At 67.7% G+C, this 85,936-nt stretch carries 80 protein-coding genes and 2 rRNA genes (1 of these 82 cut by a window edge); 28 read left to right on the forward strand and 54 right to left on the reverse strand.

Features of this window, described 5'->3' with window-relative positions:
- Nucleotides 1-1,238 carry the 5' portion of a long-chain-fatty-acid--AMP ligase FadD32 gene (gene fadD32, locus VMT40_RS38780; protein WP_442790134.1) on the reverse strand. It extends 643 nt beyond the left edge of the window, so only the first 1,238 of its 1,881 coding nucleotides appear in the window; its start codon is at nt 1,236-1,238; the stop codon falls past the left edge of the window.
- A 148-nt stretch (nt 1,239-1,386) separates the two neighbouring features.
- The gene (locus VMT40_RS38785; protein ID WP_326364668.1) at nt 1,387-2,631 is read right to left on the reverse strand and encodes a KasA/KasB family beta-ketoacyl-ACP synthase; all 1,245 of its coding nucleotides are present in this window, start codon (nt 2,629-2,631) and stop codon (nt 1,387-1,389) included.
- A gap of 303 nt (nt 2,632-2,934) precedes the next feature.
- On the opposite strand from VMT40_RS38785, the gene VMT40_RS38790 reads away from it, so the two are divergent.
- Nucleotides 2,935-3,933, forward strand: coding sequence for an acyl-ACP desaturase (locus VMT40_RS38790; RefSeq protein ID WP_326364669.1), 999 nt, complete (start codon nt 2,935-2,937; stop codon nt 3,931-3,933).
- Nucleotides 3,934-3,987: 54 nt separating this feature from the next.
- Here the strand turns inward: VMT40_RS38790 and VMT40_RS38795 are convergent, their stop codons facing one another.
- Genes VMT40_RS38795 through VMT40_RS38815 form a run of 5 tightly spaced genes read right to left on the reverse strand, consistent with a single transcriptional unit; the run spans nt 3,988 to nt 9,329 of the window.
- Entirely contained in the window at nt 3,988-5,337 is a 1,350-nt protein-coding gene (locus VMT40_RS38795; RefSeq protein WP_326364670.1) for an MFS transporter, read from the reverse strand.
- A gap of 58 nt (nt 5,338-5,395) precedes the next feature.
- Nucleotides 5,396-6,115 carry an ArsR/SmtB family transcription factor gene (locus tag VMT40_RS38800; protein ID WP_326364671.1) on the reverse strand — a complete coding sequence of 240 codons (720 nt, stop codon included), beginning with the start codon at nt 6,113-6,115 and terminating at the stop codon, nt 5,396-5,398.
- A 53-nt stretch (nt 6,116-6,168) separates the two neighbouring features.
- On the reverse strand, nt 6,169-7,002 hold the full coding sequence (locus tag VMT40_RS38805; protein ID WP_326364672.1) for a DUF72 domain-containing protein: 834 nt from the start codon (nt 7,000-7,002) through the stop codon (nt 6,169-6,171).
- A gap of 10 nt (nt 7,003-7,012) precedes the next feature.
- The gene (glpK, locus tag VMT40_RS38810) at nt 7,013-8,527 is read right to left on the reverse strand and encodes a glycerol kinase GlpK (RefSeq protein WP_326364673.1); all 1,515 of its coding nucleotides are present in this window, start codon (nt 8,525-8,527) and stop codon (nt 7,013-7,015) included.
- A gap of 37 nt (nt 8,528-8,564) precedes the next feature.
- Nucleotides 8,565-9,329: an IclR family transcriptional regulator gene (locus VMT40_RS38815; protein WP_326364674.1), complete on the reverse strand. Its 765-nt coding sequence runs from the start codon at nt 9,327-9,329 to the stop codon at nt 8,565-8,567.
- A 150-nt stretch (nt 9,330-9,479) separates the two neighbouring features.
- On the opposite strand from VMT40_RS38815, the gene glpK (VMT40_RS38820) reads away from it, so the two are divergent.
- From glpK (VMT40_RS38820) to VMT40_RS38830, 3 genes are all read left to right on the forward strand, one after another.
- On the forward strand, nt 9,480-11,018 hold the full coding sequence (glpK, locus tag VMT40_RS38820) for a glycerol kinase GlpK (protein ID WP_326364675.1): 1,539 nt from the start codon (nt 9,480-9,482) through the stop codon (nt 11,016-11,018).
- 41 nt (nt 11,019-11,059) lie between these two features.
- Nucleotides 11,060-12,736 (forward strand): glycerol-3-phosphate dehydrogenase, encoded by a 1,677-nt coding sequence (gene glpD, locus VMT40_RS38825; protein WP_326364676.1) that lies wholly within the window; start codon nt 11,060-11,062, stop codon nt 12,734-12,736.
- A 207-nt stretch (nt 12,737-12,943) separates the two neighbouring features.
- On the forward strand, nt 12,944-13,774 hold the full coding sequence (locus VMT40_RS38830; protein WP_326364677.1) for an MIP/aquaporin family protein: 831 nt from the start codon (nt 12,944-12,946) through the stop codon (nt 13,772-13,774).
- Nucleotides 13,775-13,780: 6 nt separating this feature from the next.
- On the opposite strand, the gene VMT40_RS38835 is transcribed toward VMT40_RS38830, so the two are convergent.
- Nucleotides 13,781-14,284 (reverse strand): PaaI family thioesterase, encoded by a 504-nt coding sequence (locus tag VMT40_RS38835; protein ID WP_326364678.1) that lies wholly within the window; start codon nt 14,282-14,284, stop codon nt 13,781-13,783.
- A 75-nt stretch (nt 14,285-14,359) separates the two neighbouring features.
- Nucleotides 14,360-16,954 carry an ATP-dependent Clp protease ATP-binding subunit gene (locus VMT40_RS38840; protein ID WP_326364741.1) on the reverse strand — a complete coding sequence of 865 codons (2,595 nt, stop codon included), beginning with the start codon at nt 16,952-16,954 and terminating at the stop codon, nt 14,360-14,362.
- Nucleotides 16,955-17,114: 160 nt separating this feature from the next.
- Between VMT40_RS38840 and VMT40_RS38845 the strand changes: the two genes are divergently transcribed.
- Complete coding sequence (locus tag VMT40_RS38845; RefSeq protein WP_326364679.1) at nt 17,115-18,395, forward strand: M20 metallopeptidase family protein; 1,281 nt, start codon at nt 17,115-17,117, stop codon at nt 18,393-18,395.
- A gap of 34 nt (nt 18,396-18,429) precedes the next feature.
- On the opposite strand, the gene VMT40_RS38850 is transcribed toward VMT40_RS38845, so the two are convergent.
- Nucleotides 18,430-18,657, reverse strand: a complete 228-nt coding sequence (locus tag VMT40_RS38850; RefSeq protein ID WP_326364680.1) for a hypothetical protein — start codon at nt 18,655-18,657, stop codon at nt 18,430-18,432.
- A 264-nt stretch (nt 18,658-18,921) separates the two neighbouring features.
- On the opposite strand from VMT40_RS38850, the gene VMT40_RS38855 reads away from it, so the two are divergent.
- Nucleotides 18,922-22,479, forward strand: coding sequence for a BTAD domain-containing putative transcriptional regulator (locus tag VMT40_RS38855; protein WP_326364681.1), 3,558 nt, complete (start codon nt 18,922-18,924; stop codon nt 22,477-22,479).
- A gap of 6 nt (nt 22,480-22,485) precedes the next feature.
- On the opposite strand, the gene VMT40_RS38860 is transcribed toward VMT40_RS38855, so the two are convergent.
- From VMT40_RS38860 to VMT40_RS38870, 3 genes are all read right to left on the reverse strand, one after another.
- Nucleotides 22,486-22,827, reverse strand: coding sequence for a histone-like nucleoid-structuring protein Lsr2 (locus VMT40_RS38860; protein ID WP_326311262.1), 342 nt, complete (start codon nt 22,825-22,827; stop codon nt 22,486-22,488).
- Nucleotides 22,828-22,962: 135 nt separating this feature from the next.
- Complete coding sequence (locus tag VMT40_RS38865; RefSeq protein ID WP_326364683.1) at nt 22,963-23,553, reverse strand: Rv3235 family protein; 591 nt, start codon at nt 23,551-23,553, stop codon at nt 22,963-22,965.
- A gap of 70 nt (nt 23,554-23,623) precedes the next feature.
- Nucleotides 23,624-25,111: a flavin-containing monooxygenase gene (locus tag VMT40_RS38870; protein WP_326364684.1), complete on the reverse strand. Its 1,488-nt coding sequence runs from the start codon at nt 25,109-25,111 to the stop codon at nt 23,624-23,626.
- Between the two features lie 70 nt (nt 25,112-25,181).
- Between VMT40_RS38870 and VMT40_RS38875 the strand changes: the two genes are divergently transcribed.
- Nucleotides 25,182-26,192 (forward strand): AraC family transcriptional regulator, encoded by a 1,011-nt coding sequence (locus VMT40_RS38875; protein WP_326364686.1) that lies wholly within the window; start codon nt 25,182-25,184, stop codon nt 26,190-26,192.
- Nucleotides 26,193-26,327: 135 nt separating this feature from the next.
- Nucleotides 26,328-26,555, forward strand: a complete 228-nt coding sequence (locus VMT40_RS38880; protein WP_326311895.1) for a hypothetical protein — start codon at nt 26,328-26,330, stop codon at nt 26,553-26,555.
- Here VMT40_RS38880 and VMT40_RS38885 read toward each other — a convergent pair.
- Entirely contained in the window at nt 26,552-27,355 is an 804-nt protein-coding gene (locus VMT40_RS38885) for a nuclear transport factor 2 family protein (RefSeq protein WP_326364687.1), read from the reverse strand. The two genes, VMT40_RS38880 and VMT40_RS38885, sit on opposite strands and share 4 nt — an antisense overlap.
- 95 nt (nt 27,356-27,450) lie before the next feature.
- A complete protein-coding gene (locus VMT40_RS38890; protein WP_326364688.1) occupies nt 27,451-28,320 on the reverse strand; it encodes an LLM class F420-dependent oxidoreductase in 870 nt (289 codons plus the stop codon).
- Between the two features lie 104 nt (nt 28,321-28,424).
- Between VMT40_RS38890 and VMT40_RS38895 the strand changes: the two genes are divergently transcribed.
- Together VMT40_RS38895 and VMT40_RS38900 are read left to right on the forward strand one after the other, a co-directional pair.
- Nucleotides 28,425-28,970, forward strand: a complete 546-nt coding sequence (locus VMT40_RS38895; protein ID WP_326364689.1) for a YdcF family protein — start codon at nt 28,425-28,427, stop codon at nt 28,968-28,970.
- Between the two features lie 104 nt (nt 28,971-29,074).
- Nucleotides 29,075-30,661 carry a GMC family oxidoreductase gene (locus VMT40_RS38900; protein ID WP_326364690.1) on the forward strand — a complete coding sequence of 529 codons (1,587 nt, stop codon included), beginning with the start codon at nt 29,075-29,077 and terminating at the stop codon, nt 30,659-30,661.
- Between the two features lie 21 nt (nt 30,662-30,682).
- Here VMT40_RS38900 and VMT40_RS38905 read toward each other — a convergent pair whose 3' ends face one another.
- Genes VMT40_RS38905 through VMT40_RS38945 form a run of 9 tightly spaced genes read right to left on the reverse strand, consistent with a single transcriptional unit; the run spans nt 30,683 to nt 39,160 of the window.
- The gene (locus VMT40_RS38905) at nt 30,683-31,261 is read right to left on the reverse strand and encodes a hypothetical protein (RefSeq protein WP_326364692.1); all 579 of its coding nucleotides are present in this window, start codon (nt 31,259-31,261) and stop codon (nt 30,683-30,685) included.
- A gap of 24 nt (nt 31,262-31,285) precedes the next feature.
- A complete protein-coding gene (locus tag VMT40_RS38910) occupies nt 31,286-32,242 on the reverse strand; it encodes an MlaD family protein (protein WP_326364693.1) in 957 nt (318 codons plus the stop codon).
- Between the two features lie 19 nt (nt 32,243-32,261).
- Nucleotides 32,262-33,368, reverse strand: a complete 1,107-nt coding sequence (locus VMT40_RS38915) for an MlaD family protein (protein WP_326364694.1) — start codon at nt 33,366-33,368, stop codon at nt 32,262-32,264.
- Nucleotides 33,365-34,447: an MlaD family protein gene (locus tag VMT40_RS38920; protein WP_326364695.1), complete on the reverse strand. Its 1,083-nt coding sequence runs from the start codon at nt 34,445-34,447 to the stop codon at nt 33,365-33,367. The genes VMT40_RS38915 and VMT40_RS38920 overlap by 4 nt, the downstream gene beginning before the upstream one ends.
- A complete protein-coding gene (locus VMT40_RS38925) occupies nt 34,447-35,466 on the reverse strand; it encodes an MlaD family protein (protein WP_326364696.1) in 1,020 nt (339 codons plus the stop codon). The genes VMT40_RS38920 and VMT40_RS38925 overlap by 1 nt, the downstream gene beginning before the upstream one ends.
- Nucleotides 35,454-36,443: an MlaD family protein gene (locus tag VMT40_RS38930; RefSeq protein WP_326364698.1), complete on the reverse strand. Its 990-nt coding sequence runs from the start codon at nt 36,441-36,443 to the stop codon at nt 35,454-35,456. Before VMT40_RS38930 ends, VMT40_RS38925 begins: the two co-directional genes overlap by 13 nt.
- The gene (locus VMT40_RS38935; RefSeq protein ID WP_326364699.1) at nt 36,440-37,468 is read right to left on the reverse strand and encodes an MlaD family protein; all 1,029 of its coding nucleotides are present in this window, start codon (nt 37,466-37,468) and stop codon (nt 36,440-36,442) included. Before VMT40_RS38935 ends, VMT40_RS38930 begins: the two co-directional genes overlap by 4 nt.
- A gap of 4 nt (nt 37,469-37,472) precedes the next feature.
- Nucleotides 37,473-38,336, reverse strand: coding sequence for an ABC transporter permease (locus VMT40_RS38940; protein ID WP_442790135.1), 864 nt, complete (start codon nt 38,334-38,336; stop codon nt 37,473-37,475).
- A complete protein-coding gene (locus VMT40_RS38945) occupies nt 38,336-39,160 on the reverse strand; it encodes an ABC transporter permease (RefSeq protein ID WP_326364700.1) in 825 nt (274 codons plus the stop codon). Before VMT40_RS38945 ends, VMT40_RS38940 begins: the two co-directional genes overlap by 1 nt.
- Nucleotides 39,161-39,583: 423 nt before the next feature.
- Between VMT40_RS38945 and VMT40_RS38950 the strand changes: the two genes are divergently transcribed.
- On the forward strand, nt 39,584-39,814 hold the full coding sequence (locus tag VMT40_RS38950) for a nuclear transport factor 2 family protein (protein WP_326311248.1): 231 nt from the start codon (nt 39,584-39,586) through the stop codon (nt 39,812-39,814).
- A gap of 3 nt (nt 39,815-39,817) precedes the next feature.
- Here VMT40_RS38950 and VMT40_RS38955 read toward each other — a convergent pair whose 3' ends face one another.
- On the reverse strand, nt 39,818-40,915 hold the full coding sequence (locus tag VMT40_RS38955) for a calcium:proton antiporter (RefSeq protein WP_326364701.1): 1,098 nt from the start codon (nt 40,913-40,915) through the stop codon (nt 39,818-39,820).
- Between the two features lie 97 nt (nt 40,916-41,012).
- On the opposite strand from VMT40_RS38955, the gene VMT40_RS38960 reads away from it, so the two are divergent.
- Nucleotides 41,013-41,756, forward strand: coding sequence for a VIT1/CCC1 transporter family protein (locus VMT40_RS38960; RefSeq protein WP_326364702.1), 744 nt, complete (start codon nt 41,013-41,015; stop codon nt 41,754-41,756).
- Here the strand turns inward: VMT40_RS38960 and VMT40_RS38965 are convergent.
- The 3 genes from VMT40_RS38965 to VMT40_RS38975 all read right to left on the reverse strand — a co-directional run bounded on the left by VMT40_RS38965 (nt 41,753) and on the right by VMT40_RS38975 (nt 43,942).
- On the reverse strand, nt 41,753-42,160 hold the full coding sequence (locus tag VMT40_RS38965) for a hypothetical protein (protein WP_326364703.1): 408 nt from the start codon (nt 42,158-42,160) through the stop codon (nt 41,753-41,755). The two genes, VMT40_RS38960 and VMT40_RS38965, sit on opposite strands and share 4 nt — an antisense overlap.
- 30 nt (nt 42,161-42,190) lie before the next feature.
- On the reverse strand, nt 42,191-42,703 hold the full coding sequence (locus tag VMT40_RS38970) for a hypothetical protein (protein WP_326364704.1): 513 nt from the start codon (nt 42,701-42,703) through the stop codon (nt 42,191-42,193).
- A gap of 174 nt (nt 42,704-42,877) precedes the next feature.
- Complete coding sequence (locus tag VMT40_RS38975) at nt 42,878-43,942, reverse strand: zinc-dependent alcohol dehydrogenase family protein (RefSeq protein ID WP_326364705.1); 1,065 nt, start codon at nt 43,940-43,942, stop codon at nt 42,878-42,880.
- A gap of 132 nt (nt 43,943-44,074) precedes the next feature.
- Here VMT40_RS38975 and VMT40_RS38980 point away from each other — a divergent pair, with 132 nt between their 5' ends.
- Nucleotides 44,075-44,902: a helix-turn-helix domain-containing protein gene (locus tag VMT40_RS38980; RefSeq protein WP_442790136.1), complete on the forward strand. Its 828-nt coding sequence runs from the start codon at nt 44,075-44,077 to the stop codon at nt 44,900-44,902.
- Here the strand turns inward: VMT40_RS38980 and VMT40_RS38985 are convergent.
- Entirely contained in the window at nt 44,899-46,431 is a 1,533-nt protein-coding gene (locus tag VMT40_RS38985; RefSeq protein ID WP_326364706.1) for an FAD-dependent monooxygenase, read from the reverse strand. The two genes, VMT40_RS38980 and VMT40_RS38985, sit on opposite strands and share 4 nt — an antisense overlap.
- 123 nt (nt 46,432-46,554) lie before the next feature.
- On the opposite strand from VMT40_RS38985, the gene VMT40_RS38990 reads away from it, so the two are divergent.
- Nucleotides 46,555-47,217 carry a PadR family transcriptional regulator gene (locus tag VMT40_RS38990; RefSeq protein WP_326364707.1) on the forward strand — a complete coding sequence of 221 codons (663 nt, stop codon included), beginning with the start codon at nt 46,555-46,557 and terminating at the stop codon, nt 47,215-47,217.
- Nucleotides 47,218-47,415: 198 nt separating this feature from the next.
- A complete protein-coding gene (locus VMT40_RS38995) occupies nt 47,416-48,615 on the forward strand; it encodes an FAD-dependent oxidoreductase (RefSeq protein ID WP_326364708.1) in 1,200 nt (399 codons plus the stop codon).
- Between the two features lie 63 nt (nt 48,616-48,678).
- On the opposite strand, the gene VMT40_RS39000 is transcribed toward VMT40_RS38995, so the two are convergent.
- Both VMT40_RS39000 and VMT40_RS39005 read right to left on the reverse strand, forming a co-directional pair.
- Nucleotides 48,679-50,718 (reverse strand): MDR family MFS transporter, encoded by a 2,040-nt coding sequence (locus VMT40_RS39000; protein WP_326364709.1) that lies wholly within the window; start codon nt 50,716-50,718, stop codon nt 48,679-48,681.
- 98 nt (nt 50,719-50,816) lie between these two features.
- Complete coding sequence (locus VMT40_RS39005; protein ID WP_326364710.1) at nt 50,817-51,473, reverse strand: TetR/AcrR family transcriptional regulator; 657 nt, start codon at nt 51,471-51,473, stop codon at nt 50,817-50,819.
- A 121-nt stretch (nt 51,474-51,594) separates the two neighbouring features.
- Here VMT40_RS39005 and VMT40_RS39010 point away from each other — a divergent pair, with 121 nt between their 5' ends.
- The 3 genes from VMT40_RS39010 to VMT40_RS39020 are packed head-to-tail and all read left to right on the forward strand — an operon-like array spanning nt 51,595 to nt 53,391.
- Nucleotides 51,595-52,470: an oxidoreductase gene (locus VMT40_RS39010; protein ID WP_326364711.1), complete on the forward strand. Its 876-nt coding sequence runs from the start codon at nt 51,595-51,597 to the stop codon at nt 52,468-52,470.
- A gap of 52 nt (nt 52,471-52,522) precedes the next feature.
- Nucleotides 52,523-52,987, forward strand: a complete 465-nt coding sequence (locus VMT40_RS39015; RefSeq protein ID WP_326364712.1) for a transcriptional regulator — start codon at nt 52,523-52,525, stop codon at nt 52,985-52,987.
- Between the two features lie 47 nt (nt 52,988-53,034).
- Nucleotides 53,035-53,391, forward strand: a complete 357-nt coding sequence (locus tag VMT40_RS39020) for a DUF3817 domain-containing protein (protein ID WP_326364745.1) — start codon at nt 53,035-53,037, stop codon at nt 53,389-53,391.
- A gap of 66 nt (nt 53,392-53,457) precedes the next feature.
- Here the strand turns inward: VMT40_RS39020 and VMT40_RS39025 are convergent, their stop codons facing one another.
- From VMT40_RS39025 to clpS, 10 genes are all read right to left on the reverse strand, one after another.
- Entirely contained in the window at nt 53,458-54,063 is a 606-nt protein-coding gene (locus tag VMT40_RS39025) for a non-canonical purine NTP pyrophosphatase (protein ID WP_326364713.1), read from the reverse strand.
- Nucleotides 54,060-54,830: a ribonuclease PH gene (rph, locus tag VMT40_RS39030; RefSeq protein ID WP_326311233.1), complete on the reverse strand. Its 771-nt coding sequence runs from the start codon at nt 54,828-54,830 to the stop codon at nt 54,060-54,062. The genes VMT40_RS39025 and rph overlap by 4 nt, the downstream gene beginning before the upstream one ends.
- Nucleotides 54,831-54,882: 52 nt before the next feature.
- Nucleotides 54,883-55,611, reverse strand: a complete 729-nt coding sequence (locus VMT40_RS39035) for an MBL fold metallo-hydrolase (RefSeq protein WP_326364714.1) — start codon at nt 55,609-55,611, stop codon at nt 54,883-54,885.
- 69 nt (nt 55,612-55,680) lie between these two features.
- Entirely contained in the window at nt 55,681-56,391 is a 711-nt protein-coding gene (locus tag VMT40_RS39040) for a rhomboid family intramembrane serine protease (protein ID WP_326364715.1), read from the reverse strand.
- A gap of 260 nt (nt 56,392-56,651) precedes the next feature.
- Nucleotides 56,652-57,614, reverse strand: a complete 963-nt coding sequence (locus VMT40_RS39045) for a PLP-dependent cysteine synthase family protein (protein ID WP_326364716.1) — start codon at nt 57,612-57,614, stop codon at nt 56,652-56,654.
- 2 nt (nt 57,615-57,616) lie between these two features.
- Nucleotides 57,617-57,895, reverse strand: a complete 279-nt coding sequence (locus VMT40_RS39050; RefSeq protein WP_326364717.1) for a MoaD/ThiS family protein — start codon at nt 57,893-57,895, stop codon at nt 57,617-57,619.
- Between the two features lie 30 nt (nt 57,896-57,925).
- Complete coding sequence (locus VMT40_RS39055) at nt 57,926-58,351, reverse strand: M67 family metallopeptidase (protein WP_326364718.1); 426 nt, start codon at nt 58,349-58,351, stop codon at nt 57,926-57,928.
- An 89-nt stretch (nt 58,352-58,440) separates the two neighbouring features.
- Nucleotides 58,441-59,514: a P1 family peptidase gene (locus VMT40_RS39060; RefSeq protein WP_326364719.1), complete on the reverse strand. Its 1,074-nt coding sequence runs from the start codon at nt 59,512-59,514 to the stop codon at nt 58,441-58,443.
- A gap of 50 nt (nt 59,515-59,564) precedes the next feature.
- Nucleotides 59,565-60,134, reverse strand: a complete 570-nt coding sequence (aosR, locus tag VMT40_RS39065) for an oxidative stress transcriptional regulator AosR (protein ID WP_326311892.1) — start codon at nt 60,132-60,134, stop codon at nt 59,565-59,567.
- A gap of 22 nt (nt 60,135-60,156) precedes the next feature.
- Entirely contained in the window at nt 60,157-60,513 is a 357-nt protein-coding gene (gene clpS / locus VMT40_RS39070; RefSeq protein WP_326311226.1) for an ATP-dependent Clp protease adapter ClpS, read from the reverse strand.
- 139 nt (nt 60,514-60,652) lie between these two features.
- Between clpS and VMT40_RS39075 the strand changes: the two genes are divergently transcribed.
- A complete protein-coding gene (locus VMT40_RS39075; protein WP_326364746.1) occupies nt 60,653-61,963 on the forward strand; it encodes a nicotinate phosphoribosyltransferase in 1,311 nt (436 codons plus the stop codon).
- On the opposite strand, the gene VMT40_RS39080 is transcribed toward VMT40_RS39075, so the two are convergent.
- Nucleotides 61,938-62,144, reverse strand: a complete 207-nt coding sequence (locus VMT40_RS39080) for a hypothetical protein (protein ID WP_326364720.1) — start codon at nt 62,142-62,144, stop codon at nt 61,938-61,940. The two genes, VMT40_RS39075 and VMT40_RS39080, sit on opposite strands and share 26 nt — an antisense overlap.
- Before the next feature lie 117 nt (nt 62,145-62,261).
- Between VMT40_RS39080 and VMT40_RS39085 the strand changes: the two genes are divergently transcribed.
- Nucleotides 62,262-62,831 (forward strand): nicotinamidase, encoded by a 570-nt coding sequence (locus VMT40_RS39085; protein WP_326364721.1) that lies wholly within the window; start codon nt 62,262-62,264, stop codon nt 62,829-62,831.
- Nucleotides 62,832-62,934: 103 nt separating this feature from the next.
- The gene (locus tag VMT40_RS39090; RefSeq protein ID WP_326364722.1) at nt 62,935-64,986 is read left to right on the forward strand and encodes an ATP-dependent DNA helicase; all 2,052 of its coding nucleotides are present in this window, start codon (nt 62,935-62,937) and stop codon (nt 64,984-64,986) included.
- A 161-nt stretch (nt 64,987-65,147) separates the two neighbouring features.
- Here VMT40_RS39090 and VMT40_RS39095 read toward each other — a convergent pair whose 3' ends face one another.
- Nucleotides 65,148-65,669 (reverse strand): DoxX family protein, encoded by a 522-nt coding sequence (locus VMT40_RS39095; RefSeq protein WP_326364723.1) that lies wholly within the window; start codon nt 65,667-65,669, stop codon nt 65,148-65,150.
- Between the two features lie 138 nt (nt 65,670-65,807).
- Nucleotides 65,808-67,175, reverse strand: a complete 1,368-nt coding sequence (locus VMT40_RS39100) for an NCS2 family permease (RefSeq protein ID WP_326364724.1) — start codon at nt 67,173-67,175, stop codon at nt 65,808-65,810.
- Nucleotides 67,176-67,445: 270 nt separating this feature from the next.
- Between VMT40_RS39100 and VMT40_RS39105 the strand changes: the two genes are divergently transcribed.
- Nucleotides 67,446-69,500, forward strand: coding sequence for an AMP-binding protein (locus tag VMT40_RS39105; RefSeq protein WP_326364725.1), 2,055 nt, complete (start codon nt 67,446-67,448; stop codon nt 69,498-69,500).
- Nucleotides 69,501-69,523: 23 nt separating this feature from the next.
- On the opposite strand, the gene glgP is transcribed toward VMT40_RS39105, so the two are convergent.
- Nucleotides 69,524-72,091, reverse strand: a complete 2,568-nt coding sequence (gene glgP / locus VMT40_RS39110; RefSeq protein ID WP_326364726.1) for an alpha-glucan family phosphorylase — start codon at nt 72,089-72,091, stop codon at nt 69,524-69,526.
- A 92-nt stretch (nt 72,092-72,183) separates the two neighbouring features.
- Here glgP and VMT40_RS39115 point away from each other — a divergent pair, with 92 nt between their 5' ends.
- The 3 genes from VMT40_RS39115 to glgB are packed head-to-tail and all read left to right on the forward strand — an operon-like array spanning nt 72,184 to nt 77,055.
- Nucleotides 72,184-72,840 carry a PaaI family thioesterase gene (locus VMT40_RS39115; RefSeq protein ID WP_326364727.1) on the forward strand — a complete coding sequence of 219 codons (657 nt, stop codon included), beginning with the start codon at nt 72,184-72,186 and terminating at the stop codon, nt 72,838-72,840.
- 43 nt (nt 72,841-72,883) lie between these two features.
- On the forward strand, nt 72,884-74,887 hold the full coding sequence (locus VMT40_RS39120) for an alpha-1,4-glucan--maltose-1-phosphate maltosyltransferase (RefSeq protein ID WP_326364728.1): 2,004 nt from the start codon (nt 72,884-72,886) through the stop codon (nt 74,885-74,887).
- On the forward strand, nt 74,884-77,055 hold the full coding sequence (glgB, locus tag VMT40_RS39125; protein ID WP_326364729.1) for a 1,4-alpha-glucan branching protein GlgB: 2,172 nt from the start codon (nt 74,884-74,886) through the stop codon (nt 77,053-77,055). The genes VMT40_RS39120 and glgB overlap by 4 nt, the downstream gene beginning before the upstream one ends.
- An 18-nt stretch (nt 77,056-77,073) precedes the next feature.
- Here the strand turns inward: glgB and VMT40_RS39130 are convergent, their stop codons facing one another.
- On the reverse strand, nt 77,074-77,694 hold the full coding sequence (locus VMT40_RS39130; protein ID WP_326364730.1) for a TIGR03086 family metal-binding protein: 621 nt from the start codon (nt 77,692-77,694) through the stop codon (nt 77,074-77,076).
- A 119-nt stretch (nt 77,695-77,813) separates the two neighbouring features.
- Between VMT40_RS39130 and VMT40_RS39135 the strand changes: the two genes are divergently transcribed.
- Complete coding sequence (locus tag VMT40_RS39135) at nt 77,814-79,175, forward strand: TrpB-like pyridoxal phosphate-dependent enzyme (protein WP_326364732.1); 1,362 nt, start codon at nt 77,814-77,816, stop codon at nt 79,173-79,175.
- Between the two features lie 71 nt (nt 79,176-79,246).
- On the opposite strand, the gene VMT40_RS39140 is transcribed toward VMT40_RS39135, so the two are convergent.
- From VMT40_RS39140 to VMT40_RS39150, 3 genes are all read right to left on the reverse strand, one after another.
- Nucleotides 79,247-80,107 (reverse strand): tetratricopeptide repeat protein, encoded by an 861-nt coding sequence (locus VMT40_RS39140; RefSeq protein WP_326364747.1) that lies wholly within the window; start codon nt 80,105-80,107, stop codon nt 79,247-79,249.
- A 58-nt stretch (nt 80,108-80,165) separates the two neighbouring features.
- On the reverse strand, nt 80,166-80,537 hold the full coding sequence (locus tag VMT40_RS39145) for a DUF3817 domain-containing protein (protein ID WP_326364733.1): 372 nt from the start codon (nt 80,535-80,537) through the stop codon (nt 80,166-80,168).
- Nucleotides 80,538-80,687: 150 nt separating this feature from the next.
- Nucleotides 80,688-81,872 carry an acetyl-CoA C-acetyltransferase gene (locus tag VMT40_RS39150; protein WP_326364734.1) on the reverse strand — a complete coding sequence of 395 codons (1,185 nt, stop codon included), beginning with the start codon at nt 81,870-81,872 and terminating at the stop codon, nt 80,688-80,690.
- A gap of 143 nt (nt 81,873-82,015) precedes the next feature.
- Here VMT40_RS39150 and mce point away from each other — a divergent pair, with 143 nt between their 5' ends.
- Both mce and VMT40_RS39160 read left to right on the forward strand, forming a co-directional pair.
- Complete coding sequence (gene mce / locus VMT40_RS39155; protein WP_326364748.1) at nt 82,016-82,483, forward strand: methylmalonyl-CoA epimerase; 468 nt, start codon at nt 82,016-82,018, stop codon at nt 82,481-82,483.
- An 86-nt stretch (nt 82,484-82,569) separates the two neighbouring features.
- Complete coding sequence (locus VMT40_RS39160; RefSeq protein WP_326364735.1) at nt 82,570-83,541, forward strand: hypothetical protein; 972 nt, start codon at nt 82,570-82,572, stop codon at nt 83,539-83,541.
- A gap of 118 nt (nt 83,542-83,659) precedes the next feature.
- On the opposite strand, the gene VMT40_RS39165 is transcribed toward VMT40_RS39160, so the two are convergent.
- The 5 genes from VMT40_RS39165 to VMT40_RS39185 all read right to left on the reverse strand — a co-directional run.
- Nucleotides 83,660-83,965 (reverse strand): ATP/GTP-binding protein, encoded by a 306-nt coding sequence (locus VMT40_RS39165; RefSeq protein WP_326364736.1) that lies wholly within the window; start codon nt 83,963-83,965, stop codon nt 83,660-83,662.
- Between the two features lie 9 nt (nt 83,966-83,974).
- The gene (gene nucS / locus VMT40_RS39170; RefSeq protein ID WP_326364737.1) at nt 83,975-84,652 is read right to left on the reverse strand and encodes an endonuclease NucS; all 678 of its coding nucleotides are present in this window, start codon (nt 84,650-84,652) and stop codon (nt 83,975-83,977) included.
- 23 nt (nt 84,653-84,675) lie between these two features.
- Nucleotides 84,676-85,410 (reverse strand): rhomboid-like protein, encoded by a 735-nt coding sequence (locus VMT40_RS39175; RefSeq protein WP_326364738.1) that lies wholly within the window; start codon nt 85,408-85,410, stop codon nt 84,676-84,678.
- Between the two features lie 165 nt (nt 85,411-85,575).
- Nucleotides 85,576-85,692, reverse strand: a 5S ribosomal RNA gene (rrf, locus tag VMT40_RS39180).
- Between the two features lie 66 nt (nt 85,693-85,758).
- Nucleotides 85,759-85,936, reverse strand: a 23S ribosomal RNA gene (locus tag VMT40_RS39185); the annotation flags it as partial.

Raw genomic sequence — 85,936 nt, forward strand, 5'->3', positions numbered from 1 at the left:
GGCTTCTCCGCGCCGGTCTCCGGATCCACGATCACCGCCCACTGCGACAGCGCCACATAGCCGCAGGACACCTGGGCCACAGCGTTGTCCGCGTGCTCGTCGACTTCGACCATGCTCCCGGAATTGAGGCGGTCGCGGTCCACCCAGACGGTGCGGGCCTCGTCCTCGCGCTTGGTGGCGGAGACGAACAGCGTCGCCTCGGCCATGCCGTAGCAGGGCTTGATGGCGGTCTTGGGCAGACCGTAGGGTGCGAAGGCCTCGTTGAACTTTCGCATCGAGGTCACCGACACCGGCTCGCTGCCATTGATCAGGCCGATGACATTGGACAGGTCCAATTCCTCACCGGGCTTGGGCAATCCGCGCGCGGCCGCGTGCTCGTAGGCGAAATTCGGTGCGGCGGCGAAGATCTCGGCACCGTCCTCCTGGGCGGCCAGCTCCTTGATCCAGCGGCTGGGCCGCCGCACGAAGGCGCTGGGGCTCATGATGGTGATGTACTTGCCGCCGATGGTCGGCAGGATGACCGTGAGCAGGCCCATGTCGTGGAACAGCGGCAGCCAGGTGACGCCGCGGGCCTTCTCGGTGATGCCGATGGCGTCGATCATCTGCAGCAGGTTGGTAGCGACCGCTCGGTGTGTAATCTCCACGCCCGCCGGGGTCCTGGTGGATCCGGAGGTGTACTGCAGGTAGGCCACATCGTCCATCTGGAGCACCGGCCGAACCCAGCTCTCGCCCACCCCATCCGGAATCGCCTCGACCGCGATGATGCGCGGACGCTGCGGCGCGGGCAGGTGTTTGAACAACTCGCGCACCCCGGCCGCGGCCGAGCCGACCGTCAGGATCGCCGAGGGTTTGCAGTCGTCCAGCACGGCGTGCAGCCGGTCGGTGTGACCCTGCTCGTCCGGATCGAACAGCGGCACCGCGATATTGCCCGCGTACACCGCGGAGTACATGGCCACGATGTAGTCGAGCCCCTGCGGTGCCAGGATTGCCACCCGATCGCCCGGCTGCGTCACCTGCTGCAGTCGGGCGGCCACGGCGCGCAGCCGGACACCGAAGCGGTTCCACGAGATGTCGTGGTACTCGCCGTCGCGTTCGCGCGAATAGTCGATATAGCGATAGGCGAGCTCGTCCCCGTTGACCGCCGCGTGCCTGTCGACCAGGTCGACCATGGTCTGGTTGTCCGGGATCCTGATGTTTCCGTGCTCGTCCAGAACGTCTTCGAAGGTTCCGCCGATCATTCCCTATCCTTCTTCAACTCACAGTCGAGAGACTGTGCAGTGACACCGAACAAAGATCGACACCGAAAGCCCGAATGTAGCTGGGGGCTGGGGAACTCTAGCAGGTGCCGGAATCCCGCGTCACTCGTTACGGGCGCCGAAGCGGTTGTCAGTAGCGGCCAAAAGCAATGGCCACGTTGTGCCCGCCGAAGCCGAAGGAGTCGTTCAAGGCGTAGTCGAACTGACCGGTTCGTGCCTGGCCCTTGACCACGTCGAGGTCGATCTCCGGGTCCTGATTCTCCAAATTCAGTGTGGGCGGGATGATTCCGTCCCGCACGCTGAGCACGGTCAGGACCGACTCCAGCGCACCGACCGCGCCGATGGAATGTCCGAGTGCGGACTTCGGCGCGTACACCGCGGCATGGTTGCCGACGGCTTGCTTGATGGCGTTCGCCTCCGCCGTGTCGCCGATCGGCGTGGCGGTGGCGTGCGCATTGATATGCGTGACATCGGATTTCGTCAGACCCGCGTACTCCATTGCGCGAGTCATGGCCCGGGCCGCGCCGGTGCCCTCGGGATCGGGGGCCACCAGGTGGAAGCCGTCGGAGGTGATGCCCGCGCCCATGATGCGCGCGTGGATGGTCGCGCCGCGGGCCTTGGCGTGCTCCTCGGTCTCGATGGTCATGAGCGCTCCGGCCTCACCGAACACGAAACCGTCGCGGTCCATGTCGAAGGGACGCGACGCGCCCTTGGGGTCGTCGTTGCGGGTGCTCATGGCGCGCATCATGGAGAAGCCCGCGATCGGCAGCGCCTGGATGGAACCCTCGACGCCACCGGTGACCACCATGTCCGCATCGCCCATGACGACCATGCGCCACGCGTTGGCAATGGCCTCCGCACCGGACGAACAGGCCGAAACAGGCGTCGACACACCGGCCCTCGCGCCCAGCTCGACGCTCACGCAGGCCGCCGCGCCATTGGGCATGATGGCCTGCACGGCCATGGGCGGCACCTTGCGATAGCCGCCGTTGACCAGCTTGTCGCGCGCGGACATCAGGACCTCCGCGCCGCCCAGACCGGTGCCGATGGAGACGCCGAGGCGATCCTTGTCCACCTCCGGATTTCCGGCATTGGCCCACACTTCACGACCGAGCACCACGGCCATCTGCTCGACATAGGACCAGCGGCGGGCCTCGGCCCGGGTGAGCAGGTCGGTGGGGCACACCTTGAGGTGGCCGCCAATGCGCACCGGGAGGCCGAAATCATCGAGGAAGCTGTCCTCGAGAACGTCGATTCCGCTCTCCCCGTTGAGTAGTCCCTTCCACGTGGAGTCGACGTCTCCCGCGATCGAGGTGGTCGCCGCGAGCGAGGTGACAACGACACTGGGGAATTTCCTGCGGTTGGGCGTCTGCATGTTCACTCTCCGTAGCAATACTTCGGCGAACCAGGATTCGATCCGCGTGGGCTGTCAAGGACTGGGTATGCAACTAGCGAGCGGGCCCGGCCAGGAACGCATCGGCGGGGTATGAAGCCAATCATCGGCGAACTGGGCTAGATTATCCGAGGCGGAGCCGACCAGTCTCATTAAGCGACACGCGGGCATCCCTTTTCAATCCCGGGGGACCCCTCGCCGCGACTGGGCCCGCCGACCGTCAACATTCTGTTCTCCACCATCATTCTCGCAGCGCCGAGCCATTTCGAGGGAGGGCACACGATCGTGGCCAGGAGTCTCACGCAGTTGGAGCTGCTCATGGAGCTGGAACCGATTGCCGAGCAGAATGTGCATCGCCATCTATCGATGGCCAAGGACTGGCACCCGCACGACTACGTGCCGTGGGACCTGGGTCGCAACTTCGCAGCTATGGATGGCGTGGATTGGGAACCGGAACAGTCCCAGCTCAGCGAGGTCGCCAAGGCCGCCATGATCACCAATCTGCTGACCGAGGACAACCTGCCCAGCTACCACCGGGAAATCGCCGAGAACTTCTCTCAGGACGGCGCCTGGGGCACCTGGGTGGGCCGCTGGACGGCCGAGGAGAACCGCCACGGCATCGTGATTCGCGACTACCTGGTGGTGACCCGCGGCGTCGATCCGGTGGCCCTGGAGCAGGCGCGGATGGTCCACATGACCAACGGGTACAGCCCGGCGAACCTGATCCGCAAGCACGGCGATGGCGCCTACATTCGCGCCGATGCCGGATTTCTGCATTCTGTGGCGTATGTGACTTTCCAAGAATTGGCGACTCGCGTTTCACATCGCAATACCGGCAAAGTGTGCAATGACGCCATAGCGGACCGTATGTTGCAGCGCATCGCCGCCGACGAGAACCTGCACATGATCTTCTATCGGAATATGTGCGGCGCGGCCCTGGATCTCGCACCCGATCAGACCATCGACGCCATCACCAATATCGTCAAGAATTTCCAGATGCCCGGTATGGGAATGCCCAACTTCCGGCGCAATGGCGTGCTCATGGCCAAGCACGGCGTCTACGACCTCCGCCAGCACCTGGAGGAGGTGCTGCTGCCCAACCTCAAGAAGTGGAACATCTTCGAGCGCACCGACTTCGGCCCCGAGGGCGACCGTCGGCGCAATGAGCTGGGCGAGTTCCTCGACAAGCTGCGCAAGGACGTGGTCCGGTTCGAGGAGCAGCGCGACCGGTCACTGGCTCGCGAAGCCCAACGGGCGGAACGGGATTCGGTTCTGATCGGCTGAATGTCCCGGTGGCGCAGGGTGGCGGGGGCGACAATGCCCCTTCCCCTGCGCCACTCAGCGTTCCAGGGCCTGGCGGGCCAGCAGCGCGGCGGCCACGAAGACCAGGGCGGAAACGCTCAGCGGCAGGGCGATCGCGCCGGGGGTGAGGATCATGAGAGAGCCCACGACGGCCACGCCGAGGGCCGAGCCCAATTGGCGGGCGGCGTTGAAGGCGGCACCGGCCAGGCCGCCGTTCTCCGGACCGGCCGCCGAGACGGTCGCGTGGGTGGCGGCGGGCATGGTGTAGGCCATGCCGAAACCGGTGAGCAGCAACGGGATCGCCAGCACGACGAAGGGGGTGTGCGGGCCGATGCAGGCCAGGCCGAGCAGGCCCGCCGCACCCACCGACAGTCCCGTCACGATGACGCGCCGCGAGCCGTATCGGGCGGCGTGGCGTCCGCCCAGGGCGGAGGCCACGATACCGATCGCCGCCTCGGGCAGGAGCGCGAAACCGGTGGCGGTGGGCGAATAGTGCAGATTCCGCTGGAGGAACAGGCTGATCACGAAGAGCTGTCCGTAGAAGCCGAAATTCTGTGCCAGGCCAATGAGCGTGCCGGTGGTGAAGGTGCGGGAGCCCCGGAGTCCACTGGGCAGCAACCCCTTTCCGGTACGCGCCGCATACGAACCCAGCAGCACACCCGCGATCGCAGCCACAACAGCTACGGCGAGCACTCCCGAGCGCACGGGCCGGGCACCGGCGAGAATCGCGGCGGCCGTGACTCCGGCCATCGCGATGACCGCCGAGAGGTGGCCGAGCAGCGGAATCGGCTGTGACACACCGGGCGCCGACGGCGCGGTCCGATGCAGAACAACCGCCGTGACCGCGCAAATGGGTGCGTTGATGGCGAAAATGGCTGGCCACCCGAAGTTTTCGGACAGCACACCGCCGAGCACCGGACCACAACTGGCGGCGGTCGATCCGATCGCACCCCACACCCCGGTGGCCCGCGCCCGATCCGCCTCGTCCGGATACGTGTACCGAATCAAGGCCAACGAGGCCGGAATCAACAGCGCCGCACCGATTCCCTGCGCGATCCGCGCGGCCACCAACACCCCCACCGCGGGGGCGGCCGCACACGCCACCGAAGCCAACCCGAAGAACGCCAGCCCCACCTGAAACGACCGCCGCGCCCCGAACCGGTCGGCCAGCCCGCCACCCAACATGAGCAGCGCCGCGACGGTGACGGTGTACCCGTCCACCACCCACTCCAGCCCCGTCACGGTGGTGTGCAGCCCCACCGCCATCCGGTCCAAGGCCACCGCGACAATGGTCGTATCCAAAATGACCAGCGCGAATCCCGCGGAAATCGCGACCAGCGCCAGTCTCCCGCTGTCCGTCCGAGCCGATTCCAATGTCCGGGTCATAACTCCACCCTGCATCGAAATCACTTCGGCCCGAACCGAACCATGCTGTCCGGTCGATTCAGGCGACTCGCAGCGTTGCCGTGTCGAGGCCGATCGTGCGTTGCAGCGCATCTCGACCGGCCGGGGTGATCGTCACCGCGCGGGGCGTGTTTCCGGGTGCGCACCAGCGTTCTTCGCGCATGCGCCGGAGCAGCAGCGCGCCCAGACCACCGGCCAGGTGGTAGCGGCGCTCCGACCAGTCCAGACAGACCCGGACCGGCGGTCGGCGTCCGAACTGCCGTAAATCCGCGGCGGCGACGCCCAATTCGTCGAGCAGCGGGTGGGAGCGGTCCGCCGCGGACCACTGACCGTCGATGATGTTCAGCATCGACGCGTCGCACAGTGCGTCGAACACCGCCACGCCGACGGCCCCGGCCAGGTGGTCATAACAGGATCGGGCGATCTTCAGATCCCGGTTGGCGCGCGCCCCGCGCAGTGATTTGACCGGCCGCACGGGCGAGATCAGGGCCATCGCCTCGATCGCCTGGACCACCTCCGGCAGTGCGATGCGGTAGTACCGGTGCCTGCCCACCCGTTCCACCGCCAGCCAGCCCTGGTCGACCATCTTCCCCAGATGCTCGCTGGCGGTCGCCGCGGTGACGCCCGCCGCCCGCGCCAACTCCCCCGCGGGCTGTGCCCGTCCGTCGGCCAGCACGGTCAGCATTCGTGCCCGGGCCGGATCCGCCAGCAGCCGCGCGGCACCGGAGATGTCCACATCGCCGTCTCTGATCGGTTCCATGCCTCCAGTCTCCCGCCACCACGCTTCGGCCCCGACCGAAGTATCCGACGGCGTCAGAACAGGGTCATGGGGTCGGTGGGGATGGGGTCGGGCAGGGGTTCGAGGTCGGGGAGGTGGGCACGGACCTCGGCGTGGAAGCGGCGGGCCAGTGCGCGCGAGGCCGCGTTGTCGGGCGTGTGGATGAACACCGTCGGCGAGCGGCCCTCGCGCAGCCAGCGCACGGTGGTGTCGATCCAGGGTTGCCAGCCCGCGACGGTGGCGGCCTGATCGTCGCGGCCGTGGTAGCGAACGATGGGGTATTGGGTGAGCGCACGGGTGCGGCGGGGATTGTTCGGCTTCTTGGAGCGGGCCTCGAATTCGGCCGGACTCGCGGCCGGTTTCGCGAACAGCACCGTGGTGTCGAAGGGAATCCATTCCGCGCCAGCGGCTTCCAGCACGGATTCGAGTTGGGCGGTGGCACGGGGATTTTCGAAGAACACCGGGTGCCGGACCTCGACGGCGCAGCGGTAGTGGGTCGGCAGCCCGTCGAGCAGATCCGCCAGCGCGGGCAGGTTGGTGAACGAGGCGGGCAGCTGCACCCACAGCGCGTGCAGGCGGCGACCGAGCGGTTCGATGGCGTCGAGGAAGGCGGTCATCTCGGCGTCGACGCCGGTGAGGCGTCGGTCGTGGGTGATGGTGCGGGGCAGTTTGATCACGAAGCGGAAGTCGGGATCGGTTTGGCGGGCCCAGGATTCGACGGTGCGCCGCTGCGGTGTCGCGTAGAAGGTGGTGTTGCCCTCCACCGCATTGCACCAGGACGAATAGGTGCGCAGGCGTTCGGCCGGGGGTAGCGGCCGATCCTGCCAGTCCGGGTGTGTCCACATAGCGCAACCGACGTAGAGCCGCATACCTGCCACGTTAGGTCAAGGACTTCTTGGGCCGCAGCCAACCGAAGGTAAGCTCGACCGCCCTGGTCCAGTTGTCGTACTCGGCGGCCCGCAGCGCCGGATCCATGCGCGGCAGCCACTGCGCGGCGACGCGCCAATTGTGGCGCAGGCCCTCGAGATCGGGCCAATACCCGACCGCCAACCCCGCCGCGTACGCCGCCCCCAGCGACACCGTCTCGGCCACGATCGGCCGCATGACCGGTATGTCGAGCACGTCGGCGATGATCTGCATGAGCAGGTTGTCCGAGGTCATGCCGCCCGCGACCCGCAGCGCCCCGGCCCGCAGGCCGGAATCGGCGTTCATGGCCTCGACGACATCGCGGGTCTGCCACGCGGTCGCCTCGAGCACCGCGCGGGCGATGTGCCCCTTGGTGACATACGAGGTGAGCCCGATCAACAACCCGCGCGCGTCACTGCGCCAGTGCGGCGCGTACAGCCCCGAGAAGGCGGGCACCAAATAGCAGCCGCCATTGTCTTCCACTGTGCCCGCGAGGGTTTCGATCTCCGGCGCGCTCGCGATCAGCCCGATATTGTCCCGCAGCCACTGCACCAGCGAGCCCGTCACCGCGATCGGCCCCTCCAGCGCGTACACCGGCTCCGGCCCGATCTGATAGCCGATGGTGGTCAGCAGCCCGTGCTTGGACCGCACCAGCTCCCGCCCGGTGTTCATGAGCAGGAATCCGCCGGTGCCATAGGTGCATTCGGTCTCGCCGGGCGCGAAACACGTCTGCCCGAACAGGGCCGCGTGCTGGTCCCCCAGCGCGGCCGCGATCCGCACCCCCGGCAGCACCCGCCGCGCGACCCCGAACTCACCGGTCGAGGGCTGAATCCGCGGCAGCATCGCCTTGGGAATCCCGAAGAACCGCAACAGTTCATCGTCCCACTCCAGCGTCGACAGATTCATCAGCAGCGTGCGCCCGGCATTGGTCACATCGGTGACGTGCACCCCGTGGTCGGCGCCCCCGGTGAGATTCCAGATCAGCCAGGTCTCCATGGTCCCGAACAGCACCTCGCCACGTTCGGCCCGCTCCCGCAGCCCCGGCGTGCGATCCAGCAGCCAGCGCAGCCGCGGCGCGGCGAAGTAGGTGGCCAGCGGCAGGCCGCACAGCTCCCGAATCCGTTCCGCCCCGGCCGATTCCCGCATCTGCTCGACGAGTTCCTCGGTGCGCACGTCCTGCCACACGATGGCCCGCCCGATCGGCGTCCCGGTGCTCGCGTCCCACACCACCGTGGTCTCGCGCTGATTGGCGATACCCACCGCCGCGACCTGTTCGATGGTGATCCCCGAATCCCGCAGTGCCGCCGGGACGATGCGCTCGACATTGCGCCAGATCTCGAGCGCGTCCTGCTCCATCCACCCCGGGCGCGGATAGTGCTGCTTGTGCTCACGCTGCGCCACGCCGCTCAGCCGGGCCCGCTGGTCGAAGAGGATGGCCCGGGTCGAGGTGGTGCCCTGATCGATGGCGAGCACGAACTTCTGCGTCACTGTGAACCCCTCTGCGTCACTGAGAATCTCCGGGATCTCACTGCGCACCACCGAGATCCCGCGATACCGCGGCCGCCGCGTCGCGCACCTGGGCGATCGGCGCGGGCCGGAAACGCAACTGCCCGTCGCAGAGCCGGTCGACCGGCCCGGTGATGCCGATGGCACCCACCACCAAACCACCGCGCGAGCGAATCGGCGCGGCGACACTCGCCTCGCCGGAACGGTATTCACCGATATCCCCGGCCCAGCCGGTGCGCCGCACCTCGGAAACGGTCCGCCGCAACGCGATCGGATCGGTGATGGTGCGATGGGTGAGCGCGGGCAGCCCGCCGTCCCGAACGCTGTCGGCCAGCTCACCGTCGTAGGCCAGCAGCACCTTGCCCAGAGCCGTTGCGTGCGGCGGCAATTCCTCACCCACCGCGAGTTCCTGCTCGGTGTTGTCGGGCCGGAAGACGTGATGGATCACCACCACTCCCCCGTCCACGGGCGCGGCGATCCGCACCGATTCCCCGCTGCGCGCGGCCAGCGCGTCGGCCCGATTGATGGCCCGCGAACGCAATTCATTGGCATCCAGGTGCCCGGCCCCGAGATCCTGCAGCGCCGGACTCAACTGGTACTTGCCGCTCACCGCGTCCTGATCCACGAACCCCACGCCCTGCAGCGTCCGCAGGATTCCGTGCGCGGTCGGCTTGGCCAGCCCCAGCGCCGCGGCGATCTCCCCCACCCCCATACGCCCGGATCCGCGCGCGAGCAGCCGCAGGATGGCCGCGGCGCGCTCGATCGACTGAATCGGACCCGGCATGCTCGTAACCTATCAGCAAACCGTTCGGCATTGTCGAACGCGTCGCCTGTCCCATTGACGTTCCACTTCGTAGCGTGGACGTCGGGCCCGGCCGAACCCGCGCCCACCTGGGAAAACGAACTCAACGACGAGTTTCCGGAAGGGACCGCGATGACGCAGTACGTCGGAGCCATCGATCAAGGCACGACCTCCACGCGATTCATGGTGTTCGACCATGGCGGCAATGTGGTTGCCCGCCATCAACTCGAGCACGAGCAGATTCTTCCCCAGGCAGGGTGGGTCGAGCACAACCCGGCGGAGATCTGGGAACGCACCCGCACCGTCATCAAGAGCGCCCTGGCGGGCGCCCGCCTCACCGCCGCCGATCTGGCCGCGGTCGGCGTCACCAACCAGCGTGAGACCACCATCGTGTGGGACCGCCGCACCGGCGTCCCGTACTACAACGCCATCGTCTGGCAGGACACCCGCACCGATCGCATCGTCGCCGAGATCGAGAAGGCGGGCAAGGGCGATCTCATTCGCCAGCGGGCCGGTCTGCCGCCCGCGCCGTACTTCTCCGGCGGCAAGCTCAAGTGGATCCTCGACAATGTCCCCGGCGTCCGGGAAGACGCCGAGAACGGCCACGCGCTCTTCGGCACCCCCGACACCTGGCTGATCTGGAATCTCACCGGCGGCGTTCATGGCGGCGTGCACATCACCGATCCGACCAATGCCTCGCGCACCATGCTCATGGATCTCGAAACCTTGGACTGGGACGACGAATTGCTCGCCCTGTTCGGGGTGCCGCGGGCCATGCTGCCGCGCATCGCGCCGTCCTCTAATCCGGAGGGCTTCGGCACCACCAACCCGGACGGCCCCTTCCGCGGCGCGGTCAAGGTCGCCGGTGTGCTGGGAGACCAGCAGGCCGCCACCGTCGGCCAGGTCTGCTTCCAGCCCGGCGAGGCCAAGAACACCTACGGCACCGGCAACTTCCTGATGCTGAACACCGGCCCGGAGATCGTGCACTCCAAGCACGGCCTGCTGACCACGGTCGCCTACCAGTTCGGCGACGACAAGCCGGTCTACGCGCTCGAGGGCTCGATCGCGGTCACCGGTTCGGCCGTGCAGTGGCTGCGCGATCAGCTCGGCATCATCTCCGGCGCGGAACGCGTCGAGGCCCTTGCCCGTCAGGTCGACGACAATGGCGGGGTCTACTTCGTGCCCGCCTTCTCCGGCCTGTTCGCCCCGTACTGGCGCGCGGACGCCCGCGGCGTGATCGTGGGCCTGTCCCGCTACAGCAACAACGCCCACATCGCCCGGGCCACACTGGAATCCATCTGCTACCAGACCCGCGACGTGGTCGAGGCCATGCAGCAGGATTCCGGGGTCAAGCTCGACACCCTGCGCGTGGACGGCGGCGTCACCGCCAATGAACTGGCCATGCAGATCCAGGCCGACTTCCTCGGCGTCCCGGTCTCGCGCCCGGTGGTCGCGGAGACCACCGCGCTCGGCGCGGCCTACGCCGCCGGTCTGGCGGTCGGATTCTGGTCCAGCACCGACGAACTCGTCGCCAACTGGCACGAGGACAAGAACTGGCAGCCCACCATGTCCGAGGAAGCGCGCCAGAAGGGTTACGCGCGTTGGCTCAAGGCCGTCTCGCGCACCCTCGACTGGGTCGACCTCGACGATGACGACGACCAGCACCGCTGAGCCGCAACAGACTTCACATCACCGATAACAAGGAGTACTTCGTGTCCGCACAACTGGATCCCGCCTACCGCGCCCGGGCGATTGATTCGCTCGGCGACACCGAAATCGATGTGCTCGTGATCGGTGGTGGTGTGACCGGAGCGGGTGCCGCCCTGGACGCCGCCTCGCGCGGCCTGTCCGTCACGCTGGTCGAGGCGCGCGACTTCGCCGCCGGTACCTCGAGCCGCTCCTCCAAGCTCATCCACGGTGGCCTGCGCTACCTCGAGCAGTACGACTTCGCCCTGGTCCGTGAGGCTTTGAAGGAGCGCGGGCTGCTGCTGAACAAGCTGGCCCCGCACCTGGTGCACCCGGTCTCGTTCCTGTTCCCGCTGCAGAAGCACTACGAGCGCTTCTACATCGGCGCGGGCATCGCCCTCTACGACACCATGGGCGGCGCGCGCTCGGTGCCCATGCACCGGCACCTGAGCCGTTCCAAGGCACTGGAGTTGGCCCCGGCGCTGGCCGAGGACTCCATGACCGGCGCGATCCGCTACTACGACGCCCAGGTCGACGACGCCCGCCACACCATGATGGTGGCCCGCACCGCCGCCCAGCACGGCGCGACCGTGCTGACCCGCACCAAGGTCACCGGCCTGCTGCGCGACGGCGAGAAGGTCGTGGGCGCGAAGGTCGTGGATCTGGAAACCGGTCTGGAGCACAGCGTTCGGGCCAAGACCGTGATCTCGGCGACCGGCGTGTGGACCGACGACATGATCAAGATGACCGGCGTGGACTTCCCGTTCCACGTGCGCATGTCCAAGGGCGTGCACATCATGGTGCCGCGCGAGAAGCTGGACATGGGCACCGGCATCGCCATGAAGACCGAGAAGTCCGTGCTGTTCGTCATTCCGTGGGCCGAGCACTGGATCATCGGCACCACCGACACCGACTGGTCGCTGGACAAGAACCACCCGACCGCCACCGCCGGGGACGTGCAGTACATCCTCGACCACGTCAATTCGCTGCTGCGCGAACCGCTCACCCGCGCCGATATCGTCGGCACCTACGCGGGTCTGCGGCCGCTCATGACCGGCGCGTCCAAGGAGACCTCGAAGCTGTCGCGCGAGCACGCGGTGGCCGAGCCCGCCCCGGGCCTGTTCGTCATCGCGGGCGGCAAGTACACCACCTATCGCGTGATGGCCGCCGATGTGGTGGACGCCGCCGCCGAGCGCCTGGGCAGCGATGTCGCGCCGTCGGTGACCGCCAACCTGCCCATCCTGGGCGCGGTCGGCTACCAGGACATGCTGGACTCCCTCGCCGATGTGGCCGCCCGGGCCGAACTGCCGGTCGAGACCGTGGAGCACCTGCTGGGCCGCTACGGCTCGCTCTCGGAGGAGATCTTCGATCTCATCGCCGCGGTTCCCGAACTGCGCGAACCGATTCCGGGTGCCGAGGACTACCTCGCGGCCGAGGCCGTGTACGCCGCCACCCACGAGGGCGCGCTGCACCTGGACGACCTGCTCACCCGCCGCACCCGCATCTCCATCGAGGTGGCGGACCGCGGCCTGCAGGCGGCCCCGGAGATCGCCCGTCTCATCGCCCCGCACCTGGGCTGGACCGATGAGCGCACCAACGAGGAGATCAACCGCTACTTCGACCGCGTGCACGCCGAGCTGGCCGCGAACGAGGAGAAGGACGACGAGGCGGCCAATGCGGCGCGCCTGATCGCCGTCGGCTGATTTCGATAACGCACTGTAGCGCCGTACGAGCATTTTCGTACGGCGCTACAGCTGTATCTCGAGAGCTGAATTCCGCTGCGCCGGAGTTATTTCCGGAACTTGTGTTCCGCGCCCCTTTACCTCTAGCGTGTTTCTAAAGGTTTGCTGAGCGAAAGACCGTAGAGTCTGGTTCAGAGTGGCATCGGACGCCGAACGGAAGGCGAATCAATGGGCTTCAGCTCTATTTTTGTCAGTGAGGCACTAGGTACCGGAGTACTGATACTTCTCGGTGCCGGTGTGGTTGCCAATGTGGTGCTCACCAAGTCGAAAGGCTTCGATGGCGGCTGGCTGCTGATTACCTTCGGCTGGGGTCTCGGCGTTTTCGGCGGCGTCTATGTCGCCTACAAGTCGGGCGGCCATCTCAATCCCGCGGTCACCATCGGCAATCTCTTCTCGGGCGCGAAGGAATACGCTCCCGGCGTCGAGGTGAATTTCACCAATACCCTTGCCTACCTGTCGGGTCAGCTGGTCGGCGCGTTCCTGGGCGCGTGCGCCGCGTACGTGGTCTACAAGAAGCACTTCGACGAGGAGCCCGACGAGGGCAAGAAGCTGGGCGTGTTCTCCACCGGTCCGGCCATCCGCTCGTACTCGTGGAACTTCCTCACCGAGGTCATCGCCACCTTCGTGCTGGTCTTCGTGATTCTCGCCTTCGGCAAGACCCCCAGCGGCCTGGGCCCGCTGGCGGCGGCCCTGCTGGTGGTCGGCATCGGCGCGTCCCTGGGCGGCCCGACCGGCTACGCCATCAATCCCGCGCGCGACCTCGGCCCCCGCATCGCCTACGCCCTGCTCCCCACCCGCCGCGCGGCCAATGTTCTCCCCGAACGCATTCCGGCCGACGTGACCGCGGGCGGCGCGGCCCAGCGTGTCGTCGAGGAGAATCCGGGCGACCCGGTCTCCTCCACCGAGAAGAACGCCGACTGGTCCTACGCCTGGGTCCCGGTGCTGGGACCGCTCGTCGGCGGCGCGCTCGCGGGCCTGGTGGCCCAGTGGTACATGTAGCGGAGCTCAGACTCCGAGGCTGTGCAGATCGCCGGGGGCCGCGCCGAGACTGAAGAAGTGCTCCGGCGCGACCTCCACGAAAATCGCTCGGCCGGTGGCGATCACCGTATCGCCATCGGTCAGCGTGGTGTCTATGAAGAGCTTTCGGCCCTCGCGGGCGGCGAGGATCGCGGTCACCACATAGTCGCGGTGCAGGCGGGCGGGGGCGCGGAAGGTGACGTCGAGCTTGACCGTGACGGCGGGCTGGCGCAGGGGGACCAGGATCGCGCCGCTGGCGTCGTCCAGGGCCGCGGCCACAATCCCGCCGTGCGCCACCCCGGGTGCGCCCTGATGCCGCTCGTCCATGGTGAACGTGCCGCGCACGGTGTCGCCGCGGCGTTCGAAGGCGATGCGCGGCGAGGCCGGATTGGCGGGTCCGCAGCCGAAACAGCCGGGGTGATGCGGCGGAAACGGCCCGTCGGCGACGAGGTCGCCCAGCGGCAGCGGCACGGCGTCGCGATCATGATCCATACCCAAGAATTTAACCCATATTCAAAAATTCCGCCTGACTCGGCCACATGACGGTGACGGCACGCCAGTCGGGCATCACCTCTTCCCAGAGGCAGCCTTTCCGCTGGCCGCCTTGGCGCTGCCGTTCTTGTGATGGCCATTGCTGTTGGCGGACTTGGACTTTCCGCCCTTGCCGCCGACGGTCGCGATGGACTCCTCGGTGATCTTGGCGTCGGTCTTCTTCCCGCCGGTGTGGTGCACCGCCTCGATCGTCAGCCCGTTGTCGTCGGCGTCGATGCGGACCGTGTCGCCGGGCGCAAGCGCGCCCTCGAGGAGCTTCTTCGACAGCGCGTTGTCCAACTGCTTCTGCACCGTGCGGCGCAGCGGGCGGGCACCGAACTCGGGCTGATAGCCGTTGTCCGCCAACCAATCCATGGCCCGCTCCGACACGTCCAGGCCGATGTCCTGGGCGTGCAGGCGGCGGCGCGTGCCGTCGAGCACCAGATCGACGATGTTCCGCAGCTGTGACTTGTCGAGGCGGTGGAAGATGATCTGCTCGTCGAGGCGGTTGAGGAATTCGGGCCGGAACTGGCGGCGCAGCCGCTCCTGCAACTGCGGCTCGATCGAGGCCAGGTCGCCGTCCTTCGCCGACAGGATGAGATCGGAACCGATATTGCTGGTGAGGATCACGATGGTGTTCTTGAAATCGACCGTGCGGCCCTTGGAGTCGGTGACGCGGCCGTCGTCGAGGAGTTGCAGCAGCACATTGAACACGTCCGGATGCGCCTTCTCGACCTCGTCGAACAGGATCACCGAATACGGTTGGCGGCGCACCTTGTCGGTGAGCTGGGCGGCATCGTCGTAGCCGACGTATCCGGGCGGCGCGCCGACCAGCCGCGACACCGTGTGCTTCTCCTGGAACTCGCTCATATCGAAGCGAATGAGCCGGTCCTCGTCGCCGAAGACGGTCTCCGCCAACGCCTTCGCGAGCTCGGTCTTACCCACACCGGTGGGGCCGAGGAACAGGAACGATCCGACGGGTCGATTCGGATCCTTGAGCCCCGCGCGGGCCCGGCGCACCGCCTCGGCCACCGCCACAATGGCCTCCTCCTGACCGACCACGCGCTGATGCAGATCCTGTTCCAGCTTCAGCAGTTTCGCGCGCTCCTCGGTGGTGAGGTCGGCGACCGGAATGCCGGTCTGGCGCGAGACCACCTCGGCGATATCGGTGATCTCGACCGTCGGAATCGAGGTGCGGTCCACCTCGTCGGCGGTCTTCTTCTCGGTCTTGGCGATCTCGGCCTTGATCTTGTTGGCCTTCTCGTAGTCCTCGGCGGCGACTGCGGCGTCCTTCTCCCGATTCAGGTGCGCGAGCTTGTCTTCCAGCTCGCGGACCTTCGGATCGGGTGTGCGTTCGCGCAGGCGCACGCGCGCGCCCGCCTGGTCGACCAGGTCGATGGCCTTGTCCGGCATGAACCGGTCGGTGATGTAGCGGTCGGACAGCTCCGCCGCGGCGATCAGCGCCTCGTCCAGATAGCGCACCTGATGGTGTTCCTCGTACACGTCCGAGAGTCCGCGCAGGATCTCGATGGTGTCGGCCACCGACGGCTCGGACACCATGACCGGCTGGAAGCGCCGCTCGAGCGCCGCGTCCTTCTCGATGTACTTGCGGTACTCGTCGATGGTGGTCGCGCCGATGGCGTGCAGCTCACCGCGGGCCAGGGCGGGCTTGAGCATATTGCCCGCGTCCATGGAGCCCTCGCCACCGCCGCCCGCGCCCACGATGGTGTGCAGTTCGTCGATGAAGACCACCAATTCGTCGGAGTGCGCGCGCACTTCGTCGAGCACCTTGGTGAGCCGCTCCTCGAATTCGCCGCGGTACTTGCTGCCCGCGACCATGGAACTCACGTCCAGGGCGATGACGCGGCGATCGGTCAGGGTCTCGGGGACGTCGCCATTGACAATGCGCTGGGCCAGGCCCTCCACGATGGCGGTCTTGCCCACGCCCGGGTCGCCGATGAGGACGGGATTGTTCTTGCGGCGGCGCGAGAGGATCTCGACGGTCTGCTCGATCTCCTCGGCCCGCCCGACCACCGGATCCACCTTGCCCGCACGGGCTTCGGCGGTGAGGTCGCGGCCGTACTCGTCGAGGGTCGGGGTGTCGGAGGGCTCCTTGGCCGTGGTGGCGGCGGGCATCTTGGCACCGGAGAGCGCCTGGGCGGCCGGACTGTCCGGCAGGCTCGCGATGCCGAGCAGCAGGTGTTCCGGGCCGATGTAGCTGCTGCCCGCCTCGGCGGCGCTGCGCTGCGCGTTGCGCAGGGCCAGCTTGGCGGCCGGACTCAGGGCCAGCGCGTGGTCACCGCCGTGCGCGCCCACACCGCTGCCGGTGGCGGCCCGCATCTGCTTGCGCAGTTGCCCAGGGTCACGGCCGATTTCGGCGATGATGCTCTGCGACGGTTCGATGTCGGCGGCCGCCCAGAGCAGGTGTTCGGGGGTGATCTCGGTGCTGCCCCAGTCGTGCGCGGCCCGCCGCGCGTCGGCGACGACCTGTTTGGCGCTCTCGCTCAGCAAACGACTCAGGTCGATGCGTTGCACCGGGGGTTGGCGGGACATTCCGGATCCGAAGAAGCGGCTGAAGATGTCGTCGAAGGAGTCGAAGGAACCCATCGAACTGGGCCAACCCTGGGTCATGGTCACCTCGCGGTTCGGGTGGCGCATCGCTTCGACTCGGATTGACAACAAGTCTGCCGACGCGTCAGCTAACGGATGGCGAACTCGGGTTCCACAGTAGTAGCCTCGGCGCGGACGGCAAGTGCCCGTAATGACTTTGTTCCGATCGAACGGAGTCCGAATGAGCGCCCTGCACGACGAGCTCGACACCCGCGCGACCGCGGTGGGTCCGCAGGTGGTGCGGTGGCGACAGCATCTGCACCAGCATCCGGAGCTGTCCAACCGCGAGGTCCACACCGCGGCGCTGATCACCGATCACCTGAAGTCCTCGAGCCTGGACGAGGTTCGCACCGGCATCGCCGGGCACGGCGTGGTCGGGGTGCTGCGCGGCGGGCAGCCGGGCGACCGGGTGATCGCGCTGCGCGCCGATACCGACGCGCTGCCGGTGCCGGACCTGTGCGGGGTGCCCTTCGCCTCGCACGTGGTCGACAAGACCTATCCCGGTGGGCCGTTCCCGGTGTCGCATGCCTGCGGGCACGACTGTCACACCTCGATGCTCATGGGTGCGGCCACCGTCCTGGCGGGCGTCCGCGAAAAGCTGCCCGGCACGGTGCTTTTCGTCTTCCAGCCCGCCGAGGAAGGGCCGCCGGTGGACGAGAAGGGCGGCGCGAGCGAGATGCTCGCACAGGGGGCGCTCGACGATCCCGTGCCCACCATGGCGTTCGGGTTCCACGTGACGCCATATCCCAAGGGCTACATCGGATATCGAGTCGGCAATCAATTCGGGGCCTCCTGCCTGGTCCAGATCACCCTCACCGGACAGCAGGTGCACGGGTCCACCCCGTGGATGGGCATCGACCCCATGCCCGCGGCCGGTGCCATCCTCACCGGGGTCGGCCAGATCTATCGACAGGTCAGCGCCTTCGACCCCGTCACGGTGAGCATCGGGCACGTGGAGGATGTCGGGCGGTTCAATATCATCGGCCAGACCGTGACACTGTGGGGCACCATCCGCTGCTCGATCGAGAGCGATATGGGCGAGGTGCAGACGCGGCTGCGGACCCTGGCGACGAATACCGCGGCGGCCTACAACTGTTCCGCGACAGTCGAATTCCTCCAAGACGTGCCCGCGGTGCACAATCAGCAGGCCTGGATGGACGCCGGGCTGCCCACCTTCCGGCGGGTGGTCGGGGACGATCGGGTGGTGCCCACCCCGCCCACGCTCGGATACGACGACGTCTCCGAGTTCGTCAACAAGTACGGCGGGTTGTACGTGACGCTGGGGGTACAGGACGCGCAGCTCGGCGCGGACGGTCTACCCGTCCCGGTGCCGGGCGGACGCGGGATGTTCATGAACCACAATCCGCACTTCTACGCCGACGACGACACCCTGGTGACCGGGGTGCGGCTGCACGCGCAGGTGGCCTACGACCATCTCACCGGTGTGCTGGTACCGAAATAGGTTGTCCAGCAGCGATATTGTGCACGAGCGCCGGTCAGCGTCCGGCGAGGACGGGCAGGAACGGCGCGTAGTCGCGCACGTGGCCCTCGGTCCAGTCCCAGAGGGAGACGGGGTCGACGGGGACACCGCGCTGCAGCACCAGTCGCCAGCCGTCGGACTGTTTCTCCCAGATATCGCCGTCGCGGTCGACGTACATGCCGGTGCGCTGGGGCTCGACACCCGGCTCACCCATTCCCCGGGGGAATTCCACACGCTTCACCACACCAACCATCCCCTCGTCTCGCTTGCTTCCAGTCAGAAGTATTCTCCCCGCCTCTTGCGGTTCACTTCCGGTCGGGTTGTGTGACCCATTCCTACTGTTAGCATTAGAAATAATTTTCCGTACCACACGGTCTACTTCACGGGCCGGGCCGCCCGTAACTATCCGACAACTATTCCGCAACCTTTTGGCATCTCCAGGTTTTTGAGGGATAGTGCTCTTCTTGCGGCGAACGTCCAGTTCGCTTCCGGGCGCAGGAGGACACCGATGGCAGGCGCGGAGCTGAGAGTGCTCGGCCCGCTGCAACTGTTCGTCGACGGTCGCGAAATCCCGCTCGGGACACCCATGCGGCGCGCGGTGCTGGGGCGACTCATTGTGGCCCATGGCCAGGTCGTGAGCACCGAGCGGTTGATCTACGACCTCTGGGCCGGGCATCCGCCACCCAAGGCGGCGGCGGTGCTGCAGGTACACGTGCACAATCTGCGGCGACTGTTCGAGCCCGACCGCCCGCGGCGCGCGCCCTCCCGATTCATCGTGTCCGAATCGTCCGGATATGCCTTGAAGATTCCCGAAGACGCCGTCGACGCATGGCATTTCGAACAGCAGTTACGGACCTATCAGGAACTGGTCAGCAATCCGGACATTCACACCGACGCGGTCGAACGCAATGCTCTTCTGGAAGCCGCCCTGGCCCTCTGGCACGGCCCCGCGCTCGAGGCTTTCGCCGAGGCGGACTGGGCCATCGCGGAGGCCGATCGCCTCACCGACCTCTATCTGACCGCCGTGGAACTCAATGCCCGCACCGAACTCGAACTGGGTCGTTCCGGTGCGGTCGTGCGGGAACTGCGCCAGCTCTTCGACGATCATCCCGGGCGCGAGGAAATAGTCCGGCTGCTCGCCCTCGCGCAATATCAACTGGGCCAACAATTGGAGGCCCTCACCACCATTCGCCGCTCCCGGGACTTCCTCGCCGTCCAATTCGGCGTGGACCCCTCCCCCGCCCTACGCGACCTCGAGATCGCCATCCTCAACCACTCGGCGACCCTCAACTCCACGGCGACCCTCGACTCGACGACCGCGGCACAGGCCACGACCTCGGCCGAGATCTCGGTAACGACCGCGGTTCGGCCGGAATCGGTCGCGGCGCAGGCACCCGAACCGGCCGCCGACACCGGCGAGTCTCATTGCACCACAGGCTATGTCACCGAGCTGTCCGAGTTGCTGCACACCGCCGAGGCCGCGCGCGGCGGGCGGCTGCGGCTCGCCTGGGTGTCCGGCGAGGCCGGAATCGGCAAGACCGTGCTGGCGGAAGCGGTCCTGTCCGCGCTGGCGAGCGCGGATTGGCTGGTCGCGACCGGCACCTGTCCCGAAATCGACGGTGCGCCAACGGCATGGGCCTGGAGGGAAATCCTCACCGCGCTGGGGCCGATCGGATCGGAGTCGCCCTCCCCCCGCGGAGATGAGGAAACGTTCGCGCTGGCCCGGCTGATCGCCGAGAAGTGCCGTGCGGCAACGGCTTCGGGCCCGGTGGCGCTCCTGCTGGAAGACGTGCAGCGCGCCGATCCGGCGACCCTGCAGATCCTTCGGCAGGTCGCCGGGTGGTTACGCGACGAACCGGTCTTCGTGCTGGTGAGTCTGCGCCGGTCGGAAGCGGGCCGGGGCGCGCACAATTCGATCGCGGCGCTGGCACAGTACACGGGCGCGTGGATCGACCTCACCGGACTGGATCCGGAGGGGACCGGACAGGTCGCCCGGGCCGCGGGGGCCGGTGAGCTCGACGACGAGCAGGTGGCGGTGCTGCATCGGCGGACCGGCGGGAATCCGCTGTTCGTGCGGGAGGTGGCGAAATCGCTGGCCGGACAGGGCGATTTGGCCGAGGTGCCGGATTCGATCCGGGAGTTGATCGAGGTCCGGGTCGAGAAACTGCCACCCGGCGTCGCCGAGGTGCTGCGGCACCTGGCGGTCTGGGGCGAGGGTGCCGACCTGGCCATCCTGAGCGCCTCGACCGGCCTTTCCGAGGATGTCGTCATCGATCTGGTGGCGGCCGCCGAACGGGCCGGATTGGTGGAGTCGGGCAGTGGCGGGAGTATCCGGTTCGAGCACGGCTTGATTCGGGACGCGGTCTATCTGGGGATCCCGGCCCTGCGGCGGGGCCGAATGCACTGGGCGGCACTGGAACTGCTGGCCGAGCGGGCGGACGCGTTCGCGGCGGTGGCTCAGGATCCGGAGGTGCTGGCGCGGCACGCCACCGCGGGCGCGACGGCCGAAACCGCCTCGCGGGCCATCGAATACGTGGAGCGGGCGGCCGAGCAGCGCTACCGCCGGGGCATGCGCAGTGCGAGTGTGCGACTGCTGCGCTCGGCCGTGGAACTGCACCGGCTGGCCCGCCACGATGCCGAGCACGCGTCCGAGTCCGATCGAATCGCCCTGCTGCGCACGCGCTGTGCTCTGGTGACCGCGCTGGCCTATGACAATCGGCATCGGGAGGCGCGGGCGGAGCGGGATCGGGCCCTGACCCTGGCCGAGCAGCTCGGCGACCCGAATCTGGTGGTGCGGGCGCTCACCTGCTGGCGCGCACCGGTCATCTGGGCCATTCGGGATTGGCGCACGCCGGATCAGCGCCTGCGCCGGGCCCTGGCCCGCGCCCTGGCGCGACACGGCGTGCCGCGGGCCACCCTGGCTCTCCTGGAGACCGGCGCGGCACCGCCCGGATCGTCGGCGGATGATACGGAAGCCTTTGTCGGGCACCGTGATTCGTCCGATGCGGCGAGCGGCGAGCTGGTGCTGCTGCTGGTGGCCTCGACCTTCGAGACCGGGCTGGTGGAATACGCGACCGGGCATCGGCTGGCGACCTGGGCGCTGGCGATCGCGCGGCGGACCGGGGATCCGGAATTGCTGTGCGCGGCGATCAATGCCGTGACGTATCTGGCCTCCGACTACGGCGCGGAGTTCGCGCAACTGGTCACCGAGTTGGAGGAGGTGGCCACCGCGGCGGGGCTGGCCGAGTATCGGGCGCTCGCACATTATCTGGGCTACCGGGCCGCGATGGCGCGGACCGACCTGCGGGAGGCGGGACGGCGGGTGAGCGCCGCGGTGGAGTTCGCCGACGAGGGGCAGTTGCGGCCATTGCTGGATATGGTCGACTGTTTCGCCGCGACCATGGAGCTGCTGCGCGGGGACGTGGACGCGGCCGAGCGGCTGTATCGGCAGTTCGCCGCCCACTCCCGGCAATCCGGGATGATCAACCACGCCGAAGCGGAGTTGTTCTGCGCGCTGTCGATCGGCTGGGCGCGTGGCGATCTGAGTGGACTGCTGGACCGGCTCGCGAATACCTATGCGGCACTGCCCGCGTCGGCGGCCCCGGCGTACACGCTCGCCCTGCTCCGGGTGGGGCAGCGCGAGCGGGCTCGCGTCGTCTACGAGAACTCGGATCCGATTGCGGCGGGTTTCTATCCGGTTCTCATGTCGGCATTGCGGGCGGTTGCTGCCATCGAGTTCAGCGACATTCCAGCAATTCGACGGCTGTACGAATACCTGGCACCGCACGGCGGGACCCTCATCGGACTCGAAACCGGAATGGCCGAGTTCGGTCCGATGGACGGGATCCTGGCCCGACTGGCCGCGGCCCTGGGCGATACCGAGCGCGCGGCGGTCCATCGCGACCATGCCGAACGCCAGCTGGAAAGGATTCGCTCGGAACTGCCCGACCGCGGTGCCGCACTACCGCGCGAATCCGGATCGGGCCATTGGCCGGATATGTCGCTTCGCGTGGAACCGATGACCGCGGGTCATCGGTTCCCAGCTAATTTCCGCGGCCGTGATTAGCGCTAGTTAATTCTTGGCGCGCTGGTAAGCGTCGACGATCTCGGCCGGGATACGGCCACGCGAGGAAACCTGGTGCCCCTGGGCGCGCGCCCATTCCCGGATCGCGGTGCTCTCTTCCCGGTCCACGGCCGGACGGGTGCGACCACCGGCCGCGGTCTTGCGCTTGGAACGACCCACCTTGCGGGCCTTGTCGGTCCAGGGCTCGAGGGACTCCCGCAGCTTACCGGCGTTCTTGTTCGACAGGTCGATCTCGTAGTCGTTCCCGTCGATCGAGAAAAAGACGGTTTCGTCGGCCTTCGATTCGCCGTCGTAGTCGTCAACCAGAGTTACGGTGACTTTCTTCGCCATGGACTGCCCTTCCACGTGTGAGGTGCCGCTATTCGCCGAAATGCTAATGCCGCGGGTTGCAGGATTCAAACCAGGCGCGAATCGAATTAGGCGGCACCAGACTTTCTTGCTATTACCGCAGAGACCGGACGGTCTTCAGCACACCCGGAATGCGGCCAAGCGCCACCCGGAACGACCGCGGACAATGCGGGCGGCCAGCGCGAAATGCCGCGGGCCGCGATCGTATGCCGCGCACACTTCGGCCGTGCCGGGGTCGGCCATGATCACATCCACCCTGGTGAGCGTCGCGCTCCCGAGTCCGCGCCCGGGCAGCCGCCGCGCACCGGCCAGGGTGCGCACCGCGGCCACCACCGCCGGGTCGGCGACCGCGACCAACTGCACCGGCGGGCGGCGGCCGTCGAGCACCTCCAGCGTCAAACGCAAGACCTTCCCGGCGAATTGCGTTGCCGCGGTGTTGCACTCGTCACTCTCCCGATTTTTCACAGCGTGCGAAGACCGCAAAACCCGCTGCAGGCCCGCCGAACCCGTGCGGGAGACCGCTTTCGCGGCGGCCCGAGCGCCATCCATCCGATTGCGACACCGCGATGGACTCGTCGCCGACGCCCGCTCGATCGGAGGCCGCGGCGGGCACGGCCGCACCGGCGGCTCGAATCGCGGTGCGGGCAGCAGGAACCCACCCTCCAGCGTCACCAGTCCCCCTCTCGTGCGGATCCCGGCCACAAGCATGCCGGGATGACGAGGGACTCGGGGGATGGAATCGAACTTCGCACCCCGGGCCCAAATCAGCGGGGGCGGTTCACACCTGCTGCAGAGCCTTGGCCGCGTGCACCGGTCGCAAGGTCTTGCTCAGGTCGGTGCGCAGGGTGGTGGCGGTGTCGAGGAGGTAGTTCTGGCGGACCGACCACGGGTGTTTGTCGCCCTGGCGCGGGAAGTCGCCGATCGAGCGCTGAATGTAGCCGGAGGCGAGATCCAGCAGCGGACGTTCCCGCAGGGCCCGCTCGGGCCGCGGGACGACGGCCGTGTACCCGTTGCGGTCCATGTAGGCGAGGACCTTGCAGACCAGGCGTGAGGTGAGATCGGCGCGCAGGGTCCAGGAGGCGTTGGTGTAGCCGATGCAGACCGCGAAGTTCGGCACACCGGTCAGCATGGTGCCCTGCCAGACGAACTGCTCGGACAGTTTCACCGGCTCGCCGTCCACCACCAGATCGATGCCGCCGAAGGCGAGCAGCTGCAGGCCGGTGGCGGTGACCACGACATCGGCCTTGAGCACTCGGCCCGACTTCAGCCGAATGCCCTCGGGCACAAAGGTTTCGATGTGATCGGTGACCACCTCGGCCGTGCCCTTGCGCATGGCCTTGAAGAAGTCGGCATTGGGCACCGCGCACAGCCGCTGATCCCACGGGTTGTAGTCCGGGGTGAAGTGCTCGGCGACCAGGCTCTCGTCCTTCAGGATTCGCGTGGCGAGCCCGGTGAGCAGTTTGCGCGCGGCCTCGGGGCGGCGTCGGCAGTATTGGTAGAAGCCGATATTGAACAGGATGTTCTTGGTGCGGATGATCCGGTGCGCCAGATCCGGCGGCAGGAGTTCGCGAATCCGGTCGGCCACCTTGTCGCGGCCGGGGACCGCGGAGATCCAGGTGGGGCTGCGCTGCAGCATGGTGACCAGTTCGGCCTGTTCGGCCATGGCCGGGACCAGGGTGACCGCGGTCGCGCCGCTGCCGATGACCACCACCCGCTTGCCCGCGTAATCGAGGTCCTCGGGCCAGAATTGGGGGTGCACGACGGTTCCGGTGAAGTCGGCCAGGCCCGGGAATTCGGGTTCGTGCCCGTGGTCGTAGTTGTAGTAGCCGGAGCAGGAGTAGAGGAAGCCGCAGGTGAGGGTGCCGCGCTCGACCCCGTCGGCGGTCGTGCGCTCCACCGTCAGGGTCCAGCGCGATGCGGCGCTGTCCCACTGGGCGGCAAGGACTTTGGTGCCGAATCGGATGTGCCGGTCGATCCCGTTCTCGCTGGCCGTGTCGGTGATGTAGCGCAGGATGGACGGCCCGTCGGCAATGGATTTGGCGTCGCGCCACGGCTTGAACGGGTAGCCGAGGGTGAACATGTCGCTGTCGGAGCGAATGCCCGGGTAGCGGAACAGGTCCCAGGTGCCGCCGAGCGCCGCCCGGGCCTCGAGGATGGCGTAGCTGCGGCCGGGTTGTTCGGTCTGCAGGCGGTACGCCGCGCCGATGCCGGAGAGCCCGGCTCCGACGATGACGACGTCGAGGTGTTCGGCGGGGAAAGCGTTCATGACCTCCAGTCTGTTGTGCCCACCAGCCGGTTTCTTGACTCTGCGCGACAAGTATTTGATTCTGGACGACATGTCGGTGATCAGATCCGCGGGCCTGCGGGGATTCCGCGCGACCGTGGCCGAACTCGGCGGAGATGCCGAGGAGCTCACGGCCGCCTGCGGGCTGCCCGTCGCCGCCCTCGACACCGACGATCTGCTGGTCCCCGACCAGGCCGTGGCCGCGGTGCTCGAGCTCGCCGCGCATCGGCTCGCCTGCCCGGATCTGGGCCTGCGCATGGCCCGACGGCAGGAGCTGGACATGCTCGGCCCGCTGGCCCTCGCGATTCGCAATTCACCCACCCTGGCCGAGGTACTGGAGTGCACCTCGCGCTATCTGTTCGTGCACGCCCGCTCGCTCAGCCTGACCATGGCGCCGGACCCGTACGGGGATCGGGGCGTGATCGCGCTGCACTACGGCGTCGCCGCGCCCGGCCAGCCGACGCCCGTGCAGGGCACCGATCTGGGTTTGGCCTTCGTGCACAGGACGATTCAGCGTCTCGCCGAGGATCGCTACGGCCTGCGGTCGGTGGAGCTGCCCTACCGTCCGGCGGCCCCGATTCAGGCGTACGAGGAATTCTTCGGCGCGCCAGTGCGAATCGAACGCCCGGCCGCGCTGCTGCGGGTGCCGAGCAGCCTGGCCAATCGTCCGCTTTCCGGCGGCGACGAGAATCTGCATCGCCTCGCCATGGCCTTCCTCGCCGAACAGTCCGGCGACGCGGCCACGGCCATGGCCCCGCGCGTGCGCGCCACGCTGCAGAAGCTGCTCGGCACCGCCACCCCCGAAATCGACGCCGTCGCACGGCTGCTCACCCTGCACCCGCGCACCCTGCAGCGCCGCCTGGCCACCGAGGGCACCACCTTCGCCGCCATTCTCGACGAGGTGCGCCGCAGCGAGGCCCGCCGCTATCTGACCACCACCGATATGCCGATGAGCCAGGTGGCCTCGCTCATCGGCCTGGCCGAGCAGTCGGTCTTCACCCGCTGCTGCCAACGGTGGTGGGGCACTACGCCAACCGCGGTGCGGCGGGGTCGAGGCAGCTGACATCGGTCGGGCACGAACCGAAATGACGAGCACACGGTTCAGAAGCACACGAGTTTCGCTGGGCCCTTTGGCAAATCAAGCACGGCGAGTCACCCACGACGCGCAATTGTTTTGCGGGTTTTCCGCGTGTCGATCATGGTGAAGTCGCGGCCGGACCCTCAGGATGTGCTGATGATCGCCGAATGCCCGTCCTGCGCTTGGCCCTCGCCCACGGCCGTGTCCTCCCATCGCAGCGTGCAGTATCTGCGCTGCGTGTGCGGGCAGTGGCTGATCAGCGTGCACGGGAAGGTGGTCGGTGCGGCCGGGGGCACCACGTTCAGCGGGAACAATCCCCTGGCCGAGATCGCCGGAATCCGGGATTAGCTCGCCCCCACGAAGATTCGGACCGACGCGATGCGCAGTCCCTCGGCGAAGTCGAGTTCGGCGATGCCGCGGCCCTGCCGGGTCTCCACCGTCGCGGTGACCGTGCGGCCCGCGGCGATCGCCTTGGACCAGCGCAGACCCTTGACGCGAGTGGCGAAGTCCGCCAGCGACATCGCGCCGTCGGTGGCCCACTCCAGGCGTGGCACCGAGACCAGTGCCGCCCGAGCATCGGCGGCGTCGGCGCGCCCCAGCGCGTCCAGCAGTCGACCCGCCGCCTGCTTGCCCGGCTTGCCGACACCGCGCAGGCCGGACAGGAAACCGAGTGCGCCGCCGACGCCTTGATTGCCGAGCAGCTGCGGCCCCAGCTTCGCCCCGGCCAGCAGGCCCCGGGTGCCGGAGCCGAGCAGCTGGCCGATCATGCCCGCCAGTTCCCAATGTGCGCGCAGGGCACGGATTTTCAGGGTGCCGTCGACCTCTTCCAGGTCGTAGCGCAGATGCATGGGCACGTGCAGGGTGACGCCGGTGGACATGGTGGTGGCGATGGTCAGATCACGGAAGACCGTGGCACCGCACACCACGTCGTGGGCGACGTCGAAGGCAATGTCGTTGGGCGCGATGAACGTGTCGTAGAAGCGCTCGATGGCCGCGCGCCCGAGGTGCGGGCGCGAGCCGACCGGATCCTCCACGCTGCCGTTGTCGGCGAACAGGCCCACCCAGGCGGCCTTGTCGTGCGCGCCGACCGCCGCCGGTGAGGCTTCGACGGTCGCCAGTAGTTCGGCGGCGGTGGGATTCGCGGGCACGGTGTCCTCCAGGTGGTGAGCAAGCGCGCGCGATGATACCGAACCCTCACGATTCCCGAGGTCGGTCGGCGTGATTCGCGCGATCGCTCACCGTCTCATCGAATGGCCGTCAGGCGCGGCAGCAGCCGTTCGGCGAAATCGGTTGTGTAGGCGACGGGATCGCCGTCGGGCATGAAGTCCAGCTGCGTAATGCCCAGGGCGGCGAGCTGTTCGGCATCGCGCAGCACCTGATCGGGATTGTCGAGCGCGGGGGCGACATACACCGCGGTCTTGCGGATGGCGTCGTAGTCGCGCTTCTCGTTCTCGCAGTGCGCGCGCAGCACCTCGAGCTTGCCGGTCACGTCCTCGACCGAGCTGGCGAACAGATTGCACGCGTCGGCGTAGCGGGCCACCAGCAGCAGCGTCTTCTTCTCCCCGCCGCCACCGATGCGGATCGGCGGATGCGGGCGGGTCAAAGGCGCGGGGACACAGAGGGTTTCGGCCAGCTGGTAGTACTCGCCCTTGTACGGGCCGTTGTCGGGCCCCCACATCTGCAGGCAGATCTGCAGCGACTCCTCCAGCCGCTCGAAACGCTCGGCCATCGGCACCACCGGCACCCCGAGACCGCGCTGCTCACGCTCGTACCAGGACGCGCCGATGCCGAGTTCGGCCCGGCCGCCGGACAGCACGTCCAGGGTGGTGACGATCTTGGCCAGCAGGCCCGGGTACCGGTACATCACACCGGTCACCAACAGCCCCAACCGCATGCGCTCGGTCAGCGCGGCGATATAGCCGAGGGTGGTGTAGCCCTCCAGCATGGGCTCGTCGTGCGTGCCGCGATGCTCCATCTGGAAGTAGTGGTCCATGACCGTAAACTGCGCGAATCCGGCCTGTTCGGCAATGCGGGCGGTGTGCGCCAGGGTGGACGCGATGCGCTCGGGTTCGGCGGGCGTCGAGTAGTTCCAGTAGTGCAGGCCCAGTTCCATGAACTCAGTCTGCCCGATGAGAGGTGTCCGGGCTGGGCGGTTCGCGATCGATGTCGCGTGTTCGCGGTCCGCGCTCTCGGTGTGCGATCGGTACCGTCGGAGGCGTGCCTGCGCTCCGGAAGGTTATCGCAGCGGTCGTGGTCGTCACCGCCTTGATCGTCGGTCTCGCATTCGCCGGTTTACCCGTCTACGTGCATCCGCAGGTCGATCCGCTGCGCCCCGCGGACGCCATCGTGGTTCTGGGCGGCACCGCGTACGCGCGCTACGACCTGGGATTGCAACTGGCGCAGGAGGGTTACGCACCGGAGTTGCTGATCTCGCGGTCCACCGGCCAGCAGGATGCGGAGATGAACCGCTACTGCGACGGCGGCTATTCGTTCACGGTCTACTGCTTCGTCCCGGACCCGTGGACCACCCAGGGCGAGGCCGAGGAGATCGCGCGCCGGGCGCAGGCGGGACACTGGCGGCACATCATCGTGGTGACTTATACACCGCACGTCTCGCGCGCGCGGTACATCGTGGAAAAGTGTTTTCACGGCCAGATCACCATGGTGGCCAGCCCCAGTGATTCGGGTCTGGCGTTCTGGACATGGATGTATATCCGGCAGTCGGCGGGCTACGTGCGCGCGTTTCTGCAGCGCGGATGTTGAGCCGAAAGATACGCCACGGCCCCACAATTGAGCGTTACGATGAGGTTCGGGCAAAGGGAAGCGCGTCCGTCTCGGGGGTGGATGCGGGTGCGGAGGGATTTCCGGTGCGTATCGACGACCTTCATGCCGTGCGGGACACCGATCTCGTGGCCGACGTGTGCATTATCGGGTCCGGACCGGCGGGGCTGACCCTCGCCACCGAACTCGCGCACAGTTCGCTCCGGGTGCTGGTGCTGGAGAGCGGCGGCCTGGAACCAACACCCGAAAACGATGACCTCGATGACATCGAGAATGTCGGTGCGGCGCGGGCACAGCCGTATTCGAATGCGCGGAATCGAATTCTGGGTGGCAGTTCACATACCTGGAGCGGGCGCTGCGCACCCCTGGACGACCTGGATTTCGCGGCCCGACCGTGGGTGCCGTTCTCCGGTTGGCCCATTGGATTCGCCGAGGTGAAGCCGTATCTGGACCGGGCGGCCGCACATCTGGGGCTGGGTTACGGGAGCGAATTCACCGGGGATCGTTTCTGGGAACTGGCCGACCGCAATCCGCCCCGGCCGGAGGTGGACCGGCGCTGGCTGCGGCCCTACTTCTGGCAGATCAGCAAGGATCCCGCGGACCCGTTCGACGCCAAGCGATTCGGTGCCCATGCGGCGGAGATTTCCGCGGACAATGTGCGGATCGTAGTGAATGCCACTGTTTTTCATATTGATACCGACGTGGACGGAACCCACGTCGAGGCATTACGGGTCCTCGATTCCAGCGGAACCGAACGCCTGGTGCGCGCGACACGAATTGTGCTGGCCACCGGCGGAATCGAGAACGCGCGGCTACTGCTGGCCTCGAATCGCATCGTGCCCGGCGGTGTCGGCAATCGGCACGACACCGTGGGCCGATATCTGCTGGATCACCGCTGCGGCGTCGTGGGCGCACTCGATCCGCGCACCTCGGCGGCCGCGCGCGACCGTTTCGGCAAATACGTCGTGAAAACGCGCGGCGGTAAGCACACCTTCCTGCACGGATTGGCGCTGTCGCCGGAAATCCAGGCCGAGGAGGGATTGCTCAACTGCGCCTTGTGGATTCAAGAGGTGCCGTCCGAGGACGACCCCTGGGAATCGGTGAAGAACCTGCTGCGCGGCCACCTGACCATGCACGACGCCCGCACCGTCGCCAGCCATCCGGGCCTGCTGCTCTCCGGCGCGAAGCGCCGCCTCATCGACAACGCGGGCCTCCCACGCAAGCTCGAACACGTGGAGTTGCGCTGCATGGTCGAGCAGACGCCCGATCCGAACAGCCGGATCACCCTGAGCGACAAGACCGATCACCTCGGCATGCCCCGCCCGCGCATCGACTGGAAGGTGAGCGCCCAGGAGGACCGCACCGTCCGCCGCGCTGCCGCCCTGGTCGCCGACGAGTTCGCCCGCCTCGGCCACACCTCGCCCGCGCTGCGCGAATGGGTCCGCGGGACAAGCGATCTCACCGCCGCCCTCACCGACTGGGCCCACCCCACCGGTTCCACCCGCATGTCCGCCGACCCCCACACCGGTGTCGTGGACGGCGACTGCCGCGTCCACGGCATGGACAACCTCTACATAGCCGGAAGTTCGGTCTTCCCCACCAACGGCCACGCCAATCCGACGCTCACCATCGTCGCCCTGGCGGTCCGGCTGGCGGACCGGCTCCGCCGCTGACGCATCGCGCCGATGCGGGGATTACTGCTTGGGCAGCGGCAGGTCGACGCCGCCGACGTCGGTGACCTTCCAGTCGCTCTTGGGGTCGACATTGACCGTGTAGTACACGGTGGTGAGGACGCCGTCGGGGTTCTGGGCGTTGGTGGAGTTGACGTTCAGATAGACATTGACCTTGTAGACGCCATTGTCGCGGTTGATGACCTGCGAGCTCAGCAGGGTGGGGCTCGAGGTCCACTTCAGCGGGACCAGGATCTCCTGCAGCTTGGCCGAGGTGGCGTCGAACTTGTTGGCCAGGGCCGGGGTGGTGTTGGCCTTGAGGCGCGCGGTCCACGCGTTGAAGTCGGCGTAGTTGAGATTGGCCGCGCCCAGGGCATAGTCGGAGGCGACCTGCTCGGCGTGCTTGTCGTCGGCGGCCCGGGCCGCGGCGTCGTTGACCTCGCCGCGCGCGGACTGCCACAGCACGGTGACCCACACCAGGGCGCCGACCAGCAGCACCGCCGCGGCCGCGGTCACGAGGGTCGACAGCTTGACCGACACGGTCTTGGAGACAACAGGGGTCTCCGGCTCGACCGGCTGCTTCGGTTCGGTGTCCTGAGACATGGGTTGTTCTCCTTGCTGGTACTGCTATTTCACGTCGACCCGCACACGCACGGCACCGTCACCGGTGGACGCGAGCGCCTGCGAGATCAAACTGCTGATATTGATCTGCGGCCCGGCCGTGCGGGCCGCGTCGGCGAGCGGCTGCAACTGGGGCGCGAGGGTCTTCAATTCGGGTCCGGCCTGCGCCAACCAGTCGGTCAGCTTCGCCAAGAAGGGTGCCAGTCCGTTGCCTTCCACATAGGCCTGGGGGCCGGGGGCACGGTCCACCAGTCTACCGACGGCATTGATGAGCTCCTCGAGCGACTGTTCGAACTGCACGAATGCCGGTGCGGCCGCCGCGGTGGCCTCGCCCATGCCCGCGATATTCGAGGCCGCCGCCTGGAAGCTATTGAGTAGCTGGGCGATCTTCGGCTCGCGGCTCATGATGGCCTGGGCCAGCAGATCCCCGGCCCGGGTCAGGTTCGGCATGGACGAATCGGTGTCGTGGAAGGCCGTGCCCAGGGTGCTGGCCAGCGAGGCGGCCACCTTCGGATCGAGCTGGTTCATGACCTTGTTGACCAGCCGCGACACCTCGGGCACCGACAGCGGCGAGGTGACCGCCGCGGTGTCGAGGCGCTGGCCGTCGGTCAGGTACGGCCCGCCCGCCGCCTTGGGCCGGAATTCCACGAACGGCTCGCCCAGCGCGGACAGCTGCTCGATGGTGATATCGCTGTTGGTGGGCAGTCGGCGATCGCCGTCGATGCGGAAGCCCACCTCGACGCCGCGCGCGGTGGAGTCCACCGAGGTGACCTTGCCGACCTTCATGCCGGTCAGCAGAATCGGCGAACCCACGCTCAGGCCACCGGAATTCGGCATCACCATGGAGGCATCGGTGTAGTGCGCGAACGGATCCGCCCGCACCACACCGAAGGTCAGGTAGCTCGCGCCCACCACGGTCACCACCGCGATGCCGCCCAGCGATGCCAGCGATCCCCACTTCATCGCACCGCCCCACTCTCTCTCATCGAACAGCGCCGATCATGCGCAGTCCGGCCAGAATGTTGGTCACCTGATCGTCACGGGACACCGAATCCGCCTTGATCCCGGTGATGTTCACCTTCGGACCGTTCTCCACGAACGGAATCAGCTTGTCCCGCAACAGCGAAACCAGCGCCGACAGATTCGACGGCTGCGACAGGTCCAGCGGCTTGCCCGAAAGCGCCAGCGGCGCAAAGGCTTGCGTCACCGGGTCCAGCGCGCCCGCCAGCGGAGCCAGCCACACCAGCGACTGCCCGAGCTGGCCGAGCACCGCGAAGAGCTGGGTCACGCCCTCGAGGGAATGGGCGACACCGGTCAGGGTGTCCACCGACTGTTGGCTGAGCTCGGAGTCCAGGAAGTCCGCGCGATCGTGCAGCACCTGGGCGTTCACGCCGAGGCCATTGAGCAGCTTGTCGACCTGGTCCAGGTTCGCGGCCAGATCGACCGCATTGCCCGCGGCGTTCTGCGCTATCCGCTTGGTCTCGTTGGGATCCCGCGGCAGCACGGCATTGAACCGATTGATGATGTCCTGCAGCTGGTTGATCGCGCCGCCCTGGGTGAAGGCGGCCAGCGCGGCCATGGTGTCCTCGAGCTGCACCGGCGGGCGCGTGTGCTCCTGGCCGATGGTGCCGCCGTCGGTCAGCAGCGCGTTGAATCCGTCCGGCGGCGTGGTGAGGGCCAGGTGGATGTCACCGAGCACCGTGTTCTGCCGCAGTTCGGCGACCGTGGTGGTCGGCAACTGCACGGTGGACGAAATATCCGCGTCCACCACGACATAGCCGCCGCGTCCGTTCGAGTGCGCCGAATCCACCACGCGCACACCGCTCACCGAGCCGACCTGCGCGCCATTGGCGATGACCTTCGCCTTGGCGGGCAGATTCAGCACATTGGCGAACTCGATGTGGATGCGGTAGGTCGGCCCGGAGATCGTGGTCCCGGGCACCGGCACCGACGACGGATCGAAGGCGCACCCGCCGACTCCGGCCAGCAGACCGGCGGCGAGTACCACGGCACCGGCTCGCTTCGCGACACCCGTGGGCATGCGGACCGCACCGGTGTCGACCGAGATGTTCCAGCGTCCGATTCTCATCGCGCACCTGCCATTCCGAGCACCAGCGGCACCAGCGGGACGTTGACCAGGCCGTTGGCGGCGTCGGTGCAGGTGCCCGGGGAGGCGGCGTTGAGGGCGGCGCAGACCTGGTCGGCCTGCGGGGCCGGGAGGGCCGCGCGGGGGGAGCCGTAGCTGATGCCGTTGGACATGAGGTTCTGGGCGGCGGTGGTCAGGACCGGGAGCTTGCGCATGATGTCCGAGAGCGAGCCGATATTGGCGCGCAGCAGGCGGACCAGCGGGAGCGTGTCGTCCAAGGCCTTCATGATCGGGTCGCCCGCGATGGTGACCAGATCGTTGAGCATGGGCAGCAGTTCACCGAGCCGGTCGACGAGTTGCGCACCGGGACCGATCAATTCGGTAGTGGCATTGTTCAGCGCGGGGCCCAGGCGCAGCAGCATGGACCGCAGATCGCCCCAGTGGTCCTCGACCTTCTGGCCGACCGAGGCGAAGGCGTCGAAAATGCCCGCCAGATGCCCGATATCCGCATCCGGTTGCGCCAGTGCCGAACCCAGCTTCTTGACGATCTCGTTGATCTGCGGGCCCGCACCCTGGGTGCCCGCGTCGAGTGCGGACAGGCCGTGCGCCAACGCATCCGGGGCCTGCGCCTGCTGCAGCTGCGACGAGAGGTCGGCCAGCGCGGTCAGGGTCTCGGTAATGCTCTTGGGCGTCAGGGTTTTGGTGATGCACTGCGCGGAATCCCAGTGCTGGAGATTCTTGCCGCTGTTGAGCACCGCCAGATTGCGGTCGGCCACAATGGAATCCGAGACGGTGGTGGCCTGGGCGTCCGCGTACACCGGGTACCGGGCATCGACGGAGAACTTCACCTTGACCTTGGTGCCGTCGGCGTCGATGGAATCGACCGTGCCGACCGGGATTCCGCGCATGGTCACCTTGTTCCCGGCGTACAGGCCGACCGCGTCGGGCATGATCGCGCAGTAGGACACGGTCTTCTTCATCGGGTCGAACCACACCAGATAGCCGACGACGGCCAGTACCGCGATCAGCACCGCACCGGCGACCGACATGAACGCCTGCGATCCGAGCATCCGCTTGAACATCAGCAGTCCTTCCCCGGCACCGGAATGCACACCTGCGGCAGGGTCACGGTCTGCTGCGACTGGTCCAGCTTGACGCCGCCGTCCGGAATCACCAGGTCCGACAGCTTCTTCTGCAAATCCTGCGCGGCCGTGAGGGTCGGGGCGAACTTCTGTCCGAGCTGTTCGAGCTGGCCGATGGCATCGGTGATCCCGGGCTTCAGATCCGCCCAGGTCGGCTCCGCGCCGCCCAGTCGCCCGAGCACATCGCTGAGCAGCCGGATGGCCTCGGCCATTTCGGCGTGCTTGTCGTCGAGCACGGTCACCAGCAGGTTGGCATTGTCCATGAGGCGACCGAGATCGCTCTTCGCGCCGTCGTACATGCGCACGTACTCGTCGGCCACGGCCACGGCGTTGGACACCTGGGTGCGCTGCTTGTCCAGCGCGTCCACATAGGTACCGACGGTCTGCAGGGTGGTGCGCAGGCTGTCGGGCGCGCCGTCGATCGACGTGCCCAGCGCCGCGAGGTTCTTGTTGAGCGTGGAGCCGTCGATCTTGGCCAGCGGCGTGGCCGCATCCTGGAAGGTCTGCACCAGGCTGTAGGGCAGGCGCACCCGGTCCGCCGGAATCGGCGTGGAACCAAGGGGTTTCGACCCGGCCGGGAACACCGCCACGTAGTGGCCGCCGACAATGGTCAGCATGCGAATGTCGAGGGAGGTCTGATCGCCCAGGAACACATCGGATTTCACCGTGAAGCGCATGACGACCTTGTCCGGCTTCAGTTCCAGGGATTTGACCTCGCCGACCGAGATTCCGGCGATGCGCACATCGTCGCCCGCCTTCACCGACTGCGCCTCGGACAGCTCCGCGGTGTAGGTGTGCTTGCCGAACGGGACCACGTACAGCGCACCGGCGGCGGCCAGACCGAGCACCACCACGATCGCGCCGACAATACCCTTGCGCAGGTGGCGCTTCTGCTTGGTGGCGTCATCGACGACCCGGTCATCGCGGGTGAACACGGCGGGCATTCTCATCCGTTGCATATCGCCACCTGCTGTCCCGAGATCAGCACCCGGACCACGGCGGGTACGTCCGCGGTGCCCTTGCTGCACACCGGCTTCCAGCCGTTCGGGCTCGACACGTCGGCCGCGCCCAGCACCGCGGGCAGGCGGGAGAACGTATCCACCGCCTCCTTGGCGTCGGGGAAGATCTTGCGAATCAGGGCGTCCACGTCGGAGCCGGAATTGATCCCCAGGGCGTTCATCAGATTGTCGATGGGCCGCAGCACCGACGGCGCGGTCATGGCGAATTGCGCCAGGCCACCGATGTTCTGCCGCAGCGCCTCGAAAATGTCGGTGAGCTGCTTCAACAGCGGCACCAGGTAGTGCACGCGGCCGCCGAGCCGATCCGACAGATCCGACATGTTCCGGATCAGCGTCCCGATCACCTGCTGCCGATTGTCCACGTACGACGCCAGTTTCCCGATCGCGTCCATGGCCGGTCCGACACCGCCGCCGTCACCCTCGATCAGGGCCACCATGCTCGCGCTGAACTGATTGATGGCCTCGGGAGAAATGGTCTGCAGCACCGGCTTCAGGCCATTGAACAGCTGCGTCACATCGAAGGACGGCACGGTGTGGTCCTCGCCGACGCGCGCGCCCGCCGCGAGCCGGGTGCCCGGCTGCGGCTGCTGCTGCAGATCGATGTACCGCTGCCCGGTCAGGTTCTGGTAGCGGATGGCCAGCTTGGAGTTGTCGTAGAGGGGCGCATCGGTCTTGACCGACAACCGAACTCGCGCCTTCGCGCCCTCCAGGTCGATGCCCTTGACCTTGCCGACCTGCACGCCGTACATGCGCACGTCGTCGCCGACCTTGAGGCCATTGGCGTCGGTGAAGATCGCGTCGTGGGTCTCGGTCTTGCCGGACACCGGGCGCTGAATCGCGGTGAGCACCAACGCCAGCACCACGCCGATCACACCGGCGAACAGTGCGAGCCGCCACGCCGCGGCCTTGACACTCATCGCGCACCCCCCAACAACGGCACCGCGATGGCCGGAACGCCCTTCAGATCGACCTCCACATTCAGCACCGGACCCTGCCCGTTGTCCGGCATGGCCGCGCGCAGCCGCTCCAGCAGCTGCTTCAACTCGGCCCCGGATTGCTGCGGCTGCGGCACCATCTGCGCGAGCGCGGTCAGCACCGGCACCAGCATGTCGGTGGTGCCGGAGAGCTGATTCCCGGCCTGCGAGAAGGTGTTCGCCAGAATCGGCAGCAGCTGGCCGGTGACCGTCGCGACGCCCTTGTCGTAGGCGGCGCGATCGTTCTGCAGCCGCTGCATGCCGCGCAACAGATCCACCACCTGCACGGTCGCGCCCGCGAACTGCCCGCCGCCGTCGAAGGCCGGGCCGAGATTGCCGAACAGCTCCGACATCGGCATCTTCTGGTTGTCGGCAATGGTGCGCTGCGCGGTGATCAGGGCCTGCGCGAGCGGGGTGAACGCCTGGGTGTCGGCCGCGGCCTGCGCGATCACCGACGCCATCTGCGGGGTCAGCACCGAACCGCCCACCTGCGAGGCGCTGCGCAGAATCGAGCCCATGGTGGCGTCGTAGACCTGCGCGGCCCGGCGGCCGGTGAAGTCCAGCACCGAGCCGTCGCGCAAGGGCGAACCACCCGCGCCCCGGCGCAATTCGATCTCGCTGATGCCGAACAGGTTGGCGGGCGCGTAATCGACCTGCAGGCTGTCGTCGATGCCGAACAGCTTCTTGTCGTTCAAGCGCAGCGAAATCTGCTGTGTCCCATGCTGATCCGGCGCGATCCCGGTGACCTTGCCGACCACCACGCCGTCGACGCGCACCTCGGTGCCGACCAGCACACCGTCACCGATCTGCTCGGTGCGCAGCGAAATCGCCAGTCCGGCTTCGCTTTGCTGCGACCGGTACAACCCCCAGGCCGCCACCACGGCGACCACCAGCCCGAGCGCGATCGCGCCCACCGTCATCGCGCGCTTGCGATCGACGGCCACACCCGGCATTCCGTAATTCGGCATTCCCCTACCCCGTGAACGTAATCGCCGAGTTGAAGCCCCACAGGGACAGCGACAGCACCATGTCCATGGCAATGATCGCCACCGACGACGCCCGCACCGCCTTGCCCGAGGCGATACCCACGCCCTCCGGACCACCGGCGGCGAAAAAGCCGTAGTAGCAGTGGATCAGGATGACGACCACCGCGAAGATGGCCACCTTCACCACGGCCGCGATCACGTCGAACCCGGACACGAACTGGAAGAAGTAGTGGTCGTACACACCGGCCGAGGCCCCGTGCACCATGGTGATCAGCCCGCGGCAGGCCGCGTAGGACAGGATCAGCGCGATCAGGAAGGTCGGGACGATGGCCACCGCACCGGCCAGCACCCGGGTGGTCACCACGAAGGGAACCGAACGCAGGCCGAGGGATTCGATGGCGTCGATCTCCTCGGAGATGCGCATGGACCCGATCTCGGCGGTCATCCGGCAGCCCGCCTGCGCGGCGAAGCCGATGGCCGCGGCGATCGGGGCCAGCTCACGGGTGGTGGCGTAGGCCGACACCAGACCCGACACCGGGCCCATGCCCAGCATGTCGAGCGTGGTGAACGACTCCACCGCCACCGACGCGCCCATGACCAGACCCAGCACGATCATCATCGGCACGGTCCCGCCGCCCACGATGACCGAGCCGCGACCCCAGGTCATATCCGAGATGGCCCGCATGGTCTCGCTGCGATACCGCTTCAGCGTCAACGGAATCGACGACAACACCTGCCAGACGAAGGCCAGGATGAAACCCAGCCCCTCGATCCGCCGCAGCAGCAGACCGCGCCGACGGTAGAACCGCGCCGCCCAGCCCAATCCCTTGGGCACATAGGTGGCCGACATCAGGCCAGCCTCGTGGGCAGGAACATGTCGGTGATCTGGGTGGCGACCAGGTTCACGGTCACGATGGACACCACCGACAGCACCACCGCGGCGTTCACGGCGTCGGCGACGCCGCGCGGGCCGCCCTTGGCCTCGAGCCCGCGCTGGCAGGCGATGATCACCACGAGGAAGCCGAAGATCACGGCCTTCAACAGCGACACCCACACATCGGCGGTGGTGGTGAAGGATCCGAAGGTCGACCAGTAGGAGCCCGGCGTCACACCCTGCCCGCCGATGGCGACGCCGTAGCCCGCGAGCACGCCCACGAAGATGATGAGCACGTTCAGCAGCGGCGCGACGAAGACCATGGCGACCAGGCGCGGAATCACCAGGCGGTGAATCGGGCTGATGCCCATGGTGTTCAGCGCGTCGATCTCCTCGCGAATGGTGCGCGCGCCCAGATCCGCCGCCAGCGCCGCGGCGCCCGCACCGCCGAGCAGGAAGCCGGTGGCCAGCGGCGCGCCCTGCTTGATGACGCCCAGGCCGCCGGTCGCGCCCAGCAGCGAATCCGCGCCGAGGGTGTGAATCAGGTTGCCCACCTGCACCGAAACAATGACGCCGAACGGAATGGCAATGAGCACGGCCGGAATCGCGGTCACGGTAATGAGCCGCCAGGCCTGCAGAATGGCCTCTTTCCATTGGAATTGGCGGCGGGCGATATCGGTGAAGGTGCCGATCACCGCTTCCTCGGCGATCCCGACCGCGCGCCCGAAGGTGCGCAGCGACGACACGGTGGTGTTGGAGAAGTTGTCGCGGACGATGCGCACGGCGGATCGACTCTGCATGGCGGACCGACTCTGGACGGCCCGGGTCAACGCGGGACCACTTCATCAGGACGCCGGAATCGACGCGGGGTGACGAGCATCAAAATTCTTCTCCGTGATCGGCAACACTGCCTGCCATCAAAGCTAATGGTTACGACGGGTTACAACAAATCGGTTCCAAGTGTGATCGGAGCCTCTAAGTTACCGTCTGGTACACCCCTCATCCTTACCAGTCAGCGAGATAAATATCCATGTGACCTGCTGTTCTAGAACGCGTTATTAGAGCGAAGAGACATCGAAGTGACTTTCAGCACCGTTCGAGCGAACGCCTCTCGGACCCCTTTCGAGCGCCTCGGCCATACCAAACCAAGAATTGAGTGATCTGCCAGCAACTCGGCTTTCGCACCGAACCCACGCCGAACCCGCGCGCAATGCGGACGCGACGTGTTCACTGTGGCTGTGGACAAGACGGTGTCGGCGGTCCTGCACACGATCGAGACCGGCGACTGGGCGGAATTCGCGAAACTGGTGCACCCCTATGTGCATTGGACCGAGGACGGGCTCACCACCCGCGGCCGGGTTCAGGTCATGGCATTGCTGGCCCGCCACGACGCGACCAAACCCGCGACCTCCTACGAACTACGCGACGGCCAGGTCTACCGCTGGAATTCCTGACCGCTAGGGACTCACCGCCAGGAATACGAAGGCCGAGAACAACACCAGGTGCACACAGCCCTGGAGCAGGGTCGCGCGCCCGGGCACCACGGTCAGCGCGCCGACCACCACGGTCAGGGCCAGCAGCACCATCTGCGTCGCGCCCAGGCCGAGCATGAGCGGACCCTCGATCCAGATCGAGGCCAGCGCGATGGCCGGAATGGTCAGACCGATGCTGGCCATGGCCGAACCCAGCGCGAGATTCAGCGAGATCTGCATGCGCTCGCGGCGCGCGGCGCGCACGGCCGCGATGGTCTCCGGCAGCAGCACCAGCAGCGCGATCACCACACCGACCGCCGACTGCGGCAGACCGGCCGCGGCGATACCGGATTCGATATTGGGCGAGACCACCTTCGCCAGACCGACGACACCGATCAAGGCAACCAGCAGCAAACCCAAACTCAGCAGGGCCTGCTGCCTGGTGGGCGGCTCGTCGTGCTCGTCCTCGGCCTCGGCCAACGCGTCCTCGACGGGCAGGAAGTCATCGGGATGCCGGATGGTCTGCACCATGACGAACACCCCGTAGAGCACCAGCGAGGCCACCGCCGCGAAGATCAACTGCGAGGCCGAGAAGACCGGGCCGGGCTCGCTGGTGGTGAAGGTGGGCAGCACCAGACTCAGGGTCGCGAGGGTGGCGACCGTGGCCAGCGCCGCGCCCGTGCCCTCGGCATTGAAGACCGCGACCCGCCGCCGCAGCGCGCCCACCAGCAGCGACAGGCCGAAAATGCCGTTGCACGTGATCATTACGGCGGCGAAGACGGTATCGCGGGCCAGCGAGGCGGCCTTCTCACCGCTGGAGACCATGAGCGTCACGATCAGCCCGACCTCGATGATGGTCACCGCCACGGCCAGAATGAGCGATCCGAACGGCTCGCCCACCCGATGCGCCACCGTCTCCGCGTGATGCACCGCCGAGAGCACCGCGCCGATCAGCCACACCGCCACCAGCCCCGCCACCGCCGGGTTCAACTCCCGGCCCCACGAGGCCGCCAGCACCGCGGCCGCCGCGAGCGGCAGGATGACCGACCAGTACCGACTGCAGAAACACACCATGATCCCCATCGTTCCAGCAAATGATCCGCATTCCTCGCAAATGGGAGCCATGCCTCCCCCGTTCGCGCTCCCGCATGACCGCGCATCGGTGAATTAGGCTGCCCACGTGGACGACAAACCGGCAGGCGAAGCCACCGACGCGGTCCAACCGCATCCGCACGAACCGCACGACGAGAGCCTCGCGGCCAAACTCAACTGGCTGCGCGCCGGTGTGCTCGGCGCGAACGACGGCATCGTCTCCACCGCGGGCCTGGTGGTCGGCGTCGCCGCGGCCTCCACCGACACCAACGCCATTCTCACCGCGGGCATCGCGGGCCTGGCCGCGGGCGCGATCTCCATGGCCGTGGGCGAGTACGTCTCGGTCAGCACCCAGCGCGACACCGAACGCGCCCTGCTGTCCAAGGAGAAACGGGAACTGGCCGAGGAACCGGAATACGAACTGGCCGAGCTCACCCAGATCTATCAGGCCAAGGGGCTGACGGCGCAGACCGCCCGCCAGGTGGCCGAGGAGCTCACCGCCCACGACGCCTTCGCCGCCCACGCCGAGGCCGAATTGGGTTTGGACCCACACGATCTCACCAACCCCTGGCACGCCGCGCTGTCCTCGGCGGTGTCGTTCACCCTGGGCGCGATCCTGCCGATCCTGGCCATCCTGCTGCCCCCGACCCAGTGGCGCATACCCGTCTGTTTCGCGGCGGTGCTGGTGGCACTGGCCATTACGGGATCGGTGAGCGCCCGCCTCGGCGGCGCGAATCCGCGCCGCGCGGTGCTGCGGGTCGTCATCGGCGGCGCGCTGGCCATGGCCGTCACCTACGGAATCGGCCAGCTCGCAGGGGTTTCCGGAATCTAGCCCGACGGCGGAGCCGAATCATCCTGCGGCGCGGGCTGATCCGGCATCGGCAGGTCCGGCACCGGGATGTCCGGGTTCACCACGACCGGGATTTCGACCGCGTGCGGTGCGGCGGGCACCAGCGGCGGGGCCGGAGCCGGAGGATTCGGTGCGGCCGGAACCTGCGCGGCGGGAGCGGGATTCGGTGGCCGCTGGGCCGGAGGGTCGTGACGGGGGCGGACCGCGTTCACGATGGAGGTGTCGGCGATCGGGCGGTCACCGGAGCCGGTGAACCACAGGCCCGCCCCGATACCGGCCGTCATGAGCGCCGCGATCAGGACCACCAGGCCCAGGCCGCGCGGGTCGATATCGCCCGCGTCGCGCTCGTCGTCAGCGCGCCGGATCTCGTCGGCGGTGCCGAGCATGGCGGTCCTCCTTCGGATTCCGGCCCGGCCTCAGGGTCCGGGCGGCGGCGGGGGTGGGGGCGGCGGCAGCAGGAACGGGAGGATCGGGGCCAGGATGTCGGGCAGTGGCGGTGGGGCGGCCGGGGCCGGGGCCGGTGGGGCCGCGGCCGACTCGGGAGTCACCACGGCCGGGGCCGGGGCCACGTATTGGTCGGTTTGCGGTGCGGCCCCGGGCATCTGCACGGGCGGGGCGGCCGGTGGCGGGGGCGCGGGGGCGGGCTTCGGGGGCTGGGCGTTGACCGGCTGGGTGGTGCTCGGATGCGGGGTGCCGGTCTGGACCCCGCCGCCCGGATTGTTCAGGCCCTCGCGCAGGGTTCCGCCGATCAGGGCGGCCACCACCCCAAGGGAGAGGACGAGCAGGACGACGAGCACCCGGGGCGACATCTCCCCCGCAGCCGTGAGTCCGGGGGTGCCGTCGGAGGGCCGGGCGGCGGGCCGCTCCCGCACAGTGTGGGGCCTGGCCCGCACCGCAGCGGGGTTCTGAGGTACCGCACCCACCGTCACCCAGGAACTCCTTCGAGTCGAAGCGCACGCCCACCGATCCGAAAAGCATCTCCTTCAAGGGACGGTATACCGATTTGCCAGCCGACTGAACGGGCTACACGGTAAGGAAATAGTTCCAGGTGGATATCTATTCGAACCGATTGCCAATAGGTAGCTCTACTCGTATTGCGCCGGTCACGGGAGGGTGATAACCACCTTGCCGAACGGGTCGCCGGTCTCGAAGTAGCGGTAGGCGTCCACCGCCTGCTCGAACGGATAGACCCGATCGATCACCGGCCGCAGGCCGTGCTCGGCGATGGTGCGGTTCATGGACTCGAAGTCCGCGCGGCTGCCCACCGCGATGCGGCGCAGGCCCACGTACTTGCCGCCCAGCGGATCGGCCGACTCCTGCCCCCGCTCGGCCGGGAACGCGCCGATCAGGACGACATCGCCGTTGTAGGCCGTGGCCGCAAGGGATTTCGGCAGGGTCAGGTGACCGACGGCATCCACCACCCGCTGCACACCGAGGCCGTCGGTGAGATCCAGCACCGCCTGCTCCCACTCCGGGGTCTGCTTGCGGTTCACCACCTCATCCGCGCCGAGCTTGCGGAGCCGCTCGGCCTTCTCGGGCGAGGAGGTGATCGAGATGACCCGGGCGCCGAGCATTGTCGCGTGCTGGATGGCGAACAGCCCGACCGGTCCGCTACCTACGGTCAGCACGGTGTCGGCGGGGCCGACCGGCAGCGGCTTGGTCAGCGCTGCCCACGCCACCAGGCCAGCGCAGGTGAGGGCGGCGGCCTCCTCGTCGGTGAGATGCGGCGGCACGTGCACGACCGAGTCCTCGTCGAGCAGGACGTAGGTCGCGAGCCAGCCTTCGTGGTTGGCGCCGTACTGCTCCTGGCCCAGGGCTTGGGTCTGCGGTCCATCGTTCCAGGCGACGTAGTAGGTGCCCGTGACCCGATCACCGAGGGCCGCCCGCGTCACGCCCGAGCCCCTCGCGATTACCTCGCCGACACCGTCCACCAGCGGCACCACGCCCGGTCGGGCGGGCATGGGATAGGTGCCCTCCATCAGCATGATGTCGCGCCGGTTGAGGGAGGTGGCGCGCACCCGCACCACGACCTGATGCGGTCCGGGAACCGGCATCTCCTGCACCCGGGTGCTCAAGCCGTCGAACCCGCGCAGCGGTTCCAACTGGTAGGCAACACCATTCGCGTTCTGCTTCTGTCCTTCGCTCATGGCCTTCTGTCCTTCGCTCATGGCGACGAGTCTGCGCAGTGCGGCCGCGCTGCGCGATTCCCTCCGGGGAATGACGGGAATGGGCGGGAGGCGGGTCTTGTCATACCCTCCAGGGAATCGCGCGGACGGCGGGTCCATCCGCACAGTGGAGGTATGACGACCATGGCCGTGGCCACTCCGACCACCCAGCCAACCTCGACCGCCCAGCCAACCCCGTTCGCGCAGCAATTACGCGCCTGGCGGACGCGGCGGCGGCTGAGCCAACTCGATCTCGCCATTGCGGCGGAGACGAGTCAGCGGTATCTGAGCTTTCTGGAGCAGGGGCGCTCGCATCCGGGGCGGACCATGGTGGTGCGGCTGGCGGAGGTGCTCGGGCTGTCGCTGCGGGAACGCAATGCCCTGCTGTTGACCGCCGGATACGCGCCGGTATTTCCCGAATCCGCCTTGGACGCACCGGAACTCGAGGCGGTTCGGCACGCGCTGGACACCATCCTGCAGGGGCATCTCCCCTACCCCGCGGTGGTGACGCGGCCGTTCGGGGTGCTGGTGGCCGCCAATCCCGCCTTCGCGCTGCTGACCGAGGGCTGTGCGCCGGAACTGCTGGAGCCGCCGATCAATGTGCTGCGGCTGGCCCTGCATCCGGACGGGCTGGGGCGGCGGGTGCTGAACATGCCGGAGTGGGGTCGGCACGTCACCGACAGCCTGCGCAATCGGGCGGGCCGCAGCCCCGATCCGGATCTCGACGCGCTCATCGCGGAGTTGGAAGGCTATCTGCCGCCGGTGGATCCGGGTCCCGGCCACCTCGGCTTCGCGGTGCCGCTGCGGCTGCGCTCGGACACCGGTGAACTGCGGTTGATCACCACCGTGACCTCCTTCGCCACGGCCACCGACATCACCCTGTCGGAGCTGCATCTGGAGGCGTTCCTGCCCGCCGATCGGGCCACCTCGGACCAGCTGCGCGAAAGGTTCGCGACCGCTTAGAGATTCAGCGGGTCACGGAGGTTCACGGTGTCGTCCGGAGCGTCCGGCCAGCGGGCGGCGATATGGCCGTCCGGGCGGACGAGGAGCGCACCGCGCGGACCGATGCCGCAGCGGTCGACGTACTGCTCGGGCAGGTCTTCGAAGCGCAGGGGAAGCGTTGCGGCCGTGCGCTTTTCCCACTCCATCGGATCCGGTCCGAAGAGCGTGAACCATTCGCCGATCGCATCCAGACTCGAGCGCCCCGGCTCCAGCGGACAGTGCGGCATGCGACCGCCCGGTCGACCGCTGGGCAGGTAGACGGCATCGCTGTCGGGTGGCGGCGGGCTGCCGTCGGAACGGACGGCCTCGGAGTCGTACGCGACGCCGAGCACCAGACCCATCTGATTGAAATACCGTTCCGACCACGGCAATTCGACGTCGGTGCCGCTCGCATCGCCATGTTCCCACGCTTCGCGCCGAGCGACCTGCGCGTGGCGGACCCGCTCGGCATTGGCGACCGCCTGTCGCAGGGTGCGGTGGGCGACCGGAAGCCGTTCCGTCTCATAGGTTTCCAACAGGCCCGGCGCGGCCCACCCGCGCAGCACCCCCGCCAGCTTCCAGCACAGGTTGTGCACATCGGCGAGGCCCGCGTTCATGCCGAGGCCGCCGAGAATCGGCACCGCGTGCGCGGCATCGCCCGCCAGGAAGACCGATCCGCGCCGAAGGTGTTCGGCGACAAAGGCGTTCATCACCCAGTGTTGAACGCGCACGACCTCGACGCGCGCGTCGATGGCGGGACCGAGGGCCCGGGTGACCAGCGCCGCGTAGTCGATCCCCGGATCGCGCGGGGTGGGACCGAACCAGGCCCAGCCGCCCTCCGGGTACAGCGGCGTGAACGTGCCGCGCGCGGTGAAGTAGACGCCCGCCGGTTGATCGGCCGACCACCGGCCCAAATCGGCGTCGAAGACCACGGTCGCGACATCACCGACCGCTCCGGGGCCGACGGTGCCGATTCCGAGCAGTTGCCGCACGGTGGAATTCGCACCGTCGGCGGCGAGCACATAGCGGGCCCGGACCACCGATTCGGCCCCGGTCTCGTGGTCCACGACCCGCGCCGCCACGCCCTCGGACTCCTCGCTCAGATCCACGAGCTCGACCTCGAACCGCATTGGCGTGTCCGCGGCGGCGAGCAGCGTCGGCTCCAGCCGATCCTGCGAGGTGACCGCACCGATCTCCGGGCTCTCGGGTATCGGCGCGTGCACGCCGACCATCGCCTCGGTGCCGAAGTCGGCGTCGCCGAGCGTTTCCCGGAAGCGCACCCGCCCGAACTCCGGGCCGAAGGCCCGGCCGCGGACCGTGTCGGCAATGCCGAGCTGCCGGAAGATCTCCATCGAGCGCACGTTCACCAGCCGCGACCTCGGAAAGGGCGACAGCTCGCGATGCCGCTCCACCAGCAGCGTCCGCACACCCCAGCGTTCCAAGAGCGCGCGAGCGGTGAGTCCTACGGGACCGCCCCCGACGATCAGTACCTCTACCCCCGTGTCTGCCACGCCTCCGAGTGTGCGGCGGGAAGACGAAAACCGTCAATGACGGCGCATTACAGCGGACTTACATCAATGCTTGCGGCCGAATACTCGTGGACGTATATTCGTAGACGAGTAAGGAGGTGCCGGATGGCCCGCAAGCGCAAGGTCGCCAATCTGATGGGTTTGGCGGTGCTCTCCGCCGTCGTGGTGCAGCCCATGCACCGGTACGAGATCGCTGCCAGGTTGCGGATGTGGGGCAAGGACACCGACATGAACGTCAAGTGGGGGTCGCTCTACACGGTCGTGGACAACCTCACCAAGCACGGCTTCCTGGAGATCATCGGCAGCGAGCGCGACGGTGCGCGGCCGGAGCGGACCATCTACCGGATCACCGAGGCCGGGCGGGCCGAACTCATCGACTGGACAAGGGAACTCATCTCCGAGCCGGAGCCCGAGCAGAGCCGGTTCGTGGCGGGCCTGTCCGTGCTGTCGGTGCTGCCGCCCGACGAGGTCATCGACCTGCTCGACCAGCGAATCAGCAAGCTGGACAAGACCATTGCCGAATCCCGCGCCCAATTGGCCGCTCTGGAAGGCACAGTGCCGCGCCTTTTCCTGGTCGAAGAAGACTATGAGCTGACCATGCTGGGCGCGGAGGCCGATTGGGCTCGCGCCCTGCGCGATTCGCTGGCCGACGGCAGCTTCCCGGATGTGGAGGGCTGGCGGTCCTGGCATCGCGACGGGGTCATGCCCCCGGAGATCATCGAACTGGCGGAAGGGGGTGCGCCCACACCGCACACCGCACAGGACTGATCGCCTACCGATCAGAACGGACCGGGCCCCGACGGGGTGCTGCAACACCACCGCCGAAGCCCGGAATACACCGTCTCGAACCGCGTCCGTGCAGGCGAACCCGGCACCGAGTTTGGCAACTACAGGATAACTGGGTTCTCCACACGCGCGTCGGTTCGGGGTTTATCGAAGTCTTCGAACACTTCTCGGGAGAGAACCATGTCCATCAACTCCGCAATCGTCATCGGCGGCGGCATCTCCGGTCCCGTGACCGCCACCGCACTCCACATGGCCGGTATCGACGTCACCGTCTTCGAGGCCTATCCGGGGCCTGCCTACGGCATTGGTGCCAACCTGGCGCTCGCGCCCAATGGTGTCGCCGCATTGGAGATCGTCGGGGCCGCCGACGCCGTGCGCGCACTCGCCGTACCGGCCAGCAAGTCGTCGATGTCGGTGAACGGCAAGCGCATCGACCTGCCGGGGCTCGAGAATATCGAGCCGCTGCGGATCATCGACCGCGCCGACCTGCATCAGGCCCTGCACGACACCGCCGTGGCCACGGGCGTGCGGTTCGAGTACAACAAGCGACTGACCGACGTGGAAGAGCATGCCGGTGGCGTGACGGCGATCTTCGCCGACGGCAGCAGCGCCACCGCGGATGTGCTCATCGGGGCGGACGGGATCCGATCCACCGTGCGCACGCTGGTGGACCCCAAGGCACCCGGCCCGACCTACCTGAACATGCTCGGCTTCGGCGCCTACGTCGACTGCGACCTGGACCTGGAGCCCGAACGCATGACCTTCGCCTTCGGCAAGCGGGCCTACTACCTGTACTGGTCCATGCCGGACGGCCGGGTGGCGTGGGGCGCGAATCTGCCCAGCGAGCGGTACTACTCGCTGACCGAGGCTCGCGCCGTGCCGGTCGAGCAGTGGCTGCGCCAGCTGCGCGAGGCCTACGCCGGGGAGGATCCGGGCGAACTCCTGGCCCGCAGCACCACCCCCGAGCAGCTGGCGGTCATCGGGGCCTTGAACATCATGCCGCCGGTGCCGCACTGGTACCGGAACCGGCTGGTGCTCACCGGCGATGCCATCCACGCGCCCAGCAATACCTCCGGACAGGGGGCGTCGCTGGCCATCGAGAGCGGTATCGAGCTGGCCCGCTGCCTGCGCGATATCGACGATCCCGCACAGGCTTTCGCCACCTACGAGGCGCTGCGCCGTCCCCGGGTGGAGGGTGTCGCGGCCCGGGTCGCCCGCATGAACCAGACCAAGGCGGCCGGACCCATCGCCCGCAAGGCCATGCAGCTCATGATGCCGCTGATGTTCAAGCGCATGGATCCAGAGAAGGCGTTCGGCCACGAACAGCGCTTCCGCATCGATTGGGAGGCCACGGTCCGACCGGCGACCGTCAACGCGTGATCACGAACTAGATTGCGGCACAACGCCCGTCGTGACGAGCTCACGACGGGCGCTGTGTCGTGCTCAGCGGCCGACCGGAAGGGCGTCGGGGCGGTCGGCCTCGTCGAGGAGCTTGGTGGCGATATTGTCGAGGGCCTGTTCGAGCAGCTCCCGGTCGCGCGGATCGTTGGAATCCCAGTCGGTGAGTTGGGAAGCGAGCCAACGCTTCCACGCGCCGCGCACCCGGTCGACCTCCCGCGCGCCCTTGTCGGTAAGGGTGAGTTCCTCGCCGCTGCGGCTCAGCAGACCCTCGCGTACCGCCTTGTCGTAGACCGGACCGATCAATTCCGCGGGGATCCAATGGGTTCGGGCGATATCGGCGAGGGTGGCACTGCCGCGCAGGTGGTTGTACATACGTACCTGCCCCAGCGCCCAGGCCTCGTCGCGGCCGAGTGAACTGCCCGCCGCCGCAAGGATTTCCGGGTCGGGAACGGCATTGTCGCGCGACTTGCGCAGCACCCGGGCAATGGCCCGCTCCAATTGGACCAGGCGATCGGCGGAGTCCGGCATGGAGAACTGCTCACCCACATCGGTGGCCTCGGCGCGGGAGCTGTCGCGCAGCGTCACCTGCTTCAGGAAGAACGCCACCACGAACCCCAGCAGCGCCACCGGCACCACCCAGCGGAACACGAACTCGATCGAGTCCGCGTACGCCCCGACAATGGGCGCGGCCTGCTGGCTCGGCAGGTGACGCAGCGTATCCGGGTTCTGCGCCGCCGCGGGCGGCACCCGCGATTCGATCAGTGCCGCTTGCAGATTCGGCCGCAGCTTGTTCGAGTAGAGGGTGCCGAAGACGGTGGTGCCGAACGCGCTGCCGATGGTCCGGAAGAAGGTGACGCCGGAGGTCGCCGTGCCCAGATCCGAATAGGGAACGCTGTTCTGCACGGCAATGGTGAGCACCTGCATGGCCAGACCGACGCCCAGGCCCAGAATCAGCATGTACAGCGACATCACCCAGAAGCTGGTGCCCGGGCCCATGGTCGACATGAGGTACAGACCCACCGCCATGACCGCGCAGCCGAGAATCGGAAAGACCTTGTAGTGCCCCGTCTTTCCGACGATATTGCCGGACAGGATCGAGGTGAAGAACAACCCGACCACCAGCGGGAGCGTGCGCACCCCGGACGCGGTCGCCGAAACCCCTTCCACGTATTGCAGATACGCGGGCAGGTAGGTCATCGCGCCCAGCAGCGCGAAGCCGACGATGAAGCTCAGGATCGAGCACACCGTGAACACATTGCTGCGGAACAGGTGCATGGGCAGCATCGGTTCGGCGGCCCGGAACTCGGCGAACACGAAGGTCATCAGCAGCACCGCGGCCGCCAGGAACAGCCCGATGATCGTCGACGAGCCCCACGCGTATTCCTGTCCGCCCCATTCCAATCCGAGGATCAGGCAGGTGACGCCGACGGCGACCAACGCGATGCCCAGGTAGTCCACGATCGGCTTGACGATCGCCTTGGTCATGGGAATGGTGCGGGCCGCCAGCGCGATCATGACGATCGCCAGGGGGACATTGACGTAGAAGCACCAGCGCCAGCTCAGGTGGTCGGTGAACAGCCCGCCCAGCGTGGGTCCGATGACCGTGGTGATGCCGAAGACCGCACCCAGCGCGCCCTGGTACTTGCCGCGCTCGCGCAGCGGGATGACATCGGCGATCAGGGCCATGGAGGTGACCATGAGCCCGCCCGCGCCCAAACCCTGGATGGCGCGGGCGACGATGAGCAGGGTCATGCCATGCGAGAGTCCGGCGATCATCGAGCCGATGATGAAGATCGCGCCGCTGAGTTGAAAGATCAGTTTGCGGCCGAAGAGGTCGCCGAACTTGCCGGCCAGCGCGGTGGCGATGGCCTCGGCCACCAGGTACGAGGTGACCACCCAGGCCATGTGCCCGGCCCCGCCCAAATCGGCCACGATGGTCGGCAGGGCGGTGGAGACGATGGTGGAGTCGAGCGCGGACATGAGCATGCCCAGGGCGACGGTTCCGAAGATGACGTTTCTGCGCGCCCGACTCAATGGCTGCGGCGCGACGGGCTGGTCGGCGGTGACGCTGGCACCGGTCATCGGCCCAGTATCTTGCGCTCACCAGGAATGATGCGGCAACGACACGGCAAACCGGGCGATCCGAAAGGATGCGGCTCAGTTATCCGACCGCGTAGCCGTCAGTTCTCCCGGACCGCGTAGCCGCCGAGCGCCGGTTCCAGCAGGTCGAAGGCGGTCGCGGCGTACTCGGTCAGCGCCGCGGCAATGGCCTCGTTCGACTCCCCCGCCGCCGTGCGGCGCAGCACCTCCTCGAACAGGGTCCGATGCACGCCGCCCAGGACGGTGGCCGCCACCCGTGCCGTGAAATCGTCTGTGGCCGCGCCGGTTTCCTCGGCCAGCGCCTCGGCCAGCAGGCGCTCGCGGTCCTCGTGGAATTCGCGCAGCCGCGCCACCAGCGCGGGACTGCCCACGAGCAGGGCCGCGAAGGCCGACCCCGAGAAGCCCGCCAGCACGGCGTCCTTGCGGGCGATGGCCTCGAGGTACGCGCGGCGCAGCGCGGTCAGCGCCGATTCACCCGCGGCCCGCCCCCGCACGGTGTCGGCCGGGCCCGAGACGAAGGCCTCGCGAATATCCAGCACCAGGTCTTCCTTGCGCGGGAAGTAGTTCGTCACCGTCATCTTCGCGACCTCGGCGGCCTCCGCGATCTCGGCGATGGTGACATTGTCGTACCCGCGGTCCAGGAACAGCCGCGTCGCGGTATTGGAGATGTTCTGCCTGGTCTGCAGCTTCTTGCGCGCACGCAGGCCGAGGGGCGCGGCGGTATGCGAGGATGTCACAAACTCATTATCAACACTTTTTTATGACTGTCACAAGTTTGAGTCCCGAGCTCCGGGCTACCGCCGTAACTTACTCTGAAGTAAGGTCGAACAAACGACTCGAATTGTGAGGTCAACTGCCATGGCATGGAAGCCAAGCGAAATTTCGGACCAGTCCGGGCGCACGTTCGTGATCACCGGCGCCAATGGCGGGCTCGGTGAGCAGACCACCAAGGTGCTCGCGGGCAAGGGCGCGACCGTCATCATGGCCTGCCGCAATGCCGCGAAAGCACAGGAGGTCGCCGACCGCATCGACGGCGACGTGCGGGTGGCGACCCTGGATCTGGCCGACCTCGCCTCGGTGCGCCAATTCGCCGACAGCACCGGCGAATTCGACGTGCTCATCAATAACGCGGGCCTGATGAACATTCCGTTCTCGCGCACCAAGGACGGGTTCGAAACCCAGTGGGGCGTCAACCATCTCGGCCACTACGCGCTGACCGGGCTGCTGCTGGATCGGATCCGCGACCGCGTGGTCACCCTGGCCTCCATCGCCCACAAGCAGACCCCCAAGCTGTGGATCGACGACCTCAACTACGAGCACCGCCGCTACCAGCGCAATCTGGCCTACGCCCAGTCCAAGCTGTCGAACCTCATGTTCGCCCGCGAACTCCAGCACCGGCTCGAGGCGGCCGGATCGACCAAGCGGTCCTACGCCGTGCACCCGGGTGTCTCGGCGACCGATCTGTTCGCGCGCACCGAAACCCCCGTGGACAAGATCTCCAAGCCGTTCGTCCGGATCATCGGCCAGTCGCCGTTCCACGCGGCCTACTCCTCGCTGTTCGCGGCCACCAAAGCCGATGCGGATCCGAACACCTACTGGGGTCCGACCCGCTGGTTCGGTAGTCAAGGTCCGGTCGAGGCGTCGCCGTCCAGCAAGATCTCGCAGGATCGCGACTTGCAGCGCCGTCTCTGGGAAGAGTCCGAGCGGTTGACCGGCGTCACATACAAGTTCTGATCTGCGCACCTGCCTACTACGCCGCCCGTAGTAGGCAGGTACCGTGGAGGTCGTGTCCGCTCCCCATCGCCGTCCGGCCCTGATTATCTTCGTGATCGTGGCCTTCCTGGCGTGCCTGGGATTGGGCTACTGGCAGTGGACGCGGTTCGAATCGGGCGGCGGCACCTATCAGAATCTCGGCTACGCGCTGCAATGGCCGTTGTTCGCGGGATTCGTGGTGTGGGCCTATGTGCGATTCGTGCGGTTGGAGAAGGAGGCCGTCGAGGACGAGGCTCCCGCTCCGGAGGTAACCGCCGAGTCCACGCCGAGCAGCGCTCCCGCGCGGCCGCGTCGGCCGAAATCGGCGGCGCCGCGCGAGATTCCGGCGGGCCTGCTGCCGGAGCGACCCAAGGCGGCCGCGGACTCCGATCCCGAGATCGCCGAATACAACAGGTACCTGGCCGAATTGCACGCCCGCGACATGGACGACAAGGTCCGCGACGCCGGGCTGCACCACACCGAGAGGAGCGCCGGTTGAGCACCCGCGACAACTCCGCACAGACCCCCGTCGCCGGTGAGACCACACTGGCTCCCCGCCCGCTCGGTGCCGCGACGCCCGAGAAGATCCGCGGCGCGCTGATCCGCTACCGCGCGCTGGCCTACATCACCGGTGTGTGGCTGCTGGTGCTGTGCGGCGAGATGATCTACAAGTACCTGATTCTCGACGACTCCAGCACCGCCCCGCACTGGTTGTTCTACATCGGCCAGGTGCACGGCATCTTCTACATGATCTACTTGGTCTTCACCATCGACCTCGGCATCAAGGCCCGCTGGAAGCCCCTCACCACCGCGCTGACCTGCCTGGCGGGCACGATCCCGTTCCTGTCCTTCGTGTTCGAGCACTACCGCACCCGCGAGGTCAAGGCCGCCTTCGGGCTCTGAGCGACAGACCAAAACAGCGCCCCGCCGAGGAATCGGCGGGGCGCTGTCGTTTTAGGTTGGGGCGGTTCAGCTCTCGGCCAGGGCGGCCAGGGCCGGGAGGAGTTGGCGCAGGGCGCGGCCGCGGTGGGAGGCGGCGTCCTTCTCGGCCGGGGTGAGTTGGGCCGAGGAGACCTCGCCGCCGTCGGGGAAGAACAGCGGGTCGTAGCCGAAACCGCCGTCGCCCACCGGCTTTCGGCCGATGACGCCGGGCCATTCGCCGCGCACGACCTCCTCGACGCCGTCGGCGACCAGGGCGCAGGCCGAGACGAAGCGGGCCCCGCGGCGCTCGTCGGGCACGTCGGCGAGCTGGGCCAGCAGCAGTGTGTTGTTGGCCTCGTCATTGCCGTGGGTGCCGGACCAGCGGGCCGACAGGACACCGGGCATGCCGTTCAGCGCGTCCACCTCGAGACCGGAATCGTCGGCGACGCAAGGGATTCCGGTGGCGGCGAAACCGTCTCTGGCCTTGGCCAGGGCATTGCCCTCGAAGGTGGCGGCGGTCTCGGGAGCTTCCGGATACTCCGGCACGTCGTTCAGGCCGAGGATCTCGATGCCCGCGACGCCCGCCTCGTCCAGGATGCGGCGCAACTCGTTGAGCTTCTTGGCATTGCGGCTGGCGACCAGGACGCGGCTCATCGCTTCTTGGACTCCTCCGGTTCGGGCAGCACGCCCGGGTATGGCAGCGCGAGGGCCTCCTTCTGCACCACGAACAGCTGCTCGCAGCCCGCGAGCGCGGAGTCCAGGAGCTTGTCGAGGGTGGAGCGCGGGAAGGTCGCGCCCTCGCCGGTGCCCTGAATCTCGACCAGGGTGCCGGTGTCGGTGGCGACCACGTTCATATCGACCTCGGCGCGCGAATCCTCCTCGTACGGCAGGTCCAGGCGCACCCGGCCGTCGACGACGCCGACGCTCACCGCGGCGATGGCGCAGGAGATCGGCTGCGGGTCGGCCAGTTTCCCGGCCGCGCCCAGATAGGTGATGGCATCCGAGAGCGCCACGTACGCACCGGTAATGGCGGCGGTGCGGGTGCCGCCGTCGGCCTGCAGCACGTCGCAGTCCAGGGCGATGGTGTTCTCGCCGATGGCGGCCAGGTCGATGCAGGCGCGCAGCGAACGGCCGATGAGCCGGGAGATCTCCTGGGTGCGGCCACCGACCTTGCCCTTCACCGACTCTCGGCTCGAGCGGGTGTGGGTGGCGGCGGGCAGCATGGCGTATTCGGCCGTCAGCCAGCCCAATCCGGAATCCCGGCGCCACGGCGGCACCCCGTCGGTGACGCTCGCGGTGCACATCACCCGCGTCCCACCGAACTCCACCAGCACCGACCCCGCCGGGTGCGAGGTGAATCCCCGGGTGATCTTCACGTCGCGGAGTTCGTCATCCGCCCTGCCATCGGCTCGTTTCGACACGGCAGACAGCCTAACGGGCAGTCAACACCCTGTGTTCACCCCCCGCTGAAGCTCAGATGTCGAAGACCTCGCCCGGGGACACCGCGTGGACCGGTCCGCTGAACACAGCTTTCGCTTCGGCGATGACGTCTTCGCGGGAGGTCCAGGGCGGGATGTGGGTGAGGAGGAGTTCGCCGACTCCGGCGCGGGCGGCGATCAGGCCCGCCTCGTGGCCGGAGAGGTGGATGCCGGGCGGGCGGTTGGCGGGGTCGTGGGTCCAGGAGGCTTCGGAGAGGAGAACGTCTGCGCCGCTGGCTAGTTCGAAGACCTCGTCGCACACCGCGGTGTCGCCGGTGTAGACCAGGGTGCGGCCCGCGGCGGTGGTGATGCGCAGGCCGTAGGACTCCGGCGGGTGGTACATGCGGCGGGCCTCGACGGTGTGGCCGGGGCCGAAGGTGATCGGCGTCTCGGTCTGCCAGACGCGCATGTCGATGACATCGGACCAGTCGTCGGTCTCGCCGCCGATCTCCGCGGAGGCGTTGCCGATGCGCAGGGAGGTGTCGGTCGGGCCGTAGACGATGGCCTTGCCCGTGGGCGGATTCGGGTGATACCGCCGCCACACCAGCAGGCCCGGCAAATCCAGGCAGTGGTCGGCGTGCAGGTGGGTCAGGAAGATGTCGACCTCACCCGGATCCAGGTGGCGTTGCAGCGCACCCAGCACCCCGGGACCGAAATCGATGACTGTCGGTGTCATATCCGGGCCGGACACGCTGCCCGAGCACCCGATCACGGTGAGGCGCATTCCCCCATGCTGCCACGCTGCATTCTCACTCAACGGAGGGATCCCCCAAATCGCCGACCGCGTCCAGCGTCACCCCTGCGACGCGAGACGGTCGGCGTCAGCCCCGCGACGATGACGACGTTCATTCGATGAGAGTACCCACCCGGCAACCACTCCACCTATCGCCCCGAAAAGATGTCCTTGCCAAGAGATTTGCGGGTTGCCGGGCAGGACGCCCCACAGAATCGAGCCGTAGAGCACCAGCACCACCAGCCCGACCGCGATCTGCAACACATTCCGGGAGAACCAGCCCCAGCAGAGCAGATAGGTGAGCCAGCCGAAGACGAGCACCGAGGCACCCACCGACACGCTGTTCGCGGGCGCGGTCAGCCACTGCCCGAATCCGGCGATCACCCAGATGATGGCCGTCGCGGTGAGCCCGCGCCCGATCCCGGTCAGCAGCGCGAGCAGCCCCAGCACGATGACCGGCAGCGTGTTCCCGATCAGGTGTCCCCAATTGGCGTGCAGCACAGGCGCGAAGAGAATGCCGACCAGCCCCTCCTCGCTGCGCGGCCGGACTCCCGCATTGTCGAGCTCATTGTTCGTGACGCTATTGACGCCCTCCACGCCATACAGCAACGCCGTGAACCCCAAGGTCAACGCAATGGCCCGCTGCCACAGCAACTTCAGAGCAGCCGTACTCCCCGCCCCACTGCCCACCGTCGGTTTCGCCAACTGCCCCCGCAACCGCGCGATCCGATCCGGATCGAACGACGATCCCATCCCACTGCCGCCGCTCATCGCAAGACCTCCTAGGCCGCCTGCCCCGAGCCTACCGCCGCCACGGACCCGCGCGCCCTCGGGGAAATACCCTGACCGCGAGCGCCTCGCCCAGCCAGGGGGACCGCCCGCGCCGGGGCGGTTCCCCGCCAGCGCCCGAACTTCGCGAACCGTGCAGGCCGCGGTCGGCAGGCGTCTCGGCCCAGCGCTCGAGGGCCGGGTCCGCGAATGCCACGCGCCCGCTGCGTTTTCGCAGCGGGCGCGGAGGTCTGGCGGCGGAGTCAGGCCCAGAGTTGGCCGTCGAGTTTTTCTTCGGCCTCTTCGAGGGTGCCGTCGTAGGCGCCGGTGGAGAGGTATTTCCAGCCGCCGTCGGCGACGACGAAGGCGATGTCGGCGCGTTGACCGGCCTTTTCGGCCTTTTTCGCGACGCCGAGGGCGGCGTGCAGGATCGCGCCGGTGGAGATGCCCGCGAAAATGCCCTCTTCGGAGACCAATTCGCGGGTGCGGCGGACCGCGTCGTAGGGGCCGACGGAGAAGCGGGAGGTCAGCACGGACTCGTCGTAGAGCTCGGGGACGAAGCCCTCGTCGAGGTTGCGCAGGCCGTAGACGAGTTCGCCGTAGCGGGGCTCGGCGGCGACGATGTCGATGGTGGGGACCTTTTCGCGCAGGAAGCGGCCGGTGCCCATGAGGGTGCCGGTGGTGCCCAGGCCCGCGACGAAGTGGGTGATCTCGGGCAGGTCGGCGAGGATTTCCGGGCCGGTGGTCTCGTAGTGGGCCAGGGCATTGGCCGGATTGCCGTACTGGTAGAGCATCACCCAGTCCGGATGCTCGGCGGCGATCTGCTTGGCCAGTGCCACAGCCTGATTGGAGCCGCCCGCGGCCGGGGAGTCGATGATCTCGGCACCGAACATGGTGAGCAGCTGACGGCGTTCGACCGAGGTGTTCTCGGGCATGACGCAGATCAGCCGGTACCCCTTGAGTTTGGCGGCCATGGCCAGCGAGATGCCGGTATTGCCGCTGGTCGGCTCGATGATGGTGTCACCCGGGGTGATCTTGCCCTCGGCCTCGGCCTGCTCGATCATGCGCAGCGCCGGGCGGTCCTTGATGGACCCGGTCGGATTGCGGTCCTCGAGCTTGGCCCACAACCGCACGTGATCGTCACCGTCCCATTTCGGGGACAGGTTCTTCAGCCCGACCAGCGGGGTATTGCCGAGTGTCGCGATCAGCGACTCGTAGCGCGCCACGGTTACCGCGAGCCCCCGGCGACCGCCGGGAGGATGGTGACGGTGCCGCCGTCGGTGACCTCGGCCTCGAGCCCGCCGGTGAAGCGCACGTCCTCGTCGTCGATGTAGATATTGACGTAGCGGTTGAGCTTGCCGCCATTGAGCAGCTTCGCCTCCAGGCCCGGGTAATTCGCCTCGAGATCGGCGATCACCGCGGCCAGGGTCGCACCCTGCGCCTGAACTCGCTTCTCGCCCTTGGTGATCGGACGCATGATGGTCGGAATGGACACGGTGACCGACATGAGTGGGGACTCCTTGTGTTTCGTTCGGGCTCAGGCGGATTGGCTGTAGGCGGGCACGATCTCGACCGGCTCCTCGGTGACCACGCCCTCGAGGATGCGGTAGCTGCGCAGCTCGTGTCGCTCCGCATCGCGGGTGGAGATCAGCACGTAGTGGGCATTGGGCTCCGACGCGAAGGAGATGTCGGTGCGGCTCGGATACGCCTCGGTCGCGGTGTGCGAGTGGTAGATGACCACCGGCTCCTCGTCGGCGTTGTCCATCTCCCGCCACAGGCGCAGCTGCTCGGTCGAGTCGAACTCGTAGAAGGTCGGCGAGCGCGCGGCATTGATCATGGGAATGAACCGTTCGGGGCGATCGGAGCCCTCGGGACCGGCGATGACACCGCACGCCTCATCGGGGTGGTCGGCGCGCGCGTGCGCGACCATTGCCTCCACGAGGTCCGCCCTGATCACCAGCACAAGTCGCATCCTTCCGCTCGACCCCGGCCCAACGGCCGAAACGCTGTCGTCAACAGGTGAGAATATGCGGCTATTCCCGGTGAAACGGCTCACACCCCCGCGGGGCCGTCGAACAGGTCACGGTAGGCCGGGATGCCCGCCACCGAGGTCGCGGACAGGATCGCGTCCACGATCGCGCGCTCAACGCAGACCGCGGCGGCCGTGCACAGCTGGTCGAGAACCAGCAGCTCCGCCGGGAAGGCCGGGGGCAGTGGGACATTCGGCGGCTGCTCGGCGGTGCCGGTGGCCAGCGCGAAGAGGGTGTCGCCGTCCAGCGGCGAATGCGCGGGGCGGATGGCGCGGGCCAGACCGTCGTGTGCGGTGGCGGCCAGGCGCTGACAGCCCGCCGGATCCAGCGCGGCGTCCGTGGCGACCACGCCGATGGTGGTGTTGAGGACCGCGCCCTTGACCGCCAGCGCATTGGCCGCCGCCAGCTGCTCCGCGGTGGCCGGTCGCAGTCCGAAGTGTTCGGGGCCGTCGGTGCCCGCGCCCCACGGGAATCCGGTGCGCGGGTCGAAGACCGAGCCCACGGGATTGGCGACGACTACCGCGCCGACGGTGATGCCCGCGGCCGGACCGTCGGTGAATCGCACACTGGCCGTGCCGATTCCGCCCTTGAGCGAGCCCGCCCGCGCACCCACGCCCGCGCCCACCGACCCGCGCGCGAAGTCGATGCCCGCGTCCTCGGCGGCCAGGAAGCCGAAGTCGGCGTCGGGTCGAATGTGCCACGCGCCCACCGGAAGATCGAAGATGACCGCGGCGGGGACGATCGGCACCACGCGGGCCGGATCGGCGGGATCCATCGGGATACCCTCCCTGTGCTCCTCCAGCCAGCGCATCACGCCGTCGGCGGCGGCCAGGCCGTACGCGCTGCCGCCGGTCAGCAGGATCGCATTCGCCTGTCGCACAGTGTTTTCCGGACTCAACAGGTCGGTCTCGCGGGTGCCCGGGCCGCCGCCGCGCACATCCACCGACGCGACCGCCCCGCCCGGTACCCGCACCACGGTGCAGCCGGTGGCCGCGCCCGTGCCCAGGGTGGCGTTCGGGTCCAGCGCCTGATGGTGGCCGACCAGCACGCCGGAGACGTCGGTGATCGAATTCCGCGGTCCCGCAACACTGTTCACGGCAGCTTCCCGTTCGCCGGAGGGACAGATCTCAGGGCAGGGGACAGCTCTCAGGGCATCAGCGCTTGGATCAGCGAATCCTGCATCCAGGTGAGCCAGTGGTAGACCTCGAGGCTCGGGCCTCGCGGGTCGTCATCGGCGAAATGATCGGGCGTGTCGGCGTCGATCTCCAGCGCCGTGCCCAGCGCCAGGCGAACATCGTTGAGCGCGGTGAGCCAGGCGTCGGCCTGCTCCTGGGTGATGACGATCTTGCCGCCCTGCGGCGGGAGGGTTTCCAGAATGACCAGTCCGGCGGCCACCTTGGTCTCGATGATCTCCGGCTCGTGCAGGCTGCGCAGCGCGCTGTTGAGGTCGGCGCGCTCGGCGTCGGGGGAACCGGGTTCGGGGCGGTGGAAGTCCGGTAGCAGCCGGGCCAGGCGCGGATCGTCGGGCGGGGTGGTGTTGCCCAGCTGTAGCCCGGTGAGGGCCGCCAGCTCGTCCTCCGGCGCCGAGCGGGCCCGATCGGTGAGCAGTCCGGTGACCGCCCCGACCAGCGAACGCAGCACGTCCGCCTCGTGGGCGTCCATTTCCGAACGCAGTTTCAGCCCGCCCAGGGAGTTCTTTCTGCTCCACTTCCGCACGGGATAACCGTAGTCGTCTCGGTCAGTCGTCACGTTGCATGGTGGCCCACAGCCCCGCCGCGTGTAGGCGCTGTACGTCGTGTTCCATCTTGTCGCGGGAACCAGCCGACACCACGGCCTTGCCCTCGTTGTGGACCTTCAGCATGAGCTCGGTTGCCTTGCCTTTGCTGTAGCCGAAGAGCTTCTGGAAGATGTAGGTCACGTAGTGCATGAGGTTGACGGGATCGTCCCAAACGACGGTGACCCACGGCCGGTCCTCGGCCTCCAGAATCTCGGAGTATTCGATGGCCTCCGGTGTCGCCTGTGCCGCCGACAGTGTCACGTTCGCGCCGCCCGGACCGGCGGCGACCCGGACATCGTCGTGATTACACAGACCCATAACGTCCAGGGTACGACCTGACATCCAAGAAACAACAGCCCAGGCGACACGCCGTGCCGGGCGGAAACCACGATCGGACGCCCGGGCGTGGCGCGTGGTCGAAGGCACGGGCGCGGTTGTGCTTACAGTGGGTCTCGTGATGATCGCGGACGGACTGACCAGTACTGCGCTACTGACGGATCAGTACGAGCTGACCATGCTCGCTGCGGCGCTCGGCGACGGATCCGCCCAGCGCCAGTGCACCTTCGAGGTATTCGCCCGCAGATTGCCCAATGGCCGCAGGTACGGCGTGGTCGCGGGGACCGGGCGATTGCTCGCGGCGCTGAGCGAATTTCGCTTCGGCGACGCGGAACTCGCGGTCGCCGAACGGTTCCTGGACGCCAAGACCCTGGAATGGCTGCGCGACTACCGTTTCGGCGGCGACATCGACGGCTACCGCGAGGGCGAGCTCTATTTCCCCGGCTCCCCCATCCTCACCGTGCGCGGCACCTTCGCCGAATGCGTGCTGCTGGAAACCCTGATCCTGTCGATCTACAACCACGACAGCGCCATCGCCGCCGCGGCCGCCCGCATGGTGAGCGCCGCCGGTGGCCGCCGGATGATCGAAATGGGTTCGCGCCGAACCCATGAGCTCGCCGCACCGGCCAGCGCCCGGGCCGCCTATTTGGCCGGCTTCGACGCCACCTCCAATCTGGAGGCCGCCCGCAGCTTCGGCGTGCCCAGCGCGGGCACCAGCGCGCACGCCTTCACGCTGCTGCACTCCGGCTCGGACGGCTCCCACGAGGCGGCGGCGTTCCGCAGCCAGGTCCAGGCGCTGGGCGTGGGCACCACGCTGCTGGTCGACACCTTCGACATCACCCGCGGCGTGGCCACCGCCATCGAGGTGGCCGGGCCCGAATTGGGCGGCGTGCGCATCGATTCCGGCGATCTGGGCGTGCTGGCCCGGCAGGTGCGCGATCAGCTCGACGGGCTGGGCGCGGTCCGCACCCGCATCGTGGTGTCCGGTGACCTGGACGAATACGCCATCGCCGCGCTGCGCGCCGAACCGGTCGACGTGTACGGCGTGGGCACCTCGCTGGTCACCGGATCCGGTGCGCCGACCGCGGGCATGGTCTACAAGCTGGTCGAGGTGGAGGGCATTCCGGTAGCGAAACGCAGTTCCCACAAGGAGTCTCGCGGCGGCACCAAGCGGGCGGTCCGGCTGGCGCGGGGCACCGGCACGATTGTCGAGGAAATCGTCTACCCGGCTGCCGCGGCGCGGCCGGAGCCGAACGGCTTCGAGATCGCGGAGCTGCAGGTGCCGTTGGTTCGCAAGGGTGAGGTGGTCGGCGACCAGCCGACGCTGGCGCAGAGCCGGGAACTGGTGGCCAAGGGCTTGGTCAGCCTGCCCTGGGAGGGCCTCAAGCTGTCGGCGGGCGAGCCCGCTATCCCGACGACTTTTCTGAGTTGAGCCGCCACCACAGGGCCGCCGCGACCAGCGCGGCGGGCAGGGCGAACAGCGTGGCCTGCGCCAGTTCGCCCACGATCTCGCCGAATTCGAACGAGATCTCGTGCCACAGCAGATTCGCCACCACACTGGCGATCTCGAACGCCACGAAGAACCGCAACGCCATGAGCGCGGCACTCTTCATCACTACCCCCGGACCGTCGCCGACGTCGCCGTGGACCGGTCGGGCACCGGGCGGCACAATGCAATACGAGCGGCTCACCGTCCCGGTTCAGCCGCCGTTTCCCGGGAGGTCCCGCCCATGAGCCGAGCCCTGATCGTCGTCGACGTGCAGAACGATTTCTGTGAGGGTGGATCACTGGCCGTCGCGGGGGGCGCGGCCGTGGCCGAGCGCATCACCGAATACCTGGGTGTCTCCGACTACGCCGCCGTCGTCGCCACCCGCGACTTCCACATCGATCCGGGCGCGCACTTCTCCGCCACCCCGGATTACCTCGACACCTGGCCCCCGCACTGCCGGGTCGGCACCCCGGGCGCGGAGTTCCACCCCAACCTGGACACCGCCCCGATCCAGGAGGTCTTCTCGAAAGGCGCCTATACCGCGGCCTATTCGGGCTTCGAGGGCACCGCCTCCGACGGCTCGACCACCCTGGCCGACTGGCTGCGCGAGCACCGGATCGACGCCGTCGACGTCTGCGGCATCGCCACCGACCACTGCGTGCGCGCCACCGCCCTGGACGCCCGCGCCGAGGGCTTCGACACCCGCGTCCTGCTCGGCCTCACCGCCGCCGTCTCCCCCGAAACCCTCGCCACCGCCCTCGACAAACTCCGCGCCTCCGGCGTCGAACTGGCCGGGACCGTGGAGAGCTGACCGATCGCACGCCGAACCATCCGATCGGCGGAAATCGGTCCTGACAGGCGGCCCGCCGAGGTTTGCGACGGGGTTGTCGGGCGGGCGCAGTAATCTGGCCGCCGTGCCCGAACTGCCTGCCGTACCGAAGCTGTTGGCCACCGCTGTCGAGGCGTTGGGGGGTAAGGAGCGCTCGGGGCAGCAGACCATGGCCGCGGCGGTCGCGCACGCGATCGACACCGGGGAGCATCTCGCGGTGCAGGCGGGGACGGGGACGGGAAAGTCGCTGGCGTATTTGGTGCCGAGTTTGCGGCATTCGGTGCGGACGGGGCGGACGGTGGTGGTGTCGACCGCGACCATCGCGCTGCAGCGGCAGTTGGTGGATCGCGATCTGCCCCGACTGGCCGAGGCGCTGGCCACGCCGTTGGGGCGGGTGCCGCAGTTCGCGATTCTCAAGGGGCGCAACAACTATCTGTGCCTGAACAAGATCAATAGCGCGATTCCGGACGAGCCGGAGGCCGAACTGTTCGACGCCTTCGCCATTTCCAAGCTGGGCCGCGAGGTGCAGCGCCTGCACGAGTGGGTGTCCGACACCGAGACCGGGGATCGCGACGAACTCGTGCCCGGTGTGAGCGATCGCGCCTGGCGGCAGGTGAGCGTGAGTTCGCGCGAGTGCCTGGGCAAGTCGCGCTGCCCGTTCGGCCAGGACTGCTTCGCGGAGAAGGCGCGGGCGGAGTCGGGGCTGGCCGATGTGGTGGTGACCAATCACGCCCTGCTGGCCATCGACGCCATCAGCGGCATTCAGGTGCTGCCCGAACACGATGTGGTGGTCGTGGACGAGGCGCACGAACTGGTGGACCGGGTGACCGGCGTGGCCACCGCCGAGCTCTCGACCACCGCCATCAGCGCCGCGGCCAAACGGTGTTCGAAGCTCATCGACGAGCAGGAGGTGGATCGACTCGAGGGTGCCGCCGAGGCCTGGCACCAACTGCTCGACGAACTGAACCCGGGACGCTGGGATCGCCTGCCCGAGGGCGCGGCGCCGGTGCTGGCGCTGATTCGCGACGCGGCCTGGAACGCGCGCACCGCGCTGGCCCCGTCGGGCGGCAGTGCGGCACAGGGCGATCCGGAGGGCGCGGCGGCCCGCAATCAGGCGCTGGCGGCCGTCGAGGAGGTGCACGACGCGGCGGTCCGCGTGCTCACCACCTTCGAGGAGGCCGACCCGTCGGCGCACCGCGATGTCATCTGGCTGGCCTCGGAGGAGGTGCGCGGGGTCCCGCGCCGCACCCTGCACATGGCCCCGCTCTCGGTGGGCGGTCTGCTGCGCAGTCGCCTGTTCGGCACGGCCACCGTGATTTTGACCTCGGCCACCCTGCAGATCGGCGGCTCCTTCGACAATCTCGCGGTGACCTGGGGCCTGCCGCCGCAGTCGGCCTCGAAGGTGGATCCCGCGCTGGCCAATGGCGCGGAGGCCCCCTCCGACGAGAAATCCCTGCGCTGGAATTCGGTGGACGTCGGTTCGCCGTTCGACCACGCGAAGTCCGGAATCCTGTACGTGGCAAAGCATCTGCCCGCGCCGGGTCGCGATGGCCTGCCGCAGTCGTATCTGGACGAGATCGAGCGTCTCATTCGCGCGGCGGGCGGGCGCACCCTCGGGTTGTTCTCGTCCATGCGAGCGGCCAAGGCGGCCACCGAAATTCTGCGCGAACGCCTCGACACCCCGATCCTGTGTCAGGGCGACGACGCCACCGGCGCACTGGTCCGCAAATTCGCCGACGACCCGGAAATCTCACTCTTCGGGACACTTTCGCTGTGGCAGGGCGTGGATGTGCCGGGCCCGTCGCTGAGTCTGGTGATCCTGGACCGCATTCCGTTCCCGCGCCCGGACGATCCGCTGCTGGTGGCCCGGCAGCGCGCGGTGGAATCGCATGGTGGCAATGGTTTTCTGTCCGTCGCCGCCAATCACGCGGCGCTGCTGCTGGCGCAGGGAACGGGCCGTTTGCTGCGCAGTACCGACGATCGCGGTGTTATCGCAATTCTGGATTCGCGACTCGCCACGGCGCGCTATGGCGGTTATCTCCGAGCATCATTGCCGCCCTATTGGGAAACGTCCGATCCCCAAGTTGTGACAAAAGCTCTCGAAAGACTGACAAATAGTGTCGCGCAAATGAAATGACGTTTGTGAGAACAGTCACAGGGCTGGTCCCCACTTCCGATCGGAAGTAAATTGGCTTTCGATACTCCGGTGAACCCCCAATTCCCACATCGGACGTGTCCGTCGTCCCCGCGCCAAGCCCTGCACGCGGCGCGGGGACACCGAAAACCTTTTTCGGCCGCTTACTTCGCGGCGAGCGTGACGAGTGCGGCGACGATCGCCAGCACCACCGCTCCGACTCCCCACACCACACCCTGACGCTGCCACGGACGACCGTGATCGAGGGAGATGCGGCCCGGGCCCGCGAAGGCGAAGGTGACCGACGCGATGGCGTACACCGCGGGCAACTCCCACATGGCGAAGCCATTGCCGCGGGTCACATTCAGCGCATTGAGCATGGTGCCCAGCGCGATCGCCGCGCCCAGCGGAGTCAGCAACCCGAGCACCAGCAGCAGACCACCGGTGATCTCGCTCAGCCCGGCCAGGGTCGCGAAGAACTTGCCGGGGTCGTAGCCCATGCCGCCGAAGGCCTTTGCCGTGGCGTCCAGGCCGTAGCCGTTGAACCAGCCGAACAGCTTCTGGCTGCCGTGCACGGCCAGCAGGCCACCGAAGCCCACGCGGGCCACGAGCAGGCCGATATCGGTGCCGGTCACGCCGTTCGCGGCGGCGGTCTCACGAGTGGTCGCGTTGAGGGTTGCGGTCATGTCGGGTCCTCGTCTTTCGGGTCTTGCGGCTCTGGGGCGATTCCAACCGGACCATGGTCCGCTTCGGAGCTTACAGTAGGTCCCAACGAAATCGGGCGCGAGGCCATTCCAGCCGCGCGCCCGATCTTGTGAATGTCCTTACTTGGCCAAGAACCAGAAGTACGAGAGGAAGATCGCCATGAGCAGCCACATGATCGGATGCACTTCCCGCGCCCGCCCCTTGGCCACCATGACCACCGGGTAGAACAGCAGACCCATCGCGATGCCATTGGCGATCGAGTAGGTCAGCGGCATCATCACCACGGTGATGAAGGCCGGGACCGCGTATTCGAGCTTGCCCCACTCGATCTCGCCCAGCGACCGCGCCATGAGCACGCCGACCACGATGAGCGCCGGGGCCGTGACCGCCGAGACATTGGCGAACACCGCGAACAGCGGGAAGAAGAACATGGCGATCATGAACCAGCCCGCCGTCGCGACCGCGGTCAGACCGGTGCGGCCGCCCGCCGAGACACCCGCGGTGGACTCGACGTACGCGGTGGTGGACGAGGTGCCGATGATCGCGCCCGCGGCGGTGCCGACCGAGTCGGCGGCCAGCGCCTGACCCGCGCGGTCGAGCTTGCCGTCCGCGGCCAGCAGCCCGGCCTGCTTGGCGACGCCGATCAGGGTGCCCGAGGCGTCGAAGAAATCGACGAACAGCATGGTCAGCACGACGATCACCATCTGCCCGGTGAAGGCGTTGGGCAGGTGGATGATGGCCTGGCCGAAGGTCTGATCGAGCCCGTGCGGCAGCGCGGCCACCGAATCCGGCATCTGCACCAGACCGCACACGATCCCCATCACCGCGGTGGCGAGGATGCCGTAGAGCACCGCGCCGTGCCAGCCCAGCACCAGGAACACGATGGTGACGACGAGACCGAACATGGCCAGCAGGGTGGTGCCGTGGTGGAAGTTGCCCAGGTGCACCAGGGTCGCCGGATCCGAGACCACGATGCCCGCGCTCTTGAGGCCGAGGAAGGCCACGAACATGCCGATGCCCGCGCCGACGGCCAGCTTCATCTGCATGGGGATGGCCTCGATGATCTTCTCGCGCACCTTGGTCACGGCCAGCACGAAGAAGATGACACCCGAGAGGAAGGTGCCCGAAAGGGCTTCCTGCCACGGGATTCCCATGTGCAGGACGACGGTGTACGCGAAGAAGGCGTTGAGGCCCATGCCGGGCGCGAGCGCGACCGGGTAGCGCGCCCACAGGCCCATGACCAGCGTGCCGAAGATGGCGGCGACGGCGGTGGCGGTGAAAACCGCCTGGATGGGCATGCCCTTGTCGTGGAGATCGCCCGCGGGGCCGTCGCCCAGGATGCGCGGGTTCACCGCGAGTACGTAGGACATGGCCAGGAACGTGATGGTTCCGGCCATGAGTTCGCGCTTGACGGTGGAACCGTGTTCGCTGATGCCGAAGTACGCGTCGACGCGCCCCTTGGTGCGCGTAAGCACGTCGGTGCTCATGTGTGGGTGTCTCCAGTCGGAGGAAGGTACGAAGGTTGCCGTGGGGACGGTACTTGTTCCGTATGTCCGCACATGAACCGACCCGGCGAATCGTGAGCTATCGCACTCGCCAGAGCGTTGTTTTCCCGTGGCTACCAGCGCAATTAATCCGCAATTTAAATCATTACCGGCCGGTAATTATGAACTCTTGACCCTTACTGTCTGGGACGTTACAAATACGTAATCAGCCGGGGGTTTTCAGGGGAACCGGCCAGGCAGAAGTAGTACGCAGTGGTAACGGATGTCATCGACGCGGTCGCTGAGTTCGCGATCGCCCGCAAAGCGATCTGGGATGTCCTTCTCGACCCGCAGACCTATCCCCGGCTATTTCCCGGAATCGGCGCCTGCGAACAACTCGACACCGTGGACGAACACCCCACGCTGACAATGCGCGTCGGCGGCAATGGCCTCGAAGTCCACGTGCTGCGCGTGCAACTCCACATCACCCGCCCGGGCGAGAGCTTCGAAATGCACTGCCCGGATCGCGGCAGCTTCGCGGCGATCCGCCTGCGCGGCGACGGGGACCACACCCGGGTCTACGTCACGTATTTCAAGGCGGGGCGGGTGCATCCGGTGCTGACCCAACTGCCGAACTCGGCGGTGGTGCTGTGGACGCAGGCCGGGCTGAAGCGCGTCGGGGACCTGATCCTGAACACGCCGAGCTCGCTCCTCGTCAATGGCGAGGATTCGCCGATGAAGCTGCAGGCCGGGGTCGTCAAGCGGATGGTGGCCTCGGGTGTGGTGCGCACCTATCGACCCGATGTCGGGCTGAAACAGATCGGCGGACTGGCCAAATGGGGTTTCAGCCTGGCCGGTGGGTACGCGGCGGCGGCCGCGCACTCCCCGCAGCGGGCGGCCGTGGTGGACGACCGCTACTCGAGCACCTTCGACCAATTGCACGCCCGCAGTAGCGCTCTCGCGGGCGCGTTCACCGCGCTCGGCTTCGGCCCGGGCACCTCGGTCGGGCTGCTGTGCCGCAATCACACCGGCATGGTCGAGTGCATGGTGGCCGCGGGCAAGGCGGGCGCGGACGCGGTGCTGCTCAATACCGGACTGCCCGCACGGCAGGTCGAGGAGATCGTGGCGCGCCATCAGCTCTCGGCGCTGTTCGTGGACAGCGAGTTCGAGCATCTGGTGCGGTATCTGCCCACCGATCTGCCGCGCTTCACCAGCGACGACATTCCACCGGATCCGGGGCGTACCACCATCGAGGAGCTCATCGCCATGCGCCAGGAGCCGCCGCGCAAGCCGCCGCGGCCGGGTCGCCTGGTAGTGCTCACCTCCGGGACCAGCGGGACGCCCAAGGGCGCGCGTCGCCCGCATCCCAAGGGGTTCGGCACGGTGGCGGCGCTGCTGTCGCGAATCCCGTTCGGCACCAACGAGACCATGTTCATTCCGGCCCCGCTGTTCCATACCTGGGGGCTGGGCGCGCTGCAGATCTCGACCGCCATTCGCGCGACGGTGCTGCTGGGCGACCGCTTCGACGCCGAGGACTGCCTGCGCCGCATTGCCGAGCACCGGGTCACCGCGCTGATCGTGGTGCCGATCATGGTGAATCGAATCCTGGACCTGCCCACGCATGTTCGGGCCCGCTACGACCTGTCGAGCCTGCGCATCGTGGCCAGTTGCGGTGCGCCACTGGCCGGTGCGACGGTGCTGAAGTTCCTCGACGCCTTCGGCGACATCCTCTACAACGTGTACGGCTCGACCGAGGTGTCGTGGGCCTCCATCGCCGACTCCGCGGATCTGCGCATGTCACCCACCACCGCGGGCCGCCCGCCGCTGGGCACGAAACTCGGTGTGCTGGGGCCGGATCGGCGGCCGGTGCCGATCGGGGCGACCGGGCGCATCTTCGTGGGCAACCACATGCTGTTCGACGGGTACACCGACGCGACGCCGCCGGACGAGGCCGACGGCATGCTCGACACCGGCGATATCGGGTACCTGGACGCCTCGGGCAAGCTGTTCGTGGCCGGGCGCGACGACGAGATGATCATCTCGGGCGGGGAGAACGTCTTCCCGCGCGCGGTGGAGGAGGCGCTCTCGCATCTGCCGCAGGTGAGCGAGGTGGCGGTGGTCGGGGTGCCCGATCACGAATTCGGGCAGCGCCTGGCCGCATTCGTGGTGAAGCGGCCGGGCTCCGGGCTCGATTCGGACATGGTGCGCAACTACATTCGCCACCGGGTCAGCCGGTTCTCGGTGCCGCGCGATGTGACCTTCCTGGACGCGTTGCCGCGCAATACGACCGGGAAGATCCTCAAGCGGACGCTGATCGCACCGACCTGATCACTGGCGCGCCGACCTGATCGCTACGGGCTGGGAGTAGCGATCAGGCCCAGCTCGGCGTCGGAGGCGAGCAGCGGGTGGTGCGGGAGGATACGGATCGTGTAACCGACCGCACCGGAGATCGGAACCGGCGTCTGGATGGTGAAAACCTCCGCGCCGGAATCGGTTCCGTGATGCCGCATGGCGAAGGTGTGGACGTCGGTGAGGTCGTCGGCGGGTGAGACCCGGCCGAGCACCGCCTGCACGGACACGTCGGCGGGGGTGAGGCCGCCCAGATCGATCCGGGCGCGCAGGGCGAGCTCCGCGCCGATCACCGGGATGTCGGGCAGTCCGGAACTGTCCACCTGCAGGACTTTCACACTGGGCCAGGCGGATTCCACGCGACGGCGATAGACCGACAGGTCGTGCGCACCCTTGAAGTCATTGCTCGACACCGCCTCGAAGGCCGCGGCGGCGGGAGCGTAGTAGTCCACGGCGTAGTCGCGAACCATGCGGGAGGCCAGCACCTTCGGGCCGAGGGTCCGCAGGGTGTGGCGGACCATCTCCATCCAGCGCACCGGCAGGCCGTCGTGGTCGCGATCGTAGAAGCGCGGCAGCACAGCGCGTTCCAGCAGTTCGTACAGCGCGGAGGCCTCCAGGTCGTCGCGGCGGTGCTCGTCGCGCACGCCGTCGGCGGTGGGGATGGCCCAGCCGTTCTCGCCGTCGTACATCTCGTCCCACCAGCCGTCGCGGATGGAGAGATTGAGGCCGCCATTGAGGGCCGACTTCATGCCGGAGGTGCCGCAGGCTTCCAAGGGGCGCAAGGGATTGTTGAGCCAGACGTCGCAGCCCCAGTACAGGTAGCGGGCCATGGACATGTCGTAGTCGGGCAGGAAGACGATGCGGTGTCGCACGGCCGGGTCGTCGGCGAAGCGGACGATCTGCTGGATGAGGGCCTTGCCGCCGTCGTCGGCCGGATGCGATTTGCCAGCGACCACCAGCTGCACCGGGTGTTCCGGGTCGAGGAGCAGGGCGCGCAAGCGATCGGGATCGCGCAGCATGAGCGTGAGACGCTTGTAGGTGGGGACGCGGCGGGCGAAGCCGACGGTCAGCACGTTCGGGTCGAAAACCTCGTCCACCCAACCGAGTTCGGCGGGCGCGGCCCCGCGTTCCAGCCAGGAGGCGCGCACGCGGCGGCGCACCTCGTCGACCAGGATGCCGCGCAGGGCGTTTCGGGTGGACCACAGTTCGCGCAGGTCCACATCGCAGAGGCGTTCCCAGCCGCGCGCCTCCTCCACCAGCTCGTCGCCGATGAGTTCGCGGGCCTTGTCGATCCATTCGCGCGCCGCCCAGGTGGGGGCGTGCACGCCATTGGTGACCGAGCCGATCGGGACCTCGGCGGCATCGAAACCGGGCCACAGCGGCGCGAACATGTCGCGGCTGACCTCGCCGTGCAACTTCGACACGCCATTGGCGCGCTGGGCGAGTCGCAGGCCGAGATGGGCCATGTTGAAGACCGACGGATCGGCCTCGCGGCCCAGGGCCAGAATGCGATCCACCGAAACACCGGGCAGGACCAGGGATTCACGCTCACCGTGCGCGCCGCCGAAGTAGCGGCGGACCAGCGCTCCGGCGAACCGGTCGATACCGGCGGGGACCGGGGTGTGGGTGGTGAAGACCGTTCCGGCCCGCACGGCGGTCAGCGCCGAATCGAAATCCATTCCGGCGGCCATGTATTCGCGAATGCGCTCGATGCCGAGGAATCCGGCGTGACCCTCGTTCATGTGGAAGACGTCGGGGTCGGGCAGGCCGTTGGCGCGGGTGTAGGCGCGCACGGCACGGACACCGCCGATGCCCGCGAGGATTTCCTGTTTGATGCGGTGGTCCTGGTCGCCGCCATAGAGCCGGTCGGTGACGGCCCGCAGTTCGGGATCATTGTCGGCGATGTCGGAGTCCAAGAGCAGCAGGGGAATTCGGCCCACCTGGGCGATCCACACTCGGGCCCGCAGCACCCGCCCCTCGGGCATGGCCACGTGCACCAGCACCGGCGCACCACCTTCGGTGAGCAGCCGTAGCGGCAGCCCCATGGGATCCAATGCCGGGTAGCGCTCGGCCTGCCAGCCGTCGGCGGTCAGCGACTGCCGGAAATAGCCGGAGCGGTACAGCAATCCGACGCCGATGAGCGGCAATCCCAAGTCCGAGGCGGCCTTCAGATGGTCGCCCGCGAGAATCCCCAGTCCACCCGAATAGTTGGGCAGCACCTCGGTGACACCGAACTCCATGGAGAAGTACGCGATCCCGCGCGGTCCGCGCCGCTGCTTCTGGAACCAGCGCGGCCGAGCCAGATAGTCACTCAGATCCGCGGCCGCCGCATCCACCCGCCGCGTGTACGCCTCGTCCCCCGCCAGCGCGTCGAGCCGCTCGGCCGGAACCTCCCCCAGCATCCGCACCGGATCGTGCCCGACCTCCGCCCACAACCGGGGATCGAGTTCGGCGAACACATCCTGTGTCGGCCCATGCCAAGACCAGCGCAGATTGGTAGCCAGCTCGGTCAACGCGGACAACCGCTCCGGCAAATGGGCGCGAACGGTGAATCGACGCAGTGCCTTCACCTCTGTAGACCCTACCCGGGACGGCGTCGTCGCAGCTCACCAACGTCGCCCCCGACGTGAGCAAGCGCTAAGCAACCGATAACGTGTTCTATATGAGCGAGCAGATCGAGGCGGTCGACGGACTGCCCACCCAGGAGCATCACGAGGGCGGGTTCCGGCCGATTCGGGAACTGGGTCGCGACAACACCAAGGGTGGGGCGCACTACGGGGAGTTAATCGAGCAGGTGCGGGGGTTGATGGATCGGGTGCGGCTGGCCGATCCGTCCGATGACCTGGCGCTGCATGCCATCGCCACCCTGAAGGAACTCAACGACAAGCTCGACGAGGCGGTCGGAGACGAGTGGAACGCCCCGGCCTGGCACCGCACCGACCTGCCCGCGCGCGGCAATATCACCCTGCCGCCGTTCCTGGTCGATTCCGCGAGCCGCGAGGGCGTGCGGGCGCGCATCACCTTCCGCACCTTCCATCTGGGCGGCAACAACGCGGCCCACGGCGGCCACATCGCCCTCGGCTTCGACGACCTGCTCGGCATGACGGCGGCCATCTACACCCGCCAGGCCACCCGCACCGCCTTCCTGCACGTCGACTACCGGTCCATCACGCCGCTGAACACCGAACTGCGGGTGCACGGCTGGGTGGAGCGACAGGAGGGCCGCAAGATCTTCGTGCGCGCCACCCTGCACGATGGCGACCGGCTCTGCGCCGAGGCGCACGGGCTGTTCGTCCTTCTCAAGCCGGGCCAGCAGTAGTCACTCCCGAAGTCCCGACCCGCACTCCGGTAAGTTCGAGGGCGTGACCGGCCGCATCGCCATCGATGACACCGCCCCCGCGATTCCCGGCGGTCGGCCGTCCAAGGCCGTGGTCGGCGAGGTGGTCCCGGTCCGCGCGGTGGTCTGGCGCGAGGGACACGAGGCGGTGGCGGCGACGCTGGCGGTGCGCGGCCCGGGTTCGTCTCGCACACAGCGCATTCGCATGGTGCCCGAGTACGAGCCGGACGTCTTCAACGCGGTCTTCACCCCCGCCAAGCCCGGCCGCTGGACCTTCCGCATCGAGGGCTGGAGCGATCCCATCGCCACCTGGCGTTCCGGCGTGGAGGCCAAGCTCGCGGTCGGACAGAGCGCCGTGGATCTGGCCAACGACCTCGAGATCGGGGCCCGGCTCCTGGACCGCGCCGCGCAGGCGGTGCCGAAGAAGCAGTGGCAGATCCTGCGCGACGCCGCGGCCGCCCTGCGCGGGGACGCCCAGCTGCCCGCCCGGGTGGCACCGGCCTTCAGCGCCGAGGTCGGCGCGATCCTGCGCGCAACCCCGTTGCGGGAGTTCGTGACTCACGGACCGCTGCACACCGTGCAGGTGGAACGCCAGCGCGCGCTCTACGGGGCCTGGTACGAATTCTTCCCGCGCTCGACCGGCGGCTGGGACGCGGACGGCAAACCGGTGCACGGCACCTTCGCCACCGCCGCGAAGGAGCTGCCGCGCATTGCCGCCATGGGCTTCGACGTGGTGTATCTGCCGCCGATCCACCCCATCGGCACCGTGAATCGCAAGGGCCCCAACAACTCCCTGACCGCCGGTCCGCAGGACGTGGGCTCGCCGTGGGCCATCGGCTCCGCCGAGGGCGGCCACGACGCCATCCACCCGCTGCTCGGCACCGAGGCCGACTTCCTCGACTTCGTCACCTCCGCACGGGAATTGGGCTTGGAGGTGGCCCTGGACCTGGCCCTGCAGTGCGCACCCGACCACCCCTGGGTGACCGCGCACCCGGAGTGGTTCACCACCCTGCCCGACGGCACCATCGCCTACGCGGAGAATCCGCCGAAGAAGTATCAGGACATCTATCCGCTGAACTTCGACGACGATCCCGACGGCCTCTACGCCGAGGTGCTGCGGGTGGTGCGACATTGGATCGGGTTGGGCGTCACCATCTTCCGGGTCGACAATCCGCACACCAAACCGGCCGACTTCTGGGAATGGCTGATCGCCGAGGTGCATCGGAAGCATCCCGACATCGTGTTCCTGTCCGAGGCGTTCACCCGTCCCGCGCGCATGTACGGCCTGGCGCGGCGCGGCTTCAGCCAGTCCTACACGTATTTCACCTGGCGCACCCACAAGCACGAAATCGAGGAATTCGGCAGGGAATTGGCCGCCAAGGCCGATGAGGCCCGCGCCAACCTGTTCGTGAACACGCCCGACATCCTGCACGAGAGCCTGCAGCACGGCGGCCCCGGCATGTTCGCCATTCGCGCGGTGCTCGCGGCCACCCTGGGACCGAGTTGGGGCGTGTACTCCGGCTTCGAACTCTACGAACACCAGGCGGTGCGGCCCGGCAGCGAGGAATACCTGGATTCGGAGAAATACCAACTGCGCCCGCGCCGTTTCGCCGAGGCGGCGGCCCGCGGGGAATCCCTGGAACCGTGGCTGACCCGACTCAACGAGATCCGCCGCGCCCATCCGGCGCTGCAGCAGGTGCGCTGCATCCATTTCCACCCCGTGGACAACGACGCGCTGCTGGCCTTCTCGAAATTCGACCCCACCACCGGCGACGCGGTGCTGGTGGTGGTGAACCTCGACCCGTTCGGCGCACAGCAGGGCATGGTGTCGCTCGACCTGCCCGCCATCGGCCGCGAATGGCACGATCGGCCGGTGGTGTTCGACGAGGTCAGCGGCGAGGAATACCACTGGGGGCAGAGCAATTACGTGCGCCTGGACCCGGCGCGGGCGGTGGCGCACATTCTCGCGCTGCCGCCGGTTCCGGCCGCCGCGCGCACCGAACTCGCCTACCGCAGATCGTTCCGATGAATCGACGCGACCTCCTGCTGCTGGCGGCGGGCACCCACCCGGACCCGCACACCGTGCTGGGGGCGCACGAGCATCCGGACGGGACGATCATTCGAGTGCTGCGGCCGCACGCGGAGACCGTCGCGGCGCGCATCGGCGGCGTGGATCACCCACTGGCACATACCGATCACGGCGTTTTCGAGGGCGTCGTACCGTTCCCCGACCTGTGGGACTATCGGATCGTCGCCTCCTATCCGGGCGGGCGCACGGTGGTGGAGGCGGACGGGTACCGCTTCCTGCCCAGCCTGGGCGAGATCGACCTGCACCTGCTGGGCGAGGGACGCCACGAGCGGCTGTGGGAGGTGCTCGGTGCGCATCCGAAGCGCTACCACACGCTCGACGGGGAGATCACCGGCACGGCGTTCGCGGTCTGGGCACCCAATGCGCGCGGCGTGGCGGTGATCGGCGACTTCGACGGCTGGAGCGGAAACACCGCGCCCATGCGCAAACTCGGCGATTCGGGGGTGTGGGAGCTGTTCCTGCCCGGCATTGGGCCGGGAGCGCTGTACAAGTACCGCGTGCACGGGGCGGACGGGCGCATTGTCGATCACGCCGACCCGATGGCCTTCGCCACCGAGGTGCCGCCCGCGACCGCGTCGGTGATCACCGAGAGCGAATTCGCCTGGGGCGATACGGAATGGCTGCGCGCGCGGGCGAAGACCGACCCGCTGCGCGCGCCGGTGAGCGTCTACGAGGTGCACCTGGGCTCCTGGCGGCCGGGACTCGGCTATCGCGAGATCGCCGAACAGCTCGCGGAATACGTTTTGGCCCAGGGCTTCACGCATATCGAACTGCTACCGGTCGCCGAGCATCCCTTCGGCGGTTCCTGGGGTTACCAGGTCACGTCCTATTACGCGCCGACGGCCCGCTTCGGATCCCCGGACGACTTCCGCTATCTGGTGGATCACCTGCACCGCAAGGGAATCGGCGTCCTGCTCGACTGGGTACCCGCGCATTTCCCCCGCGACGAATGGGCCCTGGCCCGCTTCGACGGCACCGCCCTCTACGAGCACGCCGACCCCCGCCGCGGCGAGCAACTCGACTGGGGCACCTACATTTTCAACTTCGGCCGCCACGAGGTCCGCAACTTCCTGGTCGCCAATGCCGTGTACTGGATCGAGGAATTCCACATCGACGGCCTGCGCGTGGACGCCGTCGCGTCCATGCTCTACCTGGACTATTCGCGCCCCGACTGGGAGCCGAACATCCACGGCGGCCGCGAGAACCTGGAGGCCGTGTCCTTCCTCCAGGAGATGAACGCGACCGTGCACAAGCATCATCCGGGCGTGCTCACCATCGCCGAGGAATCCACCACCTGGCCCGGCGTCACCCGCGCCACCGAGGTGGGCGGGCTCGGCTTCACCATGAAATGGAACATGGGCTGGATGCACGACACCCTCGGGTATCTCGCCCACGATCCGGTGTACCGCACCTGGCACCACAATGAGATCACCTTCTCGCTGACCTACGCGTGGAGCGAGAACTATGTGCTGCCGATCAGTCACGACGAGGTCGTCTACGGCAAGGGCACGCTGTGGACCCGCATGCCCGGCGACGACTACGCCAAGGCCAGCGGGGTGCGTGCCCTGCTCGCCTACATGTGGGCCCATCCCGGCAAGCAACTGCTGTTCATGGGGCAGGAATTCGGACAGTTCCGGGAGTGGAACCACGACCTCGGACTGGACTGGCACGAGCTGGAAAACCCACTGCACCAAGGCATTCGGACCCTGGTCGCCGACCTCAACCGACGCTATGTCGCGAACCCGGCGCTGTGGAGCCAGGACACCTCGCCGGGCGGCTACTCCTGGATCGATGCCGACGACCGCGACAACAATGTGCTGTCGTTCCTGCGGTACGGCACCGACGGATCCATCCTCGCCTGCGTCTACAACTTCTCGGGCCGTCAACTCGACGGGTATCGCATCGGATTGCCCGGGCCCGAACCGGATTCCTGGTTCGAGGTGCTCAATACCGACGCTCTCGCCTACGGCGGCAGCGGCGCGAGCAATCCCGGCGAGATTCCGGCCGAGCCCCAACCCTGGCATGGGCGTCCGGTCTCGGCCGCGCTGACCCTCGCACCGCACAGCGCCGTCTGGCTGTCCACCACCCCGCCCACCGCCCGCGTCTGACAGTCGTTGCGGGCCCGGTCATTCCGGCCAGCCGGGCGAGCGGCCCAGCACCGTGAGAATCCGGTCGAGCCCGGACGCTTCCGGCGCGTCCACCACGGGCGCGAAGGATGCCCCCGGCCGCTCCCGCTCCTCCCCGCACGGCACCGCCTCGGCCACCGGCAGGCCCGCGGCGATCATGTCGTCGTCGAATTCCACGCTCACACCCAGCGCCCGCGCCACATCCCAGCTGTGCACGATGTAGTCGATGAAGTGAAAGCTGATGGCCAGTGAGCCCGGGATCACGATGCCGTCGCGCACCTCCGGCAGCGGGAACTGCCTTTCCAGCACACCGGGTTCCGCGAACGCGGCCAGCACGTGCTCGGCCGCCGCCTGGTATTCGGCGACCGGATCATCGCCGAGTGGTTGCGGCTTCCACAACGCGATATCCCCTTCGCCCCGCGAGGCCGCCGCGAAGCCGTAGTGCTGAACGATCATGTGCTCCAACAGATCCCGCACCGTCCACCCCGCACAGGGCGTCGGCCTGTCCAGGTCGGACGAGGTCACCTCCGCGACCACCGCGATGCTCGCCCGCACCGCCCGGGCGTCCAGCGCGATCAGTTCGGTGCCGGACTTCAACAATTCGTCGTACGTGCTTATCATACGCATCAGCTTACTAACTATTGACCGCGAGCGACAGGGCCAATCCGCCCGATTCGACACCACACATCCGATCGCGGGCGCAGGCTGGGAACAGATCAGAGTCGAGCCGGGAGGTTCCCGTGGACGAGCGCACCAAGATCACATTGGACGAATCCGAGATCCCACGGCGGTGGTACAACATCGTCCCCGACCTGCCCGCACCACCGCCGCCACCGCTGCATCCGGGTACCCGGCAACCGGTCGGCCCGGAGGATCTCGCGCCACTGTTCCCGATGGAGCTGATCAGGCAGGAGGTGAGCGCCGAACGCTACCTCGACATTCCGGACGAGGTCGTCGACGTTTATCGGCTGTGGCGGCCGACGCCGCTGTTCCGGGCGCGTCGGCTGGAGAAGGCGCTGGGCACGCCCGCGCGTATTTACTACAAATACGAAGGCGTTTCGCCCGCCGGTTCGCACAAGCCGAATACCGCTGTGCCGCAGGCGTTCTACAACTTCGCCGAGGGCACCCGCCGCCTCACCACCGAGACCGGCGCGGGCCAATGGGGCAGCGCACTGGCCTTCGCGTGCGCGCAGTACGGCATCGACTGCGAGGTATGGATGGTGCGCGCGTCCTACGACCAGAAACCGCACCGGCGCACCCTCATGCGGACCTGGGGCGCGACCGTGCACGCCAGTCCCTCCCCGGTCACCGCCGCGGGCGCGAAAATCCTTGCCGACGACCCGAATTCGCCCGGCAGCCTCGGCATCGCCATCAGCGAGGCGGTGGAGGTCGCCGCGGGCGATCCGCGGACCCGATACGCCCTGGGCAGCGTGCTCAACCATGTGCTGCTGCACCAGACGGTCATCGGCGAGGAGGCGTTGAAACAGTTCGCCGCGGCCGGGGAACGGCTTCCGGACGTGATCGTCGGCTGCACCGGCGGCGGCTCCAACTTCGCCGGGCTGTTCCTGCCGTTCCTGCGCGAAAAGCTCGCTGGCCGAGCCAATCCCGTCATCCGCGCCGTCGAACCCGCGGCCTGCCCGTCCTTCACCCGCGGCCGCTACGCCTACGACTTCGGCGACACCGCGGGTTTTACACCGCTCATGAAAATGCACACCCTCGGCCACGACTTCATCCCCGACCCGGTGCACGCGGGCGGCCTGCGCTACCACGGCATGTCACCGCTGCTCTCGCACATGTACGAGCTGGGCCTGTTCGAAGCCATCGCCAAGCAACAGCGCGAATGCTTCGCCGCCGCGGTCACATTCGCCAAGACCGAGGGCATCCTCCCCGCACCGGAACCCTCCCACGCCTTGGCCGCCGTCATCGAGGAGGCCAAGCGCTGCACCGCATCCGGCGAGGACAAGGTCCTCCTCACCGCCCTGTGCGGCCACGGCCACTTCGACATGACCGCCTACGAGCGCTACCTGGCCGACGAGATCCCCGACTTCGACCTCTCCCAACCCCGCATCGACGCCGCCCTGTCCACCCTCCCCGCCGTCTAACGAGATCAGGGAGCTCTCAGCGCGGGAATTCGGACGGAATTCCTCGTTGAGAGCTCCCTGATCGTGGAGGCTCAGTACAGTGCGGCGGCGAGTTTGCGGCGGGCGGCGACGACGATGGGCTCGGCGGGGTCGAAGAGTTCGAAGAGCTCGAGCAGGTGGGTGCGGGCCCGGGTGCGGTCGTCCCCGGCGGTGCGCTTGACCTGGGCGATGAGGCGGTCGAAGGCGAGTTCCGGCTGCTGGTTGAACATTTCGACGTCGGCGGCGGCGAGCGCGGCGTCCAGATCGGACGGATCGGCGTCGGCCTTCGCCACGGCGGTGGGATCGATTTCCTGGACGCGGGAAAGGAATTGGACCTGACGCAGCGCGGCCTTGGCCTCGGCATTGTTCGGCTCGGCGGTCAGGATGGCCTGGTAGGCGGCGATCGCACCCGCGAAATCGCCGTTCTCCAAGGCCTCTTCGGCGGCGACGAAGCGCGGATCCTCGGGGGCCTCGGGCTCGGCATCGGCACCGCCCGCACCGACGCCGGGAAGCTTGCCGCGCACGGCGTCCACCACCGCGGCGATCCACTGGGTGACCTGCTCCTCGGGCTGGTTACCGGTGAAGTCGGCGAGCGGCTGGCCCGCGGCCACGGCCACCACGGTCGGAATGCCCTGGACGCCGAAGGCCTGCGCGATGCGCATATTGGCCTCGGCCTCGACGGTGGCCAGATCCCAGTCGCCGCCGCCCTGGCCGACCAGCTTCTCGAGCAGCTTCACCAGTTCGATGCTGCCGGGGCTGCGCTGCGAGTACAGCGCCACCACCACCGGCACCTGGGTCGAGCGCCGCAGCACCCGCTCCTCGAAGTTGGCCTCGGTGACGGCGTGGTCGCCCGGGATATCTCCCGCTGCGGCGACTGGCTGCTTGAGGGCGGACAGGTCAACCGCGCCCGACATGGCGGCGGCTGCGGCGGCGGAAGGACGGCGTGCAGGTCGAGTCACGACATCCAGTTTGTCACGAACGAGCGACGGCGGGTGTCGCGGCCGTGCTCAGCTCCCCCAGTTGACCGGAGTTGATCGCCCACCGCTCGAACCACACCGAAGTGAAGGGGACCACCGAGGACAGCAGGGCCAGACCCGTGGTCTTGCCCGGCCACTCGAATTCCCGCGAGGCCAGCAGGCAGTTGATGGCGTAGGCCAGGAAGACGATGCCGTGCAGCATGCCGAACACCATCACCGGCCACTTGATCGGCTGATCGGCGATGCCGAGGGCATCCGCGCGCTTGAGCGCCGAACCGATGAACAGCAGCACCCAGGAGGGAACTTCCAACAGGCCGAAGAACCGCACACGTTTCGCGACCGTGGAAAGGTCGAAGAAATCACCCATGACTCCCCATTCTGCCGGATCGACTACGACAGCCTGTCGTTGCACTGGTCACATCCGGTACGCCCGCGCCGGAATCCTGGTATCAGGATTCCGAAAACAGAACGGCTCCGGCTCGTTTCGAGCCGGAGCCGTTCACGTTCGTCTCGCCGCTTACTTCACGCGGAGGATGAGGGCGTCGCCCTGACCGCCACCGCCGCAGAGGGCGGCCGCGCCGATGCCGCCGCCGCGGCGCTTCAGTTCGAGGGCCAGGTGCAGGACGATGCGGGCGCCCGACATGCCCAGCGGGTGGCCGATGGAGATGGCGCCGCCGTTGACGTTCACCTTCTCCGGGTCGATGCCGAGCTTGCGGGTGGAGGCGATGCCCACCGCGGCGAAGGCCTCGTTGATCTCGACCAAATCGAGGTCGGTGGGCGAAATGCCTTCCTTGGCACAGGCTTTGGCAATGGCGTTGGCGGGCTGGTCCTGCAGGGTGGAGTCCGGGCCCGCGACGACGCCCGCCGCGCCGATCTCGGCGATCCAGCTCAGGCCCAATTCCTCGGCCTTGGCCTTGGACATCACGACCACCGCGGCCGCGCCGTCGGAGATCTGGGAGGCCGAACCGGCGGTGATGGTGCCGTCCTTGCGGAAGGCCGGGCGCAGCTTGGCCAGGGCCTCGGCGGTGGTGTCGGCGCGAATGCCCTCGTCGGTGGCGAACTGGATCGGGTCGCCCTTGCGCTGCGGGATGGCGACCGGGGTCACCTCGTCCTCGAACAGGCCGTTCTTCCACGCGGCGGCGGCCTTCTGGTGCGAGGCCGCGGCGAAGGCGTCCTGGTCCTCGCGGCTGATCGGCTGGCTGTCATTGCGCTGCTCGGTGAGCGCGCCCATGGGCTGATCGGTGAAGATGTCGTAGAGGCCGTCGTAGGCCATGCTGTCGCGCAGGTTCACATCGCCGTACTTGAAGCCCTCGCGGCTCTTCTCCAGCAGATGCGGGGCATTGGTCATGGACTCCTGACCACCGGCCACCACGATCTCGTACTCACCGGCGCGAATCAGCTGATCCGCCAACGCGATTGCATTGATACCGGACAAACACACCTTGTTGACGGTGAGCGCCGGGACATCCATCGGAATCCCGGCGGCGACCGCGGCCTGCCGGGCCGGGATCTGGCCCGCGCCCGCGGTGAGGACCTGACCCATGATCACGTAGTCGACCTGCTCGGGCGCGACCCCGCCCTTCTCCAGTGCCGCCTTGATGGCGATCCCGCCCAGATCGGAGCCGCTGAAGTCCTTCAGCGATCCGAGCAACCGGCCGACGGGCGTGCGCGCGCCGGAGACGATGACGGAGGTGGTGGACACGATGAGGGCCTCGCTTACGTCGTGTGGTCAGTGCTCCGCCAACCATCGGAGCCTTACCCCACGGTAACTCGCTGCACTTCGGCGAGGGTATGTGGGTGCGCGCTACCGTTCGTGGTGTGAGCAACACCGAGAAGACGACGGCGGTGCCGTCAGAGCAGACCGAATTCATCCCGTCCGAATACGTCGTCGCCGTCGATCACGTGGGAATCGCTGTGCCGGATCTCGATTCCGCGGTGGCCTGGTACCGGGACAATCTCGGCATGGTCGAGACGCATCGCGAGATCAACGAGGCGCAGGGCGTGCACGAGGCCATGCTGTCGGTGCCCGGCACACCCGAGGGCTCGGTTGCCTTGCAGTTGCTGGCTCCCCTCAACGAGGCGTCCACGATCGCCAAGTTCATAGATCGAAACGGGCCTGGCCTGCAGCAGCTCGCGTATCGAGTCACCGATGTCGAGGCCGTTTCCGCGCAACTGCGTGAACGGGGCTTGCGTTTGCTGTACGCCGAGCCGCGCGGTGGAACGGCTGGTTCCCGCATCAATTTCATCCACCCCAAGGATGCTGGCGGTGTGCTGGTGGAACTCGTCGAACCAGCCGCGAAAACTACCCACTAGTACCGGAATCCGGCCCTCTAAAGAGGCTGTAACAACATTCGCGGTCGGGTCACCATCAGTGGTCGTCAGGCTGTAGTTTGTGGGGCATGTCGTCCACTGAGCCCGATCGTAATCGCTTCGTTGCACTGCCCTTTACCGTTGTGCGGAAGGGCTATGACCGTGACGAGGTGCGTAACTACTTCGACCGTTTCGATGCCGAGCTAAGGGTCACCGCGACCGATCGCGATGCCGCCGCGGCGCAGGCCCGCAATCTCGCGGCCCAGCTCGAGGATGCCCGGGACGAGATCGACGAGCTCCGTAAGGAGGTCGACCGGCTCTCGGTGCCGCCGACCACCGCCGAAGGTATGTCCGATCGCATCTCGCGCATGCTCCGCCTGGCCTCCGACGAGGCCTCCGAGGTTCGCGCCCAGGCGCAAGCCGAAGCGGCAGAGATGATTTCGATCGCCGAACAGCAGGCGACCGAAATGCGTGGGAAGTACGAATCGCTCCTCGCCGAGACCAAGGAGAAGCGCGAAGCGCTCGAGATCGAGTTCGAGCAGACCCTCGCCAACGCCCGCTCCGAGTCCGCCAAGATCGTCGAAGCCGCCAATGCCGAGGCCGACCGCCTCACCAAGGAGTCCGAGGCCAAGCGCAAGGCCACGCAGCAGGACTTCGAGGTCACCATGGCCGAGCGCCGCACCAAGCTGACCCGCGCCATGGAGGAGCTGGAGGCCACCTCGCGCGCCGAGGCCGCCCAGCGCATCAAGGACGCCACCGACGAGGCCAACCGCCTCATCACCTCGGCGACCAACACCGCGGATCGAAAGATCGCGCACGCCAAGGAACTCGCCGAGGAAATGCGTGTCCTCCGCGGCCGCGTCCTGGCCCAGCTGCTCGGCATCCGCGGCCAGCTCGACTCCGTCCCGGCCATGCTCGCCGCCGTCAACCGCGAGAGCGAACTCCTCGACGGCGCACCGGAACAGCGCTCCATCCAGAAGGGCGGCCGCAAGGCCATCTCGGAGGCCCACGACGACGACGAGATCGTCGACGAGCGCGAAAACGCCGACATCTCCAGCTAATTCACTCCACGGGCGACAACCCGAAGCCGTTCGAAGGCCGCTTCCACCCCGGAAGCGGCCTTCCTTATATCCGCACCCGCGGTTCGGCCGCGCCCAAAACCGTTGGCGCGCTGTGAACTCAGGACCAGCGGCGGGTTATGGTGCGGGTGTTGCGGCCGTTCCAGCAGCCGGTGTGCCAGTGGCGGCGGTCGTCTTCGCCGCCGTGGGCGGCCCAGGCGACGATGTGCGGGGTGCCGGGCGGGATGATGTGGTCGCAGCCGGGGCAGCGGTAGGGCTTGGTGGCGCGGGTACCGGGGACCGTGCGGACTATGAAGGTTTCGTCGGTGCCCGGGCCGGGCTCGGTGCGGCCGAAGACATCGCCCACGGGCCGCGGCTCCTGGCGGGAGCGCGCGGCGTCCTTGGGGCGCGGTTTACGGCGGGGCATGGTCCGAGGTTAGAACAGCCGGAATTCGTCGGACTCGGTGCCGCGCAGGGCGTCGTAATCGAGGGTCAGGCAACGGATGCCGCGATCGGTGGCGAGCGTCTTGGCCTGCGGCTTGATCTGCTGGGCGGCGAACACACCGGCGACCGGGGCCAGCAGCGGGTCGCGGTTGAGCAGTTCGAGGTAGCGGGTGAGCTGTTCGACGCCGTCGATCTCGCCGCGGCGCTTGATCTCCACCGCCACCGTGGCGCCGTCGGCATCGCGGCAGAGAATGTCGACCGGGCCGATGGCGGTCATGTACTCGCGGCGGATCAGGGTGTAGCCCGCGCCGAGGGTTTCGATGTGCTCGGCCAGCAACTCCTGCAGATGGGCCTCGACACCGTCCTTCACGAGACCGGGGTCCACGCCGAGCTCGTGCTTGGAGTCGAGTTCGATGTCCTCGACCGTGATGCGGAGCTCCTCACCCGCCTTGTTGGTGACCACCCAGAGTTGGCTTGTCTCCGAGTCGGTTTCGCGCTCCTCCAGCCAGCACGGCGGGCTCATCCAGTTCAGGGGCTTGTAGGAGCCGCCGTCGGAGTGGACGAGCACCGAGCCGTCGGACTTCATCATGATGAGGCGACGGGCCATCGGCAGATGGGCGGTCAGACGGCCAACGTAATCGACCTGGCATCGAGCAATCACAAGGCGCACCGGTCGAGTCTAGTGACCCGGATTCAGCCCAACAGCATCAGGCAGGCGAAAACGGAACCGCCCGCCAGCAATACGTAATCCGTCCAGTTCATCGGCCGCTGTGGCGCCACCTGACGGCGAATCATGAGCCGACCGATACCCAGCCCCAGACACAACGCCAAGAAGTGACCGACATTGGTGAAGGTGTGCCACACCAGCACGCCGCCCAACGCCAGCGTGAGCCAGCTTGCGGCCCAGACGAAGCGGCGATGGGAAGGCAGCACCGCGATGAGCGCGCCGACGACCGCCATCGCGCCGTAGCTGACGCCGACATCCTCGACCATGGTGATGCTGTTGGGCACCAGTTGCGATTCCACCGCCACCCACAGGCCGACGGCCACCAGCACGGTCGCGCCGATATGTCCGATGAAGAAGGTGTGCACGAGTCGCACGGCACCGAAACGGCGCTCCGCCAAGGCGAGCAGACAGGCCAGGAAGGGAACGATGATGAACGCCGTGGCCGCGCCCTCACCCACCAGGAAGGCGCTGGAGAACAGCGTGCCGAACCGGCCATTGGCGAGATTGTGCAGATTGGTGCTGGCGTGCAGCACAATTCGGGTCTCGTTCTTGGCGCTCACCATGGTGAGCGCGACAGCACCAAGAATCAGCAGCCCGACATAGCTGTATGTCGCGGGCAGCCAGAGAGCCGACAGCCGAAACCGTCGATTGGTGACCACCGGCGTCGCCGGTACCGCTTCGATGACCATGCCCTCGATCATTGCCGTTCCATCCGCAACGAGACTGGTTGTCCGCTGGGAGCTTTCTGTGGATCCCATATCTCTCGATATGTATCCGGGATACACCGCCACCGTACCCGTGAAACGCAGGGTTATCCGGATACGCAGAAGGCCCCCAGCTGATGCTGGGGGCCTTCGCGAAGGATGTTCCGGCGGTGTCCTACTCTCCCACACCCTGTCGAGTGCAGTACCATCGGCGCAGGTGGCCTTAGCTTCCGGGTTCGGAATGGGACCGGGCGTTTCCCCACCGCTATAGCCGCCGTAACTCTATGAAACTATCCACTTTCGTGTGTTGTTTCAGATACTGCACAGTGGACGCGTAGCTTCTTTGTTGGTAAGTCCTCGGCCTATTAGTACCAGTCACCTGCATGCATTACTGCACTTCCAGTTCTGGCCTATCAACCCAATGGTCTGTTGGGGGCCTTACCCCCTCGAGGGGGTGAGAAACCTCATCTTGGAACAGGCTTCCCGCTTAGATGCTTTCAGCGGTTATCCCTTCCGAACGTGG

This window comes from Nocardia sp. CDC160, from assembly GCF_035818795.1.
GTDB lineage: Bacteria > Actinomycetota > Actinomycetes > Mycobacteriales > Mycobacteriaceae > Nocardia.

Excerpts from the sequence above, each read along its gene's own strand:
- VMT40_RS38875 (WP_326364686.1), top strand. The coding sequence starts at position 25,182 with ATGTCGGTGATCAGATCCGCGGGCCTGCGGGGATTCCGCGCGACCGTG.
- VMT40_RS38940 (WP_442790135.1), bottom strand. The coding sequence starts at position 38,336 with ATGTCGGCCACCTATGTGCCCAAGGGATTGGGCTGGGCGGCGCGGTTC.
- VMT40_RS38795 (WP_326364670.1), bottom strand. The coding sequence starts at position 5,337 with ATGACCCGGACATTGGAATCGGCTCGGACGGACAGCGGGAGACTGGCG.
- VMT40_RS38920 (WP_326364695.1), bottom strand. The coding sequence starts at position 34,447 with ATGTTCAAGCGGATGCTCGGATCGCAGGCGTTCATGTCGGTCGCCGGT.
- VMT40_RS39140 (WP_326364747.1), bottom strand. The coding sequence starts at position 80,107 with ATGTCGGGCGCGGTTGACCTGTCCGCCCTCAAGCAGCCAGTCGCCGCA.
- VMT40_RS39025 (WP_326364713.1), bottom strand. The coding sequence starts at position 54,063 with ATGAGCCGCGTCCTGGTCGCCAGCCGCAATGCCAAGAAGCTCAACGAG.
- VMT40_RS38980 (WP_442790136.1), top strand. The coding sequence starts at position 44,075 with ATGACGACCATGGCCGTGGCCACTCCGACCACCCAGCCAACCTCGACC.
- VMT40_RS38840 (WP_326364741.1), bottom strand. The coding sequence starts at position 16,954 with ATGACCCAGGGTTGGCCCAGTTCGATGGGTTCCTTCGACTCCTTCGAC.
- VMT40_RS38935 (WP_326364699.1), bottom strand. The coding sequence starts at position 37,468 with ATGCCGAATTACGGAATGCCGGGTGTGGCCGTCGATCGCAAGCGCGCG.
- VMT40_RS39100 (WP_326364724.1), bottom strand. The coding sequence starts at position 67,175 with ATGAGCACCGACGTGCTTACGCGCACCAAGGGGCGCGTCGACGCGTAC.
- VMT40_RS39010 (WP_326364711.1), top strand. The coding sequence starts at position 51,595 with ATGGCATGGAAGCCAAGCGAAATTTCGGACCAGTCCGGGCGCACGTTC.
- VMT40_RS39130 (WP_326364730.1), bottom strand. The coding sequence starts at position 77,694 with ATGATAAGCACGTACGACGAATTGTTGAAGTCCGGCACCGAACTGATC.
- VMT40_RS38805 (WP_326364672.1), bottom strand. The coding sequence starts at position 7,002 with ATGCGGCTCTACGTCGGTTGCGCTATGTGGACACACCCGGACTGGCAG.
- clpS (WP_326311226.1), bottom strand. The coding sequence starts at position 60,513 with ATGGGTCTGTGTAATCACGACGATGTCCGGGTCGCCGCCGGTCCGGGC.
- VMT40_RS39165 (WP_326364736.1), bottom strand. The coding sequence starts at position 83,965 with ATGCCCCGCCGTAAACCGCGCCCCAAGGACGCCGCGCGCTCCCGCCAG.
- VMT40_RS39175 (WP_326364738.1), bottom strand. The coding sequence starts at position 85,410 with ATGATCGAGGGCATGGTCATCGAAGCGGTACCGGCGACGCCGGTGGTC.
- VMT40_RS38845 (WP_326364679.1), top strand. The coding sequence starts at position 17,115 with ATGAGCGCCCTGCACGACGAGCTCGACACCCGCGCGACCGCGGTGGGT.
- VMT40_RS38800 (WP_326364671.1), bottom strand. The coding sequence starts at position 6,115 with ATGGAACCGATCAGAGACGGCGATGTGGACATCTCCGGTGCCGCGCGG.
- glpK (WP_326364675.1), top strand. The coding sequence starts at position 9,480 with ATGACGCAGTACGTCGGAGCCATCGATCAAGGCACGACCTCCACGCGA.
- VMT40_RS39050 (WP_326364717.1), bottom strand. The coding sequence starts at position 57,895 with ATGTCGGTCACCGTGTCCATTCCGACCATCATGCGTCCGATCACCAAG.
- VMT40_RS39000 (WP_326364709.1), bottom strand. The coding sequence starts at position 50,718 with ATGACCGGTGCCAGCGTCACCGCCGACCAGCCCGTCGCGCCGCAGCCA.
- VMT40_RS38890 (WP_326364688.1), bottom strand. The coding sequence starts at position 28,320 with ATGGAACTGGGCCTGCACTACTGGAACTACTCGACGCCCGCCGAACCC.
- VMT40_RS39035 (WP_326364714.1), bottom strand. The coding sequence starts at position 55,611 with ATGCGCCTCACCGTGATCGGGTGCTCGGGCAGCGTGTCCGGCCCGGAT.
- VMT40_RS38910 (WP_326364693.1), bottom strand. The coding sequence starts at position 32,242 with ATGAAGTGGGGATCGCTGGCATCGCTGGGCGGCATCGCGGTGGTGACC.
- VMT40_RS38865 (WP_326364683.1), bottom strand. The coding sequence starts at position 23,553 with ATGCTTGTGGCCGGGATCCGCACGAGAGGGGGACTGGTGACGCTGGAG.
- VMT40_RS39115 (WP_326364727.1), top strand. The coding sequence starts at position 72,184 with ATGAGCGAGCAGATCGAGGCGGTCGACGGACTGCCCACCCAGGAGCAT.
- VMT40_RS38905 (WP_326364692.1), bottom strand. The coding sequence starts at position 31,261 with ATGTCTCAGGACACCGAACCGAAGCAGCCGGTCGAGCCGGAGACCCCT.
- VMT40_RS39080 (WP_326364720.1), bottom strand. The coding sequence starts at position 62,144 with ATGAAGAGTGCCGCGCTCATGGCGTTGCGGTTCTTCGTGGCGTTCGAG.
- VMT40_RS38925 (WP_326364696.1), bottom strand. The coding sequence starts at position 35,466 with ATGCAACGGATGAGAATGCCCGCCGTGTTCACCCGCGATGACCGGGTC.
- VMT40_RS39095 (WP_326364723.1), bottom strand. The coding sequence starts at position 65,669 with ATGACCGCAACCCTCAACGCGACCACTCGTGAGACCGCCGCCGCGAAC.
- VMT40_RS38975 (WP_326364705.1), bottom strand. The coding sequence starts at position 43,942 with ATGAGCGAAGGACAGAAGGCCATGAGCGAAGGACAGAAGCAGAACGCG.
- VMT40_RS38990 (WP_326364707.1), top strand. The coding sequence starts at position 46,555 with ATGGCCCGCAAGCGCAAGGTCGCCAATCTGATGGGTTTGGCGGTGCTC.
- VMT40_RS38995 (WP_326364708.1), top strand. The coding sequence starts at position 47,416 with ATGTCCATCAACTCCGCAATCGTCATCGGCGGCGGCATCTCCGGTCCC.
- VMT40_RS38915 (WP_326364694.1), bottom strand. The coding sequence starts at position 33,368 with ATGAGAATCGGACGCTGGAACATCTCGGTCGACACCGGTGCGGTCCGC.
- VMT40_RS38785 (WP_326364668.1), bottom strand. The coding sequence starts at position 2,631 with ATGCAGACGCCCAACCGCAGGAAATTCCCCAGTGTCGTTGTCACCTCG.
- VMT40_RS39040 (WP_326364715.1), bottom strand. The coding sequence starts at position 56,391 with ATGAGCGGCGGCAGTGGGATGGGATCGTCGTTCGATCCGGATCGGATC.
- VMT40_RS39160 (WP_326364735.1), top strand. The coding sequence starts at position 82,570 with ATGTCGTCCACTGAGCCCGATCGTAATCGCTTCGTTGCACTGCCCTTT.
- VMT40_RS38835 (WP_326364678.1), bottom strand. The coding sequence starts at position 14,284 with ATGGATCATGATCGCGACGCCGTGCCGCTGCCGCTGGGCGACCTCGTC.
- VMT40_RS39075 (WP_326364746.1), top strand. The coding sequence starts at position 60,653 with ATGATCGCGGACGGACTGACCAGTACTGCGCTACTGACGGATCAGTAC.
- VMT40_RS39085 (WP_326364721.1), top strand. The coding sequence starts at position 62,262 with ATGAGCCGAGCCCTGATCGTCGTCGACGTGCAGAACGATTTCTGTGAG.
- VMT40_RS38855 (WP_326364681.1), top strand. The coding sequence starts at position 18,922 with ATGGCAGGCGCGGAGCTGAGAGTGCTCGGCCCGCTGCAACTGTTCGTC.
- VMT40_RS38880 (WP_326311895.1), top strand. The coding sequence starts at position 26,328 with ATGGTGAAGTCGCGGCCGGACCCTCAGGATGTGCTGATGATCGCCGAA.
- VMT40_RS38955 (WP_326364701.1), bottom strand. The coding sequence starts at position 40,915 with ATGGGGATCATGGTGTGTTTCTGCAGTCGGTACTGGTCGGTCATCCTG.
- VMT40_RS38815 (WP_326364674.1), bottom strand. The coding sequence starts at position 9,329 with ATGCCGGGTCCGATTCAGTCGATCGAGCGCGCCGCGGCCATCCTGCGG.
- VMT40_RS39145 (WP_326364733.1), bottom strand. The coding sequence starts at position 80,537 with ATGGGTGATTTCTTCGACCTTTCCACGGTCGCGAAACGTGTGCGGTTC.
- VMT40_RS38965 (WP_326364703.1), bottom strand. The coding sequence starts at position 42,160 with ATGCTCGGCACCGCCGACGAGATCCGGCGCGCTGACGACGAGCGCGAC.
- VMT40_RS38945 (WP_326364700.1), bottom strand. The coding sequence starts at position 39,160 with ATGCAGAGTCGATCCGCCGTGCGCATCGTCCGCGACAACTTCTCCAAC.
- VMT40_RS38860 (WP_326311262.1), bottom strand. The coding sequence starts at position 22,827 with ATGGCGAAGAAAGTCACCGTAACTCTGGTTGACGACTACGACGGCGAA.
- VMT40_RS38870 (WP_326364684.1), bottom strand. The coding sequence starts at position 25,111 with ATGAACGCTTTCCCCGCCGAACACCTCGACGTCGTCATCGTCGGAGCC.
- glgB (WP_326364729.1), top strand. The coding sequence starts at position 74,884 with ATGAATCGACGCGACCTCCTGCTGCTGGCGGCGGGCACCCACCCGGAC.
- VMT40_RS38830 (WP_326364677.1), top strand. The coding sequence starts at position 12,944 with ATGGGCTTCAGCTCTATTTTTGTCAGTGAGGCACTAGGTACCGGAGTA.
- VMT40_RS38930 (WP_326364698.1), bottom strand. The coding sequence starts at position 36,443 with ATGAGTGTCAAGGCCGCGGCGTGGCGGCTCGCACTGTTCGCCGGTGTG.